Here is a 108,967-nt window from a genome sequence, read left to right as displayed (position 1 = left end):
ATTCAGTGGCGAGGTTAACCGTATAGGGGAGCCGTAGGGAAACCGAGTCTTAACTGGGCGACACAGTCGCTGGATATAGACCCGAAACCGAGCGATCTATCCATGAGCAGGGTGAAGATTGAGTAACATCAATTGGAGGCCCGAACCAGGATCTGTTGAAAAAGATTTGGATGACTTGTGGATCGGAGTGAAAGGCTAATCAAGCTCGGAGATAGCTGGTTCTCCTCGAAAGCTATTTAGGTAGCGCCTCACGTAGTACCGCCGGGGGTAGAGCACTGTTTCGGCTAGGGGGTCATCCCGACTTACCAACCCGAGGCAAACTCCGAATACCGGTGAGTAACGCGTGGGAGACACACGGCGGGTGCTAACGTCCGTCGTGAAAAGGGAAACAACCCAGACCGTCAGCTAAGGTCCCGAAATCCTGGTTAAGTGGGAAACGATGTGGGAAGGCTCAGACAGCTAGGAGGTTGGCTTAGAAGCAGCCATCCTTTAAAGAAAGCGTAATAGCTCACTAGTCGAGTCGGCCTGCGCGGAAGATGTAACGGGGCTAAACCAGGTACCGAAGCTACGGGTTCATCCTTTGGATGAGCGGTAGAGGAGCGTCGTGTACGCCAATGAAGGTGGATTGAGAAGTCTGCTGGAGGTATCACGAGTGCGAATGCTGACATGAGTAACGATAAAGGGAGTGAAAAACTCCCTCGCCGGAAGACCAAGGGTTTCTGTTCGACGCTAATCGGAGCAGAGTGAGTCGGCCCCTAAGGCGAGGCCGAAAGGCGTAGTCGATGGGAAACGGGTCAATATTCCCGTACCGGACATGGTTGCGATGGGGGGACGAAGAAGGCTAGGTGAGCCAGGCGTTGGTTGTCCTGGTGAAAGTGAGTAGGCTGAGGGTTTAGGTAAATCCGGACCCTTTCAAGGCCGAGACACGAGATGAACTGACCACGGTCAGGAAGTCACTGATGCCACGCTTCCAGGAAAAGCCTCTAAGCTTCAGATCATGTGCGACCGTACCCCAAACCGACACAGGTGGTCAGGGTGAGAATCCCAAGGCGCTTGAGAGAACTCGGGTGAAGGAACTAGGCAAAATGGTGCCGTAACTTCGGGAGAAGGCACGCCGGCGTAGGGTGAAGAGACTTGCTCTCCTAGCCCGAACCGGTCGAAGATACCAGGTGGCTGCAACTGTTTATTAAAAACACAGCACTCTGCTAACGCGCAAGCGGACGTATAGGGTGTGACGCCTGCCCGGTGCCGGAAGGTTAAATGATGGTGTTAGCCGCAAGGCGAAGCTCTTGATTGAAGCCCCGGTAAACGGCGGCCGTAACTATAACGGTCCTAAGGTAGCGAAATTCCTTGTCGGGTAAGTTCCGACCTGCACGAATGGCGTAATGATGGCCACGCTGTCTCCACCCGAGACTCAGTGAAATTGAAATCGCCGTGAAGATGCGGTGTACCCGCGGCTAGACGGAAAGACCCCGTGAACCTTTACTATAGCTTCACACTGGACGCTGATGTTGCCTGTGTAGGATAGCTGGGAGGCTTTGAAACTCGGACGCCAGTTCGGGCGGAGCCAACCTTGAAATACCAGCCTGGCATCATTGGCGTTCTCACTCAGGTCCGTTATCCGGATCGAGGACAGTGTGTGGTGGGTAGTTTGACTGGGGCGGTCTCCTCCTAAAGAGTAACGGAGGAGCACGAAGGTACCCTCAGCACGGTCGGACATCGTGCATTGAGTGCAAGAGCATAAGGGTGCTTGACTGCGAGACAGACACGTCGAGCAGGTGCGAAAGCAGGTTCTAGTGATCCGGTGGTTCTGTATGGAAGGGCCATCGCTCAACGGATAAAAGGTACTCCGGGGATAACAGGCTGATACCGCCCAAGAGTTCACATCGACGGCGGTGTTTGGCACCTCGATGTCGGCTCATCACATCCTGGGGCTGAAGTCGGTCCCAAGGGTATGGCTGTTCGCCATTTAAAGTGGTACGCGAGCTGGGTTTAGAACGTCGTGAGACAGTTCGGTCCCTATCTGCCGTGGGCGTTGGATGTTTGAGAAGGGCTGCTCCTAGTACGAGAGGACCGGAGTGGACGACCCTCTGGTGTTCCGGTTGTCACGCCAGTGGCATTGCCGGGTAGCTATGGTCGGACGGGATAACCGCTGAAAGCATCTAAGCGGGAAGCCCCCTTCAAGATGAGACATCCCTGAGGCCTAGAGCCTCCTGAAGGGCCCAGCGAGACCAGCTGGTTGATAGGCACGGTGTGGAAGCGCTGCAAGGCGTTGAGCTAACGTGTACTAATGGCCCGTGAGGCTTGACCCTATAACACCCAAGGGGTCTGGTCGTGATGATGACGCAACATTCAAAGCCGGATACGCAGCGTGTGGCCCAAGCGACATAACGCCAGGGCGACAGGCAATGAGACGATCACAAGATAGCAAAAACGCTAGTCAGCATGATGTACATTAACAGTTACGCCTGACGACCATAGCACGCGTGAACCACCTGATCCCTTGCCGAACTCAGAAGTGAAACCGCTTAGCGCCGATGGTAGTGTGGGGTCTCCCCATGCGAGAGTAGGTCATCGTCAGGCACTTATTATGAAAAATCCCCCAGGGCTGATGCCTTGGGGGATTTTTTTTGTGTTGGGTGAAGGGTAAGTCGTGAATCGTGAGTAGAAAACGTTGGTGAATGGGGGTCTCCCCAATATCCTGTTCCGCCTCACGCCTCACGCCTCACGCCTCACGCCTCACGCCTCACGCCTCACGCCTCACGCCTCACACTAAGGCTATCCGCAGATTGTCTCCAGGGCTTCAATCAAACTATCCATCTCATCATCGGTGCCGATGGTGATACGTAGGAAGTTGTTGAGCTCGGCGGTATTAAAGTGGCGCACCAGAATGCCCCGCTCGCGCAGGCCCGTAAATAGCTGGGCGCCTGAGTAGTCGGGGTGCTGGGCAAGCACGAAGTTGGCCTTAGAAGGCAGCACCTCAAAGCCCAAATTTTCGAGGCGCTGACGGGTACGCTCACGGGTGGTAATCACATGCTCGCGGCAGGCTTCAAAATGCTCGACATCTTTCAGCGCGGCGATGCCTAGTAGGCTTGCCAAACTATCGACAGGATAAGAGTTAAAGGAGTCTTTTACCCGCAGCAGGCCATCAATCAACTCCTGTGAGCCCACCGCATAGCCCAACCGCAAACCTGCCAAACTGCGTGATTTAGAAAACGTGCCGGTGACCAGCAGGTTAGGATAGCGATCAATTAGCGCTACAGCGCTCTCAGCGCCGAAATCGACATACGCCTCATCCACTAGCACTACGCGATCAGTGACTCGCTTAAGCAGTGCCTCAATGGCCTCCAGCGGGTGCGCATGGCCGGTAGGCGCATTCGGGTTGGCAAAAATAACGCCGCTACGGTGCGTGGCCGCCGCCAGCGCATCAATATCGACTTCCCACAGGGCGTTAAGGGGATGCTTACGCAGCTCAACGCCATAAAGATTGGCGTAGACGGGATAGAAACTATAGGTGATCGTGGGTACGTCGAGGGGCGCGTTATGGCGGAAAAATGCCTGGAAGGCAAGCGCCAGCACTTCATCGGAACCATTGCCTACAAAGACTTGGCTGCTCGCTACCTGAAACGACTCCGCTAATGCTTCACGCAGCGCTGCAGAGGTTGGGTCAGGATAGAGGCGCAGATGGTCTGTCGCGTAATCGCGCAGCGCCTCACCGACACCCGGAGCGGGCGGGTAAGGATTTTCATTGGTATTGAGCTTAACAAGCTGCTCGCGTGGCTGCTCACCGGGCACGTAAGGGGTAAGTTCGCGAACGGCCGGACTCCAGTATTGGCTCATAGGGGTAACCTGATTATCCTAGCAAGGTACACCATGGTCGCTTGAAGGCTAACTAAGCGCAAGCATTCGCGTAGCTAGGGGTGTGCGTCGCACCTTGTAGCGGTTATGCTGTCACAAGTGCGCGTAAATAAATGTGATGTCCAACACGAGATTAAGGAGACACTCTATGCAACTTAAGAGTTTGCTGGCCGGTTCGGCCATGTTGGCACTGCTGGCTGGCTGTGCAAGCGGCCCTATGGAACAGCAGCAAGAGGAAGCGGCTGCCGCACAGCAAAATTACCAGGGCTCACTGCCTTGCCGTAATTGCGATGGTATCGATCTGGATGTCACCATGGTGGGTGAAGATATGAGTCCAGCTGAAGAACGCACCTTCACGCTGAACGCCAGCTACCGTAACCACCCTCAGACCCCGCCAGATGAAAACTACGCGGGTAACTGGGAAGTGCTAACAGGTACACCGTCTGACCCGGACGCTACCGTTTACGAGCTGACGCCCGATGGCGATGGTCAGATTTACTACTTCATGCGTATCGATGACAGCACGTTGGAGTTGATTGACCCAGAGCGTCGCCGCTTTGAAAATGGCGAAATGCTGCAGCTAAAGCGTCAGTAACGCGTTAGCCAGTAGTACAAAAGGCGGCCACTGGCCGCCTTTTGTGTTTGTAGCGGTGAATAGCGTAACGCAGGCAAGTGCAACAGGTTTAAGCAATTTAGCGCTTGTGGCAACTCAGCGAAGATAAGCCATAAAAGCTAGCAACAGTAGGAGTGTAATGGCAGTGGCTAAAGCCAAAAGCGCCTTTGTATGCACCGAGTGCGGCGCCGAATACCGTAAATGGCAGGGGCAGTGCAGCAGTTGCCAAGAGTGGAACACCCTCAGCGAAGTTCATTTGGCAAGCGCCCGCCCCGGTGGGGGTGCAACCCCCGGCCGATCTGGCTACGCGGGTGATCTGTCGCGCGAAGTGATCGACCTGGGTAATGTGGATCTCAGCGAAGTACCACGTATGAGTTCCACCTTCGCAGAGTTTGACCGTGTGCTGGGCGGCGGGCTTGTGCCTGGCTCTGCGGTGCTGTTGGGGGGCAATCCTGGCGCGGGTAAATCGACCCTACTGCTGCAAACGGCCTGCAAGCTGGCCCAGCAGCGTCGTATCCTCTATGTGACGGGGGAGGAGTCGCTCTCTCAGGTCGCCATGCGTGCCCATCGCTTACAGTTGCCCACCAATGGTTTGAAAATGCTGGCCGAGACCAGTGTAGAAACTATTCTGGCGGTGGCTGAGCGGGAGAAACCAGAGATTTTGGTGATCGACTCCATCCAAACCATGCATCTGGAAGATATAGCTTCTGCGCCTGGTGGCGTTGCCCAAGTGCGCGAGTCGGCCGCCGCGCTGACGCGCTTTGCCAAGAAGACCAATACCGTCTTATTACTGGTGGGGCACGTCACCAAAGACGGTTCACTGGCTGGCCCTAAAGTGCTTGAGCATATGATTGATGCCTCGCTGTTATTAGAAGGCGGTGCAGACTCACGCTTTCGCACCCTGCGCGGACAGAAAAACCGCTTTGGTGCCGTTAACGAGCTCGGCGTTTTCGCTATGCTAGAGCAGGGCCTTAAAGAGGTTAAAAATCCCAGCGCGATCTTTCTTTCCCGTCAGGAGGAGCAGGCCCCAGGTAGCTTAGTCATGGTCGTCTGGGAAGGCACTCGGCCGATTCTGGTCGAGGTTCAGGCGCTGGTGGATGAGTCCGCGCTGGGTAATCCACGCCGAGTCGCCGTCGGCGTGGATCAAAACCGTCTGGCCATGCTGTTAGCGGTACTTAATCGCCACGGCGGCCTGTTTACCGGCGACCAGGACGTATTTTTAAACGTCGTCGGAGGTGTCAAAGTGCTCGAAACCAGCGCTGATTTGGCAGTACTGTTGGCGGTGGTCTCTAGCCTGCAAAACCGAGCCCTGCCCAAAGAGCTGGTGGTCTTTGGTGAGGTTGGACTATCGGGCGAAATACGCCCGGTGCCCAGTGGTCAGGAGCGCATCGCCGAAGCCGCCAAACACGGTTTTCTACGTGCCATTGTACCCCGCGCTAATGCCCCCAAGCAGCCGCCCAAAGGTATGGAGGTCATTGCCGTGGATAAGCTTAGCGACGCGCTGGACGCTCTGTAGTATGCGCCATGCTGGGCTAAACTGATGATATTCCCCAAGTGCCAAGGAGAGACACGATGAGTTCGATTCGCTTGACCCAATATAGCCACGGCGCAGGCTGCGGCTGCAAAATCGCCCCAGATGTGCTGGATGGGATTCTGGCCAAGGCAGGGCCAGCGGCGGGCCATAAGCGGCTTATCGTCGGCAATCAAGGGCGCGAGGATGCGGCCGTCTACGATCTGGGCGATGGTCGCGGCATGATTGCCACCACGGACTTCTTTATGCCCATTGTCGATGACCCCTTCGATTTTGGACGTATCGCCGCCACCAATGCCATCAGCGACGTTTACGCCATGGGCGGCAAGCCAGTGATGGCGTTAGGTATTCTGGGCTGGCCGCTGGATAAGCTTAGCGCTGAAGTAGCGGGCGATGTAATGGCTGGTGCCCAGGCGGTGTGTCGCGAATTAGGCGTTGCTCTGGCCGGTGGCCACTCTATCGATGCGCCCGAGCCAATTTTCGGGCTCGCTGTGAACGGCTTGGTCGATCTAGACAAGCTCAAGCTAAACAGCACCGCCAAGCCCGGTGATCTGTTGTTCTTAACCAAACCGTTAGGCGTGGGTATGTTAACCACGGCAGAGAAACGTGGTTTGTTGGAAATGGGCCATCACGGGCTTGCCCGGGAAACCATGCTCAAGCCCAATAACATTGGCGTGAAGTTGGCCGATGTGAAAGGGGTGAACGCCATGACCGATGTCACTGGTTTTGGTTTAGCAGGCCACCTTGCGGAAATGTGCCAAGCCAGCAGTGTGATGGCACAAATTGATTTCCGTAAGCTGCCACGTCTCGCCGAGGCGGAGTCGTATCGTCGCCAGGGAGCTGTGCCTGGCGGTACGCTGCGTAATCGCGATGCCCTGGGTGAAAGCCTGCCCGCCATGGACGAAGCCCACTGGCAGTGGTTATGCGACCCACAAACCTCCGGCGGCCTGCTGCTCAGCGTTGACCCCGCCTGGGAAGATGACGTTGAGCGCATCGGTCGTGAATTCGGCCTGTCGTTACACTCATTTGGAGTAATGAAAGCGCGTCAAGGCAACGCCTCCATTGAGGTGGTCGGGTGACACTAGCCACGACGCCAGCGGTATTGAGTTTAATCAGAGAAGAGCAGCCGCTAATTGATGTGCGCGCCCCTGTGGAGTTTGCCCAGGGCGCGCTGCCGGGGGCCGTCAATCTGCCCTTGATGGTCGATAATGAGCGTCATCAGGTCGGTATTGCTTATAAAAGGCACGGCCAAGCCGCGGCGATTGAGCTGGGCGAGCGTTTAGTCAGCGGCAAGGTCAAGCAGGCCCGGATAGCGGCGTGGCAGACGTATTTAGCCGAGCATCCGGATGCGCTGATTTACTGCTTTCGCGGTGGGCTACGTTCAAAAATCGCACAGCAGTGGCTGGAAGAAGCCGGTATCTCAAGGCCGCGCTTAGAAGGTGGTTGGAAAGCCATGCGCCAAGCGCTGTGTGAGCGCATTGACGCGGCCGCGCTTCAACCCATGCTGGTTGTCTCGGGGCTGACCGGGTGTGCAAAAACGACGCTGATTAACCAGCTTGAGAACGGCGTTGACCTGGAAGCCTACGCGCACCATAAAGGCTCTGCCTTCGGGCGCAGGCCCGAAGAGCCTGCCACGCAAATCAACTTTGAGCATGCGCTGGCCAAGCGGCTAATTGGGCTGACGGAAGGGCTGGTCATCGAAGATGAGTCCCGCCAGATTGGTAATGCCAATATTCCCTTGAGCTTCTGGCGAGCGCTGCAGCAATCGCCACGGGTGCGTATCGAAATGCCGTTGGATTGGCGCCTCGCTCAAATCCAGCAGGACTATATTATCGATCTGGAGCTGGCCTATGCCGCTCGCCATGGCGATTATCAAGGCTGGCAATTAATGCAGGCGCAGTTAAGCAACGCGCTTATTCGGTTAGGAAAACGCTTAGGCAATGCGCGCCTGCAGCGCTTACAGCGGCTGCAGGCACTGGCCTTTAAGGAGCATGCCCAAGGCAACCCTCAAGCCCACGAAGCCTGGCTTGCGCCGCTACTTACCGAGTACTACGACCCGCTTTATCGCTACCACTTAGAGAAGCAGCGCGACGCTGCTCCGCCAGAAATCCATGTGGGTGATTGGGATAGTTGCTTAGCGGCCGTCAGGCAGTGGAACCGCTGACGGCCATATATCTTGCTGCGGTTACGCCGCTTTAAGCCACTGAGTCATAACGCGATCCAGTAGCGGCGCCAAATTAATAAAGCGGTTAGGGGTCTCAAGGATCTGCGCATCGTCCTGAATATAGCGGGCGGCGGCAGGCGATGCATTGGGCCACTCGGCAGTGCCCAGCAGCTGTTTTACGCTAGCCGCGGTGGCTTCCAGATGGCAGAGCAGGCCGATGACGCGCCCCCTGTCCCAGGCAAATCCTTGCAGCGGCGCTGCTTCGCTACCGCCTAAGGGAAAAGCATCGTCGGGTAGGCTGAAGACGTAGCGGTGCCACATAAAAGCGGTGAATGTTTCGGGTAAATCCAGCGCGCTTTCCGGCGCTAAGGTGACCGTATGCCAGCCTGTTTCAGCATAAGTGCCAGGCGCCACCACTGAGCCCAACGCCTGGGCAATCCAGTGAGCACCCACGCCAATACCCAACAGCGGCTTTTGGCCGTCCAGATAGCGGTTGATCAGTTTTTCTTCAGCTTTAAACCACCCCGCTGATTGGCTGAGCAGCGCCTCTGGGCCATCAAGCACAATCAGCGCATCAGATTCGCTTGGGCGGGGTGTTAGCTCACCTGCGTAGAGATGAAAAACGGTGTAACTATGGCCCATACTGGTTAGCCAGTCGGTTAAACGGGCGGGGCCATGGTCAGGGCCGTGCTGTAGCAGATGAATATGCATGGTAATCTCCTCGCCGGCCGTACAATCATCAAAGCGCTGGGGGATCACCCCAAGCGTATAGAGAAGATAACGTACCCGCTACTTTTCACCAATATCCCACGTCAAGCGATCCAGGAAATCACTATGGTGTCGAAACCTCAGGGCTTTTACCAACGGCTGCAAGAACTCACACTCCCTGCCCAGCAGGCCTTTATGGCGGCGCTGTGTGAGCGCTTGCTGCCTAACTATGTGCTTTATGAGCAAACCACTGGCCAGGGTGATAGCCATACGCTGCGTACTGTGCTGAGTTTGGTTTGGGAACGGCTTAATGTGCCCAATGCCAGTATCGACTTTGCCCGCCAAGCGGAAAAGCTCGCCGAGTGTGAGCCGCCGGAACAGGATGACAGCTTTGGTGCCCGGCGTGCCCTGGATGCGGTGGTGTCGGTTTCGGCGCTGCTGGACACCCTGCAAGGCGACTCCCCAGAGGCCGTGTTGGACGTGAGCCGCACCTCTCGAGCGGGCGTACGCGCCTTTATAGAGCTCACCGAGGGTGAGGTTGACTCCCAGGCGTTGGCGCTGATTATTCGTGATCATCCGCTAATGGCCGACGAAAATGACTTCCAGGACGCCGTGCTGGAAGCCGTTAGTGAACCGCTGGATAAAGCGGCGATGAAAGCGGTGCGCGAACTAGGTCACAATGGTGGTATCAGCAATCTAGGTTTAACGCTGGACGAGGTTGAGGAGTAGCGGTTAAAAGCGCACCCCTGCAGTTATCATCATGCCGGCGGCGCCAAATACAATCAGGTCAGATTCAAACCGGCCCCACTGGACACCGATACTGGGGAGTACTGCCGGGGCGATTTCCAAGTGATTGAGCGGAATCTTGTCGCGATACTCGCCCTGGTAGCCGCGCAGGAGCCCCCCGGTCAGTTTGGCGCGCACGTTTAACCCCTGATCGGTTTGCCAAAGAGGAAATTCCCGCCCTGCATAGAAGTACCATGACGGTTGATCAAAGGAGTTTTTGAACCAAGCCACGCCCGCTAGCCAGTTATTCGGATTATGCAGTTCAATGCTGATCAGGTCTTGCTGGTTAGTGTGTTCCGGGTCGGGGCTGAAGTGGCGGGTATAAAGGCTGGTTTGCACCAGGGTATGATCCCACTCCAACGACGGAGGCCAATCAGAGAACGCTGTAGCAGGCATACTAAACAGCAGGCCTGCTAGCCATCCCATCCATGGATGTGAGCGAAACATTCGACGTTCCTTGTTGATAAAGGGCATTTTAAAGGCGCATTTCAATACCGCGTTCGGCCATATAGCGCTTCGCTTCAGGAATGGTGTACTCGCCAAAGTGGAAAATGCTCGCGGCCAGCACTGCGTCGGCGCCACCTTTGAGTACGCCATCGACGAAGTGATCCAGGTTGCCCACACCACCTGAGGCAATGACTGGCACGCTCACCGCTTCGGAAATCGCATGGGTCACGCCCAGGTCAAAACCAATCTTGGTGCCGTCGCGATCCATGCTAGTGAGCAACAGCTCTCCCGCGCCGAACTCCACCATCTTCTTCGCCCACTCAACGGCATCCAGGCCTGTTGGGCGGCGGCCACCGTGGGTGAAAATCTCCCAGCGAGGCGTTTCACCCTCTTCAGAGACCCGCTTGGCGTCAATGGCCACCACAATGCACTGGCTACCAAAACGCTCGGCGGCTTCGCGCACAAACTCAGGGTTGTTGACCGCCGCGGTGTTGATCGAGACTTTGTCTGCCCCGGCGTTCAACATGGTGCGAATATCGTCACAGCTGCGAATGCCGCCACCGACGGTCAGCGGGATAAATACTTCCCCAGCGATGCGCTCGACCATCTCCACCGTGGTGTCGCGGTCTTCGTGGCTGGCGGTAATATCGAGAAAGGTAATCTCGTCGGCGCCCTGCTGGTTATAGCGCTGGGCAATCTCCACCGGATCACCGGCATCGCGAATGCCGACAAAATTAACGCCTTTGACTACGCGTCCGGCGTCTACGTCCAGGCAGGGGATAATGCGTTTAGTAAGGCTCATGAGCCGCCTCCCGTTAGTTGGTCGCTCAATCGCTGGGCTTCGGCAACATCCAGGCTGCCTTCATAAATCGCCCGGCCAGTGATCGCGCCCAAAATACCGCTGTCAGCCACCTCGCAGAGTGCTGTGATGTCGTCCAAATTGGTTACACCACCCGAGGCAATCACCGGTAAACCACCTTCACGGGCCAGCGCAGCGGTGGCTTCCACGTTGACGCCCTGCATCATGCCGTCGCGGGCAATGTCGGTGTAGACGATGCTGGAAACGCCATCGTTGGCGAAACGCTTGGCAAGCTCAGTGGCTTTAACCGTAGAGACCTCTGCCCAACCGTCGGTGGCAACATAGCCATCTTTGGCATCCAGCCCCACAATCACATGGCCGGGGAAGGCGCGGCACATCTCGCCCACAAATGCAGGCTCTTTTACCGCTTTGGTGCCGATAATGACGTAAGAGACACCGGCACTTAAATAATGCTCAATGGTTTCCGCACTGCGAATACCGCCACCAATTTGAATCGGCAGGTTGGGGTAGGCGCGGGCAATCGCCGTAACAGCGTCGCCATTCATCGGCTTGCCTTCAAAGGCGCCGTTTAAATCCACCAGGTGCAGTCGGCGGGCGCCTGCCTCTACCCAGCGGGCCGCCATAGCGACTGGGTCATCTCCGTAGGAGGTCGCGTCTTCCATGCGGCCCTGTTTCAACCGGACACACTGGCCATCTTTGAGATCAATAGCGGGAATTATCAACATACAAAATCCTCTCAGGGCGTCCAGGTGACAAAATTTTCAAGCAGTCGAAGGCCTGCGCGGGAGCTTTTTTCCGGGTGGAACTGCACCGCGAAGGTCGAATCCCGGCCAATGGCCACATGGGCGCTTACCTTGCCGTATTGAGTCGTGCCAAATACCTGGGCATCTTCCGCGGCATTCACGTAGTAGCTGTGCACAAAGTAGAAGTGTTCGCGGTTATCAATACCGGCCCACAAGGGGTGTTCATGGTGCTGCTCGACCACGTTCCAGCCCATATGGGGGACTTTCAGGCGTTGTTCGTGGGCATCGCGCATATCGCCTGGGAAGCGATCCACGCTGCCTTTAAAGAAGCCCAGGCACTCCACGCCGCCATTCTCTTCGCTGCGCTCCAGCAGCATCTGTTGACCCACGCAGATTCCCAGCAGCGGTTTAGCCTGGCGGGTTAAAATATCGTCCACCAGCCCGCGTAATTCGGTGCGCTCAAGTTCGCCAACGCAGTCGCGAATGGCCCCTTGGCCAGGCAGTACCAAGCGGGTCGCGCCCAGGATGCGGCGCGGGTCGCGGGTAATGACGACATTCTCATGGGTCACATGCTCCAGCGCTTTGGCCACGGAATGTAAATTACCCATTCCATAGTCGATTACAGCAATGGTCATGAAGCGCTCCTTGGAGAAGTGGACAAAATAGGGCTAACGGCACAGCCCGTGGCATCGCGCAGGCTACAGCGCAGCATTATAAGCTCCCTTTGGTGGAGGGCATTTGGCCTGCCATGCGCGGGTCTTCCGCCACGGCCATACGTAGCGCCCGGCCGAAGGCCTTAAAAATCGTTTCCGCCTGATGGTGGGCATTAAAACCTTTAATATTGTCGATATGCAGCGTTACGTGGGCATGATTGACGAAGCCTTGGAAAAACTCCCAGAACAGCTGAGTGTCCATACTGCCGATGGTATCGCGAGTAAACTCTACGTTCATGTGCAGCCCTGCCCGACCAGAAAAATCGATCACCACGCGCGAGAGTGCTTCATCAAGGGGGACATAGGCGTGCCCATAGCGGTAAATACCGCGTTTATCGCCAATGGCTGCAAAAAACGCCTGGCCTAGCGTAATACCCAGGTCTTCTACGGTATGGTGGTCGTCAATATGCAGGTCGCCATTGGCGTTGATGTCGAGATCGATCATCCCATGGCGGGCAACTTGATCAAGCATATGATCCAGAAACGGAACGCCGGTTTGGCAATTGAGACGGCCTTCACCGTCGAGATTGACGCTGACCTTGATCTGCGTTTCGTTGGTGTCACGGCTAACCGTGGCAATACGCGCTGACATGTTGCATCTCCTGCGCTAAGGCGCACTCTGAGGGACGGCCGATGGCTCTGCATCAACTTACCATTATTTGATCAGCCTATGGCGAAGCGACCATTATAGTGAATCGGCGCCTTCATCCGCTACAATGCGCGAAATGTAGCCGCAATCAATTGCGGCAGTAATAGCAGCCAGGCTGCTTTGGCGAAGAGGATTTCACCATGCCGGTGACACTGCACCATGTCGACCAGGCCCGTTGGGAGGCCGATGAGCAGGTGCGCCTTGATCTGATGCGCATCTACCAGGATGCGCCCCAAGAGCGCATGCCCACTCCAACGGTTGAGCCATTTATTGAACAACATTTTGCAGGCCAGCACTTTTTTGCCTGTGCACTTTTCAATGACCGGCTGCTGGGGGCCGTTGCCGTTCAAGAGGGCGAAGACCGAGCGTGGTGGCTTTCAGAGCTCTGCGTGCGCAAAACCACCCGCCGCCGTGGCGTCGGTTCGCGCTTAATGGCCCTGCTGGGCGAGCAAGCCAAGCAGGAAGGCCGCGTTCTGCGCATTGAAACGTCTACCTTACCACTGGCCGACCGTGTGCTGCTCTCCAAGCTAGGTTACCGGCCAATGGCTAATCCAGAGACTCCGGCGGCGGGAATGCCCGCCACCAGCGATTTTGTTGAGCTAGACCCACAAGGGAAAGGGTAATGAAACAACTATTACGTATTGTACTGGCAGCCGTCGGTATTCTTGCCATCGTCGCGGTCGCCGCCGTGGTCTATGTGACCACCTTTCTGGATCCAGAAGACTTTAAGCCCCGTTTAACCGCCGTTGTTGAAGAGCAAACCGGGCTCAACTTGGCGCTGGAAGGCCCCATTACCTGGTCATTCTACCCGCGTATCGGCGTTAGCGTAGAGAAAGCCCGCGCCTGGTTGCCCGAGCAGGCCGAAGATAGCGCTGCTTTTGCGGCGATTGACCGCGCGGAAGTGAGCGTGGCATTCGGCCCGTTGCTACGTGGGGAAATTGCCGTTGACGGCCTAACGCTAGACGGTATGCGCCTTAACCTGGAGCGCGACGCTCAAGGCGAAGGTAACTGGGAACCCTTGTTAGAACGCCTCTCTGAACATAATGAGGGAGCGGCTGAAACGGTGCTGGCACCCGCCAGTGCAGGCCCCAATGCAGACGCAGGTAGCCTGGCGGTGGTATTAAGTATTGCCAGCGTTGAAGTGAAAAATGCCGATATTCGCTTCCGCGATGCGCAAACCCAAGCGCTGTGGCGCATGCAGCAACTGAATATCTCGGGTAGCAACGTTAACCCACTGCGCGCCTTCCCATTGAAGGCCATGTTTACGCTGACCAAGCATAATCGACTTGATGCCGAAGTATTGGAACGCACCCCCGATCTTACCAGCGAGATTAATCTCGAAACGCGCGTGCGGCTTGGCTTGGCGGATAAGCTGTTTGCCCTGGAAAATATGGCACTGACCACCCGAACGACTAAAGGCGCAGAGGGCGAGCCACAGCAGCTCAGTTTAAAAGCCGCCGAACTCGTTGCACGTATGGGCGAACAGCAACTGACCATTAAAGAAGGGCTGCTTGAAACGGGCCTGCGCAATGCGGATAACTGGCAGGGTAGTTTGGCGCTGGCCCTTGCCTTTGGTCTGGAGAGCGATTGGCAGGCACAAACGGCCCAGTTGAAAGAGCTACAGCTCACCGGGCCGGATGGTCTCAGGGTCAGTGGGCACCTTAATATTGAGCAGCTGCGCGATGCGCCGCGCTACCGTGGCCAGCTAACGGCAGCCCCGTTTACGCTACGCCCCTGGCTGGCCCGTGCAGGCGTTACGCTTACTACAGCGGGTGAGTTGGCGCTCAGCGATGTGGCCATGACCAGCCCTATTGAAGGCGATGCCGAGCAGTTCTCACTGCCTAGCCTTTCGTTGGTAGTTGACGACAGTACCTTTACCGGTGAACTATCGGCCGCGCTGGATGGCTCACGCTTGGCGTTCGATTTAGCCGGTGACCAACTAGACCTTGATCGCTATCTTCCCGGTGAGGCCACCGCCAAACAGGCGAGTCGCGGCTTGCTACGCAAAGCCTTTGCTCAGGAAAACAACACATTAGTGCCGCAATCGTTGCTCAGCGGGCTGGCGTTAGAGGGCGACCTGAGCGTGGATACGCTTATTTTTGCGGGCCTGACCTTCAACAATCCACGCTTGCAACTGCGTGGCGACGACGGCGTTCATCGGCTAACGGCGTTTGAGTCAGGCTTCTATGAGGGTGAACTCAGCGCTACCGGCCAGGTTGATGCTACGGATTCCATCCTTGAGTGGGCGCTATCGCCGACTATTAACAACGTTCAGGTGGCGCCGTTGATTGAAGCGATCAGTGAAAAAGAGGAGGCATCACCACTGCGCGGTCGCTTTAATTTAACCGGGGATGTCACCAGTCAGGGCAATACCCGTGAAGCGCTTATCGGCAACCTCAATGGCGCGCTTAATGCTCGTCTAAACGAAGGCGCGATTTTGAATACCAATATTTCCAAGCAGATGTGCGAGCTGGTGGCTCAGCTAGAAGGGCAGGGCACCTTGCGGGATTGGCACACCGATACGCGCTTTGAGCGTTTTGATGCGACTTTCCAGATTAGCAACGGTTTAGTGGAGAGTGACGACCTGCTAATTACCCTGCCCGGCATCGATGTGCGCGGAGAAGGCGAACTCAATCTCGCTAGCTTGAACTTCGATAGCCGTGCTAATGCTCGCTTGGTCGACACCGCTGACGCGGCCTGTGAGGTTAATCCGCGTCTGGAGCAACTGCCGTTACCCGTGCGCTGTGAAGGTAATTTCGGCGATGAGCGTACCGAGTGGTGCCGCTTTGACCGCGAGATGTTCCAGACCGCCGTGGTTGACCTGCTGCGTAACGAAGCCGGGGATCGAGTGGATGAAGAGCTGGAAGAGCGGTTGGGCGACTCGTTAGACGAACTAGATGAACGCCTTGGCGAAGGCGCTGCTCAAGAACTCCGCGACGGCCTGCGTAGTCTGTTTAACTGAGTATCTCGACATTCTGAACTGAAACAGTCCCTGTAGCGCCGGCCTAAACGCCGGCGCTTTTGTATAGTGACTAGTTCACCACCTTACTTTTAGAAAGCTTGCTGTTTAAGGAACGCACATGACGGATATGCCCACGCCGCGGCTGGCGGCAAGCGAATTCCAACAGCGCCTACTGGCCTGGTTTGACCGCTATGGTCGCCACGATTTACCGTGGCAGTCGCCACGCAGCGCCTACCGCGTATGGGTGTCGGAAATTATGCTGCAGCAGACCCAGGTTGCCACCGTTATCAGCTATTTTGAGCGTTTTATGGTGCGCTTTCCTACCCTGGAAAGCCTCGCCAAGGCGCCGCAGGATGAAGTGCTGCATCTCTGGACAGGGCTTGGTTACTACGCCCGCGCGCGCAACTTGCATAAAGCTGCCCAGGTTGCGTTGGCGGAGCACGGTGGTGAGCTACCGACACAGAGTATCGACGCTTTAGTGGCGCTGCCCGGCATTGGCCGCTCCACCGCTGGCGCTATCATTGCGCAAAGCACGGGGCAGCGGGCCGCTATTTTAGATGGCAATGTAAAGCGCTCGCTCACTCGCCTGCATGCGCTTTCAGGCTGGCCGGGCAAGCCTGCGGTGGAGCGAAAGCTGTGGGCGCTGGCGGAGTACTACACTCCCACCGCGCGGCTGGCCGATTACACCCAGGCGATGATGGATTTTGGCGCCACGCTATGTAAACGCAGCAAACCGGACTGCCTGAGCTGCCCGTTTAACGATGTCTGTTTGGCCTACGCCCAAGGCGAGCCAAAGCGTTACCCAGAATCCAAACCGAAAAAGGCGCTGCCCACCCGGCAAACGATTATGCTGATGCTGCGCGACCAGGAGGGCCGGGTATGGCTGGAACAGCGCCCGCCTAGCGGCTTATGGGGCGGGTTATGGAGCTTGCCGCAGTTTGACAAGCACAGTGAACTCAACGACTGGCTTGAAGACAACGCTGTTAACCCAAAGCGGGAGACTACATCGCCTAGTTTTTATCACACCTTCAGCCATTTTCGCCTGGAGATTACCCCGCAGCCGGTCAGCTGCGATAGGCTGGGCGGTGTTCGCGAAAGCGGCGTATGGTACGACGTTAATCATCCGCCCGCGCTGGGCCTTGCCGCCCCGGTTAAAGTGCTGCTGAGCCAGCTAACGCCCTTTAGCCTCAATCCAACACCCGGCCACGCTTAATAAGCGTTTTCAAGCAGGTTGGATGAGATCATTGAATGAAGATGCAGAACCAGGAGCACGTTATGAGCAATACCGTTTTTTGCCGCAAGTACCAAAAAGAGCTAGAGGCGCTACCATTCCCTCCTTTGCCGGGTAAACAGGGCCAGGAGATTCAAGCCACCGTTTCCAAGCCCGCCTGGGAAGCCTGGCAGGCGCTGCAAACCCGCCTGATCAATGAGAAACACCTCAACATGCTCGACCCTGAATCCCGTGCGTACCTCATGGAGCAGATGCAACGCTTCCTAGATAACCAGGAGACCGACCAAGCCGAAGGCTATGTGCCGCCTACGCAGGCATGAATGGCGTGCATGAAGAGAGCGGGATCGTTCTAGGGGCGGGTGATTGGATAGCGCAACTGACTTGTAATCAGTGGCTCTAGGCATGGGTGTAGAGAAAGCCGAGCCAGAGATGGCGCAGGAAAAAAGACCTCTAAGCATCGGTATCGCAAGAAAGTTTCACAAAGGTGTTGACGAAAAGCGGCGTTTTTAGTTTAATACGCACCGTTGGCAGCGGCCAGATAGCTCAGTTGGTAGAGCAGGGGATTGAAAATCCCCGTGTCGGCGGTTCGATTCCGTCTCTGGCCACCACACTGCTGGGGTATCGCCAAGTGGTAAGGCACCGCTTTTTGGTAGCGGCATTCCCAGGTTCGAATCCTGGTACCCCAGCCATTGCCAACAAAATTTCTTGTTGATTGCGAAGCCCAACAGCAAAGCAGTCATGTTCTCAAGAAAACGTGAAGCGCCGACATAGCTCAGTTGGTAGAGCAACTGACTTGTAATCAGTAGGTCCCGGGTTCGACTCCTGGTGTCGGCACCACTGAAAGAGTGGTTAAAAGTTAAGCGTTAGAGAATTAGATTAAGCCGTCCGAAAGGGCGGCTTTTTCGTATCTGAAATACCTATTCAGTATTGGCTTTATCCACACCTGCTATTTAGACAGGGCTGTGGATAACACGCTATTCAGAAAGCTTGCTGCGCCTGTATATACGTTAGATAACCAGCGAAGCTTTAAAACCTTAAAGATAGCGTTGCCTAACCGTATTGCTAATAAAGATGCACCGCTTCGAAGGCCGCCAGTGGTTCATTATTCTCCCCCGACAGTACAAGCGTCGCGCCATTCACGCTCCATGCTGTTACCTGCTTGAGCGCGGTTAGAAAGTCTCGTTCAGTTTTCATTTGGGCCGTTGGACAGGCCATTTTAGTGCTGGCGATTTGACCAAACGCTATGTGCTCATTTTTAACACGGTAGCTGCCCATCAGGGTATTGCAGCCGGTAGCGCCGGCTAAGCGAGAAGCCTCTTGATGAAGAACCAAATGCGCTTCACGGAAATTCTCTAGGGCGACGACCGGCGCGCCATCAAGCGCTACCAGCCTCCAGTAGGTGTTGATCAAGGTTTCATCAGGGTGATGGGCTGTCTCTTGGCTATCCATGGCTGCTGAAGAGCACCCGGCGGTTATTAATAGGGCACCGATAAATCCATAAAGCGCTAGCCGTCTTTTCAAAGCCTGATTCCTTATTCAGTTAACTAAAAAGGTTAGAGCCATTAGCCGCAAATATTGTGGCATCGAGCGTGCTTTTTAGGTGACTTATTGCTCAAAAAGCCACTCTTCAATTTTTTTCACGTAACCTACGTTATCAAACCGGAAATCACGCCTTGCGAGGAAATTTTAGTCGACTAGGCTACTCCCTGCACGACGATTGAAGCGTGCATTGTTATGAATATTTGCAACATCGTTCGATCTGAAACCTAATCATACAAGGAGTGGATTAGATGACAGTCAAAAGCACACCGCTAAATGCTGTAACCGCCCATAAGCAATATAGTGAAATGGCCGATACGCCTAACGTTCACGGTACACAGGCTCAGCGCCCACAGGTACAGGATGCCTACCCGTCGCGCTTAGCCACACCCCCTGCAAACACTTGGCTGCCGCGCCAAGATGCGGTCGTTAAGGGCCGCCAGCTTTCTGGCCCGTTAAGCCAGGCGCAGCTCGATGAGTTTGAGCGTAAAGGGTTTTTGTTTATCCCTAACCTTATTGAAGGCGCAGAGCTTGAGGAGCTGCGTCAGGAAATGAAGGTGCTGATGAGCAACGATGAGTATCTCAATCAGGATTTCAGCGTCACTGAGCCAGAGAGTCAGGAGATCCGCTCGCTGTTTGCGGTGCACTTCCTCTCTGAGCGCTTGGGCAAGCTGGCCAGCGATGAGCGCGTAGCGGGCGCGGCCCGTCAAGTCATTGGCGGCGATCCTTATGTGCATCAATCGCGGATTAACTACAAGCCTGGGTTTGCCGGTAAAGGCTTTAACTGGCACTCCGATTTTGAAACGTGGCACGCAGAAGACGGCATGCCCGCAATGCATGCGGTTAGCGCATCGCTGATCTTAACCGATAACCACGAGTTCAATGGCCCGTTAATGTTGATTCCTGGCTCGCACAAAAAGTTTGTGCCATGCCTAGGTGAAACGCCGGAGGATAACCACAAAAGTTCGTTGAAGGCGCAGGAAGTGGGCGTGCCCAGTCCAGAGGCGCTGGCCGAGCTAGTGGCGGAACACGGTATTGAAGCACCCAAAGGCAAGGCGGGCGGTTTGCTGCTGTTCGATTGCAATACGCTGCATGCCTCGAACGCCAACCTTTCGCCCGACCCGCGTAGCAACGTGTTTTTCGTATTTAACCGTCAGGATAATCGTTGCCAAGCGCCTTATGCGGCAGCTAATCAACGGCCAGATTTCTTGGCCCATAGCCCTGATCAACCGGGGGAGCAATATCGCTAACCCGCAGTGGGGAAACAAATTCATGGCCGAAGGGTGTGGAACCTTCGTCTAGGTGGGGTAAACTGTTGCGCCTGTCGTTGCGAATGCGGCACGCATAATGAGAAGGAGAATACCCGCCATGCGTTTTGTTCCACAGTTTACCGATGGCCAGGAGTTTCCCCACCCGCTGGGCAAGGTTGTCTGCATCGGCCGTAATTATGCCGACCATGCGAAAGAGCTGGATAATCCGGTTCCCACTGAACCGCTGCTGTTCATTAAGCCGTCGACCAGCGTTGTGGATCTAACCAAGCCGTTGGACCCGCCGTTTTCACGCGGCGACGTGCATTATGAAGTCGAGCTTGCGCTATTAGTGGGTGAAACCTTAACCCATGCCACCCTGGATGAAGCCGAGCGTGCGATTGTCGGTATTGGGTTGGCGATGGATTTAACCCTGCGTGATGTACAGACGAAGCTAAAAGAGAAGGGGCACCCTTGGGAAATCGCCAAAGCCTTTGATGGCGCTTGCCCGCTTTCGTCGTTTCTGCCGCTAAGCCGTGTGCCCAACTGGAATGCGCTGGCTTTCACCCTTGAGATTGATGGGGAAGAGCGTCAGCACGGTGAAGGTTCCGATATGATCTTTGCTGTCCCCACGCTGGTAGCTGAGATGAGCCGCCACTTCACCCTGGAGCCGGGTGATGTGATCCTAACCGGCACGCCTTCTGGCGTTGGGGAGCTGGTTCGCGGTTCATCATTGCGCTTAACCTTGACGGGTGGTTTAGAAATTGAGACCAGCGTCGTCGAGTAACTAACCCATTGACGCGCAAGAAGTGAAGCCGATAGCCCGCCACAAGCATTCGCTACCGTTAAGCTCAATAGAAACGCCACCCGTTAACCACGGGTGGCGTTTCTTTGTGGGCTGTTTACGACAGGCTATTCAAAAAAGTTAGTCAATATAAGTCATTCAAGATAGGTATAACCTTCGAGTCCTTCGCTTAAGCTGGCCGCAAAGCGGGCCTGCTCATCCGCCGTAAAGCCGCTTGCGGCTAGTTGGTCGGTGAGTTTCTGCTTGAGCACATTGGCATTGAAGTTAACGTAGGCAAGTACTTGGGCCACTGAGTCCCCCGCGAGCGGGTTTGAAAGAGTCCACTCGCCGTCTGCATTGAGTGCGGCGTCAACGGAGTCAGTGTCGCCGAACAGGTTATGCAAATCGCCTAGGATCTCTTGATAGGCGCCCACCAGGAAGAAGCCTAACCAGCGCTCGTCATCGGAAGCCCACTCGGGTAGCGGTAGGGTGCTCTCCACCCCCTGGCCGTCGACGTAGCTGTCGATGCGGCCGTCGGAGTCGCAGGTGATATCCTGAATCACCGCCCGCCGGGTGGGGGCTTGATCGAGCCCGCTAAGGGGCAGCACCGGGAAAATCTGTTCGATGCCCCAAACGTCAGGCACCGATTGAAATAGGGAAAAATTGACGAACAGTTTATCGGCGAGCTTCTCAGCGAGTTCATCCATAATTTCGCGATGGGCACGGTTGCGGGTATCAAGCTGAGTACGCAACCGCGCGCAGGCAGCCATATAGACCCGCTCGCCTTCGGCCCGGGCGGTAATATCACTCAACCCCATCACGAAGCGCTCCTGTAACTCACTCACCGCTTGCAGCAGGTCGTGCCAGGCTTCTACCAGCATGCGCGGCTCTTGAGCGGTGGCGAGTTGCTCGAACACCCGCCATAGCAGCTCTACTTGGGCATCTTCTTGGTGCTCTTCTCGGTTCCCTGCTAGCGCATGCCGTTCTGGCGGGGTGTCATCAATACGCTCTTCGCCAATCACGTTGGTAATCAGTACCGCATGGTGGGCGGTCAGCGCACGGCCTGATTCGCTGATGAGATGAGGCTGCGGCAGGCTCGCCTCTTGGCAGAGCTGGGCAAAGGCGCTGACTACGTTGCGCGCGTATTCACGCATCGAATAATTCGCGGAGCAGAAACTGCGTGAGCGAGTGCCTTCGTAGTCGATACCCAGGCCGCCGCCTACATCCACGGTATCAATGGGCGCGCCCAACTGCATCAGGTTCTGGTAGAAGCGCGCGCACTCGCGTAGGCCGCGCTGAATGTCGCGAATATTGGCGATCTGGGAGCCCAGGTGGAAGTGCACTAGCTGCAGGCTTTCCAGCGCATCTTCGCGACGTAGGGTGTCTACCACCTCTAGAATCTGGCTGGCGGTGAGCCCGAACTTGGATTTTTCGCCGCCGGTATTCTGCCATTTGCCTTTACCCACCGAGGCCAAGCGGGCGCGCAGGCCTATGCGGGGCGTGACCTCCAGCTCGCGGGCCTCTTCCAAAATCAGCTGCAGCTCGGAGAGCTTTTCGACCACCAAGTAGACCTTATGGCCGAGCTTTTCACCCAGCAGCGCCAGTCGCACGTATTCGCGGTCTTTGTAGCCGTTACACACAATCAGCGATGAGCCACCGTCGGAAAGCGCTAACACCGCCAGCAGTTCTGGCTTGCTGCCCGCTTCCAGTCCTACGCGACCACTGCCGCGCTCGGCGGTCGCCAGAATTTCTTCGACCACTCGGCGCTGCTGATTGACTTTAATCGGGTAAACCGCGGTGTAGCCGCCCTGGTAGTCACAGTCGCTCATCGCGGCATCAAAAGCGCCGCACAGCTGCTCCACCCGGTCGTGAAGAATATCGCTAAAGCGCACCAGCACCGGCAGGCGCAGCCCGGCTGCTTGCAGTTGGCGCACCAGGCCGCTAAGCGGTAGCGCTGGGCCTTCCGCATCGCTACCCAGCGGGCGCACCAGGGCCTGACCGTGGTCATCCACGTCGAAGTAGCCGCTGCCCCACTGATCAATATTCCAGGTACGCCGTGCGCGCAGGGCAGGGCTAGTCGTTGCCATCACACTCATGCAGACACCTCAGGCAGCGGCAGTGCACCATGGGCAATGCGCGCGGTTAAAATAGTACGAAAACGGTCAGGGTCGTGGGGGGTCAAATCGTGGGCCGGTGGATCAACATAGACCACCAGTAGACGCGACAGCCAGTAGCGCAGCGCCGTCATGCGCAGCATGGTCGGCCACAGCTCACGCTCAGCGGTGGTTAATGGGCGACGTGCCTGATAGGCGCGCAGTAGCGTCTCGTAGCGCTCGGGATTGAGCGTGCCATCTTCGTTAGAGGCCCAGTCGTTGATCACGATTGCCACATCAAACAGCAGGTCGCCGGTGCAGCCATTATAAAAGTCGATAATGCCGCCAAGCTGATCCCCCTCGAACAGGGTGTTGTCGCGGAACAGATCACCATGCAGAGCGCCCTGGGGCAGCTCACCGTGTTGGCTGAAGGCACTTTCGAAATCGTCGACCTCATCCTTCATCAACATTTGATCCGCGGGGCTGATATAGCTCAGCACCTTATGGTGCATAACCTGCAACCAGTTTAGATCCCGTGGGTTAGGGCGGTGGCCAGGAAAGCGCTTTGACACCACGTGCAGGCGGCCCAAGGTGTCGCCCAGGGCGTGGCACTGGGCTAAATTAGGCGCCTCGGGATGGCGTCCAGGCAAGCGCGGGTAGAGCAGCGCCGGTTTGCCCTCCAGGCTATGCAGCGCGATACCTTCACGGTCGTGAATGGTGCCAGGCACTGGCAGGCGGTGCTCGTCCAAATAGTCGAGCAGTTCAACGAAGAACGGCAGCTCTTCGTGCTCGCCCTGTTCGAACAGGGTTAACACCAGCTCGCGGTGGTCGGTGGTGACAAAGAACGTCGAGTTTTCGGTGCCGCTCGCCACCCCCTGTAGGGAAACGAAACTGCCAACATCAAATTTTTCTAAAAACGCGGCGACCTGTGCGTCGCTAAGCGGGGTAAATACAGCCATGAGAGTCTCGCCCAGGTTGCTAAGCCCATTATTGTAGCGGCTTGGTCGCTGAGTTGGCAGCGTTGTTGTGATAACAGAATAGAGTTTGACTCTGCAGGCCGCCTGCGCAGCGGGTATCATGTGAGTAACTCTTTTTAGCACTTATTTTTTTACGACTCACTTTAGGAACTTGGTTATGGCTCGCGCTCCGATCGTCCTCGTCGATGGCTCCTCCTATCTTTACCGTGCCTTTCATGCGCTACCGCCGCTAACGACTTCCAGTGGTCAGCCGACAGGCGCGGTGAAGGGCGTGTTGAATATGCTCAAGCGGCTGATTAAGGATTACCCCGAAAGCCCCATGGCGGTGGTTTTCGATGCGCCGGGCAAAACCTTCCGCGATGAGATGTACAGCGACTACAAAGCCCACCGTCCACCCATGCCCGATGACCTGCGCAGCCAAATCGCGCCGCTGCACGCCTGTGTGAAAGCATTGGGCCTGCCTCTGCTGTGCATTGAAGGGGTGGAGGCGGATGATGTGATTGGCACCCTGGCCCACCACGCCACCGAAGCAGGGCGCGATGCGGTCATTTCCACCGGCGACAAGGATATGGCGCAACTGGTCAATGCCCATATCACGCTGGTCAACACCATGAAGGATGAAACCCTGGACGAGGGGGGCGTGGAGGATAAGTTCGGCCTGCCCCCTGCGCTGATTATCGATTTTCTCGCCCTGATGGGTGACAAGGTCGATAACATTCCTGGCGTGCCCGGCGTGGGTGAAAAGACTGCGATTGGTCTACTGCAAGGCATGGGCGGCGGCCTGGAGACCATTTATAGCGATTTAGAACGGGTCAAAACGCTTACTTTTCGGGGCGCAAAAACGCTGCCCAAGAAACTTGAAGAGCATCGCGATCAGGCCTTCCTTTCGTATCAGTTAGCGACCATCAAGGTCGATTGCGATTTGCCGGTGGGCTTGGATGATTTGGATATTGCCCACCCGGACCGTGAAGCGCTGGTCACGCTGTATAAAGAGATGGAGTTCCGTCAGTGGCTAGGTGAGTTGCTGGAAGGCAAAGATGAAGGCGTGGATGATGTGAAAGGCGGCGAGCCTGCCCCTGCCAGCGCTGACGATAGCGAGCCCGAGGGTACGGAGGCATCTGCCAATGGGAGTGCCCGTGAAGATTATGTCATCCTCGAACAGGCAGACTTTGAGCGCTGGCTGGATAGGCTACAAAACGCCGAGCGCTTCTGTTTTGATTTGGAAACCACCAGCCTCAACTATATGGATGCAGAAATCGTCGGCGTCGGCTTGTCGCTGGAAGCGGGGGAGGCGGCCTATATTCCGCTGGCCCACGACTATCTGGATGCCCCCCAGCAGCTTGACCGCAAAACGGTGCTGGCGGCGCTAAAGCCGCTGCTGGAAGACCCGACCAAAACCAAGATTGGCCAGAACCTCAAGTACGATATTTCGGTGCTGGCCAACTACGCCATCTCAGTGGCGGGCCCGTTTGCCGACACCATGTTGGCGTCGTACGTGCTCAACTCCACGGCTACCCGCCACGATATGGACTCGCTGGCGCTGAAGTATTTGGGCGAAAAGACCATCTCCTTTGAAGAGATTGCCGGTAAGGGCGCCAAGCAGCTCACCTTTAACCAGATTGCCCTGGAGCAGGCGGCGCCTTACGCCTGCGAAGATGTCGATATCACCCTACGGCTGCAGCAAACGCTACGCCCACAGGTCGAAAACGAGGGGCGCTTGGCAGAAGTGCTGGATAATATCGAACTGCCGCTGATCAAAGTGCTCTCGCGCATTGAGCGTAATGGGGTGGCGGTGGATGCTGACCTACTGCACAAGCAGAGCCAGCAGTTAGAAAAGCGTATTGGCGAGCTAGAGCGCGAAGCGTTTGAGCTGGCCGGGCGCGAATTTAATCTCGGCTCACCCAAGCAGTTAGGGCAGATTCTGTTTGAAGAGCAGAAAATCCCGGTACTCAAGAAAACCCCTAAAGGCGCACCCTCTACCGCGGAAGGTGTGCTGGAAGAGCTGGCGCTGGATTACCCACTGCCCAAGGTGATTATGCAGCACCGGGGGCTGGCCAAGCTTAAGTCCACCTACACCGATAAGCTACCGCGTTTGCTCAATAAAGCCACTGGCCGGGTGCACACCAGCTACCACCAGGCGGTCACCGCCACCGGCCGGCTGTCGTCGTCGGACCCGAACTTGCAGAATATCCCCATTCGTACCGAAGAGGGGCGCAAAATTCGTCAGGCATTTATCGCCCGCCCCGGTTATCGCATTGTTGCCGCGGACTACTCGCAGATCGAGCTGCGTATTATGGCGCACCTTTCCGAGGACAAAGGCCTGCTGGAAGCCTTTGCCGAGGGGCGTGATATCCATACTGCTACCGCGGCGGAAGTGTTTGGCACCTCCCTTGATAAGGTGTCGGGCGACCAGCGGCGCAGTGCCAAAGCGATTAACTTCGGCTTGATCTACGGCATGAGCGCCTGGGGGCTGTCGCGCCAGCTGCATATCGAGCGCAATCAGGCGCAGACCTACATCGACCGCTACTTCGACCGCTACCCCGGCGTGGCTCGCTATATGGAGCGCATCCGTTCCCAGGCGGGGGAAGATGGCTTTGTCGAAACCGTGCTGGGTCGGCGGCTATACCTGCCGGAAATTCAGTCGCAAAACCGCAACCGCCGTCAAGGCGCCGAACGCACCGCCATTAACGCACCGATGCAGGGCACCGCGGCGGATATCATCAAGCAGGCGATGATCGATGTGGATGCATGGCTGGCAGAAGGTGAGTTCGACGCGCTGATGGTCATGCAGGTGCACGATGAGCTGGTATTTGAAGTGGCCGAGAAGCAAGTTGATGCGTTTATCGAGCAGGTGCAAAAACGCATGCAGGGTGCGGCAGCGCTAAAAGTGCCGCTAATAGTAGAGGCGGAGAGCGGCGCCAATTGGGATGAGGCGCACTAGCCAGGTGATAAGGGCATTTTGTCGCAACCGCAACATGCATAGATAAGGAATTGACCAGGATCAAATTTTTGACTCGGGTGGAGGCATAACCTTATACCCATCGCTTTGCCTGGGTGAGCGCCAGTCAGTGGTTTCCCGGTGGGGCGAGGGGTGTGTTTAAGCTATCCATCGGGAGTCACTCATGGACATTGTTGAATTATCCAGGTTGCAGTTCGCCTTTACGGCGATGGTGCATTTCCTGTTTGTACCTTTAACGCTAGGGCTATCGATACTGCTGGCGATTATGGAGACGGTCTATGTGATGACCGGTAAGACCATTTATCGTCAGATGACCAAGTTCTGGGGCAAGCTGTTCGGTATTAACTTTGCGTTGGGGGTAACCACCGGCATCGCTATGGAGTTTCAGTTCGGCACCAACTGGTCGTACTACTCTCATTATGTCGGCGATATCTTCGGCGCGCCGCTGGCGATAGAAGCCTTGATGGCGTTCTTCCTTGAGTCGACCCTGGTCGGGCTGTTCTTTTTCGGCTGGGATCGCCTGTCAAAAGAGAAACATCTGGCGGTTACCTGGTTGATGGCGCTGGCGACCAATATGTCGGCCCTGTGGATTCTGGTGGCCAATGGCTGGATGCAGCATCCCGTGGGGTCAGAGCTCAACCTTGCCACCATGCGTATGGAGTTGACCAGCTTTGCTGAAGTGCTGCTCAACCCCGTTGCCCAAGTCAAATTCGTGCATACCGTGTCGGCGGGCTACGTCACCGGCGCGGTTTTCGTGCTGGCGATTTCAAGCTGGTACCTGCTCAAGGGTCGCGAGATCGCCTTTGCCCGGCGCAGCTTCACGATTGCGTCGGCCTTTGGCTTGGCCAGTGTACTGTCGGTGATTGTTCTGGGCGACGAGTCTGGTTATGAGCTGGGAGACGTCCAAAAGGTCAAACTGGCCGCCATCGAGGCCGAATGGCAAACCCATCCCGCTCCGGCCGCCTTTACCCTGTTTGGGCTGCCCAACGAGGCTGAACAGCGCACCGACCTAGCCATCAAGATACCTGGCGTGATGGGCTTGATCGCTACGCGCTCGCTGGATACCGAAGTGATGGGGATACGCGAGCTTAAGGCGGAGCACCGCGAACGCATCGTCAACGGCCAGGAAGCCTATGCCCTTATGCAGCGCCTGCGCAGCGGTGAAGAGCGCGAAGGGGATCAGGCCCGGTTCGAGGAGGTGCGCAGCGATCTCGGCTATGGGCTGCTGCTTAGCGCTTATAGCGACGATGTGGCCAATGCGACGGCCGCCGAGATTAACCAGGCCGTAGAGGCGTCGATTCCCAAGGTTTGGCCGCTGTTCTGGTCTTTTCGGGCCATGGTAGCCGCTGGCTTTAGCATGCTGCTGCTGTTTGCCCTGGCCCTCTGGCATAGCGTGCGCCGTCAGCCTGAGAAGTCCCCTTGGTTACTGCGCTTTGCGCTGTTCAGCCTGCCGCTACCCTGGATCGCCTGTGAAGCGGGCTGGTTCGTGGCCGAGTACGGCCGTCAGCCGTGGGCCATCGGCGAGATCCTCCCGGTGCACCTGGCTATTTCCAGTCTGACTGCTGAGCAGGTGCTCACTACCCTGATTGCCATCGGCATCCTTTACACCACCTTCGTCATCATCGAAATGTGGTTGATGCAGCACTTTGCCCGCAAGGGGCCTTCCGGTAGCGGTTATCTGGATGATGAAGCCGATTCCGGCTACCTAATTTCCACCCCGCCACGGGAGGCATGATGATGGACTACGAAACACTTAGGTTTGTCTGGTGGGTGCTGATCGGCGTGCTGTTGATCGGCTTCGCGGTCACCGATGGATTTGATATGGGCGTTGCCACCTTGCTTAAGGTCGTTGGCCGCAACGATCTTGAACGTCGGGTGATGATCAACTCCATGGCGCCTCACTGGGACGGCAATCAGGTCTGGCTGGTGACCGCCGGGGGCGCACTGTTCGCTGCTTGGCCGCCGGTTTACGCAACCGCTTTCAACGGCTTCTATTTCGCCTTGATGTTGACGCTGTTCGCCCTTTTTCTGCGCCCCTTAGCGTTTGATTACCGCTCCAAGTTGGACAACCCCACCTGGCGCAGTCGCTGGGACTGGGGGCTGACGATCGGCTCCGCCGTTCCTGCGCTGATCTTTGGTGTCGCCTTTGGCAATCTTCTCCAGGGCGTTCCCTTCCAGTTCGATGACTATCTGCGTTTGGAGTATCAGGGCGGCTTACTGGGGCTATTGAATCCGTTTGCGCTGTTGGCCGGGCTGTTGAGCCTGCTGATGTTTGTCACCCACGGCGCCGCTTGGTTGCAGCTTAAAACCGAGGGCGAATTGCGCCGCCGTAGTGCGGCCATCGGCAGCCTCACCGCATTGGTGTGCGCGGTACTGTTCGTGCTGGGTGGGGTCTGGCTGCTATGGGGCGTTGATGGCTATCAGGTGGCCAGCGTGATCGACACCCAGGGCTACAACGATACCACTGGCAAAATCGTCACGGTCAGTGTTGGCGGTTGGATGACCAATTACAGCCGCTTCCCGCTTTTATGGCTACTACCGATAGTAGGGGTGCTGGGTTTTGTACTCTGCTCGTTGACCATGAAGCTGGGGCGCCATGCGCTGGCATTTACCAGTTCGGCGGTTGCCATGGCCATGGTGGTGGTCACCACGGGTGTGACGATGTTCCCTTTCGTGATGCCGTCGACACTCAACCCTAATCATAGCCTCACCATGTGGGATGCCACGGCGAGTGAGTTGACGCTCAAGATCATGTTTGTGGTGGTGTGTATCTTCGTGCCGTTGATATTGCTCTATACCGCCTGGAGTTATTGGGTCATGCGCGGTCGCCTAAATGAGCAGTTTATTCGTGATAACGACAAAGCACTTTACTGAGGAGATTATCCTATGTGGTATTTCGCCTGGATTTTGGGTGTCACGCTGGCGGCTGTCGTCACTGTTCTTATCGCCATGCGGCTTGAAGTGAATGGCTATGAAGGCGAAGCCGAGCATGAGCGGAGCGACTGACGCTATTGACCCGGGGCAGCGGCTGAACCGCTGCCTGGCCCCGCAACGCTGGTGGTTGCGGGGCGCCACACTGCTTGCGCTGATCGGCGTGGTACTGCTGATTACCCAGAGTTGGCTGCTGGCGGCACTGTTCCATCACTGGTTACTGCTCTGGCAGGGCAGGGAGACGCTGGGCCACCCGTCCGCATGGTTAGCAGGGCTGGCAGTATGCATGGTGCTCCGCCCTTTGCTCCACGCCGGCCGTGAAGGGTTATCTCGCCAAGCCAGTCGGCATGCCCGTGTCGCCTTACGCAGCCAGTTATTAACGCAGCTTGGCCGTCTTGGGCCGGTTAGGCGCCAATTTGGCAGCGATGGTGCCTTGGCAACTCAGGTGCTGGAGCAGGTGGACGCCCTGGACGGCTACATTAGTCGCTATCGGGTACAGAGTCTGCTGGCCGTTGTCGTTCCCTGCCTGATCGCGGCGGTGGTGGCGTTGCATAGCCCGTTGGCCGCGGGATTAATGCTGATGACCGCACCCTTGGTGCCGCTGTTTATGATCCTTGTGGGCCGTGCCGCTGCGGGTGCCAGTCAGCAGCAGTTCACGGCGCTGGCGCGTATGGGTGGCCGCTTTCTCGACCTGGTTCGAGGGATGGCAACGCTGCAGCGCATGGGGGCGACCGACCAGGCGGAGGCCAAGGTCGCCCAGGCAAGTGACGCCTACCGTGGGCGTACCATGCGGGTGCTTAGACTGGCCTTTCTATCCAGCGCGGTGCTGGAGTTTTTTGCCGCGCTGGCGATTGCCCTGGTGGCGCTCTATCTAGGCTTGGGCTTGCTTGGCCTATTGCCCTGGGCGAAAGCAGACGTTCCGGTGCCGTATCAGGGAGCGCTGTTTATTTTGCTGCTGGCGCCCGAGTTCTATGCGCCGCTACGCCAATTGGGCAGCGATTATCATGCCCGTGCCGAAGCGCTGGGCGCGATGCAGGCGTTGTCGCCTCTGCTGGAAGCGGACACTTGGCAGCCCCAAGGGTTGCCGCTCTCTCCAGCAGCGGTAAGCGGTGAGTCTCTTGCTGTTGAATGCCGCGAGTTAAGTGTTAGCGGTGAGGGCGGGCGTCTGCGGCTGGCGCCGCTTAATCTGACGCTGGCCGCGGGCGAACGGCTGTTGGTGCAGGGCGAGAGTGGGGCGGGCAAGTCGAGTCTTTTACAAGCGCTGCTGGGGTTTACTGCCTACCAGGGCAGCCTGAAGGCGAAGGGTTGCGAGCTTTCCCAATGGCCTCGCGACGCCTGGCAACGCCAGCTTGGCTACCTTAGTCAGCAACCGCCGATACAGTCCGGCAGCATTGCGGAGAATCTGCGCTTGGCGGCCCCAGACAAATCTGATGCAGAGCTTATTGAAGTGCTCACCCAGGTCGGACTTTGGCCAATTCTGGTTCGTGGTAATGGGCTTGCCACGCAGTTGGGTGAGCGCGGGCAGGGGGTTTCCGGCGGCCAGCTGCAACGCTTGGGGTTGGCGCAGTTGCTGCTTCGCGATGCAGCGCTATGGCTGTTCGATGAGCCCACGGCCCATCTCGATCCGGATGCCGCCTGGCAACTCAACACACTGATCGAGCAGCTTAGCCGCGGGCGTAGCGTGATGATTGTCAGCCACGAGTCGGCTGGGCTGGGGTGGGTTGACCAGCGAGTAGAGTTGTCATTGCAAGAGGCTATGGCATGTTGCGGCTAAACAAGACACCGTCCGGGATGCCTACCCCCACCATCCGGCTGCGTGATTTGCTGTTGCTTAGGCGCGGCGGTTGGTCGCTGGCGTTCTTGCTGGGCGCCGCCACGCTGCTGGCCGTTATCGGCTTGCTGGCCATTTCAGGTTGGTTTATTACCGCCGCGGCAGTGGCCGGGACGGTGACAGCGAGTGCCTTCGGCTTCGACTATTTTCGTCCCGCGGCTTTGATTCGTCTGTGTGCCATCGTTCGCACGGCCGGGCGCTATGGTGAGCGCCTAGCCTCCCACGATGCCGCCCTGGGGTTGCTAAAAGACCTGCGTTGTCGACTTTTTATGGCATTGGGACAAACGCCTTTACAGTCGGCTTCCCGTTCATCGCACTACGGCACGGCCAGTACCATGCATCGGCTGGTCAGTGATATCGACCAGCTTGATCAGGTAGTCTTGCGAGCACTGCTGCCCTGGGGCTGGGCCGGGCTAATGGTGATGGTCGTTATGGCTGGCCTTTACTGGTTGAGTGAAACCCTACTTTGGGCCGCCGCGCCGGGGTTAATGTTAGCCTGGCTGGGGCTGCCGTTACTGGCGTTATGGCGCGGTATTGGTCAGGCACGCCAGAGTGCTGAGTTTGCCGAGCATCGTCGGGTGGCACTGATTGAGCCTTTGGCAGCCATTACCTCGTTGGTGTTGTGGGGGCGATGGGCGGATATGGCACAACGAGTGAAAAGTTACGATGCCGACTATCTGGCCCACCAGGAGCGGCAGCAGTTGCTGGCTAGCCTGACCACCGCGTTGCAGCAGGTAGCGTTGGGAGGCGCCATTGTGGGCGTGCTATGGCAGGCAGAAGGGCTATTGGCGGCTAGCCATTTGACGGTGCCGATGCTATTAGCCGCGGTATTGGCGATCCTGGCATTAGGGGAGATTTTGGCGCCGCTGGCCAACAGTTTTCTAGCCTTGGGGGCGAGCCTTGCCGCACGGGATCGTCTCAATGCCCTGGTGGAGGTAGCGCCAAGGGGGCAAGCTGGCATTGAGTTCGCTGATACCACACCGCCTGCTTGGCATCTCAACGTCAACCAATTAACCGCCAGCCTGCCCGGTGCACTGGTGGGGCCGCAGCGTATTAGTCTGGCGTTGCAGAGCGGTGAAATACTCTGTGTGCATGGCCCCTCAGGTTGCGGGAAATCGACCCTGTTGCAGGTGTTGGCCGGCGAGCTGCTGCCACTTAGCGGGGAGTGTTGCCTTAACGGCCACTCTATTGAGCAGTGGTCGTTTCACCATATCGTCGGCTATCTGCCCCAGCAGTGGAACTTGTTTGATATGAGCCTGGAGGAAAACCTACGCCTCGGTGACCGCGATGCCAGCGATAGCGAGCTATGGAGCATTCTCGACGATCTGGCGCTGGGCGCTTGGGCACGCGACTTGCCCCAGGGCCTGGAGACGCCTTTGGGCGAGTATGGTGCCGCCGTTTCCGGCGGGCAGGCGCGGCGTATCGCCCTGGGACGAGTGCTGTTGGCGCGACGGCCGATTCTACTGCTCGACGAGCCATTAGCCGGGCTGGATGCCATTACACGGCAGCAAGTGGTTGCTAGCCTTGCGCGCCGTACAAGGGATGGGATCGTGGTTATTGTCAGCCACGTGCCCTTAGAGCTGCCAGCAAGCCGGGTGCGTAGCCTCTATATCCAGGAAGATGGCCGACCCCGGCAGACCCCCATGCTCGCCTGTTTAGACCCGCTATAACGCAAAACCCCCGCAGCGTAGCTACGGGGGTTTTTAGTACGCGTTAAATCACTTAACGCCAGCCGACGCGATCAAAAATGCGGATCGCTTCAGGGTTGTTCTCACCTAGTACGCTGATGTTTACGTCATCTGTTTTGAAGTTGCCCCAGGATTCCAGGACTGGGTCTTTCTTGATGCCTTCAACCACCGGGAACTCGTTGTTGCCAGAGGCAAAGATTTCCTGGGCGGTGTCGGAAGCCAGGTACTCAAGGAAGCGCACCGCGTTTTCGCGGTTAGGCGCACCTTCTACGACACCGGCACCGCCAACATTAACGTGGGTGCCGCGGTCATCCTGGTTGGGGAAAATAATACCCACTTTACGCGCCGCTTCACGCTCGGCGTCGTCGTCGGATTTCAGCAGGCGAACATAGTAGTAGTGGTTGGCCACGGCAATATCGCACTCGCCGCTGGCAACACCGAGAATCTGGTCGGTATCGCCACCTTCCGGATCCCGCGCCATGTTATTCACAACGCCCTGGGCCCACTCTTCGGCACCCTCTTCGCCGTGGTGCTCAATCATTGAGGCCAGCAGCGACTGGTTATAAATATTGTTGGAAGAGCGGATGCATACTTTGCCTTCGAACTGCGGGTCGGCAAGATCTTCGTAGCTAGTGATCTGGCTCGGGTCGAAGTTTTCACGGTTATAGTAAATCGCCCGGGCGCGCTGACTAAAACCAAACCACAGGCCGTCAGGGTGGCGCATGGATTCAGGTAGCCGCTCGTTGAGGACATCCGATTCAACGCTTTGGAAGATGCCTTCATCTTCCGCACGCCATAGACGGCCTGCGTCGACGGTCATCATGACATCAGCCGGACTCGCCACGCCCTCACGCTGAATACGCTCAATCAGCTGGTCTGAGTCGCCTTCAAGGATGTTAACTTCGATGCCTGTCTCTTCGGTGAAAGCATCGTAGAGGTGCTCGTCAGAGTCATAGTGGCGAGCGGAATAGAGGTTGAGCTCGTCTGCCGCGGCCTGACCGGCAAACGTGGCGCCCACCATCATCGCTGCCATCGGAGCAACAAAGCGTATGGTTTTCATTTAGTACATCCTTATTTAATAAATGATAATAAGTTGCATTATTAACATTGTTATTGAAGCGTTTCGTATGCTGTCCGTCAAGACCCTATTAGTAAAACATTGGTAGAAGAAATGCGATGCGTGCATAACTCACCAATAAAAAATAGAATGCAAACAACTTCCAAATGTACCCAATCCGCGTTTAGACGTTTGTCGGAGCGGTTTGACCAGCTGCAAGTGGTGATTTATGACAGCAACCCTGAAGGTCGCCTCGGCGGTGCCTAGCGCATCAGCGTTAACGCTGCACAATGTACGTCATGCCTATGATGGCCATACGGTAGTAAAAGGCGTGGATTTAAGCGTTTCCCCAGGCGAGGTAGTTTGCCTACTGGGCCCCTCGGGGTGCGGTAAAACAACGCTGCTGCGAATCGCTGCGGGCCTTGAAGTGCTACAAGAGGGCAGCGTGTCCTTGGAAGATGTTTATATTGCAGGCCCAGGTCAGCGCCATGTGCCGCCGGAGAAGCGTAATGTTGGGCTGGCATTCCAAGACTCGGCGCTTTTCCCCCACCTAACCGTGTTGGAAAATGTCACCTTTGGGCTTAAACATTTAACCTCTCGTGAGCGTCGCGAGCGGGCGGCACAGTTGCTTGAACAGCTGGGTATGGCCGCGTATATGGATGTTTACCCGCATATGCTCTCTGGTGGGCAGCAGCAGCGAGTGGCGCTGGCGCGTGCGCTGGCGCCATCGCCGCGTTTAATGCTGTTGGATGAGCCGTTCTCAAGTCTGGATGCGCGGCTACGTGACCGCATCCGCGACGATACTCTCCACGTGCTAAAAAAGGTCGGCGCGGCGACGCTGCTGGTAACCCACGACCCCGAAGAAGCCATGTTTATGGCCGATCGCATCGCGCTGATGCGCGATGGGCGAATCGTGCAGACGGGAACGCCACGCGAGCTTTACTGCGCGCCTCAAGACCCCTTTGTGGTGACCTTTTTTGGCGACGTCAATGAGCTACAGGGCAAAGTGCATAATGGTGCTGTGAGCACGCCTGTTGGGCGGGTGCCTGCCCCCGGATTAGCGGAGGGTAGCGACGCGCAAATCATGATACGCCCTGAGGCGCTGCGCATTGTTGAGCGAGATCTGCCAGCGGATGAGCATCGCCATAGCCATGTGGTAATGGCGAAGCTACTCGGACGCACCAGCCTGCTACACCTGTGTGCCCATAGCGAAAACGGCCTTGAGGCTCACCTACACGCGCGCGTACCGGGGGTGTTTCTACCCGCAGAAGGCCAACCGGTGGATATTCACCTCGACCTTTCACAAGTATTTGTGTTCCCGTTCACGGCTTAATCTTAATCAGGACTGAGCACCAGGACGTGAGCGGCGCATGGCCATGCTGAGCAGAATAACCGGCAAAATGCCCACCACCACAATGGCCAGCGACGAGGTGGAGGCTTCGGCCAACCGTTCGTCAGAGGCCAGGTTATGTGCCCGCACGGCCAGGGTGTCGAAATTGAAGGGGCGCAGAATAATCGTCGCTGGCAGCTCCTTCATGACGTCAACGAAGACTAAAATCCCCGCTGCCAGTAGGCTGCTGCGCATCATCGGTGTGTGAATATGGCGCAGCGTGCCGCCTGCGGTTTGCCCCAGGGTACGCGAAGCGGCATCCATACTGGGTGTTACTTTGCCTAGGCTCGCCTCAACGGCATTGAACGAGACGGCTAAAAAGCGCACCACGTAGGCGTATAGCAAGATAAACGCCGACCCACTGAATACCAGGCCAATGATGTAGCCATAGTGATTATTGAGCCAGGTGTTAAGGGCGTTATCCAACCAGGCAAACGGGATTAAAATACCCACCGCGACCACCGAACCCGGGATCGCGTAGCCCATAGAGGCGACCCGGGAAGCCACCCGCGCAAACGTCGTGTCGTGCATGCGTACGCCGTAGCTCAGCACAACGGCCAAGCACACGGCGATCAGCGCTGCCACTGTTGCCAGCCCCAGGCTGTTCCAGGCGTAGCCAATAAAGCGCGAGCCCCACAGAGAATCGCCCCCCTGCAGCGCTAAATTGAGCAGAATGCCGCTGGGCAGTAAGAAGCCCACCAGCACCGGGACTAAACAAGCCAGCGTCGCTGCCGCGGCTCGCCAGCCGTGCAGCGCGTACTCCGGCAACTGCTGATAGCGATTGGTGGTATGAAAGTAGCGGCGCTTGCCCCGCGACCAGCGCTCTAGCAGCACTAACACAATCACGAAGGTGAGCAGGCACGCCGCTAACTGCGCTGCCGCCACCTGCTCACCCATGCCAAACCAGGTGCGGTAGATACCGGTGGTAAAGGTATCCACGCCGAAGAACTGTACAGCGCCAAACTCGTTAAGCGTCTCCATCAATACTAGCGATACTCCGCCTACCAGCGCAGGACGCGCCAGTGGTACGGCGACGCTGGCAAACAGTTTCCATGGGCCACGGCCGAGGGTGCGGCCCACATCCAGCACGCAGACCGACTGCTCCAGAAATGAGGCGCGGGCCAGCAGGTAGACATAGGGGTAGAGCACCAGGGTAATCACCGTCGCGGCGCCACCTAGCGAGCGAATATTGGGAAAGTAGTAGTCGCCATACCCCCAGCCAAATGTCTCGCGCAGCAGGCTCTGTAACGGCCCGGCAAACTGCAAAAAGTCAGTGTAGGCGTAGGCGATCACGTAAGTGGGCACCGCCAATGGCAGCAGCAGCGCCCACTCGAATAGCCGTTTACCGGGAAAGCGGCACATAACGACCAGCCAAGCTGTGCCGGTGCCGATGATGAGCGTGCCGAGCCCTACTGTCACAACGAGCCAGAAGGTGTTGTTCAAATAGCGTCCAAGTACGGTGCTGGCCAAGTGTTGCCAAACGCCATCGGTGGGCATCGCGATATGCGCAAATACCACAAGCACGGGCAGGGCAACCACGAACGCTACCGCGATCAGGGCAATCGACCAGGGGGTAGCGCGACGGCTAAGCGAAGAGGAGAAGGCGAATAGCCCGCGATAGCCGGATCTGAACAAGCGAACACTCCTTGCATTGACGGAAAGCAGTAGCGAAAAGCCGGAAAGTAGCGCAGCACACTTAATGCGAAATAGTGTCGGGCGTGAATAGTAGCATTGGCGACGCCCTGCTGCAGCTTTGCAGGCTCGTCATTAATGCAAAAAAGCCCGCCGGAGCGGGCCATAATGGTTGGAGGATAAGCTTTGGAAGAAAGGCCTAGTAACCCAGTAGCATGCTTGGTAGGCCGGTAATCAGCCAGGGGAAGAACGCCATCAGCGTACAGGCGAGTAGAATCAACGCGACAAAGGGTACCACTGCTTTGTAAAGATGGACGATTTCGACACCGGGTGGTGCCACACCTTTCAAGTAGAACAGTGCATAGCCAAAGGGTGGGGTCAGGAACGATGTCTGAAGCACTACCGCCACCATCACCACGAACCACAACATATCCACGCCCATAGTTTCGACGATGGGCAGCATGATGGGGAAGCTCAGCAGAACAATACCGGTCCAATCCAGGAACATGCCCAGAATAAATACCAGGAACAGCATCAGGATTAGCGCCCCAACGGTGCCGCCGGGCATGGCCAGCACCAGCTCGCTGATCACGGTCATACCGCCACCGCGTGAGAATACACCGGTGAATGCAGTAGCCCCCACCAATACGAGCATGACCATGGTGGTGGTTTTACCCGCTTCTATCATCGTCCAGAAGCAGGTGCTGATTTTGCGATCACCAAAAATCATAAACAGAATAAAGGCGATAAATACGCCGATGGCCGAGGCTTCGGTAGCCGTGGCGACGCCGGTAAATAGCGCACCCAACACGCCTAGAATCAACGACATGGGCGGGAGCACGTACTTCGCCAGCATGATAAGCAGTTGTTTAGTGCTGACTTCAGCGCGCTCTTCCGCCGGTACCTTGGGGCCGTAGCTGGGTTTGATATAGCAGATGATCAACACGTAAAGGGCGTACATAACGCCGAGCAGCAGGCCGGGAATCAGCGCGCCAGCAAACAGGGCGCCCACGGAGACCGGTGAGTAGCTGGCCATGAGGATCAGCATAATGCTGGGTGGAATCAAAATGCCCAAACAGCCGCTGGCCATAATGACTCCGGCGCTGAGCTCTTTGTTGTAGCCATACTTGAGCATTGGCACCAGGGCAATCATGCCCATCACCGCAATCGAGGCGCCCACAATGCCAGTGGTGGCCGCTAGCAGCACCGAGACGATAACCACGGTAAGCGCCAGACCGCCACGCAGGTTCGCCAGTAGTAGGCGCATGGCGTCAAACATCTTCTCGGTAACGCCGGAGTCGTTTAAAAACCGCGCCATTAGGATAAACAGCGGTATCGCCACCAGCACATAGTTGTCCATGGCGTTACCGAAAATATTGTTGATCAGGGTGCCGAGTATGCGCTCACCGGGGCCGAGAAAAGCACCGATAACTGCTACACCGCCCAGCACAAACGCCAGCGGGTGACCCATAAACAGCCCGATCATTAGGCCGCCAAACATGACCAGCGTGAGTAATTCAGGACTTAGGTTCATGCTGATGTCTCCTCGCGAAGCTGCATGATGGCGCGCAACACAATGGCAATAGCCTGCAGCAAGATCAGGATGGCGGCGACCACAATCACCCCTTTAATCGGGTAGACCGGGATCGAGACCATGCCGTAGGTGGTTTCACCGCGACTCCAGGCGCGTTCAAAGAAACTCCAGCCCAGGGTGATCAGCATCCAGATAAAGGGGACAAAGAAAATCAGATAGCCGAGGACGTCAAGCACGGCTTGCTTCTTACGCGATAACAAGCGCTTGAGCACGTCAACTTCCACATGGGCGTGGTGCTTGAGACCGTAGGCCGCCATCAGCATGAAGTGGGCGCCAAACAGCATTTTGGTGACGTCAAAGGCCCAGTCGCTGGGGCGCCCAAATAGAAACCGTGACGCAATATCGAACAGAACAATCAGGGTAATGATGGCAATCAACGGGGCGATGATGCGCCCAAAGGCTTCATTGATGGCATCGATCGCCTTGGCAATCGCATTCATGGAAGATCTCCGCAGTCAGCACAAAAAAACCGCCCCGGAAACCGAGGCGGCACAGAAGCGCCTTACAGGCAGGCTTCGATCTCTTCCAATGAAGGCAGATTGTCCATCACGCGGCTCATATTGTAGGGTGCGGAAACATCGCGCCACGTCGCATAGTGCTCAAGATAGGCAATCATTGATTGGTAGACTTTGGCGTGGTCAGGGTCTTCGCAAGCGCCGCGTAGAATAACCTCGTTGGTAACCTCCTGGATGCGTGCCAGATCCTCTTCAGAGAATTGGTTGATCGTTACCCCCGCGTCAATAAACTTCTGGGTGGCTTCGGTGGACTGGCGCTCAGACCAGGCCAATGACCATGCCATGGTGGCGTCCGCTGCGATGCGCAGGGTCTCTTGGGTCTCTTCGGAGAGCGCATCCCAGGCGTCTTTATTGATCATCACACCAAATACGCTGGCCGACTGGTGCCAGCCGGGCGTTGCCCAGTAGTCGGCCACTTCGGCAAAACCTGCATTAAAGTCGACCCCAGGGGTAGAGAACTCACCCGCATCGATGACGCCGCGCTCAATGGCTTGGTAGACTTCACCGCCTGCCAGGGTGACCTGGGAGCCGCCCAGCTCTTCAAGCACGCGGCCCTGGTCGCGACCCGAAAGACGTAGACGCTTGCCGTCTAAATCGGCAATGCTCTCAATCGGGGTACGGCCCATAAAGCCCGACTCATTGTTAGTGATGCCGTAGGGGAGATAAACCATGTTGAACTGGCCATAAATCTCTTCATACAGCTCGCGGCCGCCCCACTGCTGAATCCAGTTGAGGTAGTCAACGCCATTAAACAGGCTGGTCGTGGTGGCCAGTGGCGAAAAGGCGGGGTTTAAGCCTGCCCAATAGCCCGGCCAGTCGCCTGCGGCTTCAATGCTGCCCGTTTCAGTGGCGTCAAATACTTCCGTGCCGGGCATTAGCGTACCGCCTGCGCGGAAATTGATCTGCAGCTCTTCACCCGCCAGTTTATTGACCAGTTCCACCCAGTGCTGGTCAATCTTGATCAGATCAAGGTTTTCCGGCCAGGTGGTGGTCATTGTCCACTCTTCTTGTGCTTGGGCGGTGGTCGTTAACGTAGCGAAGGCAATACCAGCGGCAAGGCCGGTGAGGGCGAATTTGGTCATTTTTTTCATGATGTATTTCCTGGTTTGGCGTGTGGCGTTATTAGTGTTGGTTACCTGAATGCAGGAAAGTGCAGCACCGCTGGATTACGTTTACGTAAACAAGGGCTTTTAGCGCTGCAGAGCTAAATTAGCACAACAGCCCCGCTGCAGTGCAATATCAGTAATGTAAGCGGCCTCATCGCTAGGTTTTATAAAAAATTTTATATATGCAATTTAAACAACGAGTTATCGAATATTCTTAGAGTAATAGTGAGTGGTGAGATCGCTTTAAAACGTTGAAAGTAGTTAAATTATTCAACCAAAGTTGTAAGTAGAAAGCTTGCCACAAAGCGCTCAGCGGCACGCTGATACACTGATAGGCTAACGTAATGGGAAGCAGTCGCGCTGGAGTAGGGAATTATATTGCTTAAGAACCACGTGTTAGAGAACCAACAGCAAATGCGAAGGGTGGCCGCGTTAGTGCATCACGCACAGCGTTTAGCCCGCCGCCGCTGGCGCCAGCTAGTTTGGCTAAGCGGCGATGCTCAGCAGTGCCAATCCCTCGCGCAGGCGTTATGGCAAGCCCACACCTGGCAGGCGCCGCTGTGGGTGGGCGATAACTACCTATCGCCACGCAAGGCGCGCATGCGCCTGGGTGCAGAGCACCAACTGGTAGTGCTCGACACTCACGGCACGGGGTTTGATCCTGAGGCACTGGGGGCGCTGGCGGGCACGATTACTGCCGGTGGTTTGCTGGTATTACTCACGCCACAACCTTGGGGAGCGGCACCCGACCCGGACTATGCGCGTTTTACCGACCACCCCTGGCACTGGTCCGAGCTGAGCTGCCACTATCTTTCGCGCTTGGCGCGTCAGTTGCAGGCCTCAGCTCAGCTAGTGCGCTGGGACGTTGATCAGTCGTTGCATCTACCTCACCTGCCTGCGCGCAAAGTAGACAACACAGCAACGGCTGATAGTGACTGCCTAACCGCAGACCAAGCCTACGCAGTGAAAGAATTGATTGGCTTGAAACGGCGTCGTCCGTTGGTCATCACCGCTGATCGCGGGCGCGGCAAAAGCGCCGCGCTGGGTATCGCCTGCGCACGGCTGCTAATGCGCAAAGCCCAACGCATAGTGCTCACCGCGCCGCGGCTGAGTGCAGTGGAGAGCGTATTCGAACGGGTCGCGGCACTCTGCCCGGATGGCCGTCGGGTGGCCCCAGGCCACTTCGTGCTGGCCGAAGGCAGCGAGCTGATTTTTTTACCCCCGGATGGCTTAACCGAGCAGATTAACGCCCAGCAGCAGGGCGGTGATGGCAGCTACTTAATGGTTGATGAGGCGGCGGCGATTCCCGCTGCGCTGTTAGAGCAGTGGCTGGCCGCCTTTCCGCGGATTGCTTTCGCCACCACGGTGCACGGCTATGAGGGCTCGGGAAGAGGGTTTGCGCTGCGCTTTCGCGCGACCCTGGAGCGGCTGACGCCCCAATGGAAAGCGCTAACGCTGAACGCCCCCATCCGCTGGCATAGCGGCGACCCGCTGGAAACCCTGGTCAATCAACTGCTGTTGTTAAAAGCACCGCTGCCCATCGCGCAGCCGGGTGGCAGCGCAGTGGCAGCGCAGGTGGTTGATCAGGGCTTGCTTGCCCAGCAAGACGCGGGGTTGGAAAAGCTGTTTGGACTGCTGGTGCAGTCCCACTACCGCACCTCTCCCAACGACCTGCGCCAACTACTTGACGGTCCAGGCACCCAGCTACGCACGATAGAGCAGGCCGGTGAGCCTCAGGCGGTGTTGGTCACCCGGGAAGAGGGCGGCTTTGAGCCAGCCCTAGCCGACCAGGTGGCCCGTGGTAAGCGGCGTCGCCAGGGGCATTTGTTGGCCCAATCGCTGGCGACCCACGCCGGTAGTCGCGCGGCGCTAACGGCGCGCTGGCGGCGGGTGGTGCGTATTGCTAGCCACCCTGAACGGCGTCGCCAAGGTTTGGGACAAGCGTTGTTGGACGAGGATATGGCCGCCGCCACGCAGCAGGGTGTTGCGCTCTATGGGGCGACTTTTGGCGCTGAGGCGTCACTGCTTCGCTTTTGGCTGGCGCAGTGTTTTACCCCGGTGCGCTTAGGCATTACCCGGGAGGTATCCACCGGTGAGTTCGCTGTAATGGTGGCGAAAGCGCTGAATTCAGAAGGCGAGGCGGTGCTTGCTGATCTTAGCGAGCGCTTCCAGGCAGGCTTGCCTAGTCTGCTGGCGTTTGAACTCAAGGCGCTACCCGCTCCAGTGCTCGTATTGCTGCTCGCTCAACTGCCGAGCATGCCACTGAGTGACCGCGAGTGGCAGGATATTGACGATGTAGCCACCGCCCATCGCGACCCCGCGCTTGCTCGCACGGCGCTGCAAGCCTTGGCCCGCGAAACAAGCCAGCGCACTTTAACCGAGCCACAGCAACTGGCGCATCAACAGTTATCTGCCTGGGCGTTTCAAAATAGTGCCCTGGAGAATGCCCATAATGACGCCTTAAAAGCCCTACGCCTCGCTGTGAATAGCCTCATTGAGGTAAAGTAGTTCGGTTACCGATAATGAAGAGTCTTTATGAACGCACATCTTGACGCGCTTGAGCCCTGCTTGGTTTGGCGCCATTTTCGAACGCTGTGTAATACGCCGCGCCCCTCTGGGCATGAGGCGGCACTGGTGGCTACCCTCGAAAGCTGGGCCGATGCCCAGGGCCTCGCCCACGACCGCGATAGCTTCGGTAATTTACGCCTTCGTAAATCGGCCTCTCCCGGCTGCGAGCAGGCACCCGGCGTGGTGCTCCAGGGGCACCTGGATATGGTTGCGCAAGCCAATAGCGGTCACGCCCACGATTTCACCCGTGACCCGATCAGCACCTATGTGGCCGACGGCTGGCTGCACGCCGATGGCACCACCCTAGGGGCTGATAACGGGCTGGGCGTGGCGGCGATTCTCGCCGTGCTGGAAGACCCTGATCTTCGCCACGGGCCACTGGAGGCGCTGTTTACCCTGGAGGAAGAGACCTCCATGGGCGGTGCGCTGAACCTGGCGGAGAACTGGCTTGAAGGCTCGCTGCTGCTCAATCTGGATAGCGAAGATCGTGGTCAGGTCTATATTGGCTGCGCGGGTGGGGCCGACGTTGAAGTGGATGCCCAGCTGCCCAGCGCCGCCGCTGGTGATCACGAGCGAGTGATCGAGATCGCCTTGACCGGCCTGAAGGGGGGCCACTCCGGTGCGGATATCCATAAACCGCTGGGGAACGCCAACCGGTTGTTGGTTCGAGTTTTGCGCTCCTTGGAAGCGTTTGATGCGCGCTTGATTAGCTACCACGGCGGCACCTTGCGCAATGCAATCCCACGGGAGGCGTTTGCCCAAGTGGCGCTGCCCGCCGATGAGGTAGACGCCGCGATGGTCGCTATCGCGGGGCTGGAAAAAATTCTGTTAACGGAGCTGGGTAGTGGCGATAGCGGCCTTAACATCAGCGCTCAGCGTTTGGCTGAGTTGCCCGCTGCGGAACCGCTTACCCTGGACGCCAGTGTAATGCTGCTGGCGGCACTTCACGCCGCCCCCTGTGGGGTCGAGCGGATGAGTGCCGATGTGCCGGGGGTCGTAGAAACCTCCAATAACCTGGGTGTACTAAGCCTCGAAAATGGGCGGTTACATCTCTGCGCCCTGGTACGCTCACTGCACGACAGCGCGGTGGTCGCCATGGCGGATCGCTTTAAAGCGCTGTTTGGGTTGATTGGCGCGCGGGTAAAGGTGGAAAACAGCTACCCGGGCTGGGCGCCTAATCCTGATGGCGCGCTATTGGCGACCTTTAAAGCCCGCCATGCGGCGCTGCTGGGCCGCGAGCCGGAGGTGAAGGTCATCCACGCGGGGCTTGAGTGCGGTATTCTTGGCAGCAAATACCCGCAGCTGGATATGATCTCCTTTGGGCCACTGATTCGCGGCGCCCACTCACCGGATGAGCGGGTGGAGTTAGCCTCTGTGGAAGAGTTCTGGCCGCTGCTGCGGGCGTTGATTGAGGATCTTGCCGATCAGCGCTGATCGTCCCACGCGAACACAAAAACGGCACCTACGCAGCGAAGGTGCCGTTCTTAGCTCAAAAGATGACGCTTACTTGCTTAAATAGGCGTTGAGCATCCAGATGGTTTTTTCCTGCTCGCGGATGTAGTCACCGGCTTGTGCGGCGGTGCCTTCATCGTCGGCGTCAGAGGCGAGCGACAGCAGTTCACGCTGCAGCTCAATGATTGTTTGGTACCCTTTGAGCACGCCTTTGACGCAGGTGTTACCGTCGTGAACGTCTTTATCTTCCTGAATGCGCGATAGCGTTACGTAGTCGCTGTAAGCGTGTACCGGCTTGTGGCCCAGGGTCAGGATACGTTCGGCAACTTCGTCTACTTTGGTCAGCAGGTCGGTGTAAAACTCTTCAAACTTGGCGTGCAGTTCAAAAAAATCGTTACCACGAACATTCCAGTGGTAGCCGCGCACGTTCATATAGAAAATTTGGTAGTTGGCCAGCAGGTGGTTGAGCTTTTCGGCGAGTTGACTAGCGCTACCTTCGTGTAGGCCAATGCTATTGGTATCAGTCATATCCTGCTTCCTCTTTATGCCGCAATATTGATGCAACAGTGTTTGTGTCGCAATGTGCGGCGGTTAATGCGTGTTACCAGAATAGGGTGTCTTAGCGCCGGTGCAAAACAAGTTTTTTGCATCGCTGCCATAGCTCTTTGGCATCAGTGCTTCGACATTAAGTCGTTGCCGTTACCCTTTGGCTATTGCATTAGATGCTGGCGATGAGGGCTTTTTTCAAGGGCTGCACATGGTGTTTTAAGGACTATGCACCCACAGCCGCAGCAAGCTTTCGCAGCGCGCTTCCAGCAGTTCAGCGGTGCGCGGTAGCGCATCGGCTAAGGTCATCGGGCCGTCGGCCAAAGTAAACGCTGCCGTTACCCCTTCGTCAAAGCAGGCCTGCCAGCCATCGCCTAGGCTGCCTGCCAACACGATAACGGGTTTGTTAAGGCGCTTGGCGGCGCGGGAGACGCCAATGGGGGTTTTACCCGACAAGCTTTGGCCATCCAGACGCCCTTCACCGGTGATGACCAAGTCGGCACGGGCCAAGTGCGAGGCCATATCCGCTTGCTGCATAATCATCTCAATACCGGGTTTTAACGTGGCATTTAAAAACGCCTTGGCTGCAAACCCCATGCCGCCCGCGGCGCCTGCGCCCGGCAGCGTTCGGAAATCATCGCCTAATGCATGCGCGCTGATATCGGCGAAGTGGCCAAGCGCTCGATCCAACTGTTCAACTTCTTCAGGCGATGCCCCTTTTTGCGGGCCAAATATCGCGCTGGCCCCGCGCTCGCCCAGCAGCGGGTTATCCACATCAACGGCGGCTTCTAGGCTGAGTTTGGCTAACCGCGGGTCTAGCCCGTCAAGCGCTAAGCTAGCCAGCTGGCTAAGCGCTGCGCCGCCGGGAGGTAGCGGTTTGCCGCTTTGATCTAAAAAGCGCACGCCCAGTGCTTGTAGCATGCCTGCCCCAGCGTCATTGGTAGCGCTGCCGCCGAGCAGTAAAAGCGCTTTTTCGGCGCCTTGATCCAGCGCCGCCAGCAGCAGTTCACCCACTCCAAAGGTGGAGGTGTGCAGTGCATTGCGCTCATCGACGCCGAGGTGCTGTAAACCACTGGCTTCTGCCAACTCAATAAACGCGGTACGCTGGTCGCTCAGCCAGCCCCAGGCCGCTTGGCGAGGACGCCCCAGGGCGTCTTGAACGTTGAGCTGGCGCCGCTCAGCGCCGGTGGCGGCGATCAGAGCGTCTAAACTGCCTTCGCCGCCGTCAGCCAATGGGCAGGCTTGAACGTGCGCCTCGGGTATGGCGCGCTGCACGCCCCGCGCCATGGCGGCCGCGGCGTCTTGGGCGCTCAGCGCATCTTTGAAGCTGTCGGGGCAAAGTAAAACATTCATCAGCACGTTCTCCACAAAACAGTGTCTTCACTACAATGTCATTTCATTTAAGCATGACTAGCTTCGGCGAGCTAAACCAGCGGCCTCGTCCGTTAGAGGATCTAACATGAAGTCGATACCCATAAGCTTAACCTGTCTGCTAGCACTGGCTGGCTGCCAAGTGATTCCTGATCGCCTGCCGCAAGCGGAACCAGCGCCTGCGGCTGCGTGCTATTTTCCCGCCAACCATGAGCGGGCGTTAGAAACCAGTGTTGAGGTGCTCACCGAATGGGGCTTTACCCTGAACTCTACTGATACCGCCTTGGGTTTGATTAGCGCCAGTCGGGAACGTGCGCTACACGGCTATTATGATCCTTACGATGATGCCTACGGCTATGGGCGTGGAATGCGGGTCTTTGGTGGCTTGGGTATCGGACGAGGTTCCGGTGTCGGGTTCGGCATAGGGAGCAGTTTTGGCGGTGGCGTAGGCCAGCAGCCGGTAGAGTTTGAGCGTGTGTCGCTATTGGTCGACGATACGCATATACGCATATCCCGCGATATCCGCCGCTTCGATCACTGGGGTGATCTGCGCGAATCCTACAGTGCCAGCAACGACGATTTCTGTCAGCGCTTTCAAACCCGCTTTACGCAAACCGTCCCCGCCACCGGGAGGCCGTTATGACGCTTCGGCACTGGTTGTTAATTGGGCTATTGGGTGGATTGGTCGGCTGTGCAACGACCACGCCCTTGGAGCCCCGTGAGTTGGCTTATAGCACTTCATCAGAAGAAACCTTCCGCGAAGCCGTCGAGTTGATGGTGGAGCAGGGCTATGTGGTTCGCCATGCGGATCTATCGCTGGGGCGGGCTGAGGCATCGCTTGCTCGCTGGCCGGAGTATCGGCTGCAGTTGCAGGTGAGTGAAGAGGGCAGTGGCAGCCGTGTGCGGGTATCGGCGTTGAGGGGCAACCAGCCGCTGCCGCCCTATTTGCTCGACCCTTGGCTGGTCGCCTTGCAGCATAAACTGGGTGTCGCGCCATGAAGTGGGCAGGTAGCGTAGTCGCCGTTTGCTTGGGCATGAGTAGCGTTCTGGTCAGCCCCGGTGCCCATGCCCACCCTCACGGTTGGATCGATCTGAGTGTGCGGGTCATCACCGATGATCAGGGCGTGGTGAGTGGCCTGCATCAAACCTGGCGTATGGACCCTTTTTATAGCCTGGTGGTTTTTGAAGAGCTCCAGCAGGTAGAGGGTGCCAGCCTCGAACAGGGGCTCGACCAGCTAGGCAAAGAGATTCGCGATAACCTTGCCGCGCAGCACTACTTAACTGAAGTGCGTATTAACGGTGAACGCCAGGCATTGGGCGAGGTAAGCGAGTATACCGCCATGGAGCGCGATGGGCGGCTGACCTTTATGTTTATCCTGCCGCTGGAAACGCCGCAGCCGCTGACAGACGCCCTGCTTAGCTACCAGGTGTTTGATCCCACCTACTACATCGAAGTGGTGCACGAGGAGGCGGACGGTCAGCCTCGGGATGATGCGCTGATACTGCACGGCGAGCCTGCCTGTGAGTTGGCTATTCTCCCCGCGGACCCGGATCCTGAACTGGTGATGCAAGCGGCGCTGCTCGACAAGGATGAGAGTGGTGAGCCAGGCCTGGGGCGCTATTTTGCCGAAACCGGCCAAGTTGATTGTCGCTAGGTGCTGTTCGAAAACAGGCAGTGGCGTGCTGTTTTATAGCTATGTTATCTTGTAACATTTTTTGCGTTGGAGCGTTAAGATGTCCTTAACAAGGCCCTTCACACGTCACTTAGGGTTAATGCTAGGCCTGTTGCTAGTCGCAGCAGTGCTTATCATTGTTTGGCAAGGCGGTTTTCAGAGCGTTAGCTATCAGCTACTTGGTTGGCAGCGTGATCTGCACCGCTCGCTAACGCTGGCGATTACCGAACTGTCACGCACCCCCAGTATGGCAACGTGGGTGAGCTTGCTGAGTGTTAGCTTCGCCTATGGCGTCTTTCATGCCGCCGGTCCGGGGCACGGTAAAGCCGTCCTGGCGACCTACTTAGCCACCCACGGTGGTGCGGTAAAGCGCGCCCTGGGGCTGTCGTTTGCCGCCTCTTTGCTGCAAGGGGTGACCGCCATTGCGCTGATTGTGGTGCTGGTTTACGGCCTGGGCTGGATCACTCGCCAGGCCATGGGTAGCGTTGCCTGGGTGGAGCAGGCCAGCTTTCTGCTGGTGGCGGCGCTAGGGGCGTGGCTATGCTGGCGAGCCGTCAAGCAATTGCGGCGAGCCTATCAGCCTCAGCGAGCGGCTCATGCGTACAGCCCAGGCCACGAGCATCATCAAGACCATGATCATAGCCACTGTTGCGGCGGTGCTCACCATATTGAGCCGCAGCAGGCGTTAGATTGGCGTACGGCGATAATGACGGTCGGTGCCATAGGCATGCGCCCATGCAGCGGGGCAGTGTTAATGTTGGGGGCGGCTAGCCTGCTCGGCCAGTTCGCAGTCGGCGTGGCGTCTGTTGTGGTTATGTCGCTGGGCACGGGGCTCACGGTGTCAGCACTCGCACTGGCCAGTATTTTAGCCCGCGGCTGGGCGCAGCGGCGATTGTCCAAACAGCAGCACAGCCAGCGCAGCGTGCAAAAAGCCACCGGCTGGGTGGCCCTGGCCGGTGGTACGCTGATTGTCGTACTGGGCATCTCACTTAGCGTCGCGGGTATCGCCCAGCCTGCGAGTGGGCCACTTCTCAATGAGCCACCTGCGCGGCAAGGCCATCCATTAACGGGGTAACGGGTAGGCTACACATCCAGTCCATTGATAAGCGCCAGCAGTTGGTCGCGTAACTGTGCTTGTTCATCCAGATCGTAAGGTTTAGGTGAGCCGTTGCCCCAAACAGGGGCAGGCCAGGTTGCATCGCTGTGCCGACGAATAACAACGTGCACATGCAGCTGGCTAACCACATTGCCGAGCGCGGCAATATTAACTTTGTCCCCACCCAGCGCTTCTTTCATTGCATCGCCTAGCTGGGTGGCCTCGCGCCAAAGCTGCTGCTGGTCATTGGCAGAAAGCTCAAACACTTCACTGATAGAAGCGTGGCGCGGTACTAGGATCACCCAGGGATAACGCGCGTCGTTCATTAACAGCACGCGGCTTAATGGGAGGTCGGCAATAGGTAAGGTGTCGGCGGCAAGGCGTTCATCTAGCTCGAAATTGATCAAATGATAGGCTCCACACAGCGGTTAGATGATTGTTAGCATAGCAGCCGCGCAGTGACGTAGGGAAAACGAGCGCGATTGCCAAAACGCTGTTACCCTGAAAAAACTCCCAAGTGGCAAATTAAGTTGCCAGCGGAGTTTCCCGATGTTGAATAACTCGTTAAGGAGAACGGAAAAATGAAAAAATTATTGGCCATGAGCTTTATGCTGCTGATGACAGCGGGTGTGCTAACGGGTTGTAATACCATCTCTGGCGCTGGCCAAGATGTGCAAGAGGGCGGTAAAGCCGTCCAAGATGCAGCTGAATAAGTAAGACTGCGTTTTAAAGCAAGTGGTATCCAACGGGCTAGGCTAACGCCTGGCCCGTTGGATTTATAGCCTACCCTCATAATCTACTTTTGGAGATTCAAGGATGAAACCCCGTATTATTCTGGCTAAGCTCGCTGCTGTTGGCGCTTGTGCAATGCTGCTAACGGCCTGTGCTAGCTCGCAAATGCCGATTTCTCCAGCCAACGACGACGTAGACGCTGCGCCACCGCCGCCAACGGTAACGCCCAACGGATCTAATCAAGAGCAGGCAGCTGCCTGCGATCTTGAGGCTATCCAATACGCCATCGGCGAACCGTTCGATGAAGCAATGGGGTCGCAGTTACAAAGTGAGAGCAGCACTCGTCAAGCGCGCGTATTGCGCCCTGGTGAGGCCGCCACCATGGACCACCGCCCGGATCGTTTGAATATTCATCTTGATGATCAAGATGTCATCGAGGAACTTCGCTGCGGCTAACCTAAGATCAGTACGACGCAGGCGGCGGTCAACACGCCCATGGTGATGTTGAACGCCCGCCACGCGGCATCTGTTTTGATCCACTGCCCAATTGCACTACCAAAGCCAGCCCATAGCGCAATACAGGGCAGCGCCACCATCTCAGCAAAGCCAGCAAGTAACAATGCATTAAATACCGGTTGGCCGCTTTCGGGTAGAAAACCCGCCATCAGCGCCAGTCCCATTACCCATGCTTTAGGGTTGGCGAACTGAAACGCCGCAGCCTGCCAGAACGTAAACGGTACGCTATGGGCTTGGACGTGAAGATTGGGCGGCGGGGCGCTGGCAATTTTCCAAGCCAAATAGAGCAAATACGCGCTGCCTACCCAGCGCAACGCGGTTTGAATTGCAGGGTAGCGTTCAAACAGCACGCCCAAGCCCAGCGCTATGCCCGCAAAGAGTAAAAAGCAGCCACCTAAAATTCCCCACATATGCGGCAATGTGCGCTTAAAGCCGAAGTTGGCGCCAGAAGCGGTAAGCATAACGTTATTTGGCCCAGGGGTAAGCGTCATCGACATCATATAGAGCGCGGCCGGACCGAGGATTACCCATTCGCTGTTCATTTTATTGTATCCATACAATTTGTGGTTGAGGATTGCTTTAGATCGCCTATTGTTAGCATAATGGGGATTAAATTAACGTCAAAGGTTTTATTGTCACCATGACAATGTGGGTGCCTTCGCTCGCTGAGTTTTCTGGTTCACGCTATCGCGCTATTGCCAGCGCCATTGAAACCGCTATCCAGGCAGGTGAACTACTGCCTGGGGAGCGCTTGCCGCCCCAGCGCCGTTTGGCTGATGCGCTAGGGGTGACCATCGGCACGGTAACCCGGGGTTACGCTGAAGCTGAACGCAGCGGTTGGGTATCGGCACGGGTGGGTAGCGGCACCTATGTGAGGAGCAAAACGCAAGACAACGCTGTTAGCCTGACGTTTCCCGCTGATGAAACGGCCGGTGTGATCGATTTAAGTCTTAGCCTGCCTCCGCCCCACCCGTTGCGACAGTCGCTGTTGAGCGAAGCGCTGCTCGCCTTAAGCCAATCCGGTGCAGCATTAGCGCGGGGTGTGACTTACCAAGAGTCCCAGGGGCGTCGCGAGCATCGTGAGGTGCTGGCTCGCTGGTTAAATACCTTAGGCATGTCTCTGATGGCTGATGAACTGCTGATCACCCAAGGTGGCCAGCACGGCATTAGTCTGGCGCTCAGCACCTTGCTACGGCCGGGCGAGCTGCTGGCTGCCGATGCCTTGACCTACCCCGGTGCCATCAGCGCAGCGCAGCAAGGTCATCTCAAGTTGGTAGGGATTGGTCAAGACAGCGAAGGGATGCGCATGGATCTGCTGGAGGCGCAGTGTGCCCGGCAGCCGCCGAGAGCGATTTATCTTACGCCGGAGCAGAACAACCCCACCGGCGCGTGTTTAAGCGCGCCGCGTCGCGAACAGCTGGTGGCGCTGGCGAGGCGCCATGATATCTGGCTGATTGAAGACGGCGTGCAATATCTACCCGCTGAGCAGCGTGGTACGCCTCTTTACAAGCTTGCGCCAGAACGCACACTGTTTGTGTTTAGCACCGCTAAAGTGTTGGCGGGGGGGCTGCGAATTGGCGTGCTGCGGGCGCCTAAAAGTTTGCACGAGCGGTTAGCGACTGGCCTGCGCGCCCAGAGTTGGATGGTGCCGCCGCTAATGGTCGACGTGGTCTGCCACTGGATTAACCAAGCCGCGGCGGAAAAACTACTTACCTGGCAGACCCAAGAGTTAGCGGAGCGTCAACAGTTGGCCGCCCAATGGCTGCAAGGGTTTACCCTAAGCGGGCGCTCCCACAGCAGTAATGTATGGTTGACGCTGCCAGAGGGAAGCCGGGCCGTAGAGCTGTGTGATCGGCTACTGCAGCGGGGCGTTAAGGTAAGCAGCGCTGAGCCCTTTTGTGTGGGCAGCACCCCCGCACCCCAAGCCATTCGTCTATGTGTTGGGGCCGCGGCGGATCGCAGCGAACTCATTCAGGCATTGGGCATTGTTGCCGCCTGTTTGGGCGAGCGGCCGTTAGCCCCCGCCACCTTATGAATTATTCATAGCGGTCTTTCCAGCCTTGATGGCTTATCTGGTCTTTAAGCATTTCGAGAATGTCATACATCACCTGCTCGGTAACGCGATTGCTGCCTTCGTCAACCGTTAGCCAAGTGTCGAAGCCGCTGTCGGCGGTGCGCTCAACTAACTGCCTAAACTCATCGGAATGAATACCTAGCAGCAGCTCATCGACTAGTCGCTGGGCGACGCCACTGAGTGATGCCTCCATAGCGCTGGTGGCCTGCTGCCCCATGGGCAGGCGGTTAAGGCGCTGAATCTCGGGGCTTTCCCGGAGCGTACGGCTAACCAAATCGCTGATCGCCGCCATAATGGACTGACGGTTGTGCTGGTACGCTTTGCCGATAGTGCTCTCCAACCGCTGCGCAATCTCATGAATCAGCTGCGACTTGCGGGGCATGATCACACGCTCAATCACGCGCTCGGTCAGCGAATCGCTGGCGCGTATCTGCTGCTGTACATTGCCCAATAGCCGTAGCGCGATACGGTCAGAAAGCTCCTCCAGCAGAATATCGTAATACTTGGCAACAAATTGATAGACATACCAGTGGGTAACATCAATAAGGCCGAGGCGATGCAGCCGATTGATTAACGATACCACGCGTAGAATACGCAGCAGGCGGAAGCCTGCGAGGGGAATGCAGCCCAGCACGTCATACCAGTGCACGAAGGGGTAGAAAAACCAGCGGTGGTAGCGCCGCTCGGCAATGGCAATTGACCAGCCCAACAGTACATCGACGATAAAAAAGCTGACAAATACCAAGTCGATGGTGATGAAGCGGCTATGAATCACCTCATCGTAGAAAGTATGAAAACCGGGCGCGAGATTGGCGATGCCTTGGTTAATAGGGCCGAGCAGAAACAGTGAATCAAACAGCAGTAGCGCGAGGTTAATCACCACCAGCGTCAGAATGAAAAAATCCCAACCAATATGGGCGTATTCAACCGCTTTAGGCAGGTGCGGGTAGCGTTCCCTGGCGGGCATACGAACTCCTTGTCGTTGGATGGGGCGTCGAGGGCTATGTTTTTGACTGGGTCTTAGGCGGGTACTGATGCTGGGTAAACAGCTCTTCTTTCTCGGCCTGTTTGCGTAACTTCTTGCGTAAAGCCGCCTTTTCAAAGCGTAGCTGCTGTAAGGGCGTTGCCAAGCTGAGCGGCGGTACGCTGGCGGGTTTTCCGTCCTCATCCACAGCGACCATGGTCAGGTAGCAGCTGTTGGTATGACGGATCAGCTTATTGCGAATATCTTCTGCTACGACCTTAATGCCCACTTCCATTGACGAGCGGCCAACATGATTGACGCTGGCTAAAAAGGTCACCAGCTCGCCGACATGAATCGGCTGTTTAAACAGCACCTGATCCACCGACAGTGTCACCACATAGTGGCCCGAATAGCGGCTGGCGCAAGCAAAAGCGACTTCATCGAGCTTTTTAAGAATCGCGCCGCCATGCACTTTGCCGCTGAAATTTGCCATGTCGGGCGTCATCAGTACGGTCATGGAGAGTTCATGCTGCCCAGGCAGGGCAGCGTTCGCGCTGAGTTCGGCGTCTGTCATACGGTGCTCCTGCGGTGATTTGCTACGGTTAACGGCTGCCCCTTCCTCAGGGCAGCCGTTGGCTATTGATTTAGAACGATGCGCTTATTAAAACCACAATAGGCCCACGGAGATGATAATACCGGTGATAAAAAGCTGAATCAGGCAGAAACCCATAATATCTTTGGCCTTCAGCCCGGCAATGGCGAGTACCGGTAGCGCCCAGAAAGGTTGCAGCAGGTTGGTCCAGGCATCGCCCCAGGCCACTGCCATGGCTACCCGTGGAATGTCAGCCCCCAGGGCCTCAGCGGCAGGCAGCATCACCGGCGCTTGCACAGCCCACTGGCCGCCGCCGGAGGGGACGAACAGATTGACAATCCCTGCGCTGATAAACGACCAGAACGGCAGTGTCGTAGCGGTGGCAAAGGAGACCAGCCACTCAGACATACTCTCTGCCAGCCCAGACTGAACCATAATGGCCATAATGCCCGCATAAAAGGGGAATTGGATGACAATCCCCGCGCCGCCTTTAATCGCTTCATTCAAGCTATTGAGCAGGTTGCGGGGCGTGCGGTGCAGCACAATGGCTAAGAACAGAAACAGGAAATTGACGACGTTAAGGTTTAAACCGCCGCCGCGCAGCAAAAAGTGATCCAGCAAGAACAGTAGCCCCGGCACGCCGACCAGCAGGGCGAGGGTCATGCTGTTTTCCAGGCGCTCCGCCGGGCGGGTAAGGCGACCAACCGGTTCCGGCTCATCATTCAGCACGCTGGGGTCGACGTAGACGCTATCCTTCTCATCCGGCAGCATCATGCGGTTTACCAACGGAATGGCAATAAACAGGCAGACCACGATGCCGAGGTTAAATAAGGCGAAAATCGTTGAACCGGTGCCAATCACGCCAATCTGGTCGGCGGAAAAATGCCCTTCGGTGGCGATGGTCAGTGGTATCGAGCCCGCCAAACCGCCGTGCCACACCACAAAACCAGAGTAGGCGCTGGCGACGAGTAGCCGGTAGTCAACGCGGATCAGCCGAGCCAGCTCTTTGGCAAATAGCGCGCCGACCACAAGGCCAAAGCCCCAGTTAATCCAACTGGCCGCTAATGACACCAGTGTGACTAGGATAATGGCGCCGCCCGGGGATTTAGCAGTAGCGGCGATTTTTTGCAGAATGCGTTTTACCGGCGGTGAGCTTGCCAGCATAAAACCGGTGACCAGCACCAACAGCATCTGCATCGAGAACGTCAACAAGCCCCAGAAGCCATCGCCCCAGAAGCGCAGCACCGCCAGGGGTGTTTGGCGCTCAATGGCAATGGCGGCAACCGAGGCAATTAACGTTAGCAGCAGCACGAAAATATACGGATCTGGGAGATAGCGCTCTACCAGCTTTACCGCCGGTTTTGAGATCATTTTAAGCATGGGATGCTCTCTTTATTCATTATTAGGAAGTGGCTAAGCAAGGTCTTTGCAAGGTCTTTGAAGTGCCTACGCAGTGCAAGTACATAGCTAATATACGGGGGAGTGCGGCGTTTTTCACGTTGAAGCTGTCCGGCTAATCTCACGTTAGCGCCGTTATGGCCAAGCGTGGATATGTTAACGCCAGTGAGTCAGGCGGTAACGGCGGTGGTAGAGAAAATAATAGTAGTGAATCAGGACGGTTGAGCGAACCAGCGTAAACAGCATAAACGAAAGCCACAGCCCATGGTTGCCTAGCCCCTGGGTTAGCCACCAGATGGGAAGATAGGCGGCCAGGCCAATAAAGATACTGTTGCGCATTTCACGTACCGCGGTGGTGCCAATAAATACCCCGTCGAGTAGATAGCTCCATACCGCAATCAGCGGCATAACGACCATCCATGGCAAATACTGTGCCGCGGTCGCGCGCACCTCTTCAAGGCCAGTAAGCAGCGCAATCAATGCATTGCCGCCTAGCGCGAACAACAGGGCGGCGGCACCCGCTGTCCAGAATGAGAAACGCGCAGCAGCACGCACGGTGGTCGCAAACTCACGCCAATCCTTGCGCCCATAGGCGCGCCCAATCAGCGATTCGGCCGCATGGGCAAAGCCATCCAGAGCATAGCTGGTGAGCATAATAAATTGCAGCAGGACAGCGTTGGCAGCGAGCACCGTATCACCCTGACGAGCGCCTTGGGCGGTAAAGAACGCCATGGCAAATAGCAGGCCGAGGGTGCGCACAAACAGGTTGGCGTTGACGTTAAATAGCGCTGTGTAGGCCGCCAGTGCCAGCAGACGCTCGCGCAAAAAATGGCCCTCTAGTCGGGCTAGCTGGCGCAGCACTAAGTAGCTGCCGAACGCTAACGCACTATAGTCGGCGATCACGCTCGCCCAGGCAACGCCGTTGCTGGTCATCCCCAAACCCACCACAAACCATAAATCCAGCACGATATTAACGCTGTTGGTGAGCAGCAGAATCATCAGCGTGACGCGGGAATTCTGTTGGCCCAAAAACCAGCCCAGAATGGCGTAGTTGGCAAGCACCGCGGGCGCAGACCATAGGCGAATATGGGCGTACTCTCGCGCTAAGTGGGTGGCTACTTCGCTGCCATCTAACAGCCACAAACCCAGCGTAATCAGCGGTGAGGCAAACACAATCAGCAGGCTGCCGATCACCAGCGCCATGATCAGCGATTGCCCCAGTAGATTGCGCACATCCGAGTCACTCTCGCGGCCCATGGCTTGGGCGACTAGCCCTGTGGTGCCCATGCGCAAAAAGCCAAAGCCCCAGTAGAGGAAGCTAAACAGTGTAGCGCCGAGGGTGACGCCCGCCAGATAGCGGGAGTCGGGCAGGTGCCCGACCACAGCGGTATCTACCAGCCCAAGTAGGGGGACGGTGATATTAGAAAGGATGATTGGCCAGGCGAGGGCCCAAATCCGCATGAGGCTTAGGCAGCAGTGATGATGCGGTACTTCTTCATCAGCTGCTCTTGGGTCTCGTGGCGCTCAGGGTCAAGTGGAATGCAGTCCACCGGGCAGACTTGCTGGCACTGAGGTTCGTCGTAGTGACCGACGCACTCGGTGCATAAGTTTGGGTCGATGACGTAAATCTCCTCGCCGGGGGAGATAGCATCGTTGGGGCATTCGGGCTCGCAGACGTCGCAGTTAATGCATTCATCGGTAATCATCAGGGCCATGGGCATACCTCGCAGATGGCATTCACACCCAGGCTAACGAGTACCTGAGTGTTTTACTCAACAATAGCGTTGGCTAGCTAGTGTAGTGGTTACGCAGCGCTTCGGCGACCTGTGGATGCACCAGCGGAGAAATATCGCCACCCAGCTTGGCAATTTCGCGCACGATGGTTGAGGAGATATATGAATTCTCCACCGCGGGGGTTAAAAACACGCTCTCAAGCTCCGGATTCTGCGCCCGGTTCATATTGGCCAGCTGAAGCTCGTACTCAAAGTCGGAGACCGCGCGCAGGCCGCGCAGAATGATCGTCGCCCCCTGCTCGTGCATCATGGTTGTGAGCAGGGTCGAAAAGCCGATTACCTCAACGTTGGGGAGCGACGCACACACCGTTTTGGCCAGCGCCATGCGTGTTTCCAGGTCGAGGTGGGGGCTTTTTCCGGGACTTGCCGCCACTGCGATGACCACTTTGTCGAACATGCGTGCACCACGTTCAATGAGATCAAAATGGCCGTTGGTGATAGGGTCGAAGGTGCCGGGGTAGACGGCGATATTAAGCTTGCGCGTGCTCATTCCTCGCTCTCCTCGTCCAGGCGGCCAAACGGATTGTCGCTGGTTAATGAGACGGCATGAGCGTAACCGGGGATATGAATCCGATCCGCATGAATGTCCAGCTCTGGGCCTTCGAGTACCGCTTCGCCAAACTGGTAGCGTGGTGCGTAGTGGCCAAAGTCTGCCTGGGCAAGGTAGGCAGCTGCCGCTTCGCGGGTTGCGACCCGACGCGTTTTCCAGGCGCTGACCGCGTCTGCGCCGTGGCGCTGAGTCAGCAGGCGCTCGGTGACTGCAGGTGACAGCACCACGCCGGTGGCATTGTTGCCGCCGAAGCCCTTGGCGTTAATAAAGGCAGCGTCTGCACGAAATGTTTGTGCCGTTTGCGAGAAGTGTAGCCGTTCGGCATACACATCGTCGGCGACGGCATCCAGGGTAGGGATGCCTGGCAGCAAGTCGTGGGCAAAGCTGCCCAGGGCGCTTGCCAACTGGTCTCCCGCCGCGGAGCCTTGGGAGTGACCGATAAAGGCTTTGATGGCCACCACCGGCCAGTCGTTAATGCCGTTGGCGCGGGCGATTTCGTCGAATACATGGGATTCGGTAATGCGGTTTTTGGGGGTGCTGGTGCCGTGCGCATGCAAAAAGCTGCGCTCTTTAAGGGCTTTTTCACCCAGGATATCGCGCACCAGCGCAGTCGCTTTACCCAGGGTGATGTAATTACCAATCCCCGGCGCCGAAATCGAGCGCTTGTAACCGTCGGCATTGACGAATACGTCAGGCACCGCGCCGAGAATATCCGCGCCGACTTCCATTGCCAGCGCATCGTCCATCAGCAGCACAAACTGGCTGGCTTCCGCCATGGTAAAGCCGCAGTTGCGCGCAAAGGGACGGCAGGCGCGCTGGTAATCGCTGTCGGTGAGCAGCTCCAGCGCATCCAGGGCTTTCAGGCCCGCGTCGTCGGCCAGCGCGCCCATGGCCCTGAAGCCCTCTATAATCTCCGGCGTAATGGGGGCGTCCGCGGTGCCTACCATCACCACACGGCGGCGTCCGGCCCGAATGTCGTCAATGCCCAGCCGCAGGTTGTAGAGAAAACTAGCGCAAGCGCCAAGAGCCGCCCCGGTGCCGCCCACGCTGCCGAGTACATAGGCATTCAAAAAGTCGGCGGGCATCTGACCATAGCCCAGCGGCATCTGCTTGGAGGTGGCACGCTGGCCGCTCACCAAGCTTTTCAGTAAGCCGCCCCAGCCCTGATCGTCTAACTGGCCAATGGAGTTACCTGCGTACACGGCAATATGATCCGGGTTTAACTGCTGACGCAGTGTCTCCCAGGAGAGGCCGCTGGCGCCCAGGCAGTCGCTTGCGCCAAATACCGCCAGCGATAGGCCGCGGGGGTGGTGCACACTGCGGTAGAGGCTCGCCGGGTCAAAGCCGCTGGGTAGCTGAGCCGCCGCGCGAACCTTGGGTAGCTGGGCGTCAGGCAGCAGTACTTCAAGCACTCCGGCGGGCACACTGACTTCTACCTCGCGGGCATCAATATCGCGTACCTGCCAATCAGCGGGCAGATTTTCAGGCAGTTGGCGGCGGCGCAGGGTAAAACGTAGCGGCTCGGCCAACTGCATGCTGGCGTGCCGATTAGACGGCATGCCGGGATCTAGAAAGCGCGGGTCTTCATTGCGGCGGATCAGGGTGTGGTTCAATACCTGATCACGCAGCGACTGAGCCGGGGCCTCTATGGGGTGGCCTTGACTGTCGTGCCACCCTTTTTCGGAGTGCTCTACTAGGCGCATAAGCGCCGCCAAGCCTTCCAGTGTCTGGCGTTGCTGGTCAGCAGGAAGGGCATCAAGCACAGTGCGGCGGAAGGCCTGATGGCCAGAGGTTCTGCCAGCGGGATTGATGCCGCCCATGCCGACAATCACCGGTAAGTGTGACAAGCCGGGTTCCTCTTAATACGGTGGTGGTAACAATTATTGGCAACGGTCATGGCAGATTTGGCCCAGTACCATGCGCTTAATAAGGTCACTAATAAATTCGTTAGGCGTGATCATAGCACCGGGTGCGCAACGGCGTCATGCCGCAAGCGTTCGAGACTGATAGAATTACGCTTTTCAGCCGAGTGATGGCATGCAGCATAATTCTCGAACAGTGACGTCTAATCAGCCAGGCCCGCACCAGGATTTGGCCCGCCGAGTCAATCGCGCGCTGACCCATCCACTGCGTAAACCGATCGCCGAACATACCCAGAATAATTTTGCCCAGGCGGCTGAGTGGTTAGCTAGCCGTCAAGCACCGTTGATACTGGATTCAGGCTGCGGTGTGGGGGTATCGACACGCCAACTGGCGGCGCAGTTCCCCGCCCATGCGGTGATGGGCATTGATCGCAGCGAAGATCGCCTGGGGCGTGACCACGGCAAGCTGCCAGACAACGCACTGCTGGTAAGAGCCGATCTTGTCGACTTTTGGCGTTTGGCCTACCAAGCTGGCTGGGCGCCTGAGTATCACTTTCTGCTTTATCCCAACCCTTACCCCAAGGCGGGGCATCTAAAAATGCGCTGGCATGGGCATGCGGTTTTACCCACACTGTTGGCGCTTGGTGGGCGCCTTGAATTGCGCTCCAACTGGTCACTTTATGTTGAAGAGTTTGCTTTGGCGGTGGCGCAGGTAACCGGTCAACAGGCAGCAGTGACTGAAATTGCGCCTAAAGATGACTATTTAACGCCGTTCGAGGCTAAGTATGCTCGAAGTGGCCAGGCACTGTGGCGTTTATGTGTTGATTTGGAGCGAACATGACGTTTGTTTATTTGGTGTTGGCGATTGTGGCTGAAGTGATCGCTACGAGTGCCCTAAAGGCCTCCTTGGGGTTTACCCGCCCGCTGCCCAGCGTGGTGGTTGTGGTGGGCTACGGGCTAGCCTTTTATTTGCTCAGCCTGGTACTGCGTACGCTGCCGGTGGGGGTCGCCTATGCGATTTGGGCAGGCCTAGGCATTGTGCTGGTCACCTTAGTCGGCATAGTGGTGTTCGGTGAAAAGCCTGATTTACCGGCGGTAGTAGGGATTAGCTTGATAGTAGCCGGTGTAGTCATGCTGCAAGTGTTTTCTAAAATGAATGTGCATTGAGGTATTGTAATGGGTCGTTTTGCTCGTAAGCGTATGCGGCGCTGGTCGCTGATGACCGGTGTTGCCACGCTGGCTCTGTGTGCCAGTACCAGCCTGCTCGCCGATTTTAATCGCCTGGGTCAGCTGCAAAATAAAGGCTTTTCGATTAGCGCCGAGGCCCGCCTTTTGGATGCTGGCTCAGGCGCCAATACACTGTTAGGCAGCATTACCCCGGATCGCCAGCTGTCACCCGCTTCGGTCACTAAAGCCTACCTATCCGCGGCGGCGCTGAACCGTTTTGGCCCCCAACACCGCTTTACCAGCCAACTGGTCAGCGCAGCTAGCATTGATAATGGCGTGCTGCGCGGCGATTTGGTGTTTGAGGGCGGTGGGGACCCGGGCCTCACCACTGAAAATCTGTGGCGTTTGGTGCAGCGCTTGCACTTAGCCGGGGTGCGCGAGGTTGATGGCGCTTTGGTGGTCAGCCAGTGGCGCTTTGGGGCGGTGGACTGTATTACCACCGACCGCTGCAATGCGCTCAATCGGGTCGCCAATGCGTATAGCGCGCCGCTCTCCTCGGCAGGGGTTAACTTCGGCAGTTGGTGCGTCAATGTCGCTCCTGCCACTAGCGCAGGAGCACCTGCCCAGGTGGGGCTGTGCGATAGCCAGACATCGCTGATTACCATCGATAACCAAGTCGTCACTCGACCGGCCAATAGTGGTACTGAGATTAGCGCTGAGCGTATCACTGATGAGCGCGGCGACGTGATGCGTCTGACGGGGCAGATTTCCACCAATGCCACTGCCCGTGATGTCTATCGTGGCGCGGGGGATGCCGCCGAAACCACCGCGCAAGTGTTGATGGGCATGTTGAATCAGGCGGGGATACAGGTGCGCGAACCGTGGCGCGTCAGCTCGTCGCAACCGCCCGGCAGTGCCCAGCGTTTGGCCGCGGTGGACAGCCAACCACTGCAAGAGCTATTGCTGCGCATCATGAACTACTCCAATAACTACATGGCTGATGTGCTGGCGCTGGATCTCGTCGAGACGCCCCAGGCGCAGCTACGCCAAGCCGGCCAAGCGATTGAAACGTACGCTCAGAGCCTGCCCGGACACGGGCCGTTAACCCTCTACAGTGGCAGCGGGCTGACCACTGAAAACCGCACATCGGCCCAGGGCGTTAACGTGATGCTGGAGGATATGTTTCGTCAAAGCAGCCTGTTTCCCAGCTTTGTGGCGGCCTTTCAGTCGCCAGCTAATGGGGTAATGCGCTTTATTCGGCGAGGTTCCTCCACGTTTCAAAATAACGTCATGATCAAAACCGGCACGCTTAACCAACCCTTTGCCGTGCGCGCAGCAGCGGGCTATTTTCGCACCGCGCAGGGGCGCTGGGGGGTGTTTAGCGTTATGGTCAATGGTAACAGCAGCACGCCGTATTTAAGCTGGTCTGAAGTGCTGGATCCGTTGTCACTGGATCTAGAAGCAATGATATTAGCCAACTAATCAAACTCCACGCTCACAAGGTGAGGCGACTTGCATGAAACCTGGGCATACCGGTTTAACCCATTTGGTTCACTCCACGCGTTATTCGTGGAAAGGCTTAAAAGCGGCGTTTAGAAACGAAGCGGCTTTCCGCCAAGAGGTAGGCATTACGGTTGTGTTGCTACCCTTCGCCTGGTGGATTGGCGAAGGTCCCATCAGCTGGCTACTGCTGGTGAGCAGCCTGTTTTTTGTCCTCATAGTGGAGCTGCTTAACAGTGCGATTGAAAATGTCGTTGACCGGATCGGCACCGAGCACCACGAGCTTTCTGGAAGGGCCAAGGATATTGGTTCGGCGGCGGTGATGCTGTCGCTGATGATGGCCGGTCTCACCTGGGGGCTATTGGGCTGGGAAAAATTCTTTGGCTAAGCTGAGTTAAAAGCCGCACTTTTTTAACACGCTGTCAGCGAGGTCGTTATGCAAGCATTTAAAGGACTTAGGAACGACGATTTTTTACCGTTGTCGACGCTGCCAGCGTCGTTACAAAAAGCCACTCAATCCGCCTGGAAGCGGCTAAGCGAGGCGCTTGCTCAAGCCGACAATGTCGCCGAGATGACCAAACAGGAGCCACCGTCCAGTAGCTGGCAGGCGCTCTCGGAGCAGCGCCGTGAAGCGTTGGCTAAAGTGCTGGCGATTTCGACCTTTGCGCTGGATACCCTGGTGCGTTTCCCTCACTGGCTGGTTGAACTGGATATAGCCGGAGAACTGGATGTAAACCCTGGGCGTGATGAGCTGGCCAGCTGGCTGAGTGAGTCGCTTGAAAACGCCGAGGACGAAGAAGCCCTGCAGCGGGCGGTTCGCCGTTTTCGCCGCAAGCGTATGCTGGGGATTATTTGGCGCGACCTTAACCGTGCTCCCGGCTATCTCATGTGGGATACCGCCAGGGCGGTATCCGAGCTGGCTGAAATTTGTTTAGAGGCGGCATTAACCTGGCTTGAGCAGTTTTATGCGCCGCGTTGGGGCTTACCTGCTCCACGCCAGGACGGTATACCCCAGCGTCTGGTGATTCTGGGCATGGGCAAGCTGGGCGCGGGAGAGCTGAATCTCTCTTCCGATATCGATCTGATCTTTGCCTTCCCTGAAAAAGGCGAAACCCAAGGCGGGCGCAAGCCGTTAGAGCATCAGGAGTACTTTACCAAGCTGGGGCAAAAGCTGATCGCCGCGTTAGATGCCATGACCGCCGACGGCTTCGCTTTCCGCGTTGATATGCGCTTGCGGCCGCTGGGGGACGGCGGCCCGTTGGTGGGCAATTTTGCCATGCTCTCCAGCTACTATCAGGACCAAGGCCGCGAGTGGGAGCGCTACGCGATGTTGAAAGCGCGCCCGGTCGCCGGGGATGTAGACGCGGGCGACGAACTCCTGGCCGGGCTGCGCCCCTTTGTGTATCGCAAATATCTCGATTTTGGTGCCATTGAGTCGCTGCGCGAGCTGAAAGCGATGATCAACCGTGAAGTAAAGCGTAAAGGCATGCAGAGCAATATCAAGCTCGGCCCCGGCGGCATCCGCGAGGTAGAGTTCGTGGTGCAAGCGTTTCAATTGATTCGCGGTGGCCGCGATACGGAGCTACAGGTGACGTCGCTGAACACGGCGCTCAATCGCCTGCCCGAGCTAGGCCTGCTGCCCCAGGAAGTGGTTGATGAGCTGCTGCCTGATTACGCCTTTTTACGCGATGTGGAGCATGCGCTCCAGGCGCTGGAAGACCGCCAGACGCAAACTCTGCCCAGCGATGACAGTGACCGCGAACGGGTAGCCTTCGCCATGGGCCATGAAGACTGGCCGGGGCTGGTCGCCCAGCTTGAAGAGGTGCGCGAGCGAGTGCGCCAGCACTTTGATGCCGTGATTGCCGACCCCGAGGAGGATGTCGACGAGGCCAATGATGATAGCCAGCTTGGCTTGGCCCAGTGGCGGCTTATTTGGCGCGGCGAGTTAGAGGCGGAGGAGGCCTGCGCGCACCTCGCAGAGGCGGGTTTCCACGCCCCTGAAAAAGCCTTGAAGCGGCTGCAGAGCCTTTACCACTCCCGGCAAGTGCAAAGCATGCAGCGAATTGGCTTTGAGCGCCTGGATGCGTTAATGCCGCTACTGCTGGATGCCGTGGCAGACAATGACGCACCGGATACGGCGCTGGTGCGGGTGCAGCCGCTGATTGAAGCCGTGCTGCGACGCACCGCTTATCTAGCGCTGTTGCGCGAAAACCCTCAGGCGCTTGAGCACCTGATGCGCCTATGCGCCGCCAGCCCATGGATCGCCGAACAGCTGTCGCGCTACCCGATCCTGCTCGACGAGCTGCTAACCCCTGAAACGCTGTATACCCCCGCCGATAAAGCGCGCCTGGCCGATGAGCTGCGTCAAACGCTGAATCGCCTGCCAGAGGATGATGAAGAGGCCCAACTAGAGGCGCTGCGCGTTTTCAAACACGCGCAAACGCTGCACGTAGCGGCGTCGGATATCTCGGGCACGCGACATCTAATGAAAGTAAGCGATTACTTAACCTTTATCGCCGAAGTGATTCTCGATGCCGTGTTAGCCATGGCCTGGAAACATATTACCCGTAAGCACGGCGTTCCTGAGGGGCTGAATGCAGGAGAGGCTGAGTTTCTGATTGTCGGCTACGGCAAGCTGGGGGGCATTGAGCTTGGCTATAGCTCGGATTTAGACCTGGTTTTTCTTCACGATAGCGATGGTCAAGGCTCGACCGACGGCCCACGGCCCATTGATACAGCGGTGTTTTTTACCCGCCTGGGGCAGCGAATTATTCACCTGCTTACCGCGGTAACGCCCACCGGCACGCTTTATGAAGTGGATATGCGCCTGCGCCCATCGGGAAATTCCGGGCTATTGGTGACATCGCTCAAAGCCTTCGCTGAGTACCAGCGTCAGAATGCCTGGACCTGGGAGCACCAGGCATTGGTGCGTGCCCGAGTGGTGGCGGGTAGCGCTGCGCTGGCCGAGAAGTTCAGCCAGTTGCGGGGCGATATCCTAGGCGCTGAGCGCGATAAAGCTGCGTTGCGCGAAGAGGTGGTCAAGATGCGTCACAAAATGCGCGACCACCTGGGCAGTAAAACCACCAGCCAGACCTTCAACGTCAAACATGATGCAGGCGGGATGGTGGATATTGAGTTTCTCTGCCAATACGCGGTGTTAGCACTTGCTCACCAAACACCTGGGTTACTGACCTATAGCGATAATATCCGTATTCTAGAGAGCCTGACCGAGAGTGGGCACTTACCAGCAGAAGAGGCGGAGCGCCTTCGCGAGGCTTATCTGGCTTATCGTAGCGCTACCCATCGAGCGGCGCTTACCGGTGAAAAAGCGCTTAGCGATGGTGAAGAGTTCCGTGCTCATCGCGATATCGTCACCGCGCTCTGGCAGCGTTTTCTTGAGCCTTCCAGCGCTGATAACCACTAGTCAGACGGCTAATCAGGAAGAAACAGTGATAACAAGGAATAGGGCAGGGTGGCCCGTATGATTGGACATATTCTGGCCACTCTACTGCCGGTGTTTTTAATCGCCGGTTGTGGCGCTGTCTATGGGCGCTACCGTACGCCGGATATTCGCAGTCTCAATACGCTCAATATGGAGCTGTTCGTTCCGCTATTGGTATTCGCTGTGCTGGCCGACCGTCAAGCGCCGTTGGCAGAATATGCTTGGCTTGCTACGGCCGCCATTGCGGTAGTACTTGGCTCGGGGGTGGTGTTGTGGCCGCTGGCCAAGTGGTTAAAGCTGGATAGCAAAATTTTCCTTCCCCCGATGATGTTCAATAACGCCGGCAATATGGGCGTGCCGCTGCTGGTATTGGCGTTTGGTGCTGAGGCGCTGCCCGCGGCGGTGGTGGTATTTATTGTTGAAATGCTGCTGCACTTTTCGGTGGGGCTTTACATGCTCAACCCGCGCACCTCGCTGTGGCGAATGCTGCGTATGCCCATTGTACTCGCGAGTCTGGCGGGCTTAGCGGTGAATATCAGTGGGCTACCGCTGCCTGGTTGGCTGCTAGAGGCGATGCATATGCTGGGTGGGGTATGTATTCCGCTGATGCTGTTTGCGCTGGGGGTGCGGCTACTGGAGATTGACTTTAGCGATTGGCGTACAGGTATGTTGGGGGCGGTGCTTTGCCCGCTTTCCGGATTAGTGATTGCCTTGCCATTAATGTGGTTATTGCCGCTAAATGCGCTGCAGTTGGCGGTACTGCTGGTGTTTGCAGCGTTGCCCCCTGCGGTGTTGAATTATTTGGTCGCAGAGCAGTACCAGCTAGCACCACAGAAAGTGGCTTCGCTGGTACTGATTGGTAATCTGGGGAGTTTGGTGGTGATGCCGCTAACGTTGGCCGCGGCATTTACCTGGGTGTATCCGCCTCTGTCATAAATGACACAACACTAGATGCACAGGACTAAATACAGAGCTTACAGTGTGGCGTGAAAAAGTGACTAATTGCTTAACTAACGTTCATCTTTAACTTCATAGCTGCCTTCTAAAGTGTCCTGATGACCTGGACGGCTGTGCGTAGACGTGTGCCCGTGAGAGTAGCCACCGCCGATATCTTGCGCTTGCTGGGCGCGCATCTGCTCCATGCGCTTTTTCATTTTATGGCGCATAAACGGCATCATTGCCCAGCCAATCAGTAAGAAAAACAGGCCGAGTACCACGCCGACTATCATCAACGCGCCAAACGCCAACCATGTGAACAGCAGCTTTAGGCTGCCTGCCAAGCCGGTTGGTTGGGTTTGCGCAGCACGGGCGCGCCATTGGTTTGCCGCTTGCCATGCAGCGTTGCGTTGGTCGCGATTCATCTGTGGCATAAGAGCCTCCATCGGTTATTCGCCTCTATTTGAACACAGTTGATCTAGCAAGTTCACTGTTTGGCACTAGTGCGGAGGTGTGTCGACTATACCTACGATTATCTGCGTACAGTGCGATTAGGTTTTTCAACTGTTACCATTAAGCTGTACAAGACAAGTTTAGTTGTACAAGCATGCGGATAGTTGCGCAGTGCTTTTTCTAAACAGAGCTCATCTAACAGGACGGTTATATGGCTAATCATGGAGGCAAGTCGGTATTCATCGCATCAGTGGTGATTATCTTTGGCTTGGTAATTGTTGGAGCGTCATTTCCTGAAGGGTTTGCTAACGCGGCAGAGAGTGCGCTGACTACCATTACCGGGCTATTCGGGTGGTTTTATCTATTCTCAGTGTTCGGTTTTGTGATCTTTCTGTTTGGTTTGGCCATGAGCAAATATGGCAAGGTGCGTTTAGGCCCTCAGGACAGTCGGCCCAACTATACGTTTTTCTCGTGGATCAGCATGCTGCTGGCCGCAGGCTTTGGTGTCGGGCTGGTGTTCTATGGCATGGCCGAGCCTATGTTTCACTTCATTGAGCCGCCCTATGGCGATAGAACCGCCGAAACCGAAGCGGCTGCCCGTTACGCCATTCAATACAGCTATTTTAACTGGGGGATACATCAGTGGGCGGCTTTCTCAATCGTCGGTTTGATCATCGCCTATTTTCAATTTCGTAAGGGACAGGCTGGGTTAGTCTCTTCCGTGCTGTCATCAATTACGGCTAAGAATCCTAAAATTCGCCCCTACGCTTCCTGGTTGGATGTGTTTGCGGTGGTGGCCACGGTGATGGGCGTTGCTACCTCGTTGGGCTTGGGTGTGCTGCAGATGAACGGTGGTTTAAACGCCGTTTTTGGCCTGCCGGAGAACGGTTTTTGGCAGTTTGTGATTCTCTTCGTAATGTTCTGCGCCTATATGGCATCGACTTGGTCGGGCTTGGATAAAGGCATTAAACGCCTCTCTAATCTCAATATGATTTTATGTATCGGGTTGATGCTGTATGTGCTGTTCACTGGCCCAACCGTGGCGATACTAGAGACTATCACGGTGGGCATTGGTGACTATCTGCAGAACTTTATTGGTATGAGCCTGCGTATTTCACCCTATAGTGATAATGAGTGGGCGAGCAGCTGGACGATTTTCTACTGGGCCTGGGTCATTGCCTGGTCGCCCTTTGTTGGCACCTTTATTGCCCGGGTATCCCGTGGCCGTACCATCAAAGAGTATGTGTTTGGGGTGCTGTTTGTGCCGCCGCTGCTAGCCTGTTTGTGGATCGGCGTGTTTGGTGGCGCGGCGCTGCATATGGAGCTGAATGGCACCGATGTGGGGCTTGCGGCTGCGACCCAGGATAATATCACCGTCGCGCTATTCGAGATGTTTGAGCTAATGCCCTTCACGGGCGTGCTGTCAGTGGTCGCGATGATGCTGATCTTTATTTTCCTGGTGACCTCCGCTGACTCGGCTTCGTATATCGTAGCGCAAATGACCGATAATGGTTCGATCAATCCGCCGCTGTATAAGCGGGTCATTTGGGGCGTGCTAATTGCCGCTATCTGCCTGACGCTAATAGCCTCGGGTGGTTTAACGGGGCTGCAGTCGGCGTCGGTACTTTCGGCACTGCCGTTCACCTTTATCCTGTATATGATGGTGTTTGTGTTAGTCCAGGAGCTACGCGCAGACCGCAAAGCCATGCTTACCCAGCTTTATCGTCGCCATGGCGAAACGCCGGTGGGCGCTGACGCCTTTGAAGCCGAACTATTAGGCGAGGAAGAGCGCTTACGCCGTGCACCGAGTGTGGTCAACCGGCGCATTAATAGTTAGCATCACTCATCAGCACTAATAAAAAGTAACCAAGCCTGGGGTTGCGGGGCGGGGTCATTTGGGAGCAGTGACACATGAAGCGAACATGCTAATGGCGCGGCAAGGGCGCCATGGCGCGACGCGCAGGCAGTCCAAAAGGGTTGCCTTTGATAGCTGGCTTGATCGGGTAGTCACAGTGGCTGTGCTTACGGCTATGGTCATTGGTCTGGCCGCTGTAGCCGCTCACTGGTTGCTCTAAAGCATCGGCTCCCCGCAACATTCGAGCTTAACGCCTGGCTTTATGCCGGGCGTTTGCGTGTCTCGACCCGGTTTCGGCCCAGTCGTTTGGCGCGGTAGAGGTGCTGGTCTGCGCGTTCAATCAGCGCTTCAGCGCTAATCAAAAAGCCGGGCGACATGCTGGCCACGCCCATGCTAACGGTAAGGTCTGAGTGGGTGCTGGAAAAAGCGTGGGGAATGGCCAGCGACAACACGGCTTCGCGCAAGCAGTTGGCAACGCCCACTGCGTCGTCATGATCTTGGCCCGGCAGTACACAGACAAACTCTTCGCCGCCGTAGCGGGCGAGTAAGTCCTTGGCGGGGTCGATACACTGATTGAGCGCATTAGCCACCGCGCGTAGCGTATCGTCACCCATGGCATGACCATAGTGATCGTTAAACTCTTTAAAGTTATCAATATCGATAAAAATCACTGAGAGCGACTGCTGTGTTTGCTGTGCCAAGTGCCAGTGGCGCTGATAGAAGTCATCAAATTGGCGGCGGTTCGCCACGCCCGTTAAGCCATCCATATTAGAGAGGTGATGGAGCTGGTCGCGCTGTTCCAAGCCTTGCTGAAACGCTTTTAGCAAATGATCCAAGCTATCCACCAGATGACCCAATTCATCATGCTGATGGCCCTTCAACACTGGCTTGGACCATTTCCCAGGTTGAGTGGGGTCGGTTTGGGCAATAGCTGCGTGTACTTTGAGCAGTGGTCGGGTAATGAAAAGGTGGAAAAAGGTGATGATGACAAGGCTTAAAATAAACGCCTCTAAAATACTCACCCCGACCACCGTATAAATACGCGCCAAAAACTGCTGAGTTAAGTAGCCTTCTGCCAGCATCAGTTCAATTTCGCCGACGACCGCTTCCGGCATATCGCTGCCCATGTAATAAGCGAGGGAGGTTCGGTAGTGCAGTATATCGCCAAATAAATACTGGCTGAGCCAGGTCGAACCAGCCTGTTCGGGCCTATCGAATTCAGCCAGCGCGCGGCCAAAATCGTCACGAATCGATACCCATGCGACCTCGTTATCATTAAACAGCCCATAGGCGATTTGGTGGGCGAGGTCTGGGTTAAGCTGGAAAGCGGCTTCTGCTGCGGCACCGTTGACAATTGTCAACTGCTGGGTGATGCGTTGCTCGGTTTCCTGGCGCATTTTGGTGGCGTGGCTGAGCAGTTCGATGCTGCCCGCTACGCCACTAATCAGCATAGCGATCAGCAGTGTGAGTAGCGCTTGCTTGGTGGTCAGGCTGCCTTTTTTAGGGCCGGGGGCGGAGAGAGGAAACCGCGGGCGAGGGCTGATCACTGGCTCTCCTTCTGCACATTGCGGTGCAGGGCATCCAACTGCGTTTGCAGGCGTGCCAGCAGCGCTTCAGACACGCTGGGGTGGCAGGCGAGATAGAGGGGGGCGCGGTAAAAGGTAAACAAATGCGCTAACGCGATGTCTTGTTCTTGTGCCATAAATTCACCGGTTGCTTTACCTGTCACGATCACATCTAGCAGGCCCGCCTTTAAACGCGCGATATTTTCTCGCTCCGAGGGAGCAAGAAGAACATTAATGCCGCTAGAAGCAACATAATCGCCTACAGCATCTTCGCGAAAACTGCCCACCCGCCAAGCGTGTAGCTCTGAAAGCGACGCGATGCTGAGTTCGCGCTCCGCTAAACTAAACGCTGCCCATTCATTAACTACCAGCGGCCCCACCCATTGAAACAGCGCTTCACGCTCCTGGGTGCGGGTCGTGGAGTAGACGCAGTGATTATCGCGTAAGCGTGCTTCGGTGTAAGCGCGTGCCCAAGGCAGTAGCCGAAAATAAGCCTCGATGTCTGCCTGGCGTAGCGCATCACGTAGCAGCAACGTTGCACTGCCGGTAATTCGCCCTTGGCCGTCCGAATAGTTGAACGGTGGGTACTCTTCAGTGTTGATCGTTAGCGGCAGCGTTTCTGTTGTAGCCTCTAGTGGCATCGCATGGAGTGAGATACTGTAGCTGCCGAGCGTGGTGAGCAGAGCAACGCCCATGCGGTATCGCCATCGGCGAGTAACGTCATTAGCCATCGTCAACTACCTCTGGGGCCGTTCCGCTATCACCCTGTCTAATGCCTGCTGCATCAGCGTTACCAAGCGTTGGTCGGTGGCTTGGTTTATGGCAAAGTATAGCGAAGATTCACTGAGAGTGTGTATCGGGATTAAATCATCTTTAGGATAACCTTCCGACTCAGCTATCCAGGCAGCCACCTCTTCACTGTAAGCCCATAAATCAACGCGCCCACGGGTCAGCATATTGAGCGCGCTACGGTTATCAATGGCCGGTACCAGTAGGCGTTCAGGGTAGCCCGCTTCTAATAGCGCTTGGGCGCCAATATCTTCCCGAATGACCGCTATGCTCAAGCCGCGATCAATCGCCTGTGGCAAAGACTCAATCGTCACCGGTGCGTCGCGATGAGCAAGCAGTACGACCCGATCTTGAGCAATCGGCCCCACCCAGTGAAAATTGCTTTCTCTGGCTGGGGTGCGAGTGGTGGAGAACAGCACCGTGTTAGGCTGACTTAGCGCCAGCTCATAGCCGCGAATCCAGGGGTAGTTGCGGACGTCATGGCGGCTGAGAGGTGTCTTGGTGGCCGCAAAAATAGCCTCCAACAAATCAATTGATATACCGGTTAATTGTTGATTATCGATATAGTTATAGGGCGGGTACTCTTCAGTAATAAAGGTTAATGCCGCCAAGGTGTCGGGCTCATCAGCCTGTCCGCTTGCGACGATTGCCAGCCAGAGGCATAGCGCGGCCATCAACCCGGTTAAGGGTTGTCGGTACACTGGCCGTAGAGATGGCTGGGCTAATCCCATCGCAGTTCTATCCGTATTACTGATCAATCAATCAAACTTAGAGCAACGCTGGTCGGCTGTCACCTCTAATCTGCCAACGCAAGCCGTGGCATTTTGCCGGTTCCACCTGCTAGGCTTACGGCTTCCCTTGTGAGAGAAAGCTAATGCTGCCTGCTAACACTGTTAAGGCGACGGATGGCTACGCATCGCGTCGAGAAATTTTCGGCTGGGCGATGTTTGATTTTGCCAACCAGGCCTACACGCTACTGATTATTACTGTGGTATTTGGCGAGCTGTTTACCACCGTCATTGTGGGCGATCGGGGCGATAACTTCCGGCTTGCTAACTTCTTATGGAGTCTGGCCTTGGCGGTTAGTTATCTGATGGTGGTGATCACGGCGCCGCTGTGCGGCGCCGTGATGGATTACCGGGCAGAGAAAAAGCGCTTTCTGCTGATCAGCTATCTTGCCACCGTCGTCACCACGGCGATGCTTTATTTTGTTGAACCGGGCTATGTCATCATCGGGCTGTTACTGATTGTGCTGTCCAACTACGCTTATTCAATGGGGGAGTCGTTTATTGCCGCTTTTTTACCCGAGCTTGGGCCGCCGCAATCGCTGGGCAAAATTTCCGGTTTTGGTTGGGCGTTAGGTTACATCGGCGGTTTATTTGCGGCTGGCTTCACCCTGGTGGTGCTAGGCGAGGCCAGCGCGGACAACTTTGAGCGCATCCGCTGGGTAGGGCCCTTCGCTGCCGGATTTTTTCTGATTACCGCTATTCCGACTTTTTTATGGCTAAAGGAGCGTGGTACGCCCCAGCCTCGTGGCGTCTCTTATCGGCATATTGCTCTCAATCGCGTCACAACCACTTTTCACGAGTTGCGCCACTTTAAAGACCTGACCGTATTTCTGATTTCGCTGCTGTTCTCGATGGCCGGGGTCTACATCATCATCGCGTTCGCCTTCATTTATGGCGCTCAAGTGATTGGTTGGGATGAAAGCGTGCGCAATATCATGTTCATTATTGTCCAAATTACCGCTGCGGCAGGGGCCCTGGGGTTTGGCTGGATACAGGATCAGCTAGGCGCCAAACGTACTTACCAAATGACCCTGGCGCTATGGGTGCTGGCGATTATTGCTATCTGGGCAACGCCTGAACTTACCCAGTGGATCAACGGCCGTTTTGACCTGGAGTGGCAGGCCCAGCACCTGTTTCTGTTGGTTGGCTGCCTGGCGGGGCTTAGCCTAGGTTCTAGCCAGTCGGCAAGCAGGGCGCTGGTGGGGTTGTTTTCGCCCTTGGCTAAATCAGCAGAGTTTTTTGGTTTCTGGGGGTTGGCAAATAAGCTAGCGGGGGTATTAGGCATTGTCATGCTGGGTGTCCTGCAAACGCTGATTGGCTTGCAAGCGTCTATTCTACTCTGTGTTGCCTTGTTCGTTATCGCTATGCTGATTTGTGCCAGGGTCAACGAGCGCCGTGGCCGGGAGGCGGCACTCGCCTGGGAAGCCAAACAGTCCTAGCAACCATAAGGCTTGAAAGGGCGTCCTGACCTCAGTGAGGTGGAGTATGGCAACGCACATGGCAAGTCAAACGGCCCAGCGCGGTAGTATCGTTATGATGCTGCTGTTTTGGGTACTGTTAATGGCGGTGGGCACTTGGTGGATTCACGGTGGCCTGGAAAAAATGATGCGCCCCAACGCGAATATTGTGCATACGCTGCCTGCGGGTGAGCCGGTTACCTTACAGCGTAACCGTGCCGGGCATTTTGAGGCGCCTGGGCGCATCAATGGCACGCCGGTGACCTTTTTACTCGACACGGGTGCCACTTATGTGGCGGTACCGTCTGAGCTAGCCGACGAGCTCGGTTTGCAGCCTGGGCGTAGCGCTTGGTTTAATACCGCCAATGGCCGAGTCGAAGGCACTTTAACCGAACTGGCTGAGGTTTCCCTGGGCGGACTAAAAGTGCAGAATGTCCAGGGTTCAATTAGTCCCGGCATGGAGCGCGACACCGTACTTCTCGGCATGAGCTTTTTGAATTTATTGTCGATTGAAATACAGGCGGGCGAGATGGTATTGAGCCTTCCCGAGCAGTGAGTTCAAGTGGTGAGTGTGGGATTGATAGATTGGCCGGAAGCTTAAGGCAAAAAAGGCAGACCTCTGAGGGTCTGCCTTTTTGGTATGCTTTAGTCATCGTTACTCAATCATACATTACTCAAGGGTGTCGTTTCCTTCACCGGGCGGCGCCTTATAATGCCCCGGGATTTTCAACTTTTCCCCATTGGGCAGGTCGCGCACTTGGGTTGGAACGTAAACACGTTTAATGACACTTTTCGTTTTGCTACTTCCCATTGCAGGTTCCTCCTGTCAAATTGTCGACAGTTAGCGCTTTAACATTAGCTCCCGCAGGTGCGAGAATCAAGTGTTAGGGCGAACGTATTCATCAATAAGCGTGGTTGTAAAGACAGAAGCGGGTGTTTTGATGGTTTTGAGTTATCCTGAGTGTCAATAATGGGCGCCTGCGTTGATATTGGGTAAGCGGGTGAGAAAATAAACAGCCTAAGCGGAGTGCATAAAGAGGATGGTAGATCATTTGGAACAGCAATTTCAGGCGCTTGAGTCGCAAGAGTCTGTAATGCCTGACTATCCCGATCAAGATCATGTCTTGATCATTGAGGATGACCAGCGTTTAGCCGAGCTTACCCGTGATTACTTGGAAGCGAATGGCTTCCAAGTAACGCTGGAAGCTGATGGGGCTAAAGGGGTCGAGCGTATTTTAACCCTGCAGCCCGATCTGGTGATTTTAGACTTAATGCTGCCAGGGGAGGATGGCTTGGCGATTTGCCGCCGGGTTAGACCCAATTTTGCCGGCCCGATCATGATGCTGACCGCGCGCACCGATGACCTTGACCAGGTGTTGGGTCTTGAAATGGGTGCTGATGACTATGTACCGAAGCCGGTACAACCGCGAGTGCTGCTGGCGCGTATGCGCGCGCTGCTGCGCCGCGCCGACGGGCCAGCCCCGGACGGCGAAATGCGGCTGCGCTTTGAAAATCTGGAAATCGATAACGCCACCCGCGAAGCCTGGCTGTCGGGGGAGCGAATCGATTTAACCAGCGCCGAGTTCGACCTGCTTTGGCTACTGGGCCGTAACGCTGGCCGTGTGCTCACCCGTGAAGAGATATTTAGCGACTTACGGGGTATTAAGTACGACGGCCAAGACCGCTCTATTGATGTACGCGTATCGCGCATACGTCCCAAGATTGGCGATGATCCTAACCAGCCCCACCGGATCAAAACCGTGCGCAGTAAAGGTTATCTCTTCGTCAAGGACAGTTGATCATTCAGAGGGACAGCATCATGCGGCGGGTGCTCAGTAACGGCTCGTTTTTACGCTTCTATTTGTTGCTGGGCATCGCGCTACTCGTGGTGTTTATGATCGCGTTAGCGGGGCGCTCCTTTATCGAACAGGTGCGCCGCGAAGACTACCGTGAGCAGCTTGCCGCGCTACCCATGTCGCTGATGACGCAGCAGCTCGCCGACGCGCCGCTAGCCCAGCGAAATGTTTTGCTTGAACGTTTTTCACAACAGCTAGATGTGCAGCTGACCCTACAGCCTATTAGCAAGGCGGACTTGGACTATTTTGAGCGGTCTCGCCTGGAGCAGGGCAAAATACTGGTCGCCGAAAGCCCCTGGCTATTGCAACAGCGCCTGCCCGGCGACACATGGCTGCTGCAAGCGCGCCTGGATGACTGGAGCGAGCATCAGTGGTATGGCAGCATTGAGCTGCTAGGTGAGTGGCTCGCCGCAGCGCCCGCGCAAGCGCGAGACGACCGTATCGCCGAACTGCGTCCTGGAAGCTGGCCACTGCAGCTTTTATCGTCGTTGCCTGCGGGGTTGACCGTGCAGCAGCAGGGCCAACTGGCCAGCGGGCACGTTATCACCCGGCTACTCTCCGATAAGCTGTCGATTACCCTGCTCTATCAGTTGCCTGGCGAGTCGCAATGGCTGCAAGCGGGTCCCATATCCCGCGGCGACACCTTGCCGCTGAATTTGCACTTACCCCTTCTGGTGGGGCTGATGATCGTGCTCAGCCTGATTATCTATTTGATTATGCGCAGTATTGAAGCCCGTATGGCGCGCTTGGAATTGGCCGCCACGCGGATCGCCAGTGGCCGCTTGGAAACCCGTGTAAAGGTCGAGAGCGGTGACTTTTTAGGCCGCTTGGGCATGGCGTTCAACGGCATGGCCAATCAGGTGCAGAGCCTGCTGCGCGGTCAACAAGAGATGATCCGGGCGGTTTCCCACGAGCTGCGAACCCCGGTAGCGCGCATTCGCTTTGCCGTGCAAATGGTCGAGGATATGACCGACCAGCCCGCCATTCGCCGCCAGCTTCAGGGCATTGATGCGGATATTGCTGAACTCGATGAACTGGTCGATGAAATCCTCACCTATGCCCGCCTGGGTGGCGAAACGGTGAACGGCGCCGAGCTAGAAACAGCACTGGTGGAGTGTCGGGCCATGGCCGAACGGGTGATCGATACGCTGTCGCCGCTACACAAAGGTTTAGCGCTGGCGCTTGCCCCGTGCCCTGAAATCGAACTGATGGCGGAGCCGCGCTATCTCCAGCGCGCGGTACAGAATTTAGTCGGTAACGCCTGTCGCTATGCTAAGTCCCAGGTGGTGATTCAACTCTGGGATGAGCCCAATCTGGTGCGTATCGATGTCGAGGATGACGGCCCCGGTATTCCGCCGGAAGCGCGGGCGGATATCTTCAAACCCTTTGCCCGATTGGACGACAGCCGCGCCCGCAGCTCCGGTGGCTATGGGCTAGGGCTTTCGATTGTGCAGAAAATCATGGCCGGGCACGGCGGTAGCGTGACCATCGATACCAGCCCGACTTTGGGCGGGGCACGCTTTACGCTGCTGGTTCCGCGTCGCGATCCGCCGGCTTAACCCCCGTTAGCACTGCAAAGGAGGTCTCCCGCGCAGTGCGTAAGAAATCCTGCATCCATGGCGCTTCTCGGGTCTCTTCGCGAATCGCCGCATACAGCGTGCTCCATACCCCCTGCTCACCCAGTTTCACCGCACAGACGTAATCGCGCTCTAAATACTCGGTTAGCGCCCAGTTGGGCAGTGCGCAGACGCCGCGCCCGCTGGCCACCAGTTGCATCATCATGATCGTCAATTCGGCGGTGCGTATCTCCTTGGGGCGCACATTCGCTGGCTGCAAAAATTGGGTAAAAATATCCAGCCGCGACTGCTCAACAGGGTAGGTAATTAAAGTTTCATCGGCCAGCGCCTGGGGTTCTATAAAGCCCCCACCTGCAAAAGGGTGCTGACGGGCGACGGCCAATAAGCCTTCATAGCGAAACAGCGGCGCGTAGTGAATGCCCTCAAGGGGCTGGGGGTCGGCGGTGATAACGAGATCTAGCTGCTCGCGGGCAAGCGCTGGCAGCGGGTCGAAGTGGTGGCCACTAGGGATATCGATCTCTACTTCCGGCCAGTGATCGCGAAAATAATCCACCGTCGGCATTAGCCACTGGAAACAGCTGTGGCACTCAATGGCCATATGTAAACGGCCCTGTTCGGTGCCTGCAAGGCGCGCCAAATCACGCTCCGCCTTACGGACTTCCGGCAGTACCTGGTCAGCCAGGGCGAGCAGGCGCAGCCCCGCGCGGGTGAATTCCACCGGGCGGGTTTTGCGCACAAACAGCGCGCTGTCGACGCGGCTCTCAAGATCTTTGAGCTGGTGTGATAACGCCGATTGGGTCAAATGCACGCGATCGGCAGCATCGACCAGAGAGCCGGTTTCGCGCAGCGCCAGCAGCGTGCGAAGGTGTCGTAACTCAATCATGTAGTGGCTCAATCATTGTGAGTATTGTTCATCTTTACTATTAGAAACTTTAGTTTGATTCATCGGGTTGCGGTGCCCAGACTGTGTGAAATTATTCACGTTGGTAGGGTTCATCATGACAGTTTCTCATATTCTCGGCTATCCCCGCATCGGCGCCCAGCGCGAGCTTAAAAAGGCCACGGAAGCGTACTGGAAAGGCGAGTGCACGCGTAGCGAGCTGGAAAGCACCGGCCGTGCGTTGCGCTTACGTCACTGGCAGGCGCAGCAGGATGCCGGGTTGGATTTAGTGAGCGTGGGCGATTTCGCCTTTTACGATCAAGTGCTTAACGTTTCAGTGGCGCTGGGGGCGGTGCCTGACCGCTTTAACGCCCAAGCAGAGGTGGCTGACGGCAAGGTCGACCTTGATACTACCTTCCGCATGGCCCGGGGGAGAGCGCCCAGCGGTGAGCCCGCCGCGGCGTGTGAAATGACTAAGTACTTCGATACCAACTACCACTACCTGGTCCCCGAACTGCACGCAGGGCAAACCTTTACCCTGGCGTCTAACCGTCTATTTGATGAAGTGGATGAAGCGCTACGCGCAGGATTTACCCCCAAGGTAACGCTAACGGGGCCGCTAACCTGGTTATGGTTAGGCAAAACCAAGGGGGATGACTTTGACCGCCTGACGCTACTCGACAGCGTACTCAACGTGTATGGCGAAATATTAGCGCGGCTTGCTACCCAAGGCATCGAGTGGGTGCAACTGGACGAACCTGCCCTGGTGCAGGATCTACCGCTGGCGTGGCAGCAGGCCTATGAGCGCGCCTATCATCGCCTTCAGTCAGCGCCGCTAAAACTGTTGCTGGCTACTTACTTCGGTGGCTTGGGGGACAACCTCTCGCTGGCGACCCGCTTGCCCGTGGCGGGTTTGCACATTGATGCCGTGCGCGCGCCGCAGCAGGTAGAAAGCGTGATTGACCGCCTTGGTCCGCACCAGGTGCTATCGGTGGGGTTTGTTGATGGCCGCAACATCTGGCGGGCCGATTTGGCTGCCTTGCGCGAACGCCTGCTGCCGTTAAAAGTACGCCTGGGCCAGCGGCTCTGGCTGGCGCCGAGCTGTTCGCTACTCCACGTGCCGGTGGATTTAGCGCAGGAGAGTGATCTTGATGGTGAGCTAATCAGCTGGCTGGCCTTCGCACGGCAGAAGCTTGACGAGGTGGTGACCCTGGCGCGCTTGATCGATAACCGCGTCACGCCTGTTGATGAGCAGCGTCTGGATCAGGCCACTCGGGCCTTGGATGCCCGGCGCGAATCAACCCGTATTCACCAATATGTGGTCAGCCAGCGTTTGGCAGCGGTTAGCCCCGCCGATAGTCAACGCCAGGCGCCTTATCCTGTCCGCGCTGAGGCTCAGCGACGGGCGCTTAAGCTGCCGCTATTTCCCACCACCACGATTGGTTCTTTCCCGCAAACCGATGATATCCGTGCCGCCAGGCGCGCTTTTAAAACCGGCGAGCTAGCGCTAACCGGCTACGAAGCCCGGATGCAGGCCGAGATCGCTTACGCCGTTGAGCGCCAGCAAGCACTGGGCATTGATGTCCCGGTGCACGGCGAGGCCGAGCGCAACGACATGGTGGAGTACTTTGGCGAGCAGCTTGACGGCTTTGCCTTTACCCGCTTTGGCTGGGTGCAGAGCTACGGTTCACGCTGCGTAAAACCACCGGTCATTTTTGGTGATGTATCGCGGCCTGCACCGATGACGGTGCGTTGGAGCGAGTATGCCCAAACCCTGACCGACAAACCCATGAAGGGCATGCTTACAGGACCAGTGACGATTCTGCAGTGGTCGTTTGTACGCGATGACCAGCCGCGGGAAACCACCTGTCGTCAGATCGCCCTGGCACTGCGCGATGAGGTAGTAGACCTGGAGAAGGCCGGGATCAAGATTATTCAAATCGATGAACCGGCGCTGCGCGAAGGATTACCCCTGCGTCAGCATGAGTGGCAGTCCTATCTGGACTGGGCGGTGGAGAGCTTCCAGCTAAGCGCCGCGGGTGTTGGCAATGCCACTCAGATTCATACCCATATGTGCTACTCGGAGTTCAACGACATCATTGGCGCGATTGCAGCCCTTGATGCCGATGTGATTACCATTGAAACGTCGCGCTCGGATATGCACCTGTTGGATGCCTTTCAGGACTTCGCTTACCCCAACGAAATCGGCCCAGGGGTTTACGATATCCACACCCCCAATATTCCCGAGGTGAGCTGGATGGTCGATTTGATGGAGAAAGCCTTGGAAAAGATCCCCGCTGAACGGCTATGGGTAAACCCGGACTGCGGCCTAAAAACCCGTGGCTGGGCAGAAGTAGAGCCAGCGCTGGCCAATATGGTGGAAGCGGCTAAGGTGTTACGTCAACGATACGCTTGAGTTTTCGCAGGCCAGAATCAAACCCGCTGCATTAAGCAGCGGGTTGAGTATGAGCGCTAACTTTTCGATGCCTTGCTTATCAGTGCCTAGCTTTTCGAAGCATAGGCGTAGAGCAGCGTTTCCTGGGCGCTGATCGCATCGGCTTCACCTGGGTCTTGTAGCTGATAGCTGCCGTCTGTTTGCAGCAGCCAACTCTGGCAGTTATCCACCAGGTAAGTTTCGAGATCCTTACGCACCCGAGTGGCGAGCTTCTTATCCAGCAGCGGAAAGCAGGTCTCTACACGATGGAACATATTACGCGACATAAAGTCCGCGCTAGAACACCAGGTCTCCGACTTGCCGTCATTGTGGAAATGGAATACCCGGGTATGCTCCAGCAGCCGGCCAATAATCGAGCGCACGCGAATGTTGTCAGAAACGCCAGGTACCCCCGGTTTCAAACAGCACATGCCACGAATAATTAAGTCGCACTCGACCCCCGCCTGGGAGGCTCGGTAGAGTGCTTTGATAAGCTTGGGCTCGGTTAACGAGTTGCACTTAATAATGATATGCCCGCGCTTACCCTTGCGCGCTATCTGCGCCTCGCGCTCAATCATTGCCACTAGCCGCTCATGTAGCGTGAACGGCGCGTGCAATAGCGTGTCGATTTTGCGCGCCCGGCCCATCCCCGATAGCTGCTGAAAAACTTTATGCACATCGGCACACAGCGCTTTATTGGCGGTCAGCAGGCTGTAGTCGGTATAAAGTTTGGCGGTTTTAGAGTGGTAGTTGCCGGTGCCCAGATGGGCGTAGTAGCACAGTTCCCCTTTCTCGCGGCGCACAATGTGCAGCATTTTGGCGTGGGTTTTGTAGGCCATAATACCGTAAACAACGATCGCTCCGGCTTCTTGCAGGCGAGAAGCCAACTGTAGGTTATCGGCTTCATCAAAGCGTGCGCGCAGCTCAATGACCACGGTGACTTCTTTCCCCTGGCTGGCCGCTTCTACCAGGGCATTAACAATAGCCGAGTCGGCACCCGTACGGTAAAGGGTCTGCTTCACCGCCAGTACATGGGGGTCACGGGCAGCTTCGCGCAGCAGGTCTTCAATCGGCGTAAACGACTGGAAGGGGTGATGGAGCAAAATGTCGTTCTTGGCAATAGCGTCAAACAGGCTACCCGCCTTAAGCGCTTTGGGAATGCTTGGGGTGAACGGCCGGTAGAGCAGTTCGGGACGGTCCACATCGCCTAGCACCGACATCATGCGGGTTAGGTTGACCGGCCCCTTGACGCGATACAGGTCGTCGCTCTCAAGCTCAAACTGGCGCAGCAAAAAGTTGATTAAGTCATCCGGGCAGCTGTCGGCGACTTCCAGGCGCACGCCGCTGCCGTAGCGGCGCGCCAGTAGCTCACCGCGCAGCGCCGAGGCGAGATCCGAGACCTCCTCTGGGTCAACGCTCATATCCGCGTTGCGGGTCAGCCGGAATTGGTAGCAGCCACGCACGCTCATGCCAGGAAACAGCTCCTCGGCATGGGCATGAATCATCGACGACAGAAAGACGTACTCGGAAAAGCCCTCTTCGCATAGCTCTTTAGGCAGTGCCATGAGACGCGGCAGCGAACGCGGCGCGGGTAGAATCGCCATACCACCGGCGCGGCCAAAGGCATCCTTACCCTCTAGCTCAACAATAAAGTTAAGGCTTTTATTGACCAGGCGCGGAAAGGGGTGCGAGGGGTCAAGCCCGATTGGGCTGATAACCGGCATGATTTCATTATCGAAGAACGCCTTAACCCAGGCCTTCTGCTCATCGGTCCACTGATCGCGGCGCCGAAAGCGTAGCCCGTGGGTTTCCAGCGCGGGCAGTAAGGTGTCGTTGAGTATCTGGTACTGGCGATCGATTTGCGCGTGAGCAAGCTGCGCGATCTCCGCCAACACCGCCTTGGGCAACCGACCATCGGCGGCGGTGGTGTCGTCGCCCAGGGCAATCTGATGCTTCAAGCCCGCCACTCGGATCTCGAAGAACTCATCCATATTGGAGGAGAAAATCAGTAGAAACATCAGCCGGTTGAGCAGCGGGTGAGCGTCGTCTAAGGCTTGCTCCAACACCCGGATATTAAACTGGAGATGCGATAGCTCGCGGTTAAAGTAGAGCTGGGTGTCGTCCAGGTCGGTTTCAGGCTGCGCTTCACGCGCCTGAACGCCGGTTGGAGTACGGTTAATCCGTAGCGGCATATCGCCATCGCTGCTGGTGTGATCAGTAGACGATAGTGGTAATGAATCTGATGCTTGCTCGTCCATGGTGGATCTCCCCGCGTTGATAGCTCGAAGGTATCATAGCCTGATACTGGTATATCAGTGCAGTATGCGGGGAGAAGATGACAAACAGGTGTCACCTGGTTGTCATCTTAGCGTTGCTGAAGTAAACGCGCGGCATCGAGGGCAAAGTAAGTCAGAATGCCATCCGCGCCTGCTCGCTTGAAGCACATCAACGACTCCAGTATCACCGTCTCCGCTTCCAACCAGCCGTTATCGAAAGCGGCGCGGTGCATGGCGTACTCGCCACTGACTTGGTAAGCGAAGGTGGGCACCTGCAGTTCGCTTTTTACCCGCCGCACGATATCCAAGTAGGGCATGCCGGGTTTGACCATCACCATATCGGCGCCTTCGGCGATATCCATGGCCACTTCGTGGAGCGCTTCATCGCTATTGGCGGGGTCCATTTGATAGGTGCGCTTGTCCGCTTTGCCTAAGTTGGCAGCTGAACCGACCGCATCGCGAAAAGGCCCGTAGTAGTGCGATGCGTATTTGGCGCTGTAGGCCATAATACGCACGTTGTGCAGGTGCTCTTGCTCTAATACCTGACGAATCGCGCAGATCCGCCCATCCATCATATCGGAAGGGGCCACGACGTCGGCACCGGCTTCGGCATGGGAAAGCGCCTGTTTGAGCAGCGTGTCCACCGTGCGGTCATTCTGTACGTAGCCGTGCTCATCAAGGATACCGTCCTGGCCGTGGCTGGTATAAGGGTCAAGGGCCACGTCGGTGATAATGCCTAAGTCGGGCAGAGCTTCTTTAAGGGCACGCACGCTGCGTTGAACTAAGCCGCTAGCGCTATAGGCCTCTTCGGCAAGCTCACTTTTATGCTCGGGGCCGACCACAGGAAACAGTGCCAGCGCCGGGATGCCCAGTGCATACGCCTCGCGGGCTTGCTCGATTAACAGGTCGATCGAGAGCCGCTCAACGCCGGGCATGGAGGCGATGGTTTCGCGCTGATTTTCCCCCTCTAGTACAAACACCGGCAGAATCAGGTCGGATGGGGTTAGGCTGTTCTCCTGCATCAACCGGCGTGAAAAATCATCGCGGCGCATACGGCGCATACGCGTGGCGGGAAAATGGCGGGCAGTGGGTGTACTCAAGGTGTCTCTCCATTAGAAGTAGTAAAGATCAGGTAACGTGAACATTAAGGATCGTAAATAAACATGCCTGAAGGCCTGGAGGGAGTATATCAGCCATGCCTTGCGGCGAAAGCCGCCTTGTGACAACACGACAGAGTGTCTAAAGTGAGCGATTGCTTTGCTGTATTGCCTTCGGCAGACCCTGGGATAAGGAGATAGGCATGACCAAACAGGTGGCAGTGATTTTAGCCGGCTGCGGCGTTTACGATGGTTCGGAAATCTATGAGACCACGCTGACGCTGCTGCGCCTGGATCAGTTGGGGATTGATTACCGCTGTTTTGCCCCGGATATTGAGCAGCACCATGTGGTTAACCACCTCACCCAAGAAGTCGTTGAGGGCGAGCAGCGTAACGTGCTGCTGGAGTCTGCCCGCTTGGCACGGGGCGACATTAGTCCATTGAACGAATTAGTGGCGGACGATTTTGATGCTGTCATTGTCCCCGGTGGTTTTGGCATCGCCAAGAACCTGTCGGACTTTGCCAGCGCCGGTGACGATATGCAGGTGTTAGAGGCACTAAAAGAGGCGCTGATAGGCTTTCGACAAGAAAACAAGCCGATTGGTTTGATGTGTATTGCGCCCGTCATTGTGCCCCGCCTGTTTGATGACGGCATTGCGGTAACGGTGGGCAATGACCCAGCGGTTTCCGGGGCAATTAGCGCCATGGGCGGGCTTCACCGGAGCTGTGGGGTAGAAGATATCGTAGTGGATATTGAACACCGCGTGGTGACTACGCCAGCCTATATGTTGGCAACGCGAATCAGCGAAGCTGCAACGGGCATTTTTAAGCTGGTAGACCGCATCAATGAAATGATGGATTTAACCACTGAGTAAATAAGTGCAAGCCATTTAAAAGCCGCCGCCATCATTGATGGCGGCGGCTTTTTTAATGACTTATCAGTCAATTGTCTGCGCTATACATCGGCCTCTTGATCTTCAGCAGCCTCTTGTTCCTGTTTGCGCTTACGCACCAGACGGCCAAACAGCAGCCCAACTTCATAAAGCAGGTACATCGGAATCGCCAGCAGGCTCTGAGAAATCACGTCTGGCGGGGTGAGTAGCATACCCACCACGAAGCAGCCTAGCAGAATATAAGGGCGCTTTTTAGACAGGCTCTCTACCGTGGTAGCGCCAGAAAGAATAAGTAAGAAGGTCGCAATGGGGATTTCAAACGCCACGCCAAAGGCAAAAAACAGCTTAAGAACGAAGTTCAGATACTGGTTAATGTCGGTCATGACAGCGACATTTTCCGGCCCGGTTTGGGTGAAAAACTCGAATAGCAGTGGAAACACCACGTAATAGGCAAATGCCGCGCCGCCGTAGAACAGCGCAATGCTTGAAACCAGAATCGGAATCGCCAGCGCTTTTTCATTGTCGTAAAGCCCCGGGGCGATAAACGCCCAGGCTTGGTGCAGTACGAAGGGAATAGCGATAAACACCGCCACCACCAGGGTGAGTTTGAACGGCGCCAAGAACGGCGACGCGACTTCCGTAGCGATCATCTGCGAGCCTTCAGGCAGAAGCGCCATTAACGGCTCGGCAACAAAGGTATAGATATCATTGGCAAAGGAGTAGAGGCCCAAAAAGACCACCAAAATCACGATCACGGCACGCATTAGCCGCGAGCGTAACTCGATCAGGTGCTCAATCAGTGGGGCTTGGCTCTGTTCTTCCCGCGGCTCCTTTGAATCGCCAGACATACTCATTGGTGATTACGATCCTTTTCAGATTCAGCCGTATTGGGTGCAGCCGATTCAGGTTTAGCCGTTTCAGGTTCTGCTTCGCGGGCGGGCGCTGCCGGGGCGGGCGTTGAAGAGGGCGGAGGCGTTTCTTCACGCACCGTTTGCAGGGCGTCATCCAGTCGAGCGCTGGCCTTGGCAACCCGCTGCTCCGTGTCGCTCTGCGCTGCCTGGGTCGACGGCGTATCAGAAGGCATGGCGTCAGCACCCGCGGGGGCATCGGCAATACTCTCTACGTCCAGCTTGGCTTTCTTCAAGCTGTCATCGAGCTTCTGTTGCTGCTCGTTAAGCTTTTGACGTAGCTCTTCTGCTTCCAGCTGGGCGCTGATTTCACGCTGCATACCGGATACCGTGCGCTTGATTTTGCCAATCCACATGCCCGCCGTTCGAGCAGCGCGGGGCAGGCGCTCGGGACCCAGTACCAACAGCCCGACGACACCAATCAGCATCAGTTCAAGAAAGCCGATATCCAGCATGGTTTATTTGCGCTCTTCGTTATGGACATCCGAAGAGCGGTTTTCAGCCGCTTTTTTCTCTTCGGCCTGAACGTCATAAGTGTTGCCTGGCTCTTCATGGCTCACTTTGGCATGGGGCTGGTCGGCCTCCTCTTTATCAGACTCTTTATTTTTCTCTTCGTCGTTGATGGCTTTCTTGAAGCCCTTGACCGCACCGCCCAGGTCGGTGCCCACGTTACGCAGTTTTTTGGTGCCGAAAACCAGGATGATAATGCCCAGCACAATCAGCAACTGCCAAATACTAATACCACCTAACATATGCGTTTCCTCATGGATGGTTAACGATCTTTTTAACACTAGCCCAGTTTCGACGAGCCTTAATTGCTAAGAGCAGTATTACATTACGTGCGTTACCACTATGCGACAGTAGTGACCGCTATGGCTGGCGGGAAGCCTTTTCCTCGTGTCCGGAAATGCCAACGCGCCGTGCCAGTTCGTCTAAAACAGCTTGATGATCCATCCCCAGGTGCGAAAGCATCACCAGACTATGAAACCACAGGTCCGCGGTTTCAGAAATCAACGCCTGGCGTTCAGCCTCTCCACCTTGCTCGGCGTCTTTTGCCGCCAGCACTGTTTCGGTCGCTTCTTCGCCCACCTTTTCGAGTATCTTGTTCAAGCCCTTATGATGCAAGGAGGCAACATAAGAATCTTCCGCCGCTGCATGGCGCCGCTGCTTTAATACCTCATTGAGAGTATCTAGTACATTGGCACTGTTTGTCGAAAAAGTATTGGTCGACAAACCATTAGGCGATGATGCATTGCTGTCCATGGGAATCCTTGTAAACGTTTAGTGCGTCGCTCTTTTGTTGTTCAGACCGTTGTTAAGATTGTTGTTTAGTTGGGTGTTCAGCGATGGCTTATTGCCACACCAACAGCAGTAGCCCGATGGCGGCAGCTGCCAGTATCGGCCACTCCTGGAGCGCAATCCAACCGCTTAATGGCTGCCAGGCCAGGGCCACCGCCAGTAGAATCAAACCAAGCCTTAGGCGATAAAGGCGCTTGCCCTGGCGCGCCATCTGCACGCGCATGGCGTTGATCGAATCGACCTGCTGGTGGCGCTGGCGATGTTCGTGCTCCATCCGGCTGAGCGCCTGGTGAGCCAAAACGGGGAGTTCGGGCAACTGGTGGGAAAGCTCCGGCGCCTGACGCTTTAGCGACTCCCATAAACCGCTGACCCCTGCACGCTCTTTCATCCACTGCTCTAAGTAGGGCTTGGCGGTGCTCCACAGGTCTAAATCCGGATAGAGTTGGCGCCCCAGGCCTTCAATATTGAGCAGCGTTTTCTGCAACAAGACTAGCTGCGGCTGCACTTCCATATTAAAGCGTCGTGCGGTTTGAAACAGCCCCAATAGCACCTGGCCGAAGGAGATATCTTTCAACGGCTTCTCTAAAATCGGTTCACAAACGGTGCGAATCGCCGCTGCGAATTCATTGGCGCGGGTATTTTCACCCACCCAGCCTGACTCAATGTGCAGCGCAGCGACTTCGTAATAGTCCTGGTGGAAAAACGCCAGTAGGTTGCGCGCCAAGTAGTCCTGGTCTTCCCGGGTCAGGCTGCCGACGATGCCGCAGTCGATGGCAATATACTGGGGGTCTTCGGGGTTGTCACAGTTTACGAAGATATTGCCTGGGTGCATATCCGCGTGGAAGAAGTTGTCACGGAATACCTGGGTAAAGAACAGCTCGACGCCGCGCTCGGCGAGCTTTTTCAGGTTGGTGCCCCGGGCAATCAGGGTATCTAAATCGGCGACTGGAATACCGCGAATGCGCTCTTGCACCATCACGTGACGGCGAGTGAAGGGCCAGTAGATGGTGGGGACAAACAGCAGCGGTGAGTCTTTGAAGTTACGTTTGAGCTGCGAGGTGTTGGCGGCTTCTTTATAAAGATCCAGCTCGTCAAATAATGTAGCTTCGTAGTCGCGAATAACTTCCACCGGGCGCAGGCGACGCGCCTCGGGGATTTTGGAGCATAATTTGGCGACTTGATACATCAGCGCCATATCCTGACGCATCACGCGATCAATGCCGGGGCGAATAATTTTCACCACCACGTCTTCACCGCCGTGCAGCCTTGCCGCGTGCACCTGGGCAATCGACGCCGAGGCTAATGGCACTCGGTCAAACTCCGCAAAGGCCTCTTCCAGCGACATTTCCAGGGCTTTCTCAACGCGGGCGGCAGCTTGTTCTCCAGGGAATGGCGGCACCTGATCCTGCAGTCGTTTCAGCTCATCGGCGATATCGGCCGGCAGCAGGTCGCGACGAGTCGAGAGCATTTGGCCGAATTTAATAAAAATCGGCCCCAGTGCTTCCAGGGACAGGCGCAGACGTTCGCCCCGGGAGCGCTTGCCAACGGGGATCAAGCGTAGCGGAGAAAACCACAGCAGTGCCCGGAGCCACCAGGGCAGCCGCTCTAACGGCAGCAGCGTGTCCAGTCGGTGGCGGCTGATCACCCAGCTTATCCGTAGCAGGCGCAGGCTCATGGGCGCGTCTCCTGTGGCGCAGGCTGAAGCTTTTCTAGTCGTCGCTGTAAGCGGTTTAGGCGCGCTTCCAGGCGATCGGTCGCCACCTCTAACTCAGTCAGGTGGTCGCGGAGCAGGCTACGTTGCTGCGGCCCGGGCAGCAGGCGTGCCTCTTCAAAGACATATTCAGACACATCCTGCATCAGCTCGTCTTTGGCGCGCAGCCCCCATCGGGCAGCGCGGCGCAGGCCTTCGGCCAGCGAGTGGGCGGGCATATCGCCCAGCCAGTGGGCCAGCTCGCTCTCCCAGTCGATGTCCAGGTCGAAGAGCAGGTCGCGAGTGGCTTCAAGCAGATGGATACGCCCGCGCACCGCCAGCTTGCCGTCAAACATAAGGCGTTCAATCGAAGCGCCGCTGATCCACTCGGAGAACGTTTCCGGGGTGAGCTCGACCACTGCGTCTACGTCGGTTTCATCAACGTCATCGCCGCGCATCAGGTCGAGCCCGGCGTAATGGTAGTGAATGACCAGCGCTAAGTGAGGCTGTTCGAGGCGCACCAGTAGACGGCTGCCCGCCAATGCCGCTAGCCGTGCAGGGGCCGCAGGGTCACGGGCGAGGAGGGCGTTGAGCGTGCGTTCACAACCGGCCAGCAGCAGGGTCGGGGTTACCAGCATGCTGACCTCTTGGTGGATAGCGTCTGAAACCTCATAGCTTAATGCCGCGGTGCAGTGCAACGATACCGCCGGTCAGGTTGGTGTACTCAACCCGCTCAAGCCCTGCCTCTTCCATCATGGCTTTGAGCGTTTCCTGATCCGGGTGCATACGAATCGACTCCGCCAAGTAGCGGTAGCTGTCGCCGTCCCCAGCTACCAGCTCGCCCATTTTGGGCAGCAGGCGGAAAGAGTACTCATCGTAAGCTTTGGAGAGCAGCGGATTGTTGGGCTTGGAAAACTCAAGTACCAACAGGCGACCACCCGGCTTAAGCACCCGGGCCATGGAGCGCAGCGCAGCGTCTTTATCGGTGACGTTACGCAGGCCAAAGGCAATGGTGATGCAGTCAAAGCTGTTGTCGGGGAACGGCAGGCTTTCGGCATTGGCTTGAACATACTCGACGTTGCCGCCCACGCCGTTATCCATCAGCTTGTCGCGGCCAACTTTGAGCATTGAGGCGTTGATGTCGGCAAGTACCACTTTGCCCCGGGGGCCAACCAAGCGGGAAAACTTAAGCGTCAAATCGCCCGTGCCGCCAGCGATATCCAGCACGTGGTGACCGGGGCGCACGCCTGCTCGCTCAATGGTAAGACGCTTCCATATCCGGTGGATGCCCATGGACATCAGGTCGTTCATGACATCGTAGCGGGCAGCCACGGAGTGGAAAACATCAGCCACTCGCGAGGCTTTTTCATCAACAGGAACTTCCTGAAAACCAAAGTCAGTGGTGCGTTTTTCTGTGGGGCTCATTGGGCAGTAGCTCCCGAATTCGAGGCGGTGGCAATTCGACCGTAAGTCCTTTTGACCTTAAGGCCGACGCGATTAAAAGTTAATGCCATTGTAGCCTTGTCCACCCTGGCTTGTCTGCCTGGCTTCTTGTATAGGCCTGAGTCAGGTAGTCACAGTTGCTTGAATTGAATACTGGCGGGCTCTCGCGAGGCGCCGGCCTCTTTTAAGCGCTGCAAGTAGTTGTTCCAGTAGGCCTCTTGATGGGTAGCGAGGTCATACAGGTAGTTCCAGCTAAACAGACCGCTATCATGACCATCGTCAAAGTGCAGCTTCAATGCGTAGTTGCCCGCCTGGGTAATATTCTGTAGGCCGACATCTTTTTTACCCACTTGCAGTACCGCCGTATCGCCGCCGTGACCGCGTACTTCGGCGGAAGGCGAATAGACGCGTAAAAACTCGACCGGGAGGTAAAAACTCTCCCCACTGGCGTAGCCAAGCTCCAGTTCTCGGTTCTGCTTATGGTAGTGAACCCGAGTAGGGGTAGGGGCATTCATGATCAGACCTCATCGCTAAGTGTCCATGGCTTATGAACATAGCAGCAAGCCCGCGAAAAGCGGGCTTGCTGTTGCTGACTGTACTAGTGCTGATAATAACGGCAGGCGCGCAGCTTATAGAATATACCGCGACAGGTCTTCGTCGACCGCCAGTTCGCCAAGCTGCGCATTGACATAGTCGCCGTCAATTACCAGCGGGCTCTCCATATCGCCGCCTCGGAACGAGGCTTCTTCCAACAGCCGCTCCATCACCGTATGCAGGCGGCGGGCGCCGATATTTTCCGTGCCTTCATTGACCTGCCAGGAGATCTGCGCAATACGCTCAATACCGTCGGGGGTAAACTCAACGTCGAGCCCTTCGGTGGCCAGCAGCGCCTGGTACTGCTTGGTCAGCGAAGCGGAGGGCTCGGTGAGAATGCGCTTAAAGTCGTTAGGCGTTAGCGCGTCAAGCTCAACGCGGATCGGCAGGCGGCCCTGCAGCTCGGGTATCAGATCCGACGGGCGCGACAGGTGGAAGGCACCCGAGGCGATAAACAGAATATGATCGGTCTTAACCATGCCGTACTTGGTTGAGACGGTCGAGCCCTCAATCAGTGGCAGCAGGTCGCGCTGAACACCCTCGCGGGAGACTTCGCCACCGCTGGATTGGCCGCTGCCCTTGGCGACTTTATCGATCTCATCCAGGAACACGATACCGTGTTGTTCCACCGAATAGACTGCACGGGCCTTGATCTCTTCCTCGTTGACCAGCTTGCCCGCTTCTTCATCACGCAGCAGTACCAGCGCCTCTTTTACCGTGACGCGGCGGTTTTCGCGCTTCTGCTGGCCCATGTTAGAGAACATGCTCTGCAGCTGGCTGGTCATCTCTTCCATGCCCGGCGGGGTCATGATGTCGATGCCCTGGCCCTGGGAGGCGATTTCGATATCGATCTCTTTATCGTCCAACTGCCCTTCGCGCAGCTTCTTGCGGAAGGTCTGGCGGGTGCCGCTGTCTTCACGGGGCTTATCTTCCTGACCCCGCGGCGGCGGCAGAAGGGCATCGAGTACGCGGTCTTCTGCAGCATCGGCAGCGCGGTGGCTGACTTCTTCCTTGGCCTGTTCGCGCACCATCTTGATCGCGGCTTCCATTAAGTCGCGAATAATCGACTCAACGTCCCGGCCTACGTAGCCAACTTCGGTAAACTTGGTCGCTTCAACTTTAATAAACGGCGCTTTGGCCAGCTTGGCCAAACGGCGGGCAATCTCGGTTTTACCCACACCGGTGGGGCCAATCATCAAAATGTTTTTGGGCGTGACTTCAGGTCGCAGGTCGTCATCAAGCTGCATACGGCGCCAGCGGTTACGCAGGGCGATCGCAACGGCGCGTTTGGCATCCTGCTGGCCAATAATGTACTGGTCTAGAGCGTGAACAATTTCGCGGGGTGTCATCTGAGTCATATCGGTAACCTTAAATGTGCATTAAGCAGCGTTGGGTGGTCGCGTGGACTAATTAGCGACCGTCAATCGACAGCTCTTCGAGGGTCACGTGGTGGTTGGTGAATACACAGATATCACCAGCGATCGAAAGCGACTTCTCGGTAATTTCACGCGCCGACAGCTCGGTGTTTTCCAGTAGCGCTCGGGCGCTGGCCTGGGCGAAGTTGCCCCCAGAGCCAATGGCAATAATGCCGCGCTCGGGTTCGACGACGTCACCGTTGCCGGTAATGATCAGCGAAGCGCTATGGTCGGCGACGGCCAGCAACGCTTCCAAACGGCGCAGCGCCCGGTCGGTGCGCCAATCTTTGGCAAGCTCAACAGCGGCCTTGGTCAAATGGCCCTGGTACTTTTCCAGCTGCGCTTCAAAGCGCTCAAACAGGGTGAACGCATCCGCCGTGCCACCCGCAAACCCGGCCAGTACCTTGCCGCGGTAGAGGCGGCGTACTTTGCTGGCGTTACCCTTCATTACGGTATTGCCCAGCGATACTTGGCCGTCGCCAGCGAGGGCGACCTGATTACCACGACGGACAGAGACAATGGTGGTCATGGAGATAACTCCTTGGGGGGAGGCGCGCTCCCGATGACTGATCGGCCGCTGCAGGCGGCCGTAAAAAAAGCGATTCACAACAAAATGCGGGCGGCTGATAAAAAATCAACCGCCCGCAGGTATTCAGGAGGGGATTATTAGTTTTGCAGTTGGATAAGCAGTGGCTCGATTCCTTGGGTATTCATTAAATCCTGGGCACGGTTCAGCTCCCGGGTGTCTTCGTAAGGCCCCACTTGGACACGGTGCCAGGTATTGCCGTCCGCCTGTACTTCGCTGATTTCCGCCAGCAGGCTTAAATTGCGCAGTCGGCCACGCAGCTGTTCGGCGTCGCTGGCCTCACGAAATGAGGCGGCCTGAAGCATATAGCGCCCTGGGGTGTTGGTGGCCGCTTCATTCTCCTGGGCTGCCGAGACCTGATCTTCAGGCCGGGTGTTGGCGGCAATCACCTGGGCGATGGGGTCGTCGCCCGCGGCGCCAGAAGCCGCGGCGCTATCGGCTGCCTGTTCGGGAGCTTCCGGGCGCACAACGCTGGAAGGCAGCGAAACGCCTGGCGCAATGACCTCGGTTTCTGGCAGCAGGGTGTAAAACTCAAACGTCGGCATTGACGGTTCGGCGGCCTCCTCGGTTTCCCGAGCGGCAGCGCGCTCTTCGCTACCTGAGGGCTTGGGCATCACCGTGGCCTGGGGCGTTTCACTCGGCTGCTCTTGCCAGGGGGCGGTGCCGTGCTGGTGCTGCGCCAAAAAGAAGCCAGCTGCCATACCGGCAAGGCCCCACAGCCAACCGGGTAGGCGAAAGCCCCCGCCTGAGCTGCGGGAGGACTTGCGCTGCGAGGTGGCGCCGCGGCGGGCGGCGGGCTTTTTACGCGGGCTAGCCATTGCTTACATCTCCTCTGGGGCGCTAACCCCCATTAAATCAAGCCCGTTGCGCAGCACTTGACGGGTGGCAAGGCCCAGCGCCAGGCGGGTATTGCGTAGGGTGTCGTCCTCGACCATTACTTTGACGGCGTTGTAGCAGGTGTGGAAATCGCCGGAAAGATCGAGCAGATACTGGGCAACCTGCTGGGGTTCACGATTTTTGGCAGCCGTTTCAACGACTTCAGGGAAACGCGCTAAACGGTTTAGGACGGCTTTCTCCTGGTCGCTATCAAGTAGCGCCAGGTTGGCCAGTGCCAAGGCGTGATCAAATGGCTGGTCGGCATCCTGGGCTTTGCGCAGCATGCTGCATACCCGGGCATGGGCGTACTGGATGTAGTAAACCGGGTTGTCGTTGGACTGCGAGCGGGCCAGGTCGATATCAAAGGTGAGCTGTGAGTCTGCGCGGCGAGCGGCGAGGAAGAAGCGCGTGGCATCGCGGCCTACTTCGTCGATCAAGTCGCGCACGGTGACGTAGCTACCGGCGCGCTTGGAGAGTTTTACCTCAACGCCGGAGCGGGTGACCATGACCATCTGGTGGAGCACATAGTCGGGCCAGCCTTTGGGAATGCCCACTTCCAGCGCCTGCAAACCGGCGCGTACACGGGTAACGGTGGAGTGGTGGTCGGCGCCCTGCTCGTTAATCACGGTTTTGAAACCGCGCTGCCACTTGTCCAGGTGGTAGGCTACATCGGGCAGGAAGTAGGTGTAGCCACCCTCGCGTTTGCGCATCACACGGTCTTTATCATCACCGAAGTCGGTGGTGCGTAGCCACATGGCGCCATCGTCTTCATAGGTGTGGCCCGCGTTCACCAGCTTTTCAACGGTGGCGTCCACCTTGCCATCTTCGTAGAGCGATGACTCCAGGAAATAGACGTCAAACTCGACGCCAAAGGCTTTGAGGTCCAGATCCTGCTCGCGGCGCAGCCACGCTACGGCGAACTCTTGAATCGCCTCTAAATCGTCAGGGTCGGTTTTGGCGGTGACTTCGCGGTCATCGGCACTGACTGTTTTGCCTGCCAGGTAATCGTTGGCTACATCGACGATATACTCGCCGCGATAGCCGTCTTCGGGCCAGCTTTCATCGTCAGGGCCCAGGCCTTTGACCCGCGCTTGTACTGAGCGGGCCAAGTTGGCGATCTGGGCGCCAGCGTCGTTGTAGTAGAACTCGCGGGTGACATCAAAACCGGTGGCTTCGAGCAGGCGGCATAGGCAGTCGCCAATGGCCGCGCCTCGACCGTGCCCCACGTGAAGCGGGCCGGTGGGGTTAGCGGAAACGAACTCGACCTGAACCTTCTCGCCTTTGCCGACCATGCTGCGGCCAAAGGTGTCGCCACAGTCGAGTACTTGGGCAACAATTTGCGCGGCGGCGTCGGCGGCGGCGAAAAAGTTGATAAAGCCGGGGCCCGCAATCTCGGTTTTTTGGATAGCATCGCTTTCGGGAAGCGCTTCAACCAGCGCGTTGGCTAATTCACGCGGGTTTTTGCCGGCCGGTTTGGCCAGCATTAGCGCCAGATTAGTGGCGTAATCGCCGTGGGCTTTATCTTTGGTAGGGTCGACTTTGATGCTGGGCTGAAGGTCGTTGGGCAGCACGCCTTGGTGCTTGAGCGCGGTAACTGCGCCTTCGAGCAGTGAAACTATCGTATCTTTCATTGAGGTATCCGGTGTCGTCGGTGGCGGCGTGTGCTAACGCGCAGCTGTAAAAGGTGCGTCGGTAAGGCGGCTATTATCGGCAATTGAGCCGCAGTTTCAAAGGCGTGTTGCTAAACAAGTGCCAAGAGATAAGCGCTACGCGAGGGTTTGTGGGTCGATATCAATCGACCAGCGTACCTTGCGTGCTTCGCGATTGGCTTCAAGCCACTGCACCAGCCAGCTAACGGCGGGGTGCAATTGGCTGCGTTTATCGGCTGCTAGCATAACGTGTAAATGGTAGCGGTTCTGGCGTCTTTCCATCGGGGCAGGCACTGGCCCTAGGCAGCGGGTGGCCACGCGGGATTCTTTAAGCCACTGGCGCAGGGCCTGGGCGGCTTGTTGCGCCATGGCTAAAGCGGCCTCCTCTTTGGGGCTTTCGATGCGTAGCAGCGCCATAAAGCAGAACGGGGGCAGCTGGGCGATACGTCGTTCTTCGAGCATATTGCGCGCTAGCGCCCCATAGCCATGCTCGGCCAATTGGCCCAGATGAGGATCGTCGTGGTGCAGGGTTTGCACCAGCACGCGGCCAGGGTGGGCGGCGCGACCGGCCCGGCCCGCCACTTGCTCAAGCAACTGGGCACTATGTTCGAGAGCACGGAAATCAGCGGCGTAGAGGCCGCCATCGGCATTGACCACCACGACCAGCGTGACATGGGGTAGGTGGTGGCCTTTGGCGAGCATTTGAGTGCCGACCAACACGCAGGGCTCGCCGCGTTGAATCTCTTTTAATACTTGCTCAAAGCTATCCTTGCGTCGGGTGCTATCGCGGTCAATGCGGTGGATGGTGGTCTTCGGAAACAGCGTTTGCAGGGTCTCTTCGGTGCGCTCCGTTCCGCTACCCAGGGCGCGTAGGTCGCCGCTGCCGCATTCGGGGCAGGCATCCGGTAGGGCGCGGCGGCTATCGCAGTGGTGACAGGCCAGCAGCGGTGGCTGGCGGTGCAGCGTCATGCGCGCGTCGCACTGGTTACAATCAGCCATCCAGCCGCAGGCGTGGCAGGCAAGGGTCGGGGCAAAGCCGCGTCGGTTGATAAAAATCAGCACCTGCTTGCCAGCGCTCAAGGTGCTTTTAATCGCTTTGATGGCGCCGGGTAACAGGCCACCCTGGCGGCGCTGGTGACGTAGATCGATTAATTCCAGCTTGGCCGGTGGGTGTTGGCTGGGGCGCTGGGTAAGGCGCAGATGGCGGTAGGCACCGGCAAGTGCCTGATGCAGGCTCTCCAGCGAAGGGGTGGCGCTGCCCATTAGCAGCGGAATTTTATGGTAGTGGGCGCGTGCCACCGCAAGATCGCGGGCGTGGTAGCGCAAACCGTCGTGCTGTTTGTAGGAGCCGTCGTGCTCTTCATCGACAATAATTGCGCCGGGGTTGGCCAGCGGGGTAAAAATCGCCGAGCGGGTGCCGATGATGATCAGCGCCCGACCGCTGGCGGCGGCTTCCCACACGTCTAGCCGTTCGGGGTCGGTGAGGCCTGAGTGCAGCGCTACCACGGGTACCCGAAAGCGGCTTCTAAAGCGGGCGAGTGTCTGTGGAGTTAAGCCAATTTCCGGTACCAGTACCAGCGACTGCTTGCCCTTGGCGGCGACGGCTTCAATAAGCTGCAGGTAGACTTCAGTTTTGCCGCTGCCGGTGACCCCTTCGAGCAAACAAGGGTGATAGCCATCGATCTTTTCATGCAGCGCTGCCAGCGCCGTCGCCTGTTCACGGTTAAGCGGCAGGGCCGGTGTTGCCAGTAAGTTGCCGCTGGGCGGCGTTGGGGCCATCAGGATGTGTTCCTGGCTGGTCGCTAAACCTTTCTTCTCTAGCGCTAATAGCTGGTCGCGAGCAAAGCCGTGGGCGCTAACCGCGCGTCCGGGTAGCCCGTGGGGGTGCTGGCGCAGCAGCGCATGCAGCGCCGCTTGTTTAGGTGCTCGGCTGAGTGTTTCTGCGGCATCTTCGCCCTGGGCAAGCCAAAGGGTTTGGGTGCGACCGGCCATCGGGTGGCCCTGGCGTAGCCGCGCGGGCATAGCGTGGTGCAGGGTATCGCCCAGGCTGTGCTGGTAGTAACGGGCGGCAAAGCGGCATAGCCACAGCCAATCTTCCGGCAGCGGGGTGTCATCCAGCGCTTCGCTGATGCCACGTAGCTGGCTGCTTGGCAGGTCGCTGTGGTCGGCCAATTCGACAACCACGCCGATGACTTCGCGTCGCCCAAAGGGCACCCGCACCCTTAGCCCCGGCTGCCAGCCGCAGGGCGGCATTTCCCTGGCTGGCAGGTAGTCGAACAGGCGGCGCAGCGGCGAGGGCAGCGCTACTTTAAGCACTTGAGCGGGTGCTTGAGTGGGCATTTGAGAAGCTCTCCGCGAAGAAACAGAATCAGGCAATTGGCCTCCGGCGTTAGTTTTGCTAGAATATGCGACCGCTCTTAATCTTAAGGCATATCTTAACGGCATGTCTTAAAGACAGAGTGGCTAACCGGTTAGTCGTTTTTTCCAAACCCGTATGCGGTACCTGGCACGAGATCAGGTGGCGGCATATAGCTTCGTGAGGCTCGAGATGAGACAAGGTATTCACCCGAATTACAACACGGTCACCGCCAACTGTTCTTGCGGCGCCACTTTCCAAGTAGGTTCGACCTCTGGTCAGGACTTCTCTTTGGATGTGTGCTCTAACTGCCACCCGTTCTACACTGGTAAGCAGAAGCAAGCGACCACTGGTGGCCGCGTAGAGCGCTTCAACAAGCGTTTCGGCGCTGCTGTTAAGCGCGGCTAATCCCAGTCGGATAAGCCATATCGCCAGCATGCCTGTGCATATCAGGCTAAGCTCGCGCAAAACCCACGCCTCGGCGTGGGTTTTTGTTTTGTGGAATAATTTTTCATAAATGCTGCGCTACAGCAATAAGTAAAGCGTTATAGATAAGACCTATTTACATAAGTTTCAGCAAATAACTACGAAATGTGGCGAATATGAAGGGAAAATTCAGTTAAACGAGCGTTTTGTTGTAAGTTGACGGCGCGCTTGAGGCGTTCTGGTTTTTTCTATATTCTGAAATGACTTATCTACTTTATGTTAACTGGACTCTGACCATGACGGATGCAAATAAGCAGGCTGCTTTGGATTATCACGCGAAACCGATACCCGGTAAGCTTTCGGTGGAGTTGACCAAACCCACCGCGACGGCACGGGATTTGGCGCTGGCGTATAGCCCAGGCGTGGCTGAGCCAGTACTTGAAATCGCCAGGGATGCGGAAAATGCTTACCGTTATACCGGCAAGGGGAATCTGGTCGCCGTCATTACCGATGGCAGCGCTATTCTTGGCTTAGGCAATTTGGGTCCACTGGCGAGTAAGCCAGTCATGGAAGGTAAAGGCGTGCTGTTTAAGTGCTTTGCCGGTATCAACTCGGTGGATATCGAAGTGGATGCGGAAAGCCCACAGGCGTTTATCGATACCGTGGCGCGGATTGCCGATACCTGGGGCGGCATCAATCTTGAAGATATCAAAGCGCCAGAGTGTTTTGAAATCGAGAAAGCGCTGATTGAGCGCTGCAGTATCCCGGTATTTCACGATGACCAGCACGGCACTGCGATTGTCACGGCGGCTGGCATGCTGAACGCTTTGGATATTGCTGGCAAAAAAATCGAAGACGTTAAAATTGTTTGCATGGGCGCTGGTGCGGCGGCGATTGCCTGTATGCGGCTGCTGGTCTCTTGTGGTGCTAGTAAAGATAACCTGGTAATGCTGGATCGGCGTGGCGTTATTCATACCGAACGTGAAGGCATTAACGAATATAAGGCCGAGTTCGCCCGCGATACCGAGATGCGCACCTTAGATGATGCTATCGACAGCGCCGATGTGTTTATCGGTTTGTCAGGCCCGGGGCTGTTGTCTGCTGAGCAGGTCAAGAAAATGGCGCCCGATCCGGTGATTTTTGCCTGTACCAATCCTGATCCTGAAATTCACCCTGACGTGGCCCGCGAAGCTCGTCCGGATGTGATCATGGCGACCGGCCGTTCGGACTTCCCGAACCAGGTCAATAACGTGCTGGGCTTCCCGTTTATCTTCCGCGGTGCTTTGGATGTTCGCGCCACGCGCATCAATGAAGAGATGAAGCTGGCTGCGGTGCATGCGCTGAAAGATCTGGCCCGTGAGCCGGTGCCCCAGGAAGTGCTCAACGCCTACGAGCGCACAGAAATGAGCTTTGGCCGCGAGTACATTATCCCCACGCCTGTCGATATTCGCCTGCTGGCGCGGGTTACCTCGGCGGTTGCTCAAGCCGCGGTTGATTCTGGCGTAGCGCGTAAGCCATTCCCAGCGCACTACCCGCTGCAGTCAATTAATGACGTTTACGGCGGCTGAACCGCTGCGCCCAAGCGTATCCTTACGCCCGCTTCTTAGCGGGCGTAAGTGTTTTGAGGGGCTGTCCCGTTAGTCTTTTGCATAGCGCGTTAGTCCCTCCTGAGCGGTAGAGGCCACCAGGCGGCCGTCGCGGCTGTAGATATGCCCCCGCGCCAGCCCACGAGCGCCGCCTGCCCAAGGTGAGTCGATAACGTACAGCAGCCAGTCATCCAAGCGGCTGTCCTGGTGCAGCCAAAGGGCATGATCAAGGCTGGCGATGCGCAATTTGGGGTCGCGGTACTCAATACTGTGGGGAATCAGGCTGGTGGTCAGCAGGTTGAAGTCTGAGGCATAAGAGAGCAGGTGACGATGCAACGCTGGTTCGTCCGGGAGTGTGCCGGAAAGACGAAACCATAGGCATTGGCCCGCTGGCGTACCGTGGTCGGGGTTGCCGGGTAGATGGACAAACTCAATCGGGTGACCGGGAAAACGGTCGTGCTTGGCTTCGCCGCTCTCGATTAACGCTTCGGGGGTTGGCACATCCGGCATAGCGCGCTGATGGCTAAAGCTCGCCTCTTCGCTTTGGAACGAAGCGCTGCAGAAAAAGATAGGCCGGCCTTTTTGAATGGCAGTGACGCGGCGAGTGGTAAAGCTGCCACCGTCGCGAATAGTATCCACCTGATAAACAACGGGCCGGTGGGGGTCGCCGGGGCGCAGAAAATAGCCGTGTTGAGAGTGCGGTCTGCGCTCGTCGGGCACTGTGCGCGCGGCGGCTGCCAGCGCTTGGCCGAGTACTTGACCGCCGTAGAGCTGAGGAAAGCCCAGATCCTGGCTCTGGCCACGAAATAGCGTTTCTTCCAGCGTTTCTAGCTCCAGTAACGCTACCAGTTTGTTTAGCGCGTCTGTCATTCTCGGTATCCTTGCGGCTGTCTCTATCGAATGCTGTCGGTGAAAGCGCGAGCGGTGGGTAACCCTTTCATACGATCGTTTAGCTACCTTAGCGGAGTTTACGTTTATGCGCAGCGATGAATTTTACATGCACCGGGCACTTGACCAAGCCCACTTGGCCGCTGCCGCAGGCGAAGTGCCCGTGGGGGCGGTGGTTGTCGATGCGCAGGGGGAGATTATTGGCGTTGGCTGCAACGCGCCGGTGGCCAGCTGCGATCCCAGCGGGCATGCGGAGGTTCGCGCCCTGCGCGAGGCGGGCATGCACCAGCGTAATTATCGGCTGGAGGGCTGTACGCTGTTTGTCACCCTAGAGCCGTGCATGATGTGCGCAGGTGCGATGATACACGCGCGCCTGGCGCGGTTAGTGTATGGCGCCGCCGAACCCCGCGCTGGCATGGTTGAATCAAAGGCTAACCTATTGGCGCAGCCGTGGTTTAACCACCAGATAGAGGTGTCTGGTGGCGTTTTGGCCTCGGCTTCGCAAAAGCTGTTAAAGCGTTTTTTTGCCGCTCGGCGAGCGTCGGCTGATCAGTAGACGCTAGGCATCTTCCGTTGTATTGATTTCGCCGCACTCGACCCGGTTACGCCCGTTGTGCTTGGCGTGGTAGAGCGCTTCGTCGGCGGTTTGCATCATGCGCGCTAGATCGACGTCTGCAGGGCAACTAAAGGTAACAACCCCGGCGCTTAACGTGAGTGGTTTGCCGTCGGCATGGGTGAGGCTTGAGGTGGCCAATTTTTGACGCAGTTCATCCGCTACCTTAAACGCTGAGGGCAGGGGGTGGCCAGGCAGCCAGGCGACGAACTCTTCACCGCCGTAACGGGCAAAAACGCCGCCATGGTGTTCGATGTGCGATTTACCCAGTTGCGCAAAAAAGTGTAAATGCTCATCGCCGACTAAATGCCCCAATTGGTCATTAATTCGTTTGAAATAGTCGATATCGAACAGCACCAGGCTGGTCGGGCGTACCGACTGCAAGGTGTCGGCCTGTTCTAAAAAGTGGCGACGGTTAGCAATCCCGGTTAATTCATCGTGGCGCGCTAGCCACTCAACTTCCTGCTGTAACTTGCTGCGCTTGCGTATCTCCTGCTGCAGGTCGGCGTTGCTGTTTTGCATCGCGGTGTGCTGATGCCCCAGACGCTGAAAAGTATACAGCACGAGATAGAGTAAATACGTCAGGAGTAATCCGGTGACCAAGCTGATGGTTGGTAGCCGCGAGAGCTGGCTGGCCAGGTACTCCCAGCGTGGCTGATAGGAGAGCGTGAGCGCTTTATCTAATAAATTTACCTGAGAGTCGAACAGCCAAGGGCCTGGGTGGGTAGCGTCGCCGTGTTGAGCCAGCAGCTGAGTGCCGTTGTGCCAGCGGGTAACCCCTTGTTCGGCAGGTAGTTGGGCAAACAGCGCTTCAGCAAAGAGAGGGAAGCTCACCGCCATTGCTGCTGCGCCTAAAGGGACGCCATCGGCATTCAGCACTGGGAAGTAGTGGATGACGCCTGTGCCGCCTTGCAGCAGCTCAATAATATCCGTACTGCCCTCTTGTTGCCCCCTCAGCGCTGGCTCTAGCGCTTCGCGTCCTGCCGGTTGAACGTCGAAAAGGCGCCTTCCCAGGGCGCTTAAGTTGCTTGTGGTAAAGGGGTAAACGTGGCGTATAACGCTATCAGGTGTGACGAAGGCAATATTGATTAAATAGGTAAAGTCCTGCCGGTAGCCCGCCGCTTGATCTGTCCACTGCTGGTAGGTTGGCAGCGACCTCTGTAGCTGCCAAATACGCGCGAAACCACGCATGGCATTTAAGTGGGTGTTGATCTCTAAGGAGAGCTGATGGGTTGCTTGCTGGGCGCGTGCTTCAACCTGCTGATAGAGCCTCTGTTCGGCTTCATGGTGGAGCTTTTCCCAAAGCATCAAGACCGCGATGAGCAGCCCGCAGGCTGGCCAAAGCGCGTTAATCAAATAGCGTTTGCCGCGCCAGTAGCGCACTGACAGCAGGTATTGGCCCAGCAGTAATAGTCCCAACGTTAGCAGGCCAGGCCAGTCGGCCGTATAGCGCAGCAGCGGCGTAAAGGGTTGGCTGCTTGGGATTAGCTGTAAACCCGTCAGCAGTAGGGCCGCGAGCAGCAGTAGCGGTGCCCCTAAACGGGCACGTTGGCGAAGCAGTATCGCTAGCGCGCTCAACTGAAGGGCCAGTGTCATTAACAGCGGCGCGCGGAAACTTTCAAGCGCTATGGGCTGCGCCCAGCGGGTCAGCGTTTGCCAATCCGCGGTGGATGCCCAGCTTTCGGGTGTCAGATAGCTAATAAGCCCTGGCAACAGGAGTCCAATAGCGCTAATGCACAGCAGGCAAGTGAGCCAACGAAAACTTTTCAGCGTACTCAGTTGGGCTAGCGCCACCAGCACCAGTGCGGTAGAGCTAATGTTAGGATGAAGAGCGACAAGTGTAACGGCACAGCAGGCAGCAATAATCGGTAGCCAATGTGCAGCACGGGCAATGAGAAAGGGCATTGCATCCTCACGTTAATTAAGCGGCGGCACAAGCTCGAACAATAGCAGTGGATCATCGTTGACAGGCGTTTGCTCTAGTTGGAAAAACTGCTGGCGGCTGCGCTCAACATACTCAATCATTTCGTAGTAGCGGCGGATGTTGCGTACATATATCACCGGTTCGCCGCCCCGGGCGTAGCCATAGCGTGTTTGGCTATGCCATTCACGCTGCTGTAATAGCGGCAACGCGGCGCGCACATCGGCCCAACTGTCGGGATCGCCGCCGCGCACTTCGGCGATCTTGCGAGCGTCGTATAAATGCCCTAGGCCCACGTTATAGGCCGCCATGGCCATAAACAGCCGGTCATCTCCGGTGATGCTTTCCGGTAAGCGGTCTTTAATACTGCGCAAATAGCGGGCACCGCCGTCAATGCTCTGGGCTGAATCAGTGCGGTCACTAATGCCCATTTCGCCCGCAGTGTCATTGGTTAGCATCATCAAGCCGCGTACCCCTGTCGGCGAGACAGCGTCCGGGTCCCAGTGAGACTCCTGGTAGCCCACGGCAGCGAGTAGCTTCCAATCAAACCCCGTTTCACGAGCAGACTGTTGGAATAGCTCCGTATAGCGGGGCAGGCGTGCATCCAGGTGATCAAGAAAGGTGCGGGTGCCGACATACTCTAGATAGTCGTCATGACCAAAGTAGCGGCTAACCAGACGGTTCAAAGTGCCGCTCTCCTGCAGGTCTTGCAGAAAACGATTAGCGGCTTCTAGTAACCCCAAACCGCGGCCACTGGGCACCGCCCACGCCATGGAGAGCGGGTCGCCGAGGGTAAAGCCGCGCTCAACGTTGGGGAAAAACAGCCGGTTTAAACGAAACTGATGTTCAAAAATGACGGCCGCGTCCAGCGTGCCGTTCTCAACCCGTGCCAGCAGTTCGGCGACTTCCAGTTCGTGGGACTCTTTCCAACTCAGGGTGGGGTGGAGAATCTGCAGATCGTGCAGTGCTTCGCTGGTGCCCGCTTTGCTAAGGGTGCCTAGCTCCAGCCCGACGAGGTCACTCGGCTTACTAATACCATTCAACCCACGCCGGTATACGACGAGTGGCTGCATCTGAATAATCGGCCTGGTGTAGTAAATCCCCGGCGTATTGGGCAGCAGAGGAAGTGCTGCGGCACCCAGGTCGCCGCTTTCACGTACCGCGGGCAGCACGCTTTCTGGGTGATGGCTGGCGTCAAGGTTAAGGCTCACCCCCAGGTAGTCGGCAAAGCGATGCATAAGCTCGTACTCAAAGCCGGTAGGGCCCTGGCGGCCTTCGTAATAGGTCGTGGGCGTATTGCGGGTATGCACGGTAATAAAATCTTTTGCGCTGATCTGCGTCAGATGCTCGCCGGGAGGAACCAGGGAGAGAGTCGGTACCAGGGTCAAAAGCGTAATAGCGATCAGCGCATAATAAGCGCTGGCACGGGCTACAAAATGTCGGCAAATCAACGTCAGCATGGCGTCTTGTCGGCATGAAACAAGCTGCCACGATACCCAGCCAGGAGCAGGCTGTCACCTTGTTGATTTCGTGTGGCGGCTGGTTTCCAGTATCATAGTGGGATTGCCGCACTGCGGCCTGGTGATTTCCCTGCTCGAATTTCCCTGCTCTAGAGGCTTCAGGATATGCTTGAACTGCGAGGCGCGCCCGCCCTTTCTGCCTTCCGTCATGCTCGGCTGTTAACGGTGTTGCGTGAACGTGTTCCCGAGGTGGAAGCGCTGTCTGCCCACTATGTTCATTTTATCGATGTTCACTCCCACGACGAGCTAGATGACGCTGCCCGCGAACGCTTGGTGCAGTTACTGGATTACGGTACTCACTTAAACGTAGAGGTTCCTGAGCGCGCCCAGCGCTTTTTAGTAGTGCCGCGCCTAGGTACCCAGTCGCCCTGGTCGTCAAAAGCCACCGACATCGCCCACAACTGTGGCTTGCGCCAAATTAGCCGCATCGAGCGCGGCATCGATTACCGGGTCAGCTTCACCGCTATGCCGGACGAAGAGAGTTTGAGCGCGCTGGCGGCACTGCTGCACGACCGTATGACGGAAACCGTGCTAGCCGATGCCTCGGACGCCGCTAAGCTGTTTGCCCAACATGATCCAGCACCGCTGGGCAGTGTGGATATTCTGGAAGGTGGCCGGGACGCGCTGGCAGCGGCCAACCAGGCCTTGGGGCTGGCGTTGGCAGAAGATGAAATCGACTATCTTGTCGACGCCTTCAATGAGTTGGGGCGTAACCCCAGCGACGTTGAGCTGATGATGTTTGCTCAAGCCAACTCTGAGCACTGCCGTCACAAAATCTTCAATGCCGATTGGGTGATCGACGGCGAGCCGCAGAGCCACTCGCTGTTTAAGATGATCAAGAATACCTTTGCGTCATCGCCGGATAACGTGCTCTCGGCCTACAGCGACAACGCTGCGGTGATTAAGGGCAGCCAAGCCGGACGCTTCTTTGCCACGCCATTGACCGGCGTTGATGACGAGCGTGCGAACTACGCCACTCATCAGGAGCCCATCCATATCCTGATGAAGGTAGAGACCCACAACCACCCCACCGCGATTGCCCCTTTCCCGGGAGCGGCGACCGGCTCCGGTGGTGAAATTCGTGATGAAGGTGCTACCGGCATTGGCGGCAAGCCCAAAGCGGGCCTGTCAGGCTATACCGTTTCTAATCTACGCATTCCTGAGTTCGTGCAGCCCTGGGAGGCGTTTGATTACGGCAAGCCCGAGCGCATGCAGTCGGCGCTTAATATTATGCTCGATGGCCCCATCGGGGGCGCGGCGTTCAACAATGAGTTTGGTCGACCCAACTTAACCGGCTACTTCCGTACCTACGAGCAGGAGTCGCTTAACGATGGCGGCATCGAGCGGCGCGGCTTCCATAAGCCAATTATGCTCGCCGGTGGTTACGGCAATATTCGTGCCCACCACGTTCAGAAGGGCGATATCCCCGTCGGTGGCAAGCTGATTGTGATGGGCGGCCCGGCGATGCTGATTGGCCTTGGCGGCGGTGCAGCCTCCAGCATGTCATCCGGCACCTCTAGTGCCGATTTGGATTTTGCCTCGGTACAACGTGAGAACCCCGAAATCGAACGCCGCGCACAGGAGGTTATCGACCGCTGCTGGGCGCTGGGCGATCACAATCCGATTCGCTTTATCCACGACGTGGGCGCCGGCGGGCTTTCCAATGCGCTGCCGGAGCTGGTCAAAGACGGCAACCGTGGTGGCTGCTTTGATCTGCGTGCGGTACCCAACGCCGAGCCGGGTATGAGTCCGCTGGAAATCTGGTGTAACGAAGCGCAAGAGCGCTATGTGCTGGCCGTTGCGCCGGAAGATTTAGCCACCTTTGACGCGCTATGTAAGCGTGAGCGCTGCCCCTATGCGGTGGTTGGCGAGGCCTTGGACGCGCATCACCTTGAAGTGCGCGATGGCCACTTTGACAGTAAGCCGGTCGATTTGCCGATGAGCGTACTGTTTGGCAAAGCGCCTAAGATGCAGCGCGAATTTGAGCGCCACGAACCGGCGCTTTCCGGCATGATGCTTGATAACCTCGACCTGCGCGAAGCGCTGGATCGGGTGCTGCGTCTACCTACTGTGGCCTCCAAAAACTTCCTGATTACCATCGGTGACCGCTCAATTACCGGCCAAGTGGCCCGCGACCAGATGGTCGGCCCCTGGCAGGTGCCGGTGGCGGATGTAGCGGTTACCACGGCAAGTTTTGATACCCACACCGGGGAAGCCATGGCCATGGGCGAACGCCCGCCGGTGGCGTTGATCAATCCTGCAGCCAGCGCTCGTTTGGCCGTCGCCGAAGCGATTACCAACTTGGCCGCAGCGCCGATCGCCAAGCTAAGCGATATCAAGCTCTCCGCTAACTGGATGAGCGCCGCCGACCATCCAGGTGAAAACCAGGCGTTGTATGACGCCGTTTATGCGGTGGGCATGGAAATGTGCCCGGCACTGGGCATCGCCATTCCGGTGGGCAAAGACTCTATGTCCATGCGTACCGCCTGGGTCGATGAGAATGAGCAGGATGAAAGCGAACCTGAAGAGAAAAGCGTAACCTCGCCGCTTTCGCTGGTCGTCACGGGCTTTGCCCCGGTGACGGATGCCTTGGCGACGCTTACCCCGCAGATCAATCTGGATCAAGATGAATCGGATCTGATTTTGATTGATTTAGGCAGCGGCCAAAATCGTCTGGGCGGCTCTGCTCTGGCGCAGGTGTACGGCCAAGTAGGCAATGACTGCCCAGACGTGGACGACCCGGAAGATATCAAGGCGTTCTTCGAAGTCATTCAGGGTCTTAACCGCGACGGTAAGCTATTGGCCTACCACGACCGCAGCGACGGCGGCCTGCTGGTGACACTGTTGGAAATGGCCTTTGCTGCCCACGCAGGGCTAGAGATTAAGCTCGACTGGATGATCGATGAGCCGGTGGAGGCGTTGAACGCGCTGTTTTCGGAAGAGTTGGGGGCGGTGATCCAGGTTAATCGCCAACACACCGAAGAAGTGCTGGCGCAGTTTGCCGTTGCAGGTATCGAAACCTGCGGCGTTATCGCCCGTCCCCGCTATGACGACCAGGTGCGCGTCACGCTGTTCGAAGAGCCGCTGCTGGAAACCACGCGTCAACTTACCCAGCGCACCTGGGCGGAAACCAGTTACCGCATGCAGGCGCTGCGCGATAATCCCGAATGCGCTAAAAACGAATTCGACAATCTGCTCGATAGCCGCGATCCGGGGCTCTCGGCAACACCGACCTTTGATATCAACGACGATATCAGCGCACCGTTTGTGAATACTGCCAAGCCCGCCATGGCCGTACTGCGCGAGCAGGGCGTTAACGGGCAGGTGGAGATGGCCTGGGCCTTCGATAAGGCCGGGTTTGAAGCAGTGGATGTGCATATGAGCGACATCCTTGAAGGGCGCGTGTCCTTGGAAGAGTTCAAAGGCCTGGTGGCCTGCGGCGGCTTCTCCTATGGCGATGTGCTCGGTGCTGGCGGTGGTTGGGCCAAGTCGGTGCTGTTTAACGAGCGCGCCCGGGAGCAGTTTGCGGCGTTCTTCGCCCGCGACGACAGCTTCTCACTGGGTGTGTGCAACGGCTGCCAGATGCTGTCACAGTTGAAGACGTTAATTCCCGGCGCTGAAAACTGGCCGACCTTTGTGCGTAACGAGTCAGAACAGTTTGAGGCGCGGGTCTCCATGGTGCGGGTCGAGAAGAGCCCTTCGATCCTGCTTGCTGGCATGGAAGGGTCAAAACTCCCCATCGCCGTGGCCCATGGTGAAGGACAGGCGGCGTTCCGCGACAGCGCGCATTTGCGCAGCATGCAGTCGAGCAGCCAAATCGCCCTGCGTTACATCGATAACTATGGCCAGGCAACTACCCGCTACCCCGCCAACCCCAACGGCTCGCCTGCCGGCATTACCGGCCTGACTACGCCGGATGGCCGGGTGACCATTATGATGCCACACCCGGAGCGTGTCGCCCGCGCAATCACCAACTCCTGGCGCCCGGCAGGGTGGACGGAAGATGGCGCTTGGCTACGGCTATTCCGCAACGCTCGGGTTTGGCTCAACTGATACCAGTAGCGCTGCAAGTCACGCGATGGGAGTAGCGAACAGATTAACGGCGGTTTTTTGCCGCCGTTTATCTGTTACGTCAATTGTTAAGAGTGCTGTTGAGGCGTGCTCGCCGGTGTTTCATCTGCTCCCGTCGGCGGCAGTCCTAGCTTGGCTTCCAGTGTTTCAAGCTCTAAACGGTAGCGCTCAACGAGGTATTCAAAGCGCCCAAAGTCATGTCCGCAATCCATACAGAACACATGGGCTTGACCACGCCGTGTGGCGGGTAGGCGTTTTAAACGGCTACTGCATTCTGGGCATTCAGGGCTGAAATGATTAGTTGTCATGGCAAACCTCTTGATTAAACTTTCTCTCCACAACGCGGGAGATTAAAAGTGGATTTAAAACCTTCACTATTAAGATGCGACGAAAGTCGCAATAGTTC

General features: G+C 57.0%; 95 protein-coding genes, 3 tRNA genes and 2 rRNA genes. 49 read left to right on the top strand and 51 right to left on the bottom strand.

Annotation, left to right across the window (positions count from 1 at the left end):
- Together U738_RS22595 and rrf are read left to right on the top strand one after the other, a co-directional pair.
- Positions 1-2,312 (top strand): 23S ribosomal RNA (locus tag U738_RS22595); the annotation flags it as partial.
- A gap of 155 nt (positions 2,313-2,467) precedes the next feature.
- Positions 2,468-2,583: ribosomal RNA gene (gene rrf, locus U738_RS22590) — 5S ribosomal RNA — on the top strand.
- Between the two features lie 195 nt (positions 2,584-2,778).
- On the opposite strand, the gene hisC is transcribed toward rrf, so the two are convergent.
- Complete coding sequence (gene hisC, locus U738_RS22585) at positions 2,779-3,840, bottom strand: histidinol-phosphate transaminase (RefSeq protein WP_081899180.1); 1,062 nt, start codon at positions 3,838-3,840, stop codon at positions 2,779-2,781.
- A 166-nt stretch (positions 3,841-4,006) separates the two neighbouring features.
- Here hisC and U738_RS22580 point away from each other — a divergent pair, with 166 nt between their 5' ends.
- The 4 genes from U738_RS22580 to mnmH all read left to right on the top strand — a co-directional run bounded on the left by U738_RS22580 (position 4,007) and on the right by mnmH (position 8,166).
- On the top strand, positions 4,007-4,453 hold the full coding sequence (locus tag U738_RS22580) for a copper resistance protein NlpE N-terminal domain-containing protein (protein ID WP_035585624.1): 447 nt from the start codon (positions 4,007-4,009) through the stop codon (positions 4,451-4,453).
- A gap of 163 nt (positions 4,454-4,616) precedes the next feature.
- Positions 4,617-5,987 carry a DNA repair protein RadA gene (gene radA / locus U738_RS22575; RefSeq protein ID WP_035585770.1) on the top strand — a complete coding sequence of 457 codons (1,371 nt, stop codon included), beginning with the start codon at positions 4,617-4,619 and terminating at the stop codon, positions 5,985-5,987.
- Between the two features lie 56 nt (positions 5,988-6,043).
- The gene (gene selD, locus U738_RS22570) at positions 6,044-7,081 is read left to right on the top strand and encodes a selenide, water dikinase SelD (RefSeq protein ID WP_035585623.1); all 1,038 of its coding nucleotides are present in this window, start codon (positions 6,044-6,046) and stop codon (positions 7,079-7,081) included.
- Positions 7,078-8,166 carry a tRNA 2-selenouridine(34) synthase MnmH gene (mnmH, locus tag U738_RS22565; protein WP_035585622.1) on the top strand — a complete coding sequence of 363 codons (1,089 nt, stop codon included), beginning with the start codon at positions 7,078-7,080 and terminating at the stop codon, positions 8,164-8,166. The genes selD and mnmH overlap by 4 nt, the downstream gene beginning before the upstream one ends.
- 21 nt (positions 8,167-8,187) lie before the next feature.
- On the opposite strand, the gene U738_RS22560 is transcribed toward mnmH, so the two are convergent.
- Positions 8,188-8,877 carry a type 1 glutamine amidotransferase gene (locus tag U738_RS22560; protein ID WP_035585621.1) on the bottom strand — a complete coding sequence of 230 codons (690 nt, stop codon included), beginning with the start codon at positions 8,875-8,877 and terminating at the stop codon, positions 8,188-8,190.
- 123 nt (positions 8,878-9,000) lie between these two features.
- On the opposite strand from U738_RS22560, the gene U738_RS22555 reads away from it, so the two are divergent.
- Positions 9,001-9,603 carry a YjaG family protein gene (locus tag U738_RS22555; protein ID WP_035585768.1) on the top strand — a complete coding sequence of 201 codons (603 nt, stop codon included), beginning with the start codon at positions 9,001-9,003 and terminating at the stop codon, positions 9,601-9,603.
- 3 nt (positions 9,604-9,606) lie between these two features.
- On the opposite strand, the gene U738_RS22550 is transcribed toward U738_RS22555, so the two are convergent.
- From U738_RS22550 to hisB, 5 genes are all read right to left on the bottom strand, one after another.
- Positions 9,607-10,107 carry a hypothetical protein gene (locus U738_RS22550; RefSeq protein ID WP_035585620.1) on the bottom strand — a complete coding sequence of 167 codons (501 nt, stop codon included), beginning with the start codon at positions 10,105-10,107 and terminating at the stop codon, positions 9,607-9,609.
- A 28-nt stretch (positions 10,108-10,135) separates the two neighbouring features.
- The gene (gene hisF, locus U738_RS22545; RefSeq protein ID WP_035585619.1) at positions 10,136-10,909 is read right to left on the bottom strand and encodes an imidazole glycerol phosphate synthase subunit HisF; all 774 of its coding nucleotides are present in this window, start codon (positions 10,907-10,909) and stop codon (positions 10,136-10,138) included.
- Positions 10,906-11,652, bottom strand: a complete 747-nt coding sequence (gene hisA, locus U738_RS22540) for a 1-(5-phosphoribosyl)-5-[(5-phosphoribosylamino)methylideneamino]imidazole-4-carboxamide isomerase (protein ID WP_035585618.1) — start codon at positions 11,650-11,652, stop codon at positions 10,906-10,908. Before hisA ends, hisF begins: the two co-directional genes overlap by 4 nt.
- Before the next feature lie 11 nt (positions 11,653-11,663).
- Positions 11,664-12,305 carry an imidazole glycerol phosphate synthase subunit HisH gene (hisH, locus tag U738_RS22535; protein WP_035585617.1) on the bottom strand — a complete coding sequence of 214 codons (642 nt, stop codon included), beginning with the start codon at positions 12,303-12,305 and terminating at the stop codon, positions 11,664-11,666.
- Between the two features lie 76 nt (positions 12,306-12,381).
- On the bottom strand, positions 12,382-12,975 hold the full coding sequence (hisB, locus tag U738_RS22530) for an imidazoleglycerol-phosphate dehydratase HisB (RefSeq protein WP_035585616.1): 594 nt from the start codon (positions 12,973-12,975) through the stop codon (positions 12,382-12,384).
- Positions 12,976-13,172: 197 nt separating this feature from the next.
- Here hisB and U738_RS22525 point away from each other — a divergent pair, with 197 nt between their 5' ends.
- From U738_RS22525 to U738_RS22495, 7 genes are all read left to right on the top strand, one after another.
- Complete coding sequence (locus U738_RS22525; protein ID WP_035585615.1) at positions 13,173-13,655, top strand: GNAT family N-acetyltransferase; 483 nt, start codon at positions 13,173-13,175, stop codon at positions 13,653-13,655.
- A complete protein-coding gene (locus U738_RS22520; RefSeq protein ID WP_035585614.1) occupies positions 13,655-15,994 on the top strand; it encodes an AsmA family protein in 2,340 nt (779 codons plus the stop codon). The genes U738_RS22525 and U738_RS22520 overlap by 1 nt, the downstream gene beginning before the upstream one ends.
- 118 nt (positions 15,995-16,112) lie before the next feature.
- Complete coding sequence (mutY, locus tag U738_RS22515; protein ID WP_035585613.1) at positions 16,113-17,207, top strand: A/G-specific adenine glycosylase; 1,095 nt, start codon at positions 16,113-16,115, stop codon at positions 17,205-17,207.
- 62 nt (positions 17,208-17,269) lie between these two features.
- Positions 17,270-17,545, top strand: coding sequence for an oxidative damage protection protein (locus U738_RS22510; protein WP_035585612.1), 276 nt, complete (start codon positions 17,270-17,272; stop codon positions 17,543-17,545).
- A gap of 212 nt (positions 17,546-17,757) precedes the next feature.
- Positions 17,758-17,833: transfer RNA gene (locus tag U738_RS22505), tRNA-Phe, on the top strand.
- A 6-nt stretch (positions 17,834-17,839) separates the two neighbouring features.
- Positions 17,840-17,914: transfer RNA gene (locus tag U738_RS22500), tRNA-Gln, on the top strand.
- A gap of 72 nt (positions 17,915-17,986) precedes the next feature.
- Positions 17,987-18,062 (top strand) — tRNA-Thr (locus U738_RS22495).
- 225 nt (positions 18,063-18,287) lie between these two features.
- On the opposite strand, the gene U738_RS22490 is transcribed toward U738_RS22495, so the two are convergent.
- Positions 18,288-18,746, bottom strand: a complete 459-nt coding sequence (locus U738_RS22490) for an META domain-containing protein (RefSeq protein ID WP_050713126.1) — start codon at positions 18,744-18,746, stop codon at positions 18,288-18,290.
- Between the two features lie 269 nt (positions 18,747-19,015).
- On the opposite strand from U738_RS22490, the gene thpD reads away from it, so the two are divergent.
- Complete coding sequence (gene thpD, locus U738_RS22485; RefSeq protein WP_035585611.1) at positions 19,016-20,014, top strand: ectoine hydroxylase; 999 nt, start codon at positions 19,016-19,018, stop codon at positions 20,012-20,014.
- 118 nt (positions 20,015-20,132) lie between these two features.
- On the top strand, positions 20,133-20,798 hold the full coding sequence (locus U738_RS22480; protein WP_035585610.1) for a fumarylacetoacetate hydrolase family protein: 666 nt from the start codon (positions 20,133-20,135) through the stop codon (positions 20,796-20,798).
- Between the two features lie 152 nt (positions 20,799-20,950).
- Here U738_RS22480 and speA read toward each other — a convergent pair whose 3' ends face one another.
- Positions 20,951-22,891: a biosynthetic arginine decarboxylase gene (speA, locus tag U738_RS22475; protein ID WP_035585609.1), complete on the bottom strand. Its 1,941-nt coding sequence runs from the start codon at positions 22,889-22,891 to the stop codon at positions 20,951-20,953.
- Positions 22,888-23,847, bottom strand: coding sequence for a homoserine kinase (locus U738_RS22470; RefSeq protein WP_035585764.1), 960 nt, complete (start codon positions 23,845-23,847; stop codon positions 22,888-22,890). The genes speA and U738_RS22470 overlap by 4 nt, the downstream gene beginning before the upstream one ends.
- 175 nt (positions 23,848-24,022) lie before the next feature.
- Between U738_RS22470 and polA the strand changes: the two genes are divergently transcribed.
- From polA to cydC, 6 genes are all read left to right on the top strand, one after another.
- A complete protein-coding gene (polA, locus tag U738_RS22465; RefSeq protein ID WP_035585608.1) occupies positions 24,023-26,806 on the top strand; it encodes a DNA polymerase I in 2,784 nt (927 codons plus the stop codon).
- Positions 26,807-26,987: 181 nt separating this feature from the next.
- On the top strand, positions 26,988-28,559 hold the full coding sequence (locus U738_RS22460) for a cytochrome ubiquinol oxidase subunit I (RefSeq protein ID WP_035585607.1): 1,572 nt from the start codon (positions 26,988-26,990) through the stop codon (positions 28,557-28,559).
- Positions 28,556-29,698 (top strand): cytochrome d ubiquinol oxidase subunit II, encoded by a 1,143-nt coding sequence (gene cydB, locus U738_RS22455; protein WP_081899179.1) that lies wholly within the window; start codon positions 28,556-28,558, stop codon positions 29,696-29,698. The genes U738_RS22460 and cydB overlap by 4 nt, the downstream gene beginning before the upstream one ends.
- Before the next feature lie 12 nt (positions 29,699-29,710).
- A complete protein-coding gene (cydX, locus tag U738_RS22450) occupies positions 29,711-29,830 on the top strand; it encodes a cytochrome bd-I oxidase subunit CydX (protein ID WP_035561958.1) in 120 nt (39 codons plus the stop codon).
- Positions 29,814-31,529 (top strand): thiol reductant ABC exporter subunit CydD, encoded by a 1,716-nt coding sequence (gene cydD / locus U738_RS22445; protein ID WP_081899178.1) that lies wholly within the window; start codon positions 29,814-29,816, stop codon positions 31,527-31,529. Before cydX ends, cydD begins: the two co-directional genes overlap by 17 nt.
- Positions 31,517-33,256: a thiol reductant ABC exporter subunit CydC gene (gene cydC / locus U738_RS22440; protein ID WP_035585602.1), complete on the top strand. Its 1,740-nt coding sequence runs from the start codon at positions 31,517-31,519 to the stop codon at positions 33,254-33,256. The genes cydD and cydC overlap by 13 nt, the downstream gene beginning before the upstream one ends.
- Before the next feature lie 52 nt (positions 33,257-33,308).
- Here the strand turns inward: cydC and U738_RS22435 are convergent, their stop codons facing one another.
- Positions 33,309-34,334 (bottom strand): Fe(3+) ABC transporter substrate-binding protein, encoded by a 1,026-nt coding sequence (locus U738_RS22435; protein WP_035585600.1) that lies wholly within the window; start codon positions 34,332-34,334, stop codon positions 33,309-33,311.
- 226 nt (positions 34,335-34,560) lie between these two features.
- On the opposite strand from U738_RS22435, the gene U738_RS22430 reads away from it, so the two are divergent.
- Positions 34,561-35,664: an ABC transporter ATP-binding protein gene (locus tag U738_RS22430; protein ID WP_035585598.1), complete on the top strand. Its 1,104-nt coding sequence runs from the start codon at positions 34,561-34,563 to the stop codon at positions 35,662-35,664.
- A gap of 6 nt (positions 35,665-35,670) precedes the next feature.
- On the opposite strand, the gene U738_RS22425 is transcribed toward U738_RS22430, so the two are convergent.
- From U738_RS22425 to dctP, 4 genes are all read right to left on the bottom strand, one after another.
- On the bottom strand, positions 35,671-37,356 hold the full coding sequence (locus tag U738_RS22425) for an ABC transporter permease (protein WP_035585596.1): 1,686 nt from the start codon (positions 37,354-37,356) through the stop codon (positions 35,671-35,673).
- A 196-nt stretch (positions 37,357-37,552) separates the two neighbouring features.
- A complete protein-coding gene (locus U738_RS22420; RefSeq protein WP_035585594.1) occupies positions 37,553-38,887 on the bottom strand; it encodes a TRAP transporter large permease in 1,335 nt (444 codons plus the stop codon).
- On the bottom strand, positions 38,884-39,387 hold the full coding sequence (locus U738_RS22415; protein ID WP_035585592.1) for a TRAP transporter small permease subunit: 504 nt from the start codon (positions 39,385-39,387) through the stop codon (positions 38,884-38,886). Before U738_RS22415 ends, U738_RS22420 begins: the two co-directional genes overlap by 4 nt.
- Positions 39,388-39,449: 62 nt before the next feature.
- Positions 39,450-40,553 carry a TRAP transporter substrate-binding protein DctP gene (gene dctP, locus U738_RS22410; protein WP_035585590.1) on the bottom strand — a complete coding sequence of 368 codons (1,104 nt, stop codon included), beginning with the start codon at positions 40,551-40,553 and terminating at the stop codon, positions 39,450-39,452.
- 429 nt (positions 40,554-40,982) lie between these two features.
- Between dctP and U738_RS22405 the strand changes: the two genes are divergently transcribed.
- Together U738_RS22405 and U738_RS22400 are read left to right on the top strand one after the other, a co-directional pair.
- A complete protein-coding gene (locus U738_RS22405; protein ID WP_050714126.1) occupies positions 40,983-43,076 on the top strand; it encodes a tRNA(Met) cytidine acetyltransferase TmcA in 2,094 nt (697 codons plus the stop codon).
- 27 nt (positions 43,077-43,103) lie between these two features.
- Positions 43,104-44,570 (top strand): aminoacyl-histidine dipeptidase, encoded by a 1,467-nt coding sequence (locus U738_RS22400; protein WP_035585586.1) that lies wholly within the window; start codon positions 43,104-43,106, stop codon positions 44,568-44,570.
- A 69-nt stretch (positions 44,571-44,639) separates the two neighbouring features.
- On the opposite strand, the gene U738_RS22395 is transcribed toward U738_RS22400, so the two are convergent.
- Together U738_RS22395 and U738_RS22390 are read right to left on the bottom strand one after the other, a co-directional pair.
- The gene (locus U738_RS22395; RefSeq protein ID WP_022522067.1) at positions 44,640-45,116 is read right to left on the bottom strand and encodes a Dps family protein; all 477 of its coding nucleotides are present in this window, start codon (positions 45,114-45,116) and stop codon (positions 44,640-44,642) included.
- Positions 45,117-45,353: 237 nt separating this feature from the next.
- Positions 45,354-46,487, bottom strand: a complete 1,134-nt coding sequence (locus tag U738_RS22390) for a glycerate kinase (RefSeq protein ID WP_035585584.1) — start codon at positions 46,485-46,487, stop codon at positions 45,354-45,356.
- A 106-nt stretch (positions 46,488-46,593) separates the two neighbouring features.
- Between U738_RS22390 and U738_RS22385 the strand changes: the two genes are divergently transcribed.
- From U738_RS22385 to U738_RS22370, 4 genes are all read left to right on the top strand, one after another.
- On the top strand, positions 46,594-47,148 hold the full coding sequence (locus U738_RS22385) for a hypothetical protein (RefSeq protein ID WP_035585582.1): 555 nt from the start codon (positions 46,594-46,596) through the stop codon (positions 47,146-47,148).
- Positions 47,145-47,504, top strand: coding sequence for a hypothetical protein (locus tag U738_RS22380; RefSeq protein ID WP_035562000.1), 360 nt, complete (start codon positions 47,145-47,147; stop codon positions 47,502-47,504). The genes U738_RS22385 and U738_RS22380 overlap by 4 nt, the downstream gene beginning before the upstream one ends.
- On the top strand, positions 47,501-48,160 hold the full coding sequence (locus U738_RS22375) for a DUF1007 family protein (RefSeq protein WP_035585580.1): 660 nt from the start codon (positions 47,501-47,503) through the stop codon (positions 48,158-48,160). Before U738_RS22380 ends, U738_RS22375 begins: the two co-directional genes overlap by 4 nt.
- A 79-nt stretch (positions 48,161-48,239) precedes the next feature.
- Positions 48,240-49,253: a nickel/cobalt transporter gene (locus U738_RS22370; protein WP_035585578.1), complete on the top strand. Its 1,014-nt coding sequence runs from the start codon at positions 48,240-48,242 to the stop codon at positions 49,251-49,253.
- Between the two features lie 8 nt (positions 49,254-49,261).
- Here U738_RS22370 and U738_RS22365 read toward each other — a convergent pair whose 3' ends face one another.
- On the bottom strand, positions 49,262-49,681 hold the full coding sequence (locus tag U738_RS22365) for an HIT domain-containing protein (RefSeq protein ID WP_035562004.1): 420 nt from the start codon (positions 49,679-49,681) through the stop codon (positions 49,262-49,264).
- 174 nt (positions 49,682-49,855) lie between these two features.
- Here U738_RS22365 and U738_RS22360 point away from each other — a divergent pair, with 174 nt between their 5' ends.
- Both U738_RS22360 and U738_RS22355 read left to right on the top strand, forming a co-directional pair.
- Entirely contained in the window at positions 49,856-49,987 is a 132-nt protein-coding gene (locus tag U738_RS22360) for an entericidin A/B family lipoprotein (protein WP_027958626.1), read from the top strand.
- A 103-nt stretch (positions 49,988-50,090) separates the two neighbouring features.
- Positions 50,091-50,462: an I78 family peptidase inhibitor gene (locus U738_RS22355; RefSeq protein WP_035562007.1), complete on the top strand. Its 372-nt coding sequence runs from the start codon at positions 50,091-50,093 to the stop codon at positions 50,460-50,462.
- Here the strand turns inward: U738_RS22355 and U738_RS22350 are convergent.
- Positions 50,459-51,064: a LysE family translocator gene (locus U738_RS22350; RefSeq protein ID WP_035585576.1), complete on the bottom strand. Its 606-nt coding sequence runs from the start codon at positions 51,062-51,064 to the stop codon at positions 50,459-50,461. The two genes, U738_RS22355 and U738_RS22350, sit on opposite strands and share 4 nt — an antisense overlap.
- 98 nt (positions 51,065-51,162) lie before the next feature.
- On the opposite strand from U738_RS22350, the gene U738_RS22345 reads away from it, so the two are divergent.
- On the top strand, positions 51,163-52,557 hold the full coding sequence (locus tag U738_RS22345; RefSeq protein ID WP_035585574.1) for an aminotransferase-like domain-containing protein: 1,395 nt from the start codon (positions 51,163-51,165) through the stop codon (positions 52,555-52,557).
- Between the two features lies 1 nt (position 52,558).
- Here U738_RS22345 and U738_RS22340 read toward each other — a convergent pair whose 3' ends face one another.
- The 7 genes from U738_RS22340 to U738_RS22310 all read right to left on the bottom strand — a co-directional run bounded on the left by U738_RS22340 (position 52,559) and on the right by U738_RS22310 (position 59,740).
- A complete protein-coding gene (locus U738_RS22340) occupies positions 52,559-53,563 on the bottom strand; it encodes a hypothetical protein (protein WP_035585572.1) in 1,005 nt (334 codons plus the stop codon).
- Positions 53,564-53,597: 34 nt separating this feature from the next.
- Entirely contained in the window at positions 53,598-54,134 is a 537-nt protein-coding gene (locus U738_RS22335) for an acyl-CoA thioesterase (protein WP_035585570.1), read from the bottom strand.
- Positions 54,135-54,221: 87 nt separating this feature from the next.
- Positions 54,222-55,532, bottom strand: coding sequence for a short-chain fatty acid transporter (locus U738_RS22330; RefSeq protein WP_035585568.1), 1,311 nt, complete (start codon positions 55,530-55,532; stop codon positions 54,222-54,224).
- Between the two features lie 174 nt (positions 55,533-55,706).
- A complete protein-coding gene (locus U738_RS22325; protein ID WP_035585567.1) occupies positions 55,707-57,011 on the bottom strand; it encodes an MATE family efflux transporter in 1,305 nt (434 codons plus the stop codon).
- Between the two features lie 5 nt (positions 57,012-57,016).
- Positions 57,017-57,265 carry a YfhL family 4Fe-4S dicluster ferredoxin gene (locus U738_RS22320; RefSeq protein ID WP_035585565.1) on the bottom strand — a complete coding sequence of 83 codons (249 nt, stop codon included), beginning with the start codon at positions 57,263-57,265 and terminating at the stop codon, positions 57,017-57,019.
- Between the two features lie 73 nt (positions 57,266-57,338).
- Entirely contained in the window at positions 57,339-57,833 is a 495-nt protein-coding gene (coaD, locus tag U738_RS22315; protein WP_035585562.1) for a pantetheine-phosphate adenylyltransferase, read from the bottom strand.
- Positions 57,830-59,740, bottom strand: a complete 1,911-nt coding sequence (locus U738_RS22310) for a beta-ketoacyl synthase (protein ID WP_442905727.1) — start codon at positions 59,738-59,740, stop codon at positions 57,830-57,832. Before U738_RS22310 ends, coaD begins: the two co-directional genes overlap by 4 nt.
- Positions 59,741-59,930: 190 nt before the next feature.
- Here U738_RS22310 and trmB point away from each other — a divergent pair, with 190 nt between their 5' ends.
- The 6 genes from trmB to U738_RS22280 are packed head-to-tail and all read left to right on the top strand — an operon-like array spanning position 59,931 to position 66,800.
- The gene (gene trmB / locus U738_RS22305) at positions 59,931-60,596 is read left to right on the top strand and encodes a tRNA (guanine(46)-N(7))-methyltransferase TrmB (protein WP_035585560.1); all 666 of its coding nucleotides are present in this window, start codon (positions 59,931-59,933) and stop codon (positions 60,594-60,596) included.
- Positions 60,593-60,922 (top strand): DMT family transporter, encoded by a 330-nt coding sequence (locus U738_RS22300; protein ID WP_035585558.1) that lies wholly within the window; start codon positions 60,593-60,595, stop codon positions 60,920-60,922. The genes trmB and U738_RS22300 overlap by 4 nt, the downstream gene beginning before the upstream one ends.
- 9 nt (positions 60,923-60,931) lie before the next feature.
- On the top strand, positions 60,932-62,404 hold the full coding sequence (gene dacB / locus U738_RS22295) for a D-alanyl-D-alanine carboxypeptidase/D-alanyl-D-alanine endopeptidase (RefSeq protein WP_035585556.1): 1,473 nt from the start codon (positions 60,932-60,934) through the stop codon (positions 62,402-62,404).
- A gap of 34 nt (positions 62,405-62,438) precedes the next feature.
- Positions 62,439-62,810, top strand: coding sequence for a diacylglycerol kinase (locus U738_RS22290; RefSeq protein ID WP_035585554.1), 372 nt, complete (start codon positions 62,439-62,441; stop codon positions 62,808-62,810).
- A 48-nt stretch (positions 62,811-62,858) separates the two neighbouring features.
- A complete protein-coding gene (glnE, locus tag U738_RS22285; protein WP_035585552.1) occupies positions 62,859-65,846 on the top strand; it encodes a bifunctional [glutamate--ammonia ligase]-adenylyl-L-tyrosine phosphorylase/[glutamate--ammonia-ligase] adenylyltransferase in 2,988 nt (995 codons plus the stop codon).
- A 57-nt stretch (positions 65,847-65,903) separates the two neighbouring features.
- Positions 65,904-66,800, top strand: coding sequence for an AEC family transporter (locus U738_RS22280; RefSeq protein ID WP_035585760.1), 897 nt, complete (start codon positions 65,904-65,906; stop codon positions 66,798-66,800).
- A gap of 74 nt (positions 66,801-66,874) precedes the next feature.
- On the opposite strand, the gene U738_RS22275 is transcribed toward U738_RS22280, so the two are convergent.
- Positions 66,875-67,234 (bottom strand): hypothetical protein, encoded by a 360-nt coding sequence (locus U738_RS22275; protein ID WP_035585550.1) that lies wholly within the window; start codon positions 67,232-67,234, stop codon positions 66,875-66,877.
- Positions 67,235-67,464: 230 nt separating this feature from the next.
- Here U738_RS22275 and U738_RS22270 point away from each other — a divergent pair, with 230 nt between their 5' ends.
- Positions 67,465-69,090, top strand: a complete 1,626-nt coding sequence (locus U738_RS22270) for a BCCT family transporter (RefSeq protein ID WP_035585548.1) — start codon at positions 67,465-67,467, stop codon at positions 69,088-69,090.
- A gap of 88 nt (positions 69,091-69,178) precedes the next feature.
- Here the strand turns inward: U738_RS22270 and U738_RS23530 are convergent, their stop codons facing one another.
- From U738_RS23530 to U738_RS22255, 4 genes are read right to left on the bottom strand one after another with little or no spacing between them, the layout of a single operon-like run.
- Positions 69,179-69,349 (bottom strand): hypothetical protein, encoded by a 171-nt coding sequence (locus U738_RS23530; RefSeq protein ID WP_172821657.1) that lies wholly within the window; start codon positions 69,347-69,349, stop codon positions 69,179-69,181.
- A 19-nt stretch (positions 69,350-69,368) separates the two neighbouring features.
- On the bottom strand, positions 69,369-70,655 hold the full coding sequence (locus U738_RS22265; RefSeq protein ID WP_035585546.1) for a GGDEF domain-containing protein: 1,287 nt from the start codon (positions 70,653-70,655) through the stop codon (positions 69,369-69,371).
- Complete coding sequence (locus U738_RS22260; protein WP_231896810.1) at positions 70,652-71,404, bottom strand: substrate-binding periplasmic protein; 753 nt, start codon at positions 71,402-71,404, stop codon at positions 70,652-70,654. The genes U738_RS22265 and U738_RS22260 overlap by 4 nt, the downstream gene beginning before the upstream one ends.
- A 6-nt stretch (positions 71,405-71,410) precedes the next feature.
- Positions 71,411-72,193 carry a substrate-binding periplasmic protein gene (locus U738_RS22255; RefSeq protein ID WP_235208670.1) on the bottom strand — a complete coding sequence of 261 codons (783 nt, stop codon included), beginning with the start codon at positions 72,191-72,193 and terminating at the stop codon, positions 71,411-71,413.
- 143 nt (positions 72,194-72,336) lie between these two features.
- On the opposite strand from U738_RS22255, the gene U738_RS22250 reads away from it, so the two are divergent.
- From U738_RS22250 to U738_RS22235, 4 genes are all read left to right on the top strand, one after another.
- Positions 72,337-73,689: an MFS transporter gene (locus U738_RS22250; RefSeq protein WP_035585544.1), complete on the top strand. Its 1,353-nt coding sequence runs from the start codon at positions 72,337-72,339 to the stop codon at positions 73,687-73,689.
- A 58-nt stretch (positions 73,690-73,747) separates the two neighbouring features.
- Complete coding sequence (locus U738_RS22245; RefSeq protein WP_035585755.1) at positions 73,748-74,263, top strand: retropepsin-like aspartic protease family protein; 516 nt, start codon at positions 73,748-73,750, stop codon at positions 74,261-74,263.
- Positions 74,264-74,747: 484 nt separating this feature from the next.
- Positions 74,748-75,506 (top strand): response regulator, encoded by a 759-nt coding sequence (locus tag U738_RS22240; protein WP_035585542.1) that lies wholly within the window; start codon positions 74,748-74,750, stop codon positions 75,504-75,506.
- A gap of 20 nt (positions 75,507-75,526) precedes the next feature.
- The gene (locus U738_RS22235; RefSeq protein ID WP_035585540.1) at positions 75,527-77,122 is read left to right on the top strand and encodes an ATP-binding protein; all 1,596 of its coding nucleotides are present in this window, start codon (positions 75,527-75,529) and stop codon (positions 77,120-77,122) included.
- On the opposite strand, the gene U738_RS22230 is transcribed toward U738_RS22235, so the two are convergent.
- Positions 77,085-78,023, bottom strand: coding sequence for a LysR family transcriptional regulator (locus U738_RS22230; RefSeq protein WP_035585538.1), 939 nt, complete (start codon positions 78,021-78,023; stop codon positions 77,085-77,087). The two genes, U738_RS22235 and U738_RS22230, sit on opposite strands and share 38 nt — an antisense overlap.
- A 115-nt stretch (positions 78,024-78,138) precedes the next feature.
- Between U738_RS22230 and metE the strand changes: the two genes are divergently transcribed.
- The gene (gene metE / locus U738_RS22225; protein ID WP_035585536.1) at positions 78,139-80,436 is read left to right on the top strand and encodes a 5-methyltetrahydropteroyltriglutamate--homocysteine S-methyltransferase; all 2,298 of its coding nucleotides are present in this window, start codon (positions 78,139-78,141) and stop codon (positions 80,434-80,436) included.
- Between the two features lie 86 nt (positions 80,437-80,522).
- Here metE and ppk1 read toward each other — a convergent pair whose 3' ends face one another.
- Both ppk1 and hemB read right to left on the bottom strand, forming a co-directional pair.
- Complete coding sequence (gene ppk1, locus U738_RS22220; protein WP_035585534.1) at positions 80,523-82,712, bottom strand: polyphosphate kinase 1; 2,190 nt, start codon at positions 82,710-82,712, stop codon at positions 80,523-80,525.
- Between the two features lie 107 nt (positions 82,713-82,819).
- The gene (gene hemB / locus U738_RS22215) at positions 82,820-83,830 is read right to left on the bottom strand and encodes a porphobilinogen synthase (RefSeq protein WP_035585532.1); all 1,011 of its coding nucleotides are present in this window, start codon (positions 83,828-83,830) and stop codon (positions 82,820-82,822) included.
- Between the two features lie 200 nt (positions 83,831-84,030).
- Between hemB and elbB the strand changes: the two genes are divergently transcribed.
- Positions 84,031-84,702, top strand: coding sequence for an isoprenoid biosynthesis glyoxalase ElbB (gene elbB, locus U738_RS22210; protein WP_035585530.1), 672 nt, complete (start codon positions 84,031-84,033; stop codon positions 84,700-84,702).
- An 80-nt stretch (positions 84,703-84,782) separates the two neighbouring features.
- Here elbB and tatC read toward each other — a convergent pair whose 3' ends face one another.
- From tatC to U738_RS22145, 13 genes are all read right to left on the bottom strand, one after another.
- Positions 84,783-85,574 carry a twin-arginine translocase subunit TatC gene (tatC, locus tag U738_RS22205; RefSeq protein WP_035585528.1) on the bottom strand — a complete coding sequence of 264 codons (792 nt, stop codon included), beginning with the start codon at positions 85,572-85,574 and terminating at the stop codon, positions 84,783-84,785.
- Entirely contained in the window at positions 85,571-86,083 is a 513-nt protein-coding gene (gene tatB / locus U738_RS22200; RefSeq protein WP_035585525.1) for a Sec-independent protein translocase protein TatB, read from the bottom strand. Before tatB ends, tatC begins: the two co-directional genes overlap by 4 nt.
- A 3-nt stretch (positions 86,084-86,086) precedes the next feature.
- Positions 86,087-86,380: a Sec-independent protein translocase subunit TatA gene (tatA, locus tag U738_RS22195; protein ID WP_035585522.1), complete on the bottom strand. Its 294-nt coding sequence runs from the start codon at positions 86,378-86,380 to the stop codon at positions 86,087-86,089.
- A 118-nt stretch (positions 86,381-86,498) separates the two neighbouring features.
- Positions 86,499-86,891 carry a phosphoribosyl-ATP diphosphatase gene (locus tag U738_RS22190; RefSeq protein ID WP_050713138.1) on the bottom strand — a complete coding sequence of 131 codons (393 nt, stop codon included), beginning with the start codon at positions 86,889-86,891 and terminating at the stop codon, positions 86,499-86,501.
- A gap of 88 nt (positions 86,892-86,979) precedes the next feature.
- Positions 86,980-88,602 carry a ubiquinone biosynthesis regulatory protein kinase UbiB gene (gene ubiB / locus U738_RS22185; RefSeq protein ID WP_035585520.1) on the bottom strand — a complete coding sequence of 541 codons (1,623 nt, stop codon included), beginning with the start codon at positions 88,600-88,602 and terminating at the stop codon, positions 86,980-86,982.
- Positions 88,599-89,255 (bottom strand): ubiquinone biosynthesis accessory factor UbiJ, encoded by a 657-nt coding sequence (locus tag U738_RS22180; RefSeq protein WP_035585518.1) that lies wholly within the window; start codon positions 89,253-89,255, stop codon positions 88,599-88,601. Before U738_RS22180 ends, ubiB begins: the two co-directional genes overlap by 4 nt.
- Positions 89,256-89,286: 31 nt before the next feature.
- Positions 89,287-90,042 carry a bifunctional demethylmenaquinone methyltransferase/2-methoxy-6-polyprenyl-1,4-benzoquinol methylase UbiE gene (ubiE, locus tag U738_RS22175; RefSeq protein WP_035585516.1) on the bottom strand — a complete coding sequence of 252 codons (756 nt, stop codon included), beginning with the start codon at positions 90,040-90,042 and terminating at the stop codon, positions 89,287-89,289.
- A 149-nt stretch (positions 90,043-90,191) separates the two neighbouring features.
- Positions 90,192-90,575, bottom strand: a complete 384-nt coding sequence (locus U738_RS22170; protein WP_035585514.1) for a gamma-butyrobetaine hydroxylase-like domain-containing protein — start codon at positions 90,573-90,575, stop codon at positions 90,192-90,194.
- A 114-nt stretch (positions 90,576-90,689) separates the two neighbouring features.
- Positions 90,690-92,012, bottom strand: coding sequence for an ATP-dependent protease ATPase subunit HslU (gene hslU / locus U738_RS22165; RefSeq protein WP_035585512.1), 1,323 nt, complete (start codon positions 92,010-92,012; stop codon positions 90,690-90,692).
- 52 nt (positions 92,013-92,064) lie between these two features.
- Positions 92,065-92,598 (bottom strand): ATP-dependent protease subunit HslV, encoded by a 534-nt coding sequence (gene hslV, locus U738_RS22160; RefSeq protein ID WP_035585510.1) that lies wholly within the window; start codon positions 92,596-92,598, stop codon positions 92,065-92,067.
- 137 nt (positions 92,599-92,735) lie between these two features.
- Positions 92,736-93,473 carry an SPOR domain-containing protein gene (locus tag U738_RS22155; protein ID WP_035585508.1) on the bottom strand — a complete coding sequence of 246 codons (738 nt, stop codon included), beginning with the start codon at positions 93,471-93,473 and terminating at the stop codon, positions 92,736-92,738.
- Positions 93,474-93,476: 3 nt separating this feature from the next.
- Positions 93,477-95,162, bottom strand: coding sequence for an arginine--tRNA ligase (gene argS, locus U738_RS22150; protein ID WP_035585506.1), 1,686 nt, complete (start codon positions 95,160-95,162; stop codon positions 93,477-93,479).
- Between the two features lie 135 nt (positions 95,163-95,297).
- Positions 95,298-97,520 (bottom strand): primosomal protein N', encoded by a 2,223-nt coding sequence (locus U738_RS22145; protein ID WP_035585504.1) that lies wholly within the window; start codon positions 97,518-97,520, stop codon positions 95,298-95,300.
- Positions 97,521-97,728: 208 nt separating this feature from the next.
- Here U738_RS22145 and rpmE point away from each other — a divergent pair, with 208 nt between their 5' ends.
- The gene (rpmE, locus tag U738_RS23100; RefSeq protein ID WP_071694190.1) at positions 97,729-97,944 is read left to right on the top strand and encodes a 50S ribosomal protein L31; all 216 of its coding nucleotides are present in this window, start codon (positions 97,729-97,731) and stop codon (positions 97,942-97,944) included.
- A gap of 314 nt (positions 97,945-98,258) precedes the next feature.
- On the top strand, positions 98,259-99,530 hold the full coding sequence (locus U738_RS22140; protein WP_035585503.1) for a malic enzyme-like NAD(P)-binding protein: 1,272 nt from the start codon (positions 98,259-98,261) through the stop codon (positions 99,528-99,530).
- A 69-nt stretch (positions 99,531-99,599) separates the two neighbouring features.
- On the opposite strand, the gene U738_RS22135 is transcribed toward U738_RS22140, so the two are convergent.
- Entirely contained in the window at positions 99,600-100,418 is an 819-nt protein-coding gene (locus tag U738_RS22135; protein ID WP_035585501.1) for an acyl-CoA thioesterase, read from the bottom strand.
- 106 nt (positions 100,419-100,524) lie between these two features.
- Between U738_RS22135 and tadA the strand changes: the two genes are divergently transcribed.
- Positions 100,525-100,992 (top strand): tRNA adenosine(34) deaminase TadA, encoded by a 468-nt coding sequence (gene tadA / locus U738_RS22130; RefSeq protein ID WP_035585499.1) that lies wholly within the window; start codon positions 100,525-100,527, stop codon positions 100,990-100,992.
- 3 nt (positions 100,993-100,995) lie between these two features.
- Here tadA and U738_RS22780 read toward each other — a convergent pair whose 3' ends face one another.
- Positions 100,996-102,954: a GGDEF domain-containing protein gene (locus U738_RS22780; RefSeq protein WP_051912834.1), complete on the bottom strand. Its 1,959-nt coding sequence runs from the start codon at positions 102,952-102,954 to the stop codon at positions 100,996-100,998.
- A gap of 12 nt (positions 102,955-102,966) precedes the next feature.
- Positions 102,967-104,430 carry a membrane-bound lytic murein transglycosylase MltF gene (gene mltF, locus U738_RS22120; RefSeq protein ID WP_035585497.1) on the bottom strand — a complete coding sequence of 488 codons (1,464 nt, stop codon included), beginning with the start codon at positions 104,428-104,430 and terminating at the stop codon, positions 102,967-102,969.
- A gap of 165 nt (positions 104,431-104,595) precedes the next feature.
- On the opposite strand from mltF, the gene purL reads away from it, so the two are divergent.
- On the top strand, positions 104,596-108,543 hold the full coding sequence (gene purL, locus U738_RS22115; RefSeq protein ID WP_035585495.1) for a phosphoribosylformylglycinamidine synthase: 3,948 nt from the start codon (positions 104,596-104,598) through the stop codon (positions 108,541-108,543).
- An 86-nt stretch (positions 108,544-108,629) separates the two neighbouring features.
- Here the strand turns inward: purL and U738_RS23095 are convergent, their stop codons facing one another.
- Positions 108,630-108,869: a hypothetical protein gene (locus U738_RS23095; protein WP_081899177.1), complete on the bottom strand. Its 240-nt coding sequence runs from the start codon at positions 108,867-108,869 to the stop codon at positions 108,630-108,632.
- Positions 108,870-108,967: the final 98 nt, after the last annotated feature.

This window comes from Halomonas sp. TG39a (assembly GCF_000744395.1).
Taxonomy (GTDB): Bacteria; Pseudomonadota; Gammaproteobacteria; order Pseudomonadales; family Halomonadaceae; genus Vreelandella; species Vreelandella ventosae_B.
The sequence above is the reverse complement of the archived record's forward strand: the minus strand, read 5'-3'. Positions and strand labels throughout refer to the sequence as shown.

Excerpts from the sequence above, each read along its gene's own strand:
- hisC (WP_081899180.1), bottom strand. The coding sequence starts at position 3,840 with ATGAGCCAATACTGGAGTCCGGCCGTTCGCGAACTTACCCCTTACGTG.
- U738_RS22580 (WP_035585624.1), top strand. The coding sequence starts at position 4,007 with ATGCAACTTAAGAGTTTGCTGGCCGGTTCGGCCATGTTGGCACTGCTG.
- selD (WP_035585623.1), top strand. The coding sequence starts at position 6,044 with ATGAGTTCGATTCGCTTGACCCAATATAGCCACGGCGCAGGCTGCGGC.
- U738_RS22560 (WP_035585621.1), bottom strand. The coding sequence starts at position 8,877 with ATGCATATTCATCTGCTACAGCACGGCCCTGACCATGGCCCCGCCCGT.
- U738_RS22555 (WP_035585768.1), top strand. The coding sequence starts at position 9,001 with ATGGTGTCGAAACCTCAGGGCTTTTACCAACGGCTGCAAGAACTCACA.
- U738_RS22550 (WP_035585620.1), bottom strand. The coding sequence starts at position 10,107 with ATGTTTCGCTCACATCCATGGATGGGATGGCTAGCAGGCCTGCTGTTT.
- hisF (WP_035585619.1), bottom strand. The coding sequence starts at position 10,909 with ATGAGCCTTACTAAACGCATTATCCCCTGCCTGGACGTAGACGCCGGA.
- hisA (WP_035585618.1), bottom strand. The coding sequence starts at position 11,652 with ATGTTGATAATTCCCGCTATTGATCTCAAAGATGGCCAGTGTGTCCGG.
- hisH (WP_035585617.1), bottom strand. The coding sequence starts at position 12,305 with ATGACCATTGCTGTAATCGACTATGGAATGGGTAATTTACATTCCGTG.
- hisB (WP_035585616.1), bottom strand. The coding sequence starts at position 12,975 with ATGTCAGCGCGTATTGCCACGGTTAGCCGTGACACCAACGAAACGCAG.
- U738_RS22525 (WP_035585615.1), top strand. The coding sequence starts at position 13,173 with ATGCCGGTGACACTGCACCATGTCGACCAGGCCCGTTGGGAGGCCGAT.
- U738_RS22520 (WP_035585614.1), top strand. The coding sequence starts at position 13,655 with ATGAAACAACTATTACGTATTGTACTGGCAGCCGTCGGTATTCTTGCC.
- mutY (WP_035585613.1), top strand. The coding sequence starts at position 16,113 with ATGACGGATATGCCCACGCCGCGGCTGGCGGCAAGCGAATTCCAACAG.
- U738_RS22510 (WP_035585612.1), top strand. The coding sequence starts at position 17,270 with ATGAGCAATACCGTTTTTTGCCGCAAGTACCAAAAAGAGCTAGAGGCG.
- thpD (WP_035585611.1), top strand. The coding sequence starts at position 19,016 with ATGACAGTCAAAAGCACACCGCTAAATGCTGTAACCGCCCATAAGCAA.
- U738_RS22480 (WP_035585610.1), top strand. The coding sequence starts at position 20,133 with ATGCGTTTTGTTCCACAGTTTACCGATGGCCAGGAGTTTCCCCACCCG.
- speA (WP_035585609.1), bottom strand. The coding sequence starts at position 22,891 with ATGAGTGTGATGGCAACGACTAGCCCTGCCCTGCGCGCACGGCGTACC.
- U738_RS22470 (WP_035585764.1), bottom strand. The coding sequence starts at position 23,847 with ATGGCTGTATTTACCCCGCTTAGCGACGCACAGGTCGCCGCGTTTTTA.
- polA (WP_035585608.1), top strand. The coding sequence starts at position 24,023 with ATGGCTCGCGCTCCGATCGTCCTCGTCGATGGCTCCTCCTATCTTTAC.
- U738_RS22460 (WP_035585607.1), top strand. The coding sequence starts at position 26,988 with ATGGACATTGTTGAATTATCCAGGTTGCAGTTCGCCTTTACGGCGATG.
- cydB (WP_081899179.1), top strand. The coding sequence starts at position 28,556 with ATGATGATGGACTACGAAACACTTAGGTTTGTCTGGTGGGTGCTGATC.
- cydX (WP_035561958.1), top strand. The coding sequence starts at position 29,711 with ATGTGGTATTTCGCCTGGATTTTGGGTGTCACGCTGGCGGCTGTCGTC.
- cydD (WP_081899178.1), top strand. The coding sequence starts at position 29,814 with ATGAGCGGAGCGACTGACGCTATTGACCCGGGGCAGCGGCTGAACCGC.
- cydC (WP_035585602.1), top strand. The coding sequence starts at position 31,517 with ATGTTGCGGCTAAACAAGACACCGTCCGGGATGCCTACCCCCACCATC.
- U738_RS22435 (WP_035585600.1), bottom strand. The coding sequence starts at position 34,334 with ATGAAAACCATACGCTTTGTTGCTCCGATGGCAGCGATGATGGTGGGC.
- U738_RS22430 (WP_035585598.1), top strand. The coding sequence starts at position 34,561 with ATGACAGCAACCCTGAAGGTCGCCTCGGCGGTGCCTAGCGCATCAGCG.
- U738_RS22420 (WP_035585594.1), bottom strand. The coding sequence starts at position 38,887 with ATGAACCTAAGTCCTGAATTACTCACGCTGGTCATGTTTGGCGGCCTA.
- U738_RS22415 (WP_035585592.1), bottom strand. The coding sequence starts at position 39,387 with ATGAATGCGATTGCCAAGGCGATCGATGCCATCAATGAAGCCTTTGGG.
- dctP (WP_035585590.1), bottom strand. The coding sequence starts at position 40,553 with ATGAAAAAAATGACCAAATTCGCCCTCACCGGCCTTGCCGCTGGTATT.
- U738_RS22405 (WP_050714126.1), top strand. The coding sequence starts at position 40,983 with ATGCGAAGGGTGGCCGCGTTAGTGCATCACGCACAGCGTTTAGCCCGC.
- U738_RS22400 (WP_035585586.1), top strand. The coding sequence starts at position 43,104 with ATGAACGCACATCTTGACGCGCTTGAGCCCTGCTTGGTTTGGCGCCAT.
- U738_RS22395 (WP_022522067.1), bottom strand. The coding sequence starts at position 45,116 with ATGACTGATACCAATAGCATTGGCCTACACGAAGGTAGCGCTAGTCAA.
- U738_RS22390 (WP_035585584.1), bottom strand. The coding sequence starts at position 46,487 with ATGAATGTTTTACTTTGCCCCGACAGCTTCAAAGATGCGCTGAGCGCC.
- U738_RS22385 (WP_035585582.1), top strand. The coding sequence starts at position 46,594 with ATGAAGTCGATACCCATAAGCTTAACCTGTCTGCTAGCACTGGCTGGC.
- U738_RS22380 (WP_035562000.1), top strand. The coding sequence starts at position 47,145 with ATGACGCTTCGGCACTGGTTGTTAATTGGGCTATTGGGTGGATTGGTC.
- U738_RS22375 (WP_035585580.1), top strand. The coding sequence starts at position 47,501 with ATGAAGTGGGCAGGTAGCGTAGTCGCCGTTTGCTTGGGCATGAGTAGC.
- U738_RS22370 (WP_035585578.1), top strand. The coding sequence starts at position 48,240 with ATGTCCTTAACAAGGCCCTTCACACGTCACTTAGGGTTAATGCTAGGC.
- U738_RS22360 (WP_027958626.1), top strand. The coding sequence starts at position 49,856 with ATGAAAAAATTATTGGCCATGAGCTTTATGCTGCTGATGACAGCGGGT.
- U738_RS22355 (WP_035562007.1), top strand. The coding sequence starts at position 50,091 with ATGAAACCCCGTATTATTCTGGCTAAGCTCGCTGCTGTTGGCGCTTGT.
- U738_RS22350 (WP_035585576.1), bottom strand. The coding sequence starts at position 51,064 with ATGAACAGCGAATGGGTAATCCTCGGTCCGGCCGCGCTCTATATGATG.
- U738_RS22345 (WP_035585574.1), top strand. The coding sequence starts at position 51,163 with ATGACAATGTGGGTGCCTTCGCTCGCTGAGTTTTCTGGTTCACGCTAT.
- U738_RS22340 (WP_035585572.1), bottom strand. The coding sequence starts at position 53,563 with ATGCCCGCCAGGGAACGCTACCCGCACCTGCCTAAAGCGGTTGAATAC.
- U738_RS22335 (WP_035585570.1), bottom strand. The coding sequence starts at position 54,134 with ATGACAGACGCCGAACTCAGCGCGAACGCTGCCCTGCCTGGGCAGCAT.
- U738_RS22330 (WP_035585568.1), bottom strand. The coding sequence starts at position 55,532 with ATGCTTAAAATGATCTCAAAACCGGCGGTAAAGCTGGTAGAGCGCTAT.
- U738_RS22325 (WP_035585567.1), bottom strand. The coding sequence starts at position 57,011 with ATGCGGATTTGGGCCCTCGCCTGGCCAATCATCCTTTCTAATATCACC.
- U738_RS22320 (WP_035585565.1), bottom strand. The coding sequence starts at position 57,265 with ATGGCCCTGATGATTACCGATGAATGCATTAACTGCGACGTCTGCGAG.
- coaD (WP_035585562.1), bottom strand. The coding sequence starts at position 57,833 with ATGAGCACGCGCAAGCTTAATATCGCCGTCTACCCCGGCACCTTCGAC.
- trmB (WP_035585560.1), top strand. The coding sequence starts at position 59,931 with ATGCAGCATAATTCTCGAACAGTGACGTCTAATCAGCCAGGCCCGCAC.
- U738_RS22300 (WP_035585558.1), top strand. The coding sequence starts at position 60,593 with ATGACGTTTGTTTATTTGGTGTTGGCGATTGTGGCTGAAGTGATCGCT.
- dacB (WP_035585556.1), top strand. The coding sequence starts at position 60,932 with ATGGGTCGTTTTGCTCGTAAGCGTATGCGGCGCTGGTCGCTGATGACC.
- U738_RS22290 (WP_035585554.1), top strand. The coding sequence starts at position 62,439 with ATGAAACCTGGGCATACCGGTTTAACCCATTTGGTTCACTCCACGCGT.
- glnE (WP_035585552.1), top strand. The coding sequence starts at position 62,859 with ATGCAAGCATTTAAAGGACTTAGGAACGACGATTTTTTACCGTTGTCG.
- U738_RS22280 (WP_035585760.1), top strand. The coding sequence starts at position 65,904 with ATGATTGGACATATTCTGGCCACTCTACTGCCGGTGTTTTTAATCGCC.
- U738_RS22275 (WP_035585550.1), bottom strand. The coding sequence starts at position 67,234 with ATGCCACAGATGAATCGCGACCAACGCAACGCTGCATGGCAAGCGGCA.
- U738_RS22270 (WP_035585548.1), top strand. The coding sequence starts at position 67,465 with ATGGCTAATCATGGAGGCAAGTCGGTATTCATCGCATCAGTGGTGATT.
- U738_RS23530 (WP_172821657.1), bottom strand. The coding sequence starts at position 69,349 with ATGTTGCGGGGAGCCGATGCTTTAGAGCAACCAGTGAGCGGCTACAGC.
- U738_RS22260 (WP_231896810.1), bottom strand. The coding sequence starts at position 71,404 with ATGGCTAATGACGTTACTCGCCGATGGCGATACCGCATGGGCGTTGCT.
- U738_RS22255 (WP_235208670.1), bottom strand. The coding sequence starts at position 72,193 with ATGGGATTAGCCCAGCCATCTCTACGGCCAGTGTACCGACAACCCTTA.
- U738_RS22250 (WP_035585544.1), top strand. The coding sequence starts at position 72,337 with ATGCTGCCTGCTAACACTGTTAAGGCGACGGATGGCTACGCATCGCGT.
- U738_RS22245 (WP_035585755.1), top strand. The coding sequence starts at position 73,748 with ATGGCAAGTCAAACGGCCCAGCGCGGTAGTATCGTTATGATGCTGCTG.
- U738_RS22240 (WP_035585542.1), top strand. The coding sequence starts at position 74,748 with ATGGTAGATCATTTGGAACAGCAATTTCAGGCGCTTGAGTCGCAAGAG.
- U738_RS22235 (WP_035585540.1), top strand. The coding sequence starts at position 75,527 with ATGCGGCGGGTGCTCAGTAACGGCTCGTTTTTACGCTTCTATTTGTTG.
- U738_RS22230 (WP_035585538.1), bottom strand. The coding sequence starts at position 78,023 with ATGATTGAGTTACGACACCTTCGCACGCTGCTGGCGCTGCGCGAAACC.
- metE (WP_035585536.1), top strand. The coding sequence starts at position 78,139 with ATGACAGTTTCTCATATTCTCGGCTATCCCCGCATCGGCGCCCAGCGC.
- ppk1 (WP_035585534.1), bottom strand. The coding sequence starts at position 82,712 with ATGGACGAGCAAGCATCAGATTCATTACCACTATCGTCTACTGATCAC.
- elbB (WP_035585530.1), top strand. The coding sequence starts at position 84,031 with ATGACCAAACAGGTGGCAGTGATTTTAGCCGGCTGCGGCGTTTACGAT.
- tatC (WP_035585528.1), bottom strand. The coding sequence starts at position 85,574 with ATGAGTATGTCTGGCGATTCAAAGGAGCCGCGGGAAGAACAGAGCCAA.
- tatB (WP_035585525.1), bottom strand. The coding sequence starts at position 86,083 with ATGCTGGATATCGGCTTTCTTGAACTGATGCTGATTGGTGTCGTCGGG.
- tatA (WP_035585522.1), bottom strand. The coding sequence starts at position 86,380 with ATGTTAGGTGGTATTAGTATTTGGCAGTTGCTGATTGTGCTGGGCATT.
- U738_RS22190 (WP_050713138.1), bottom strand. The coding sequence starts at position 86,891 with ATGGACAGCAATGCATCATCGCCTAATGGTTTGTCGACCAATACTTTT.
- ubiB (WP_035585520.1), bottom strand. The coding sequence starts at position 88,602 with ATGAGCCTGCGCCTGCTACGGATAAGCTGGGTGATCAGCCGCCACCGA.
- U738_RS22180 (WP_035585518.1), bottom strand. The coding sequence starts at position 89,255 with ATGCTGGTAACCCCGACCCTGCTGCTGGCCGGTTGTGAACGCACGCTC.
- ubiE (WP_035585516.1), bottom strand. The coding sequence starts at position 90,042 with ATGAGCCCCACAGAAAAACGCACCACTGACTTTGGTTTTCAGGAAGTT.
- U738_RS22170 (WP_035585514.1), bottom strand. The coding sequence starts at position 90,575 with ATGAATGCCCCTACCCCTACTCGGGTTCACTACCATAAGCAGAACCGA.
- hslU (WP_035585512.1), bottom strand. The coding sequence starts at position 92,012 with ATGACTCAGATGACACCCCGCGAAATTGTTCACGCTCTAGACCAGTAC.
- hslV (WP_035585510.1), bottom strand. The coding sequence starts at position 92,598 with ATGACCACCATTGTCTCTGTCCGTCGTGGTAATCAGGTCGCCCTCGCT.
- U738_RS22155 (WP_035585508.1), bottom strand. The coding sequence starts at position 93,473 with ATGGCTAGCCCGCGTAAAAAGCCCGCCGCCCGCCGCGGCGCCACCTCG.
- argS (WP_035585506.1), bottom strand. The coding sequence starts at position 95,162 with ATGAAAGATACGATAGTTTCACTGCTCGAAGGCGCAGTTACCGCGCTC.
- U738_RS22145 (WP_035585504.1), bottom strand. The coding sequence starts at position 97,520 with ATGCCCACTCAAGCACCCGCTCAAGTGCTTAAAGTAGCGCTGCCCTCG.
- rpmE (WP_071694190.1), top strand. The coding sequence starts at position 97,729 with ATGAGACAAGGTATTCACCCGAATTACAACACGGTCACCGCCAACTGT.
- U738_RS22140 (WP_035585503.1), top strand. The coding sequence starts at position 98,259 with ATGACGGATGCAAATAAGCAGGCTGCTTTGGATTATCACGCGAAACCG.
- U738_RS22135 (WP_035585501.1), bottom strand. The coding sequence starts at position 100,418 with ATGACAGACGCGCTAAACAAACTGGTAGCGTTACTGGAGCTAGAAACG.
- tadA (WP_035585499.1), top strand. The coding sequence starts at position 100,525 with ATGCGCAGCGATGAATTTTACATGCACCGGGCACTTGACCAAGCCCAC.
- U738_RS22780 (WP_051912834.1), bottom strand. The coding sequence starts at position 102,954 with ATGCCCTTTCTCATTGCCCGTGCTGCACATTGGCTACCGATTATTGCT.
- mltF (WP_035585497.1), bottom strand. The coding sequence starts at position 104,430 with ATGCTGACGTTGATTTGCCGACATTTTGTAGCCCGTGCCAGCGCTTAT.
- purL (WP_035585495.1), top strand. The coding sequence starts at position 104,596 with ATGCTTGAACTGCGAGGCGCGCCCGCCCTTTCTGCCTTCCGTCATGCT.
- U738_RS23095 (WP_081899177.1), bottom strand. The coding sequence starts at position 108,869 with ATGACAACTAATCATTTCAGCCCTGAATGCCCAGAATGCAGTAGCCGT.